General features: G+C 69.0%; 106 protein-coding genes and 1 tRNA gene (1 of these 107 running past the window's edge). 59 read left to right on the top strand and 48 right to left on the bottom strand.

Going from position 1 to position 112454, the window contains the following annotated elements:
- The 3 genes from ACFWN2_RS39345 to ACFWN2_RS39335 all read left to right on the top strand — a co-directional run.
- Positions 1–713: the 3' portion of a prolyl oligopeptidase family serine peptidase gene (locus ACFWN2_RS39345; RefSeq protein WP_382435652.1), read on the top strand. The gene continues 1336 nt to the left of window position 1, outside the view; only the last 713 of its 2049 coding nucleotides appear in the window; its start codon lies beyond the left edge, outside the window; the stop codon is at positions 711–713.
- An 87-nt stretch (positions 714–800) separates the two neighbouring features.
- Positions 801–1640 (top strand): helix-turn-helix transcriptional regulator, encoded by an 840-nt coding sequence (locus tag ACFWN2_RS39340; protein ID WP_382435651.1) that lies wholly within the window; start codon positions 801–803, stop codon positions 1638–1640.
- A gap of 28 nt (positions 1641–1668) precedes the next feature.
- A complete protein-coding gene (locus tag ACFWN2_RS39335) occupies positions 1669–2631 on the top strand; it encodes a hypothetical protein (RefSeq protein ID WP_382435650.1) in 963 nt (320 codons plus the stop codon).
- Positions 2632–2698: 67 nt separating this feature from the next.
- Here ACFWN2_RS39335 and ACFWN2_RS39330 read toward each other — a convergent pair whose 3' ends face one another.
- From ACFWN2_RS39330 to ACFWN2_RS39315, 4 genes are all read right to left on the bottom strand, one after another.
- Positions 2699–3514, bottom strand: coding sequence for a spermidine synthase (locus tag ACFWN2_RS39330; protein ID WP_382435658.1), 816 nt, complete (start codon positions 3512–3514; stop codon positions 2699–2701).
- A gap of 29 nt (positions 3515–3543) precedes the next feature.
- Complete coding sequence (speD, locus tag ACFWN2_RS39325; protein ID WP_030476957.1) at positions 3544–3939, bottom strand: adenosylmethionine decarboxylase; 396 nt, start codon at positions 3937–3939, stop codon at positions 3544–3546.
- Positions 3940–3972: 33 nt separating this feature from the next.
- Positions 3973–5139 (bottom strand): type III PLP-dependent enzyme, encoded by a 1167-nt coding sequence (locus tag ACFWN2_RS39320; RefSeq protein ID WP_382435649.1) that lies wholly within the window; start codon positions 5137–5139, stop codon positions 3973–3975.
- A gap of 106 nt (positions 5140–5245) precedes the next feature.
- Positions 5246–6430, bottom strand: a complete 1185-nt coding sequence (locus tag ACFWN2_RS39315) for a metallophosphoesterase (protein WP_382435648.1) — start codon at positions 6428–6430, stop codon at positions 5246–5248.
- An 88-nt stretch (positions 6431–6518) separates the two neighbouring features.
- Between ACFWN2_RS39315 and ACFWN2_RS39310 the strand changes: the two genes are divergently transcribed.
- From ACFWN2_RS39310 to pabB, 3 genes are all read left to right on the top strand, one after another.
- The gene (locus ACFWN2_RS39310; protein WP_382435647.1) at positions 6519–7016 is read left to right on the top strand and encodes a SigE family RNA polymerase sigma factor; all 498 of its coding nucleotides are present in this window, start codon (positions 6519–6521) and stop codon (positions 7014–7016) included.
- A complete protein-coding gene (locus ACFWN2_RS39305; protein WP_382435646.1) occupies positions 7013–7870 on the top strand; it encodes a hypothetical protein in 858 nt (285 codons plus the stop codon). The genes ACFWN2_RS39310 and ACFWN2_RS39305 overlap by 4 nt, the downstream gene beginning before the upstream one ends.
- 95 nt (positions 7871–7965) lie before the next feature.
- The gene (gene pabB, locus ACFWN2_RS39300) at positions 7966–9951 is read left to right on the top strand and encodes an aminodeoxychorismate synthase component I (RefSeq protein ID WP_382435645.1); all 1986 of its coding nucleotides are present in this window, start codon (positions 7966–7968) and stop codon (positions 9949–9951) included.
- 111 nt (positions 9952–10062) lie between these two features.
- On the opposite strand, the gene ACFWN2_RS39295 is transcribed toward pabB, so the two are convergent.
- Positions 10063–10404 (bottom strand): Lsr2 family protein, encoded by a 342-nt coding sequence (locus ACFWN2_RS39295; protein WP_093597089.1) that lies wholly within the window; start codon positions 10402–10404, stop codon positions 10063–10065.
- A 325-nt stretch (positions 10405–10729) separates the two neighbouring features.
- On the opposite strand from ACFWN2_RS39295, the gene ACFWN2_RS39290 reads away from it, so the two are divergent.
- On the top strand, positions 10730–11011 hold the full coding sequence (locus ACFWN2_RS39290; protein WP_189158599.1) for a metal-sensitive transcriptional regulator: 282 nt from the start codon (positions 10730–10732) through the stop codon (positions 11009–11011).
- Positions 11012–11082: 71 nt separating this feature from the next.
- On the opposite strand, the gene ACFWN2_RS39285 is transcribed toward ACFWN2_RS39290, so the two are convergent.
- Positions 11083–11156, bottom strand: a tRNA-Leu gene (locus ACFWN2_RS39285).
- A 190-nt stretch (positions 11157–11346) separates the two neighbouring features.
- On the opposite strand from ACFWN2_RS39285, the gene ACFWN2_RS39280 reads away from it, so the two are divergent.
- Genes ACFWN2_RS39280 through ACFWN2_RS39265 form a run of 4 tightly spaced genes read left to right on the top strand, consistent with a single transcriptional unit; the run spans position 11347 to position 15125 of the window.
- The gene (locus ACFWN2_RS39280; protein ID WP_382435644.1) at positions 11347–11823 is read left to right on the top strand and encodes a PTS system mannose/fructose/N-acetylgalactosamine-transporter subunit IIB; all 477 of its coding nucleotides are present in this window, start codon (positions 11347–11349) and stop codon (positions 11821–11823) included.
- 6 nt (positions 11824–11829) lie between these two features.
- A complete protein-coding gene (locus tag ACFWN2_RS39275) occupies positions 11830–13434 on the top strand; it encodes a PTS system mannose/fructose/sorbose family transporter subunit IID (protein ID WP_382435643.1) in 1605 nt (534 codons plus the stop codon).
- 9 nt (positions 13435–13443) lie between these two features.
- Positions 13444–13830, top strand: coding sequence for a PTS sugar transporter subunit IIA (locus ACFWN2_RS39270; protein WP_382435642.1), 387 nt, complete (start codon positions 13444–13446; stop codon positions 13828–13830).
- On the top strand, positions 13827–15125 hold the full coding sequence (locus tag ACFWN2_RS39265; protein ID WP_382435641.1) for a hypothetical protein: 1299 nt from the start codon (positions 13827–13829) through the stop codon (positions 15123–15125). The genes ACFWN2_RS39270 and ACFWN2_RS39265 overlap by 4 nt, the downstream gene beginning before the upstream one ends.
- On the opposite strand, the gene ACFWN2_RS39260 is transcribed toward ACFWN2_RS39265, so the two are convergent.
- Entirely contained in the window at positions 15089–15853 is a 765-nt protein-coding gene (locus ACFWN2_RS39260; protein ID WP_382435640.1) for a GntR family transcriptional regulator, read from the bottom strand. The two genes, ACFWN2_RS39265 and ACFWN2_RS39260, sit on opposite strands and share 37 nt — an antisense overlap.
- 247 nt (positions 15854–16100) lie before the next feature.
- Between ACFWN2_RS39260 and ACFWN2_RS39255 the strand changes: the two genes are divergently transcribed.
- From ACFWN2_RS39255 to ACFWN2_RS39235, 5 genes are all read left to right on the top strand, one after another.
- A complete protein-coding gene (locus ACFWN2_RS39255) occupies positions 16101–16928 on the top strand; it encodes a cellulose binding domain-containing protein (protein ID WP_382435639.1) in 828 nt (275 codons plus the stop codon).
- Between the two features lie 76 nt (positions 16929–17004).
- Positions 17005–17763, top strand: coding sequence for a hypothetical protein (locus ACFWN2_RS39250; RefSeq protein WP_382435638.1), 759 nt, complete (start codon positions 17005–17007; stop codon positions 17761–17763).
- On the top strand, positions 17760–18560 hold the full coding sequence (locus tag ACFWN2_RS39245; protein WP_382435637.1) for a sugar kinase: 801 nt from the start codon (positions 17760–17762) through the stop codon (positions 18558–18560). The genes ACFWN2_RS39250 and ACFWN2_RS39245 overlap by 4 nt, the downstream gene beginning before the upstream one ends.
- Entirely contained in the window at positions 18557–19390 is an 834-nt protein-coding gene (locus ACFWN2_RS39240) for an SMP-30/gluconolactonase/LRE family protein (RefSeq protein ID WP_382435636.1), read from the top strand. Before ACFWN2_RS39245 ends, ACFWN2_RS39240 begins: the two co-directional genes overlap by 4 nt.
- Positions 19391–19629: 239 nt before the next feature.
- Positions 19630–21708, top strand: coding sequence for an NB-ARC domain-containing protein (locus ACFWN2_RS39235; protein WP_382435635.1), 2079 nt, complete (start codon positions 19630–19632; stop codon positions 21706–21708).
- Here ACFWN2_RS39235 and ACFWN2_RS39230 read toward each other — a convergent pair.
- Both ACFWN2_RS39230 and ACFWN2_RS39225 read right to left on the bottom strand, forming a co-directional pair.
- On the bottom strand, positions 21705–23351 hold the full coding sequence (locus tag ACFWN2_RS39230; RefSeq protein WP_382435634.1) for a hypothetical protein: 1647 nt from the start codon (positions 23349–23351) through the stop codon (positions 21705–21707). The two genes, ACFWN2_RS39235 and ACFWN2_RS39230, sit on opposite strands and share 4 nt — an antisense overlap.
- Positions 23352–23592: 241 nt before the next feature.
- Positions 23593–24807 (bottom strand): ROK family transcriptional regulator, encoded by a 1215-nt coding sequence (locus ACFWN2_RS39225; RefSeq protein ID WP_382435657.1) that lies wholly within the window; start codon positions 24805–24807, stop codon positions 23593–23595.
- Positions 24808–25136: 329 nt separating this feature from the next.
- On the opposite strand from ACFWN2_RS39225, the gene ACFWN2_RS39220 reads away from it, so the two are divergent.
- The 5 genes from ACFWN2_RS39220 to ACFWN2_RS39200 all read left to right on the top strand — a co-directional run bounded on the left by ACFWN2_RS39220 (position 25137) and on the right by ACFWN2_RS39200 (position 28977).
- Entirely contained in the window at positions 25137–25289 is a 153-nt protein-coding gene (locus ACFWN2_RS39220; RefSeq protein ID WP_382435633.1) for a lasso RiPP family leader peptide-containing protein, read from the top strand.
- A gap of 11 nt (positions 25290–25300) precedes the next feature.
- Entirely contained in the window at positions 25301–27013 is a 1713-nt protein-coding gene (locus ACFWN2_RS39215) for an albusnodin/ikarugamycin family macrolactam cyclase (protein WP_382435632.1), read from the top strand.
- Entirely contained in the window at positions 27006–27701 is a 696-nt protein-coding gene (locus ACFWN2_RS39210) for a lasso peptide biosynthesis B2 protein (RefSeq protein WP_382435631.1), read from the top strand. Before ACFWN2_RS39215 ends, ACFWN2_RS39210 begins: the two co-directional genes overlap by 8 nt.
- A gap of 74 nt (positions 27702–27775) precedes the next feature.
- On the top strand, positions 27776–28390 hold the full coding sequence (locus ACFWN2_RS39205; protein WP_191302723.1) for a ClpP family protease: 615 nt from the start codon (positions 27776–27778) through the stop codon (positions 28388–28390).
- Entirely contained in the window at positions 28387–28977 is a 591-nt protein-coding gene (locus ACFWN2_RS39200) for a ClpP family protease (RefSeq protein ID WP_382435630.1), read from the top strand. The genes ACFWN2_RS39205 and ACFWN2_RS39200 overlap by 4 nt, the downstream gene beginning before the upstream one ends.
- Before the next feature lie 80 nt (positions 28978–29057).
- Here ACFWN2_RS39200 and ACFWN2_RS39195 read toward each other — a convergent pair whose 3' ends face one another.
- A complete protein-coding gene (locus ACFWN2_RS39195) occupies positions 29058–29414 on the bottom strand; it encodes a helix-turn-helix domain-containing protein (protein ID WP_382435629.1) in 357 nt (118 codons plus the stop codon).
- A 120-nt stretch (positions 29415–29534) separates the two neighbouring features.
- Here ACFWN2_RS39195 and ACFWN2_RS39190 point away from each other — a divergent pair, with 120 nt between their 5' ends.
- Together ACFWN2_RS39190 and ACFWN2_RS39185 are read left to right on the top strand one after the other, a co-directional pair.
- Positions 29535–30323: an SDR family NAD(P)-dependent oxidoreductase gene (locus tag ACFWN2_RS39190; protein ID WP_382435628.1), complete on the top strand. Its 789-nt coding sequence runs from the start codon at positions 29535–29537 to the stop codon at positions 30321–30323.
- A gap of 173 nt (positions 30324–30496) precedes the next feature.
- Positions 30497–31084, top strand: coding sequence for a TetR/AcrR family transcriptional regulator (locus ACFWN2_RS39185; protein ID WP_382435627.1), 588 nt, complete (start codon positions 30497–30499; stop codon positions 31082–31084).
- Here ACFWN2_RS39185 and ACFWN2_RS39180 read toward each other — a convergent pair.
- The 3 genes from ACFWN2_RS39180 to ACFWN2_RS39170 are packed head-to-tail and all read right to left on the bottom strand — an operon-like array spanning position 31081 to position 34008.
- Positions 31081–32577 (bottom strand): tripartite tricarboxylate transporter permease, encoded by a 1497-nt coding sequence (locus ACFWN2_RS39180; protein WP_382435626.1) that lies wholly within the window; start codon positions 32575–32577, stop codon positions 31081–31083. The two genes, ACFWN2_RS39185 and ACFWN2_RS39180, sit on opposite strands and share 4 nt — an antisense overlap.
- Positions 32570–33061 (bottom strand): tripartite tricarboxylate transporter TctB family protein, encoded by a 492-nt coding sequence (locus ACFWN2_RS39175; RefSeq protein WP_382435625.1) that lies wholly within the window; start codon positions 33059–33061, stop codon positions 32570–32572. The genes ACFWN2_RS39180 and ACFWN2_RS39175 overlap by 8 nt, the downstream gene beginning before the upstream one ends.
- A complete protein-coding gene (locus ACFWN2_RS39170; RefSeq protein ID WP_382435624.1) occupies positions 33058–34008 on the bottom strand; it encodes a Bug family tripartite tricarboxylate transporter substrate binding protein in 951 nt (316 codons plus the stop codon). The genes ACFWN2_RS39175 and ACFWN2_RS39170 overlap by 4 nt, the downstream gene beginning before the upstream one ends.
- Positions 34009–34204: 196 nt before the next feature.
- On the opposite strand from ACFWN2_RS39170, the gene ACFWN2_RS39165 reads away from it, so the two are divergent.
- On the top strand, positions 34205–35746 hold the full coding sequence (locus ACFWN2_RS39165) for an ATP-binding protein (RefSeq protein ID WP_382435623.1): 1542 nt from the start codon (positions 34205–34207) through the stop codon (positions 35744–35746).
- Complete coding sequence (locus ACFWN2_RS39160) at positions 35743–36414, top strand: response regulator (protein WP_382435622.1); 672 nt, start codon at positions 35743–35745, stop codon at positions 36412–36414. The genes ACFWN2_RS39165 and ACFWN2_RS39160 overlap by 4 nt, the downstream gene beginning before the upstream one ends.
- Here the strand turns inward: ACFWN2_RS39160 and ACFWN2_RS39155 are convergent.
- A complete protein-coding gene (locus ACFWN2_RS39155) occupies positions 36399–37541 on the bottom strand; it encodes an FAD-dependent oxidoreductase (protein WP_382435621.1) in 1143 nt (380 codons plus the stop codon). The genes ACFWN2_RS39160 and ACFWN2_RS39155 overlap by 16 nt on opposite strands.
- A complete protein-coding gene (locus tag ACFWN2_RS39150; protein WP_382435620.1) occupies positions 37538–38128 on the bottom strand; it encodes a PadR family transcriptional regulator in 591 nt (196 codons plus the stop codon). The genes ACFWN2_RS39155 and ACFWN2_RS39150 overlap by 4 nt, the downstream gene beginning before the upstream one ends.
- Before the next feature lie 127 nt (positions 38129–38255).
- Here ACFWN2_RS39150 and ACFWN2_RS39145 point away from each other — a divergent pair, with 127 nt between their 5' ends.
- Complete coding sequence (locus ACFWN2_RS39145; protein WP_382435619.1) at positions 38256–38864, top strand: LysE family translocator; 609 nt, start codon at positions 38256–38258, stop codon at positions 38862–38864.
- On the opposite strand, the gene ACFWN2_RS39140 is transcribed toward ACFWN2_RS39145, so the two are convergent.
- The 4 genes from ACFWN2_RS39140 to ACFWN2_RS39125 form a co-directional block, all read right to left on the bottom strand.
- A complete protein-coding gene (locus tag ACFWN2_RS39140; protein WP_382435618.1) occupies positions 38861–41023 on the bottom strand; it encodes an ATP-binding protein in 2163 nt (720 codons plus the stop codon). The genes ACFWN2_RS39145 and ACFWN2_RS39140 overlap by 4 nt on opposite strands.
- Before the next feature lie 581 nt (positions 41024–41604).
- Positions 41605–44055, bottom strand: coding sequence for a phosphatidylglycerol lysyltransferase domain-containing protein (locus tag ACFWN2_RS39135; protein WP_382435617.1), 2451 nt, complete (start codon positions 44053–44055; stop codon positions 41605–41607).
- On the bottom strand, positions 44052–45338 hold the full coding sequence (locus ACFWN2_RS39130; RefSeq protein ID WP_382435616.1) for an alpha/beta hydrolase: 1287 nt from the start codon (positions 45336–45338) through the stop codon (positions 44052–44054). Before ACFWN2_RS39130 ends, ACFWN2_RS39135 begins: the two co-directional genes overlap by 4 nt.
- Before the next feature lie 91 nt (positions 45339–45429).
- Positions 45430–46368 carry a maleylacetate reductase gene (locus tag ACFWN2_RS39125; RefSeq protein WP_382435615.1) on the bottom strand — a complete coding sequence of 313 codons (939 nt, stop codon included), beginning with the start codon at positions 46366–46368 and terminating at the stop codon, positions 45430–45432.
- 101 nt (positions 46369–46469) lie between these two features.
- Here ACFWN2_RS39125 and ACFWN2_RS39120 point away from each other — a divergent pair, with 101 nt between their 5' ends.
- The gene (locus ACFWN2_RS39120; RefSeq protein ID WP_382435614.1) at positions 46470–48320 is read left to right on the top strand and encodes a Xaa-Pro dipeptidyl-peptidase; all 1851 of its coding nucleotides are present in this window, start codon (positions 46470–46472) and stop codon (positions 48318–48320) included.
- A gap of 39 nt (positions 48321–48359) precedes the next feature.
- Complete coding sequence (recQ, locus tag ACFWN2_RS39115; RefSeq protein ID WP_382435613.1) at positions 48360–50345, top strand: DNA helicase RecQ; 1986 nt, start codon at positions 48360–48362, stop codon at positions 50343–50345.
- A gap of 68 nt (positions 50346–50413) precedes the next feature.
- Here the strand turns inward: recQ and ACFWN2_RS39110 are convergent, their stop codons facing one another.
- From ACFWN2_RS39110 to ACFWN2_RS39090, 5 genes are all read right to left on the bottom strand, one after another.
- Positions 50414–51106 (bottom strand): hypothetical protein, encoded by a 693-nt coding sequence (locus tag ACFWN2_RS39110; RefSeq protein ID WP_382435612.1) that lies wholly within the window; start codon positions 51104–51106, stop codon positions 50414–50416.
- A gap of 51 nt (positions 51107–51157) precedes the next feature.
- Positions 51158–53173: an NACHT domain-containing protein gene (locus ACFWN2_RS39105; RefSeq protein WP_382435611.1), complete on the bottom strand. Its 2016-nt coding sequence runs from the start codon at positions 53171–53173 to the stop codon at positions 51158–51160.
- A 148-nt stretch (positions 53174–53321) separates the two neighbouring features.
- The gene (locus ACFWN2_RS39100; RefSeq protein ID WP_382435610.1) at positions 53322–53513 is read right to left on the bottom strand and encodes an antitoxin; all 192 of its coding nucleotides are present in this window, start codon (positions 53511–53513) and stop codon (positions 53322–53324) included.
- A 54-nt stretch (positions 53514–53567) separates the two neighbouring features.
- Positions 53568–55343: an FtsX-like permease family protein gene (locus ACFWN2_RS39095; RefSeq protein ID WP_382435609.1), complete on the bottom strand. Its 1776-nt coding sequence runs from the start codon at positions 55341–55343 to the stop codon at positions 53568–53570.
- Positions 55340–56023 carry an ABC transporter ATP-binding protein gene (locus ACFWN2_RS39090; protein ID WP_382435608.1) on the bottom strand — a complete coding sequence of 228 codons (684 nt, stop codon included), beginning with the start codon at positions 56021–56023 and terminating at the stop codon, positions 55340–55342. Before ACFWN2_RS39090 ends, ACFWN2_RS39095 begins: the two co-directional genes overlap by 4 nt.
- Before the next feature lie 108 nt (positions 56024–56131).
- Between ACFWN2_RS39090 and ACFWN2_RS39085 the strand changes: the two genes are divergently transcribed.
- Genes ACFWN2_RS39085 through ACFWN2_RS39070 form a run of 4 tightly spaced genes read left to right on the top strand, consistent with a single transcriptional unit; the run spans position 56132 to position 58968 of the window.
- Positions 56132–57205: a sensor histidine kinase gene (locus ACFWN2_RS39085; protein ID WP_382435607.1), complete on the top strand. Its 1074-nt coding sequence runs from the start codon at positions 56132–56134 to the stop codon at positions 57203–57205.
- The gene (locus tag ACFWN2_RS39080) at positions 57202–57828 is read left to right on the top strand and encodes a response regulator (RefSeq protein WP_382435606.1); all 627 of its coding nucleotides are present in this window, start codon (positions 57202–57204) and stop codon (positions 57826–57828) included. The genes ACFWN2_RS39085 and ACFWN2_RS39080 overlap by 4 nt, the downstream gene beginning before the upstream one ends.
- 60 nt (positions 57829–57888) lie before the next feature.
- Entirely contained in the window at positions 57889–58221 is a 333-nt protein-coding gene (locus tag ACFWN2_RS39075; protein WP_382435605.1) for a hypothetical protein, read from the top strand.
- A 51-nt stretch (positions 58222–58272) separates the two neighbouring features.
- Positions 58273–58968 (top strand): peptidylprolyl isomerase, encoded by a 696-nt coding sequence (locus ACFWN2_RS39070; protein ID WP_382435604.1) that lies wholly within the window; start codon positions 58273–58275, stop codon positions 58966–58968.
- On the opposite strand, the gene ACFWN2_RS39065 is transcribed toward ACFWN2_RS39070, so the two are convergent.
- The 6 genes from ACFWN2_RS39065 to ACFWN2_RS39040 all read right to left on the bottom strand — a co-directional run bounded on the left by ACFWN2_RS39065 (position 58965) and on the right by ACFWN2_RS39040 (position 65776).
- Positions 58965–59507: a TetR/AcrR family transcriptional regulator gene (locus tag ACFWN2_RS39065; protein WP_382435603.1), complete on the bottom strand. Its 543-nt coding sequence runs from the start codon at positions 59505–59507 to the stop codon at positions 58965–58967. The genes ACFWN2_RS39070 and ACFWN2_RS39065 overlap by 4 nt on opposite strands.
- A gap of 102 nt (positions 59508–59609) precedes the next feature.
- Positions 59610–60770, bottom strand: coding sequence for an acyl-CoA dehydrogenase family protein (locus ACFWN2_RS39060; RefSeq protein WP_382435602.1), 1161 nt, complete (start codon positions 60768–60770; stop codon positions 59610–59612).
- Position 60771: 1 nt separating this feature from the next.
- Positions 60772–61857 (bottom strand): CaiB/BaiF CoA transferase family protein, encoded by a 1086-nt coding sequence (locus tag ACFWN2_RS39055; protein WP_382435601.1) that lies wholly within the window; start codon positions 61855–61857, stop codon positions 60772–60774.
- Between the two features lie 166 nt (positions 61858–62023).
- Entirely contained in the window at positions 62024–63142 is a 1119-nt protein-coding gene (locus ACFWN2_RS39050; protein ID WP_382435600.1) for a Glu/Leu/Phe/Val dehydrogenase, read from the bottom strand.
- Positions 63143–63150: 8 nt separating this feature from the next.
- A complete protein-coding gene (locus tag ACFWN2_RS39045) occupies positions 63151–64311 on the bottom strand; it encodes an NAD(P)/FAD-dependent oxidoreductase (RefSeq protein ID WP_382435599.1) in 1161 nt (386 codons plus the stop codon).
- A complete protein-coding gene (locus tag ACFWN2_RS39040) occupies positions 64292–65776 on the bottom strand; it encodes an aldehyde dehydrogenase family protein (protein WP_382435598.1) in 1485 nt (494 codons plus the stop codon). Before ACFWN2_RS39040 ends, ACFWN2_RS39045 begins: the two co-directional genes overlap by 20 nt.
- Positions 65777–65857: 81 nt before the next feature.
- Between ACFWN2_RS39040 and ACFWN2_RS39035 the strand changes: the two genes are divergently transcribed.
- Positions 65858–66775 (top strand): LysR family transcriptional regulator, encoded by a 918-nt coding sequence (locus ACFWN2_RS39035; RefSeq protein WP_382435597.1) that lies wholly within the window; start codon positions 65858–65860, stop codon positions 66773–66775.
- 13 nt (positions 66776–66788) lie between these two features.
- Here ACFWN2_RS39035 and ACFWN2_RS39030 read toward each other — a convergent pair whose 3' ends face one another.
- The 5 genes from ACFWN2_RS39030 to ACFWN2_RS39010 form a co-directional block, all read right to left on the bottom strand.
- Complete coding sequence (locus ACFWN2_RS39030; RefSeq protein ID WP_382435596.1) at positions 66789–67274, bottom strand: DinB family protein; 486 nt, start codon at positions 67272–67274, stop codon at positions 66789–66791.
- Positions 67271–67441 (bottom strand): DUF397 domain-containing protein, encoded by a 171-nt coding sequence (locus ACFWN2_RS39025; protein WP_382435595.1) that lies wholly within the window; start codon positions 67439–67441, stop codon positions 67271–67273. The genes ACFWN2_RS39030 and ACFWN2_RS39025 overlap by 4 nt, the downstream gene beginning before the upstream one ends.
- Positions 67442–67454: 13 nt before the next feature.
- Entirely contained in the window at positions 67455–68288 is an 834-nt protein-coding gene (locus tag ACFWN2_RS39020; protein WP_382435594.1) for a helix-turn-helix domain-containing protein, read from the bottom strand.
- A gap of 110 nt (positions 68289–68398) precedes the next feature.
- Complete coding sequence (locus ACFWN2_RS39015) at positions 68399–69778, bottom strand: ArnT family glycosyltransferase (RefSeq protein WP_382435593.1); 1380 nt, start codon at positions 69776–69778, stop codon at positions 68399–68401.
- Between the two features lie 28 nt (positions 69779–69806).
- Positions 69807–71393 carry a thiamine pyrophosphate-binding protein gene (locus tag ACFWN2_RS39010; protein WP_382435592.1) on the bottom strand — a complete coding sequence of 529 codons (1587 nt, stop codon included), beginning with the start codon at positions 71391–71393 and terminating at the stop codon, positions 69807–69809.
- 255 nt (positions 71394–71648) lie between these two features.
- On the opposite strand from ACFWN2_RS39010, the gene ACFWN2_RS39005 reads away from it, so the two are divergent.
- The 4 genes from ACFWN2_RS39005 to ACFWN2_RS38990 all read left to right on the top strand — a co-directional run bounded on the left by ACFWN2_RS39005 (position 71649) and on the right by ACFWN2_RS38990 (position 74288).
- On the top strand, positions 71649–72005 hold the full coding sequence (locus ACFWN2_RS39005; RefSeq protein ID WP_382435591.1) for a PLDc N-terminal domain-containing protein: 357 nt from the start codon (positions 71649–71651) through the stop codon (positions 72003–72005).
- Positions 72006–72061: 56 nt separating this feature from the next.
- On the top strand, positions 72062–72604 hold the full coding sequence (locus ACFWN2_RS39000) for a hypothetical protein (protein ID WP_382435590.1): 543 nt from the start codon (positions 72062–72064) through the stop codon (positions 72602–72604).
- Between the two features lie 208 nt (positions 72605–72812).
- Positions 72813–73634, top strand: a complete 822-nt coding sequence (locus ACFWN2_RS38995) for a hypothetical protein (RefSeq protein WP_382435589.1) — start codon at positions 72813–72815, stop codon at positions 73632–73634.
- Positions 73635–73676: 42 nt separating this feature from the next.
- Positions 73677–74288: an ANTAR domain-containing response regulator gene (locus ACFWN2_RS38990; protein ID WP_382435588.1), complete on the top strand. Its 612-nt coding sequence runs from the start codon at positions 73677–73679 to the stop codon at positions 74286–74288.
- Position 74289: 1 nt separating this feature from the next.
- On the opposite strand, the gene ACFWN2_RS38985 is transcribed toward ACFWN2_RS38990, so the two are convergent.
- Entirely contained in the window at positions 74290–75696 is a 1407-nt protein-coding gene (locus ACFWN2_RS38985) for a hypothetical protein (RefSeq protein WP_382435587.1), read from the bottom strand.
- 450 nt (positions 75697–76146) lie between these two features.
- On the opposite strand from ACFWN2_RS38985, the gene ACFWN2_RS38980 reads away from it, so the two are divergent.
- The 5 genes from ACFWN2_RS38980 to ACFWN2_RS38960 all read left to right on the top strand — a co-directional run bounded on the left by ACFWN2_RS38980 (position 76147) and on the right by ACFWN2_RS38960 (position 81606).
- Positions 76147–77376, top strand: a complete 1230-nt coding sequence (locus ACFWN2_RS38980; protein ID WP_382435586.1) for a branched-chain amino acid ABC transporter substrate-binding protein — start codon at positions 76147–76149, stop codon at positions 77374–77376.
- 78 nt (positions 77377–77454) lie between these two features.
- Positions 77455–78369: a branched-chain amino acid ABC transporter permease gene (locus ACFWN2_RS38975; RefSeq protein WP_382435585.1), complete on the top strand. Its 915-nt coding sequence runs from the start codon at positions 77455–77457 to the stop codon at positions 78367–78369.
- Positions 78366–80078, top strand: a complete 1713-nt coding sequence (locus tag ACFWN2_RS38970; RefSeq protein WP_382435584.1) for a branched-chain amino acid ABC transporter permease — start codon at positions 78366–78368, stop codon at positions 80076–80078. The genes ACFWN2_RS38975 and ACFWN2_RS38970 overlap by 4 nt, the downstream gene beginning before the upstream one ends.
- The gene (locus tag ACFWN2_RS38965) at positions 80075–80893 is read left to right on the top strand and encodes an ABC transporter ATP-binding protein (RefSeq protein WP_382435583.1); all 819 of its coding nucleotides are present in this window, start codon (positions 80075–80077) and stop codon (positions 80891–80893) included. Before ACFWN2_RS38970 ends, ACFWN2_RS38965 begins: the two co-directional genes overlap by 4 nt.
- A complete protein-coding gene (locus tag ACFWN2_RS38960; protein ID WP_382435582.1) occupies positions 80890–81606 on the top strand; it encodes an ABC transporter ATP-binding protein in 717 nt (238 codons plus the stop codon). Before ACFWN2_RS38965 ends, ACFWN2_RS38960 begins: the two co-directional genes overlap by 4 nt.
- A 392-nt stretch (positions 81607–81998) precedes the next feature.
- Here the strand turns inward: ACFWN2_RS38960 and ACFWN2_RS38955 are convergent, their stop codons facing one another.
- Both ACFWN2_RS38955 and ACFWN2_RS38950 read right to left on the bottom strand, forming a co-directional pair.
- A complete protein-coding gene (locus tag ACFWN2_RS38955) occupies positions 81999–83171 on the bottom strand; it encodes a lipase family protein (RefSeq protein WP_382435581.1) in 1173 nt (390 codons plus the stop codon).
- 76 nt (positions 83172–83247) lie between these two features.
- The gene (locus tag ACFWN2_RS38950; protein WP_382435656.1) at positions 83248–83607 is read right to left on the bottom strand and encodes a hotdog fold thioesterase; all 360 of its coding nucleotides are present in this window, start codon (positions 83605–83607) and stop codon (positions 83248–83250) included.
- A gap of 154 nt (positions 83608–83761) precedes the next feature.
- Between ACFWN2_RS38950 and polA the strand changes: the two genes are divergently transcribed.
- The 5 genes from polA to ACFWN2_RS38925 all read left to right on the top strand — a co-directional run bounded on the left by polA (position 83762) and on the right by ACFWN2_RS38925 (position 90294).
- Complete coding sequence (gene polA, locus ACFWN2_RS38945) at positions 83762–86386, top strand: DNA polymerase I (protein WP_382435655.1); 2625 nt, start codon at positions 83762–83764, stop codon at positions 86384–86386.
- Between the two features lie 382 nt (positions 86387–86768).
- Positions 86769–87926, top strand: coding sequence for a glycosyltransferase (locus tag ACFWN2_RS38940; RefSeq protein WP_382435580.1), 1158 nt, complete (start codon positions 86769–86771; stop codon positions 87924–87926).
- Positions 87927–87967: 41 nt separating this feature from the next.
- Entirely contained in the window at positions 87968–88600 is a 633-nt protein-coding gene (locus ACFWN2_RS38935; RefSeq protein WP_382435579.1) for a precorrin-3B C(17)-methyltransferase, read from the top strand.
- A 37-nt stretch (positions 88601–88637) separates the two neighbouring features.
- Positions 88638–89198: a hypothetical protein gene (locus tag ACFWN2_RS38930; protein ID WP_382435578.1), complete on the top strand. Its 561-nt coding sequence runs from the start codon at positions 88638–88640 to the stop codon at positions 89196–89198.
- A gap of 40 nt (positions 89199–89238) precedes the next feature.
- Positions 89239–90294, top strand: coding sequence for an Hsp70 family protein (locus ACFWN2_RS38925; RefSeq protein WP_382435577.1), 1056 nt, complete (start codon positions 89239–89241; stop codon positions 90292–90294).
- Here ACFWN2_RS38925 and ACFWN2_RS38920 read toward each other — a convergent pair.
- Together ACFWN2_RS38920 and ACFWN2_RS38915 are read right to left on the bottom strand one after the other, a co-directional pair.
- Positions 90275–91492 carry an aminotransferase class V-fold PLP-dependent enzyme gene (locus ACFWN2_RS38920; RefSeq protein ID WP_382435576.1) on the bottom strand — a complete coding sequence of 406 codons (1218 nt, stop codon included), beginning with the start codon at positions 91490–91492 and terminating at the stop codon, positions 90275–90277. The two genes, ACFWN2_RS38925 and ACFWN2_RS38920, sit on opposite strands and share 20 nt — an antisense overlap.
- Positions 91479–91925, bottom strand: a complete 447-nt coding sequence (locus ACFWN2_RS38915) for a DUF1453 domain-containing protein (RefSeq protein WP_382435575.1) — start codon at positions 91923–91925, stop codon at positions 91479–91481. Before ACFWN2_RS38915 ends, ACFWN2_RS38920 begins: the two co-directional genes overlap by 14 nt.
- 63 nt (positions 91926–91988) lie before the next feature.
- Here ACFWN2_RS38915 and ACFWN2_RS38910 point away from each other — a divergent pair, with 63 nt between their 5' ends.
- Positions 91989–92591, top strand: a complete 603-nt coding sequence (locus ACFWN2_RS38910) for a TetR/AcrR family transcriptional regulator (protein WP_382435574.1) — start codon at positions 91989–91991, stop codon at positions 92589–92591.
- A gap of 47 nt (positions 92592–92638) precedes the next feature.
- Positions 92639–95638, top strand: coding sequence for a BTAD domain-containing putative transcriptional regulator (locus ACFWN2_RS38905; RefSeq protein ID WP_382435573.1), 3000 nt, complete (start codon positions 92639–92641; stop codon positions 95636–95638).
- On the opposite strand, the gene ACFWN2_RS38900 is transcribed toward ACFWN2_RS38905, so the two are convergent.
- Entirely contained in the window at positions 95635–97095 is a 1461-nt protein-coding gene (locus ACFWN2_RS38900) for an alkaline phosphatase family protein (RefSeq protein WP_382435572.1), read from the bottom strand. The genes ACFWN2_RS38905 and ACFWN2_RS38900 overlap by 4 nt on opposite strands.
- Before the next feature lie 86 nt (positions 97096–97181).
- Positions 97182–97628 (bottom strand): helix-turn-helix domain-containing protein, encoded by a 447-nt coding sequence (locus ACFWN2_RS38895; RefSeq protein WP_360041147.1) that lies wholly within the window; start codon positions 97626–97628, stop codon positions 97182–97184.
- A 76-nt stretch (positions 97629–97704) separates the two neighbouring features.
- On the opposite strand from ACFWN2_RS38895, the gene ACFWN2_RS38890 reads away from it, so the two are divergent.
- The 9 genes from ACFWN2_RS38890 to ACFWN2_RS38850 all read left to right on the top strand — a co-directional run bounded on the left by ACFWN2_RS38890 (position 97705) and on the right by ACFWN2_RS38850 (position 105165).
- The gene (locus ACFWN2_RS38890) at positions 97705–98217 is read left to right on the top strand and encodes a GNAT family N-acetyltransferase (protein WP_382435571.1); all 513 of its coding nucleotides are present in this window, start codon (positions 97705–97707) and stop codon (positions 98215–98217) included.
- Positions 98218–98241: 24 nt separating this feature from the next.
- Positions 98242–98694 carry a hypothetical protein gene (locus tag ACFWN2_RS38885; RefSeq protein ID WP_382435570.1) on the top strand — a complete coding sequence of 151 codons (453 nt, stop codon included), beginning with the start codon at positions 98242–98244 and terminating at the stop codon, positions 98692–98694.
- Positions 98695–98860: 166 nt separating this feature from the next.
- A complete protein-coding gene (locus tag ACFWN2_RS38880) occupies positions 98861–100327 on the top strand; it encodes a hypothetical protein (protein ID WP_382435569.1) in 1467 nt (488 codons plus the stop codon).
- A 108-nt stretch (positions 100328–100435) separates the two neighbouring features.
- Complete coding sequence (locus ACFWN2_RS38875) at positions 100436–101689, top strand: Gfo/Idh/MocA family protein (RefSeq protein ID WP_382435568.1); 1254 nt, start codon at positions 100436–100438, stop codon at positions 101687–101689.
- A 166-nt stretch (positions 101690–101855) separates the two neighbouring features.
- Complete coding sequence (locus tag ACFWN2_RS38870) at positions 101856–102902, top strand: Gfo/Idh/MocA family protein (protein WP_382435567.1); 1047 nt, start codon at positions 101856–101858, stop codon at positions 102900–102902.
- A 39-nt stretch (positions 102903–102941) separates the two neighbouring features.
- A complete protein-coding gene (locus tag ACFWN2_RS38865; protein WP_382435566.1) occupies positions 102942–103457 on the top strand; it encodes a hypothetical protein in 516 nt (171 codons plus the stop codon).
- A gap of 173 nt (positions 103458–103630) precedes the next feature.
- The gene (locus tag ACFWN2_RS38860) at positions 103631–103834 is read left to right on the top strand and encodes a cold-shock protein (RefSeq protein WP_030476842.1); all 204 of its coding nucleotides are present in this window, start codon (positions 103631–103633) and stop codon (positions 103832–103834) included.
- A gap of 249 nt (positions 103835–104083) precedes the next feature.
- Positions 104084–104656, top strand: coding sequence for an AAA family ATPase (locus ACFWN2_RS38855; RefSeq protein ID WP_382435565.1), 573 nt, complete (start codon positions 104084–104086; stop codon positions 104654–104656).
- Positions 104653–105165: a hypothetical protein gene (locus tag ACFWN2_RS38850; RefSeq protein WP_382435564.1), complete on the top strand. Its 513-nt coding sequence runs from the start codon at positions 104653–104655 to the stop codon at positions 105163–105165. Before ACFWN2_RS38855 ends, ACFWN2_RS38850 begins: the two co-directional genes overlap by 4 nt.
- Before the next feature lies 1 nt (position 105166).
- Here the strand turns inward: ACFWN2_RS38850 and ACFWN2_RS38845 are convergent, their stop codons facing one another.
- The 6 genes from ACFWN2_RS38845 to ACFWN2_RS38820 form a co-directional block, all read right to left on the bottom strand.
- Positions 105167–105619 carry a hypothetical protein gene (locus ACFWN2_RS38845; protein WP_382435563.1) on the bottom strand — a complete coding sequence of 151 codons (453 nt, stop codon included), beginning with the start codon at positions 105617–105619 and terminating at the stop codon, positions 105167–105169.
- Between the two features lie 84 nt (positions 105620–105703).
- Positions 105704–106279 carry a TetR/AcrR family transcriptional regulator gene (locus ACFWN2_RS38840; protein ID WP_382435562.1) on the bottom strand — a complete coding sequence of 192 codons (576 nt, stop codon included), beginning with the start codon at positions 106277–106279 and terminating at the stop codon, positions 105704–105706.
- Complete coding sequence (locus ACFWN2_RS38835; protein ID WP_382435561.1) at positions 106276–108150, bottom strand: YhgE/Pip family protein; 1875 nt, start codon at positions 108148–108150, stop codon at positions 106276–106278. The genes ACFWN2_RS38840 and ACFWN2_RS38835 overlap by 4 nt, the downstream gene beginning before the upstream one ends.
- Complete coding sequence (locus ACFWN2_RS38830; protein WP_382435560.1) at positions 108147–108776, bottom strand: ATP-binding cassette domain-containing protein; 630 nt, start codon at positions 108774–108776, stop codon at positions 108147–108149. Before ACFWN2_RS38830 ends, ACFWN2_RS38835 begins: the two co-directional genes overlap by 4 nt.
- 78 nt (positions 108777–108854) lie before the next feature.
- Positions 108855–109775: a GNAT family N-acetyltransferase gene (locus ACFWN2_RS38825; protein ID WP_382435559.1), complete on the bottom strand. Its 921-nt coding sequence runs from the start codon at positions 109773–109775 to the stop codon at positions 108855–108857.
- 11 nt (positions 109776–109786) lie between these two features.
- A complete protein-coding gene (locus ACFWN2_RS38820) occupies positions 109787–110620 on the bottom strand; it encodes a class I SAM-dependent methyltransferase (RefSeq protein WP_382435558.1) in 834 nt (277 codons plus the stop codon).
- Positions 110621–110800: 180 nt separating this feature from the next.
- On the opposite strand from ACFWN2_RS38820, the gene rpsA reads away from it, so the two are divergent.
- Positions 110801–112291 (top strand): 30S ribosomal protein S1, encoded by a 1491-nt coding sequence (gene rpsA / locus ACFWN2_RS38815; RefSeq protein ID WP_382435557.1) that lies wholly within the window; start codon positions 110801–110803, stop codon positions 112289–112291.
- Positions 112292–112454 lie beyond the last annotated feature (163 nt).

The raw sequence follows: 112454 nt of genomic DNA, 5'->3' as shown, positions 1-112454 counted from the left end.
CCGCCCTGCTGCTGCCCACCGGTCACGTCCCGGGCACCAAGCTCCCGGTGCTGCTGGACCCGTACGGCGGCCCGCACGCCCAGCGCGTCGTGTCGGCCCAGAACGCCTACCTGGCCTCGCAGTGGCTGGCGGACCAGGGTTTCGCGGTCCTCGTCGCCGACGGCCGCGGCACCCCCGGCCGTGGCCTCGCCTGGGAGCGCGCGATCGCGTTCGACTTCGCCGGCGCCACCCTGGAGGACCAGGTCGACGCCCTGCACGCGGCCGCCGCGGTCGAGCCCGACCTCGACCTCACCCGCGTCGCCATCCGCGGCTGGTCCTACGGCGGTTACTTGAGCGCGCTGGCCGTGCTGCGCCGCCCGGACGTCTTCCACGCGGGCATCGCCGGAGCCCCGGTCACCGACTGGCGCCTCTACGACACCCACTACACCGAGCGCTACCTCGGACACCCGGACGACAAGCCCGAGGTCTACGACCAGAACTCGCTCATCAACGACGCGGACAAGCTCTCCCGCCCGCTGATGATCGTCCACGGCCTGGCCGACGACAACGTGGTGGCCGCCCACACCCTGCGCCTGTCGAGCGCCCTGCTCGCGGCCGGACGCCCGCACACCGTGCTGCCGCTCTCGGGCGTCACGCACATGACCCCGCAGGAACAGGTGGCGGAGAACCTCCTCCTGCTGCAGGTCGACTTCCTCAAGCAGTCGCTGGCCTGACGCACCTCCTGGCCGGTCCCGAGGGACCGGCCAGGGTGGTATCGGGGAGTCCTGGCTGACCCGCCGCGCGCGGATCATGCTGGAGACATGGAACGCAACGACCTCGCGGGCTTCCTCCGCCGCCGGCGCGCGGTGCTCCAGCCCGCGGACGTCGGCGTCCCGGCGGGTGGCCGGCGCCGGACACCCGGCCTGCGCCGGTTCGAGGTGGCCCAGCTCGCCGGGATGTCACCGGACTACTACGCGAGGCTCGAACAGGGACGCGGCCCGCGGCCGTCGGTCGCGATGCTCACCGCGCTCGCCCGCGCGTTGCGGCTGACGGCCGACGAGCGCGACCACCTGTTCCGCCTCGCCGGTCACCACGCCCCACCTCGCATTGGCGGCGACGACCACGTCAGCCGCGGCCTCCTCCGGCTGCTGAACGGGCTGCACGGCCTGCCCGCTCTCATCGCCTCCGACCTCAACGTCGTGCTCGTCCAGAACCCGATGGCCGACGCGCTGCTCGGAGAGCAGACCCACTTCCGCGGCCTCGCCCGCAGCTGCACCTACCGGTGGTTCACCGACCCGCGGATGCGCGGCCGGTTCCTCGCGGAGGACCACGAGCACGAGAGCCGCGCCCTGGTGGACGACCTGCGGGCGACCCTCGCCGTCCGCCCAGCGGATCCCGCAGCGAACGCGCTGGTCCGGGCTCTGCGCGCGGAGAGCGAGGAGTTCGCCGGGCTTTGGGCGCGTCACGACGTCGCGGTCCGCCGCAGCGACCGCAAGCGCGTCCTGCACCCGGCCGTCGGACTCGTCGAGCTCGACTTCGACGTCCTCGCGACGGCCAGGCAGGACCAGCGCCTGGTCGTGTACTCACCGGCTCCCGGCAGCGCCGCCGTCTCCCAGCTCGAACTCCTCGCCGTACTCGGCCAGGAGACCTTCGCCCGCTAGCAGGCGTCACGAACACGGAAGAAGGACCATGTCCCCGAAACGTCGGTGGCGCGCGCCCGCGCTCGGCCTCGCCGCCCTGCTCGCCACGGCTCCCGCGGCCTCGGCGGCCCCGGTGACCTCGCACCACTCCGGCACGCACCTCGGCGACGTGCGCGTCCTCGCCCACTTCGACCGTGCCGCCGGCCAGGCAGCGGAGAGCATCGCCGTCGAACCGGACGGCGGCGTGGTCGTCGGCATGATCCCGGCCCGCCAGGTCGTGAGGGTGTCGCGCGACGGGACCGTCCAGGTGCTCGTCACCATGCCGCCGCCTCCCGGTGGCGGGGGCACCACTCCAGTTGTCGGCGTCCCCGTCGTCACCGGGGTCGCCCGGACGCACACCGGTGCCGTCTACTTCCTCTACTCGGCCGGGCAGGGCGGGCTGACGGGCATCTGGCAGGTGCGTCCGCAGGACAAGCCCAGGCTCGTGGTGCCGATGCCCGCGGACACCTTCCCGAACGCCCTGGTCGTCGACCACGAGCGGAACCGCTTCCTGGTCACCGACTCGACCGGCGGGCGCGTCTGGCAGGCACCGCTGCACGGCGGCCGCGCGTCCGTGTGGTCGGCGGACCCGGCCTTGGCGCCGAACGGGTTCTTCGGTGCCAACGGCATGAAGGTTCACGACGGCGCTGTGTGGGTGAGCAACTCCGACCGCGGCACCATCGTCCGCATTCCGGTCACCAACGGCAGAGCCGAGATCAGGGCCCGGGGACTGGAGGGTGTCGACGACTTCGACTTCACCGGCAGGGGCACCGAGATCCTCGCCGCGATCAACCAGGCGAACGAGCTCGTGCGGGTCAGTCCCGACGGCGTGCGGGAAACCCTGCTGGACGCCGGGGACGGCATGCGGGGGACCACGGCCGTGGTCGTTCGGGGGAGCCGGGCCTACGTGACCAACGGCGCCAACCTGAGCGGCACCGACTCGAACCTGCTGCTCGCGGACCTGCACCGGTAGAAGTCCACTGTGGACAAAAGAAGGGGCGCCTCCCGCGAACGGGAAGCGCCCCTCCGAAGTGCCTCGATCAGGCCAGCGACTGCCGCACCCGGTACGGCGGGATGCTGTTGCCCACCAACGCCAGGTCGTCGATCGACTCGGGCTCGTACCCGGCCGTCTTCAGCCGCTCGACCATCAGCGCGGTCGGGTCCTCGACGACGTCCGCGCGGCCGAACAGGTACGCCCACTCGTGCTCGTCCGAGCCGTAGTACGCGACGGTGTCGAACACCTCGTTGAACCGCTGCCAGGAGCGGATCAGCGTGGTGTTGCGCCACATCGTCTGGCAACCGGACTGGTTGACGACGACGCCGCCGGGACGCAGCAGCGCCTTGCACATGCGCAGGAAGTCCGCGCCGTACAGGCGGTTGTGCTGCGCCTCCTCCTCGCGCTCGTCGGGCAGGTCCACCAGCACGATGTCGTACTTCTCCGACGTCGTGCGGATGTACTCGAACCCGTCGATGTACTGCACGCGGATCGGGCCGTCGCCCTTCTCGGCGGCGGCCAGCTCCTCCACCGAGTACCCGTACGGCAGGTGCTCCGCGCACAGCTTCACGGCCTGCTCGTCGATGTCGATGTGGTCGACGACGGTCGCACCGTGCTGAACGGCCATCTGGCACACGACGCCCTCGGAGGAGCCGATGACCAGGACGCGCTCGACGGTGTCGGCCAGCAGCAGCGCCGGCACCATCAGGGCCTCGTGGTAGGTCAGCTGGCTGAACTCCGTCGACTGGCGGTCGTTGTCGCAGAACAGCGACAACCCCTGCGCCGTGCGGGCGATCACCAGGTGCTGGAAGTCGGTCTTGGTGTCGACCAGCACCTCGTCCACCTGCCAGTGGCGGGTCATGCCATCGGCGAGCGGCTCGTTGATGGTGTTCACGCGACATGCTCCTTGACGCCACGAGTGACGAGGTCCGTGCTCACATGAGCAGCGCCCAGAGCGTCAGCGAGTAGCTGGACGGCCAGCGCGGGTTTCGCACGAGTACCGCAGGTGAACACGTCGACGAACACCGAACCCACTTCGGGATAGGTATGGATCGACGCATGGGATTCCGACAGCAGAGCCAGCACGGTGACTCCTTGGGGATCGAACTTCTTGGAGATCACCTCCAGCACGGTTGCGTCGGCCTGCGTGAGAACCTCACCAAGGGCGTGCTTCAGGAACTGCTCGTCATCGAGCAGATCGGCACTCACGCCCGAAAGCTCTGCAAGTACGTGCTGTCCCGCGAACAAACCGACGGTCTCCTCGGTCTGACAGGGCGCTTCGGACATCAATCACTCCAAACTATGTGAATTGCAACGGACTCAGATGCAGTACGTGGCCAACGGCGGGAAGCCGTTGAAGCACACGGACGAATAGGAGGAGGTGTAGGCGCCGGCGTGGAGGATGTCCACGTGGTCGCCCGCCCTCAGGTCGAGCGGCAGGTCGTAGCGGGTGTGCTGGTAGATCACGTCGTCCGCGTCGCACGTCGGACCGGCCAGCACGATCGGGCCCGTCTCACCGCCGTCGCGCGAGGTGCGCAACCGGTACGCGATCGCCTCGCCCTCGGTCTCGGCGAGGCCCTGGTAGCGGCCGATGTCGACGTAGACCCAGCGGCGTTCGTCCGAATAGGACTTCCGCGACACCAGCACGACCGACGAGCGGATCATCCCGGCCTCGGCCGAGATCGCCCGGCCCGGCTCGATCATCACCCTGGGACGCACGGCACCGAAGTGTCGTGCGACGGAAGCCTCGATGGCAGAGGCGAAAGCCTCCAGCGACGGCGTGGACTCCTGGTACACGGCGGGAAGCCCGCCGCCGAGGTTCACCGTCGTGGTCTCGATGCCCTCCGCGCGCAGCTTGGCGGCGATCAGGGCGGCGTCCGCGATGCCGGAGTCCCAGCCCTCGACGGAGAGTTGTTGCGATCCCGCGTGGAACGCGACACCGAGAGGAACGAGGCTCAACTCGTGCGCGAGCCGCAAAAGGTCCGTCGCCATCTCGGGATCGCAACCGAACTTGTTGCCGAACGGGTACGTGGAACCCTTGCTGTGGACAAGAATCCGCACCAGCACGGACGAACCGGGCGCGTGGGACGCGACGAACCGGACGTCCTGCTCGCTGTCCGACACGAACATCCGCACGCCACGCGAGTAGGCGTACTCGATGTCCGCGGCCTTCTTGATGGGGTTGCTGTAGGAGATCGACGACGGTTCGGCGCCGCGCTCCAGGCACAGGTCGATCTCCGCCGGTGACGCCACGTCGAACTTCGAACCCTCCGCGACCAGCGTGCCGACCACGTCGGACTCCGGGTTCGACTTGACCGCGTAGAAGATGTCGACGGACGGCATGGCGGCGTGAATCGCCTGGTAGCGCGCGCGAATCGTCCTGAGGTCGATCACCAGACACGGTGTCGACGGGTTCTCCTGGTCCAGGAAACGCCGAATACGAGCCTCTGCCTCGTTGCGCCGATCAACGGCGAAGCTCTCGGTCATTTCCCCAGGGGTCCCCCTTCATCCGCCGCGTTCCGCACGCGGGCACGGCCGTCCACTCTACGGCCTGGACACCGGAAGTGCGCAAGCCAGTCCAGCCGAGTGTGATTTAGCCAGCAGAACGCAGCTCGATCATCGTGATGTCCGGCGGGGCACCGACGCGCACCGGCGGACCCCAGAAACCCGCGCCACGACTGGTGTAGAGCCACGTGTCGTCCACCTTCGACAACCCCGCGGTGCTGGGTTGCTGCAGCGGCACGAACAAGTTGAACGGCACCATCTGGCCGCCGTGTGTATGACCGGACAACTGGAGGTCGACGCCGTGTGAAGAGGCGTCGGTGACCTGCACGGGCTGGTGTGACAACAGGACTACGGGGTTGTTGCGGTTGCGGCCTGCGAGAGCGCGTTCGAAGTCCGGGCCGTCGTTGTACGACTTGCCCGTGACGTCGTTCACGCCCACGACCTCGATGCCGTCGGCGACCGTCAAACCCTCGTTGCGCAACGGGTTCACGCCGAGCTTGTCCAGCTCCGCGATCCACTGCTCGTGCCCGGAGAAGTACTCGTGGTTGCCCGTCACGAAGTAGCTGCCCTGCTTGGACACCAGGTCGCGCAACGGTGCCGCGGCCTCGCCCAGCTCGGCGACGGTGCCGTCCACCAGGTCGCCGACGATCGCGACGAGGTCGGCCTCCTGCTCGTTGATCATCCGCACGATCCGCTCGGTGTGCGAACGCCCGAGCAGCGGCCCGAGGTGGATGTCGCTCACGACCGCGATCCGGAACCCCGACAGCGACGCCTGCAGCTTGTCCAGCGTCACCGGCACGTTCAGCAGCTGCGGGGCGCCCAGCGCCTGCGTCATGCCGTAGCCGACGACGCCGCCCGCCGCGATGCCCGACCCGATCGCCACGGAGCGCGAGATGAACAGCCGCCGCGACGGGTCCGGCACGACCTCGACCGGTTCGACGGGCTCGGGACCGGCGCCGACGGCCACCGGCGCGAGCGGGGCGCGCCTGAGCAGGATCCGGCGGGGGACCTCCGCGATGCCGAGCGCGATCGCCAGGTAGAAGAGCACGGCGAGCCACACGAACCCGGGCCAGGCGAAGAACTTCCCGTACTCCGGCGGCACCCTGCGCGTCACGACCAGGGCGCTCATCAGCACGAGGAACGCGGCGACGATCGCCACACCGCCGATGCGGCGTCCGAGCGTGCGGGGCAGCGTGGTGTCCACGACCAGGCGCCGCCACAGGTACAAATGGCCCAACGCGACGGGGACGCCGAGGAGCAAAAGGAAAATCACGACATCAGTATGCGATTCCAGAACTTCGTGCAACCCGCCAGGCCCCAGGTGGCGTGACTAACCCGGCACCGCAGATAGGGGGAACCTGATGAGTGATCGGGACGCCGCGTTCCAGGAGTACTTCGCGGCCCGTTCCGACGTCATGCGCGGCACGGCATACCTGCTGTGCGGTGACTGGCATCGCGCGGAGGACCTCGTGCAACAGGCCTTCACCAAGCTGTACCTGGCTTGGCGGAGGATCGAGCGGCACGAGGCGCTGGACGCCTACACCAGGCAGATCCTGGTGCGGACGTTCCTGTCCGAGCGACGGCGCGGGTGGTTCCGGTTCGAGTCGGCGAGTGACGACCTGACCGACTCGGCCGCTCCACCGGGTTCCTACCCAGAGGAACGGATGGTGCTGCTGGAGGCGCTGGCGAAGGTGCCTCCGAAGCAGCGTGCGTGCCTCGTCCTGCGGTACTGGGAGGACATGTCCGTCGAGCAGACGGCCGTGGCCCTCAGGTGTTCGGAAGGAACCGTGAAGAGCCAGGCCGCGCGGGGGCTGCAGACGCTGCGCGGTCTGCTCTCGGAGCAGGAGAGGGTTCGATGAACGAACAGGACCTCAAGCGAGCATTTCAGGACGTGGTGGTGGCGAGCAGCCCGCCGCCGTCGATGGATCCGGGCATCGCGCTCGGCAGGGCGCACAAGGCCCGTTCCAAGCGGCGGGCGTCGATCACGGGTGCCGTGGTCGCAGTGCTGGTCGTCGGCGTCGGCCTCGGATCGGCGTTCGCGCTGAACCCGCAGGCGGCGAAGGAGTACATGACGGGAGCGGGACCGAGCAGCAGTTCCGGCGAGCCGGTCACGGAGTGGGGCGAGCAGTGGCCGGTCGGGCAGAGCGACCGGACGGCCACCAACGGCCCGCAGGCCGATCGTGCCGCGCAGCTGCTGGAGCTGGCCAGGACGTCCGTGCCGGCCGGCTTCGACGCACCCGCCATCGAGTACCGGACCTCCGGCATGCACGGTGGCATGCTCCGAGGTCAGGCGCAGGTCTCGACGGACAAGGGCGAGACGCCCGAGATCTGGGAGTACACGGCGTACGTGCCGGTGCGGAAGGGCGACAAGATCGGCAACCTCACCGTGCGGGTGACGACGCCGGACCCGAAGGGCAAGAGCAAGCCGTGTTCGGTGGCCCAGGGGTTCCGGCCGGACGAGCCGACCGACTGCGAGGTCGTCGAGGTCGCGGGGAAGCAGGTCGGGGTCGTCCGCTCCACGTCCGCCGGCGGCACCGCCGCGCACACGCCGGGTACGTGGGCGGGGTACCGGGCGGACAACGGCTGGACGGTCCTGGTCCTGCAGCAGGCGGAGTACCAGGACTCCGGTCACCCGAAGCTCGACGCCGAGCCGTTCTCCACGCAGCAGCTGGCGGAGCTCACAGCTGATCCGAAGTTCCTGCTCGGCAGCTGAAGTCCGCGTTCGCGGGGAGAGGGCGGTCACGATTCGTGACCGCCCTCTCTCGTTGCTCAGTTCGGGTGTTTTGCCAGGTAGAGTGCCGCTTCGCAATGCGGACACTGCTCATCGACAACTACGACTCGTTCACGTTCAACCTCTTCCAGCACCTGGCGGAGGTGAACGGTTCCGAGCCCGTGGTCGTCCACAACGACGACCCGCGATTCCGGCTGTCCTCGCTGCGGTCGTTCGACCACGTGGTGATCTCGCCAGGACCCGGCCGGCCTGGCAACCCCGCGGACTTCGGCATCTGCCGCGCGGTGATCGACCACGCCGAGATCCCGTTGCTGGGCGTGTGCCTGGGGCATCAGGGGCTGTGCCAGTCGTACGGCGCGGTGGTGGGGCCCGCGCCCGTGCCGCGTCACGGGATCGTTTCGCCGGTCACGCACACGGGTGTGGATGTGTTCGCGGGGCTGCCCTCGCAGTTCGACGTCGTGCGCTACCACTCGTTGGCTGTCACGGAGCTGCCTTCTTCTTTGGAGGCGGTCGCGTGGAGCGATGACGGCGTGCTCATGGGTGTGCGCGCTCTGGACAGACCCGCGTGGGGTGTGCAGTTCCACCCCGAGTCGATCTGCACGGAGTTCGGCCGCGAGATGCTCGCGAACTTCGCCGCGCTGACCCCGACGCACACCGCCGCGGTGCCGGAACCCGTGCTGGTTCGTTCAACGGCTCAGAAGCGCCCTGTGCACGTCCGCAAGCTCGCCGTGGCCGTCAACGCGGAAGAGGTGTTCGCGGCACTGCACGGAGCGTCTGAGACCGCGTTCTGGCTGGACAGCGGGTCCGGCGGCCGGTTCTCGTTCCTGGGCGACGCCTCGGGACCCCTCGCCCGCGTCGCGCAGTACTCCGTGCAGGACCGGGTGCTCACGCTCGACGGCGAGCCGCTGCCCTGCCCCTCCTTCTTCTCCTGGCTCGACGACGACCTGCTGGAGTGGGGCGTCGAGCAGCCCGACGTGCCGTTCGACTTCGCCCTGGGCTGGGTCGGCTACCTCGGTTACGAGCTCAAGGCCGAGTGCGGCGGCGACTTCGCCCACCGCGCCGAACAGCCCGACGCGTCGTTCGTGTTCGCGGACCGCGCCGTGGTCGTCGATCACGCGGAGGATCGCGTCTATTTGCTCTCGCTGACCGACGACGACTGGTTCGGCGAGGTTTCCGCGGTTCTGGCTCATCTCACGCCTTTGGCCGAACCTTCGCGTCCTGTCGTGTCGGACGTGACGTTGCGGCATCCGCGCGCGCACTACCTGAAGCTGATCAGCGCGTGCCAGGAAGCGATCACGGCCGGGGAGACGTACGAGGCATGTCTGACGAACATGATGTCGTGGCGTGCCTCGATCGACCCGTGGGACACTTATCGGCTGCTTCGTGCCGCAAATCCCGTTCCGTTCGGCGCGTTGCTGCGTTTCGGTGACCTGTCCGTGCTCAGCACGTCACCCGAACGATTTATGAGGGTCGGCCGAGATGGCGTCGTCGAGTCGTCGCCGATCAAGGGGACGCGTCCTCGCGGCGTTGATGCGGCGGACGACGAGATGTTGCGCACAACGTTGGCGCGATCGGTCAAGGACCGCGCGGAGAACCTGATGATCGTGGACCTGGTCCGCAACGATCTCGGCACGTGCGCGGAAGTGGGTTCGGTCGAGGTGACCCGGTTGTTCGACGTCGAGAGCTACGCGACCGTACACCAATTGGTGAGCACCGTGAGGGCCCGACTTCGGCCGGACAGTTCTGCCGTCCGATGTGTTCGAGCCGCGTTTCCCGGTGGATCCATGACCGGGGCGCCGAAGATCCGCACCATGCAGATCCTTGATGGGTTGGAAGCCGGTCCACGTGGGGTGTACTCGGGAGCGCTCGGTTACTTCTCGCTCAACGGAGCCGCCGACTTCAGCATCGTCATCCGAACGCTGGTCCGCAACGGTGACCAGGTGACTTTCGGTGTGGGCGGAGCGGTCATCTCGCTGTCCGACCCTGACGAGGAATTCGAGGAGACAGCGGTCAAGGCCGCCGCGGTGTCACGCCTGTTCGGAGCGCACTTTCCCGGTCGTTGATCCCGCGTTCCGGGGATAGTGTGAACGAACCGGGACGTGTTAGATCTTTGGGGTTTAACACGTCGGCCGGCATCCCGGCCGACGTGTGGAAACCTCGGGTGTTCGCCCAGGTCAGGAGGCGTGCGCTTCCTGGAACTGCACGACCAGGTTCTGCGGAATGCGGCCGCGGTCCGAGATCTGGTGCCCCTGCGCGCGGGCCCAGTCGCGAATGCGCTGCGCCTCAGCCTTGTCGGTGGCCTTGACCGTGGACTTGCCGGTGCCCTTGCGCTGCTTGCGGCCACCCGCACGACGGGCCTTGCCGACGAAGTCCGACAGCGACTCACGAAGCCGCTCCGCATTTCCCTTCGACAGGTCGATGGCGTACTCGACACCGTCAAGTGCGAAGGTCACGGTCTCGTCGGCTTCTCCGCCGTCGAGGTCGTCGATGAGTTGGACGACGGTCTGCTGTGCCACTGTTCCTCCGTTGGGTACTCACATAGCACGCGGATCCTCGACGTAACCACGTGCTTCGACAACACCATAGTCCACATGAGGAAAAACGGCGAACCTTTCGCAGCTAAAATGTGACCCCAACCGCCCGGTCGGGGCATTTACCCGGTAAACCACACGGGTGTTATGGGTCCAAAATGTGCTGCTAGTCGTCTCACTCCGACCCGTTGCTGGGCTTGCCGGACGCTTCCCCATTCCCGCTGACGGAGCAGTGCTCGCACATAACGCACCCCCATCCGGTGCGGGTATCCTCGACATACCCGCCAGGGGTAGGGAAGGTCAGGAGCCGATGCACGGGTACACCGCGGACAAGGACGCATACCTCAAGCGACTGCGCCGCATCGAGGGGCAGATCCGCGGCCTCCAGCGCATGGTCGAGAACGACGAATACTGCATCGACGTCCTCACCCAGATCTCCGCCGCCACGAAGGCGCTGCAGGCGGTCTCACTGGGCTTGCTCGACGAGCACCTGAAGCATTGTGTGGCGCAGGCCGTGGCGGAAGGCGGCCCGGTGGCCGAGGAGAAGCTCGCGGAGGCGTCCGCGGCGATCGGGCGACTCGTTAAGTCGTAGAGGTCCCGAAAACACACACGGGCGAGGTCGAGTTCGCACATTTGCGCGAACTTGGCCTCGCCCGAAGATCGTGCCCCCGGTGCGACTCGAACGCACACTGGACGGATTTTGAGTCCGCTGCCTCTGCCGATTGGGCTACGGGGGCGTAGCAGGGTGAACTGTAGCGGATCACCCCAACAGGTTTGTTCCGGGGGCTGGCTCCCGGCGGCCGTGCCCGAGATCCACTGTGGAGTCTTTCGTCCCCTTTTTCCATCCGTCTTCGATGCTGCCCGTTGACAGCCAATACTGGTTTGCACCAGTATTGGCACCACGTCGGCTGACCAGGGGGAGTGGGCATGGCGGGAGTGCATCTGCGGGTCGACAACCGGTTGATCCACGGCCAGGTGACCGTCGCGTGGACCGGGGGGTTGCGCGTACGGAAGCTGGTCGTGTGCAACGACGAGGTCGCCGGTGACGAACTGCAGAGGATGTTGCTCCCGCAGGCAGCGAGGGGGCTGCCGACCGAGGTGCTCACGGTCGCCGAGGTGGTGGAACGCGTCTGGGGAGAGGACGTGATGCTGATAGCGAAGCATCCGGCCGACGCGTTCCGCCTCGTCGAGGGCGGGGTGCGGCCAGAGGTGGTGAACGTCGGGAACGTCGCACCCCGCCCCGGCGAGCGGTACACGATGGTGACCAGGTCGATCGCCGTGACCGCCGAGGACGCGCAGGGGTACCGCCGGCTCGTGGCCGAGGGGATTCCCGTTGTCGCGCAGATGATGCCGAGGGACAAAGCCGCCGACTTCAGCGCTCTGCTCGACAAGAAGGGGCTGTAGGCGCAGATGCTCGTGGCACTGGCTTTGACGCTGTGGGCCGTCATCTGCACCTACGACGTGCTGGGGCCGTTCCTCATCTTCGCGGGCCGTCCGCTGGTGGCGGGGTCGGTGGCCGGACTCATCACGGGTGACCCGTTGCTCGGCATGGCGATCGGGGCGACGCTGGAACTGGTGGCACTGGGGGTGTACCAGTACGGCGGCGCGACGATCCCGGACTACCAGACCGGCGCGATCGTCGGCACCGCGCTCGCGGGGAGTGCGGCGGGGCCGTTGAGCGCCCAGGTGGCGGTCGGGATCGCGGTGGCACTGCCCGCGGCCGTCCTGCTGTCCGCTCTGGACCCGATCGGCAAGATGATCACGACGGGGCTGGTGCACCGGGCCGACCACTACGCGGCGTCGGGGGACGCGCGGGGGTTGGCCCGGATCCACTGGCTCGGTCTCGTGCCGTGGTGCGGGGTGCGCGCGATCCCGACGTTCCTGGCCGCGCTGACCGCTTCCAGTGGTGTGGTCGAGAACCTGACGCGAGGAATTCCCGCCGGGTTCGTGAACGGCATGACGCTCGCCGGGTCGTTGCTGCCGGCGGTGGGCTTCGCGTTGCTGCTGTCGATGATGCAGCTGTCGAGGTACTGGTACCTGCTGCTCATCGGGTTCGTGGCGTTCGCGTACATGGACGTCCCGGTGCTGGGCATCGCGTTGCTGGGCGTCGCGATCGCGTTCCTCGTCGTCGGCCGGAGCGAACCGGTGCCGGTGGCCGACGACACCGAACCGTCCGATGTGGACAGGGTGCTCACCGAGCAGGACCTGAAGAAGGCCTACCGGCGGTACTTCTGGTCCAGCCAGGTGTCGTGGAACTACGAGCGGATGCAGGGGCTCGGGTTCGCCTACGCCATGGAACCCGTGCTGCGCAAGCTCTACCCGGACGCGCACGAGTACGCGCAGGGGCTGCAGCGGCACATGCAGTTCTTCAACACCTCGGTGCTGGTCGGCGGGCCGTTGATCCTCGGGTCCGCGATCGCGATGGAGGAGGCGCGGTCGCCGAAGTCCGCGGAGAGCACCAAGGTCGCGTTGATGGGACCGCTGGCCGGCATCGGTGACACGCTCGTCTTCGCCTTGTACAACAGCATCATCTTCACCATCGGCGCCTCGCTCGCGTTGCAGGGCAACTGGCTCGGACCCGTGTTCGCCATGGTCATGGTGCTGGTCCCGTACGCGCTGGTGCGCCGCTGGCAGTTCCGCCTAGCCTACCGCGAGGGCAAGAGGCTGGTCGCCCGTTTCGCCGTCGGCACGCTCGACAGGCTCTCCCGCGGTGCGACCGTGCTCGGGTTCGTCGTGCTCGGCGGGTTCATCCCGTTGAGCGTCAAGGTCGTCACGACGCTGACCTACCGGCAGACGACGACGGTCGACGGCGAGCAGGTCACACAGACCGTGCCCATCCAGGACCGCCTCGACGACCTGCTGCCCCACCTGCTTCCCGTGCTCGTCACCGCCGCCGCGTACCTGTTGCTGGTCAAGGCCAGGCTGAAGCCCGTGCTGGTGATCGGCATCGTCGTCGTGGCCGGCATCGCCCTGGGCTGGTTCGGCTGGTTCGCGCCCGCCGCACCCAAGAGTTAGGAACGAGCGATGACCATCCCCGTCCTGCTGGCCGGGCACGGCGCGCTGCCGTCCGGTGCCGCTGACGCGGCCGAGCTCGTCGTCGGCCCGCAGTCCCGCCTCCTGGTGTGCGAGCTCGGCCCGGCGGACAGCCCCGACTCGTACGGGCAACGGCTCGCGGACCTCGTCGGCGAAGCCCCGGAGGTGCTTGTGCTGGCCGACCTCCCCGGCGGTACGCCCGCCAACGCCGCGAAGCTGTTCGCGGCGCGCCGGACAGGGGTGCGGATCGTGACCGGTCTCAACCTGCCGATGCTGCTGGAGGTGCTGGTGCGCGACGGGGGCGTGGACGAGCTGGCCGCGCACGCGCAGACTGCGGGGAAGGGCGGGGTTCTGACCGAACCGGTGCTGAGCCGATGACCCTCCTGCTCGCGGCCGGCCGCACCGTGATCACCCCGGGATCCGGCCATCCCATGGGCGGTTACCTCGCCAGAGAGGGCGTCGCCAGCGGCGTGCACGACGACCTGGAGGCCACGCTGGTCTGGTTGTCCACAGAGGACGATCCGGGCGTGGTCTGGGTGACGCTCGACGCGCTGGCCACCGACGTCGCGCTGACCAGGGCACTGGCCGCCGTGGTCGCGGAGGAGACGGGGGTGCCCGCCGACCGCGTGCTGGTGTGCGCGTCGCACACCCACTCGGCGCCGGACGGCTGGACCGGGTCGATCCACCCCGGCATGCCCGCCGAACGGGAACCCGAGCTCGTCCAGCGGCTGACCGAGCGGATCGGTGCGCTCGCGCGGCAGATCTGTCCACAACGGACACAGGTGCGCGCTCGCTGGCACATGGGCGAGGCCGCGCGCGTCGGTGCCAACCGCCACCGGCAGGACGGGCCGCACGACGACTCGGTGGGCGTGCTGACGTTGCACCACCTCGACGGCACCCCGGCGGCGTTGCTCTTCGACTACGCCAGCCATCCGACCGTGCTCGGCGCCGACAACCTCGCCTGGTCGGCGGACTGGCCGGGCGCCACCCGCAGGGAGTTGGCCGGGCTCGCCCCGGTGGTCGCGTTCCTGCAGGGCGCGGCGGGCGACGCGAGCTCGCGGTTCGTCCGGCGTGGTCGCGGGCACGCCGAGGTCTCCGCGCTCGGGGGCAGGCTGGCCGAGTCGATCACCGAACTGCTGTCGTCGGGCCGCCCGGTCGACGAGCCGCTCCGCCTCACGCGGACCGTGCTGCGACTGCCCCACCGCGCGCTGCCGACGCTCGCCGAGTGCCGGCGGTTGCGGGACGGCGCCGAACGCGGGTGGCGGAAGATGTTGCCCTGCGACGAAAGCGACCCCGCCGTGCGCATCGCGCGCACCCGGTACGAGGGAACGCTGATGCTCACCACCCTGGCCGCCGCGGGCCTGGACGGTGACGCGGAGGTGCCCGTCACCGTCGTCTCGCTCGGCGAGGTCGCCTGGCTGCACACGCCCTTCGAGCTGTTCTCCTCGATCGGCCTGCGCATCAAGGCCGCCAGCCCGTTCGCGTGCACCAGGGTGATCGGCTACACCGACGGCTACGCGGGCTACCTGCCCGACCAGGACGCCTACCGCGAGGGGCTGTACGAGTCCTACATCGCGCTGGTGGAACAGGGCGCGGCGGACGTGCTGGTGGAGCGGTGCGCCGAACTGTTACGCGCTCACCGCGAACGGCGCGCGGTGGTGAACACGGTGTAGCGGTCGGCCCGGTAGAGCGACCGTCCGGCCTCGATCACCCGGCCGTCCGCGGCGTGCAGCGTGCCCTTGAGGACGAGGCACGGCTGGCTCGGCTCGATCTCCAGCAGCGCGGCGTCCTGCGGTGGGGGCAGCACGGCGCCGATGGCCGTGTCATTCCAGTCAGGGACCACGCCGAACCGTTCTTCGAGCGTCTTGTGCAGTGAGTTCGCTGCCCAGTCGAATGCGTCGATGCCGGGAAAAAGATCGAGCGAGAGGTTTGTGCGTTCCAGCGCGAATGGCTCGTCGTCGACCGAACGGAGTCTTTCCAGGCGAAAGACCGGCGCGCCAGGAGGAATGTTCAGGCGACCCGCGATCTCGGCCCCCGCGGATTCGACGACGGCCAGCAGCACCCTCGTTCCCGGCGACGAGCCGCGCGCCTTGATGTCCTCGGTGAACGACGTCAACATGTCGATCTGCGTGGGAGGACGCTCCGCCGTGAAGGTGGCGTTGCCGTGCTGGCGGTACAGCAGCCCGTCCGCCACTAGCCGGTTGACCACCAACCGGACCGTGCTCCTGGAGATCTGGTAGTGCTCGGCCAGAAATCGTTCCGACGGAATGAGCCTGCCCGGCCCCGCGTCGACCGCGACGCTCTCCAGAATTTCCCTGAGCTGGTCGCCCTTCGGACGGTCGGGAGACAGCGCGTCCGGGAATTCCAGATCGTCCGCGGGAACATGCTTGGGGCGGGGCACATTGCCATTATGCCCGAGTGATCGGGGAAATGGTTCCAGGCCGGCGGCGGTTCGAGCGGTCGTCGTGGTGGATCGAGACCGAACGATCGGTGTTGGTGGGGCTCCCCGGACGGTAAGATCATGCCGGTTGGATGAACGTGTGGGGGAGTCCCTCTTGTTACGGAAGTCCTTGGCTTTTCTGCTGGTTCTTTTGACGTGCGCGTGCGCGGCGGAGTCCCCGCCCCTTCCCGCGACGTCTCCGGTGCAGGTGCGTCAGCCAACGCTGGTCAACGACGCGCGAGGCGACGTGGCGGCCGTGGTGCGCGCGGTGATCGACGGCCGGACGGTCGAGCTCGACACCGGTGAGCGCGTCCAGGTCTCGTCGCTGGCCCCGCCCGCGAGTTGCTGGGCGGCCTCCGCGCGCACGTTCGCCGAGAAGCGGTTGCTGGCCAAGACGGTGCGCGTCACCGCCGTCACGCCGGGAGAGGTCAGCCTCAAGCTGGAGGACGACACCGACTACGCCTCGCTCGCCGTGCGGGAGGGGGCGCTGCGGGCACACGCCGCGGACAGTGCGCTCTCCGACGCCGAGAAGGGCGCCGAACGCGAGGACCGCGGCCTGTGGGGCGCGCCCTGCAACGGCAAGGACACCGCGTCGACGACGGCGACCACGACCACCACGACGACGGCCCCGCCCTCGTCGCAGCCCGCCGAGTCCTCGAAGTCCGCGGCCACGACCACGACCGCGCCTCCCGTCGTCACGCAGACCGCGTCGGGACCGTCCTGCACGGTCGCCTACCGGGTCGACAACCAGTGGCAGGGCGGCTTCCAGGGCAGGGTCACGATCAGGAACAACGGCGGTTCCGCGATCAACGGCTGGACGCTGCGGTGGTCGTACGCCGACGGCCAGACCGTGCGCGAGGCGTGGAACGCGTCCGTGTCGCAGCGCAACGGGTCCGTCAACGTGAGCGGCACCGACCAGACGAGGACGATCCCGGCCCGCGGTGAGGTGACCATCGGGTTCATCGGGGCCTCTGGCAGCAGGAACACCGCGCCGACCTCGTTCACGCTCAACGAAGGCGCCTGCGCGACGAGCTGACAGTTGGTCCTGGCGGCACCCCGTGGCAAGATAAATTAGTAATTAACTGATTTGATCTTGTCCGGGGGGGTGAGCCGTGCGGGTCGTGCCACTGCACGCCGAGGTCGACCACGATCTCGGCGGCCGCTGGACCTCGCTGCGCACAGCCGACCGCGAATGGCTGTGGCACAGGGCCGATCCCGCGCGTTCCGAGGTGACGCCGGGTTCCGCGTTCGTTGATGCGGGCGGCCTGGAGGAGTGCGTTCCGACCGTGCGCGGCCTGCCCGACCACGGCGACGCCTGGAGCAGGCCGTGGCACCGGACCGGCGTCGACTGCCCCGACTTCACGCTCACGCGCGCACTGGGGTCCGACGGTGGCGCGGTCGTCGCCGACTACGAGCTCACCGCCGAGCCCGGCTACCGGTTCGTCTGGGCGGCGCACGCCCTGCTCGACCTCAGCGCGTCCGCCCGTCTGGTCGCTCCTGCCGGCACCCCCGTGCTGATCACCGATCCGGAACCGGTGCCGCGCGCGTGGCCGGCGGGCCTCGACACGCTGGGCCCCGACGACGGCACGGCGACCGGCGCGGTGCTGGAACGCGGCCTGATCCGCGTGGTCGACGGCGACCAGCAACTCGACCTGCGCGTGGACTGCGACGACCAGCCCGTGTCGATCGCGTTGTGGCGCAACCTGCGCGGCTGGCCGGAGGACGGGCCGTACCGCAGCGTCGGCGTGGAACCCATGCTGGGCCGCACCTTCGACCGCGCCGACACCACCCGCCCGGTGGCGGTCGTGCCCGCCTCGGGGTCCGTGTGCTGGCGTCTGACGATCACCGCGTACGCAGGAGGAACGACATGACCGACCTGCTCACCGCGGGCGAGACCATGGGCGCGTTCCGCCTCGGGGGAACCGCGGAACTGACCGTCACGGGCGCCGAGTCGAACGTGGCCGTCGGGCTGGCCCGACTCGGTCACGCCGCCCGCGTCACCCCGGACGCGCCGACGGGCCTGATCCTGTTCGAGCCCCGGACCGCCGACATCACGCGCGTTCTTTACTACCGCAGCGGATCTGCGGGCTCACGTCTGTCCAGAGAGGACGTTCGCCGCGCGTTCGACGTCGGCGTGCCCAGGATCGTGCACGTCACCGGCATCACCCCGGCCCTGAGCGAGTCCGCTCTCGCCGCCGTGACCGAGTTGATCCACCTCGGCCACGAGGCGGGCAGCACGGTCAGCTTCGACGTCAACTTCCGCGCGAAGCTGTGGTCCACGACGAAGGCCGGCGAGGTGATCAGGCCGCTCCTCACACGGGTGGACGTGCTGATCGCCTCCGACGACGAGCTTCCGATCGCGGGCGACCACCAGATCCCCGAGGTGGTCGTGCAACACGGCGCGAACGGCGCCACAGTGCGAACTCCGGACGGCACCTGGTCCGCCCCCGCCCACCCCGTCACCGTCGCCGACACCACCGGCGCGGGCGACGCGTTCGTCGCGGGCTACCTCTCCGGCCACCTCGACGGCCTGGCCCCCGAAGCCCGGCTCCGGCGCGGCAACGCCGTGGCCGCGTTCGCCGTCGCGACACCGGGCGACTGGCAGGGCCTGCCCACCCGGACCGACCTGGAACTGCTGGACCTGCAAGCGGGGAGCACCGTCCGATGACGCTGACGCAGTGGAACTTCGACCAGCTCGAACTGGGCGAAGGAGCCCGCTGGATCAACGGCAGGCTGGTCGTCGTCGACCTCCTGGCAGGCCGCGTCCTGGAAACCCGGGGCGACGTCCCCGGGCCATTCGAGGAGATCGCCTCCCTCCCCGTCCCCGTGGGCGCGGTGGCTCCAGTGCGAGGCACCGACGAGCTGATCGCCGCTTCTGGCACAGGAGCAGGAATCCTGCATGCCCCACAGCAGGAAACCTTTGCGGGCGAAGGCATGCGGATCAACGACGCCGTGGCCGACCCGTCCGGCCGCTTCTGGGTGACGACCATGGCCTACGACACCGAACCCGGCACCGGCGCCCTGCACCGCATGGGATCGCCCTCCCCTGTCCTCAAAGGACTGACGATCCCGAACGGCCCGGCGTTCTCCCCCGACGGCACGCTCCTGTACCTCGCCGACAGCGCAAGAGGAGTCGTCCACCGCTTCGACGTGGACAGCGACGGCGACCTGGGCGGCCGCCGAGTCTTCGTGCACACCCCGCACCAGACCCCGGACGGCATGACCACCGACATCGCGGGCAACGTCTGGATCGCCTTCTGGGGAGCGTCGGTCGTCCGCCGCTACCGCCCCGACGGCCGCCTGGACCGGGAGATCACCCTCCCAGCCCGCCAGCCGACGAGCGTCTGCCTGGGCGGCCCCGGCCTGACCCGCCTGTTCGTCACCACCGCCACCTACGGCCTGCGCCGCCCCTCACTGCACGACGGCGCGCTGTTCGCCGTCGACGTGGACGTGCCAGGCCGCCCGGCGGACGAGTTCGTCCCGCAGTCGCAATCCTGAGCATTCACCTGCCTGAAAGCCGGCTTCGTGCGAGGTGATGGACGAACTGGCGCATTCGCCGTCGACAAACTGGCCCGATCCGGTGACGGATGGGCCGTAAGGGGGACGACAGCGCAGTTGTTCGGGCCCGTGCTTGGTACGGTGTCGTGGCCGCAAGTCGATGTCCTGGAGCTGCCATGGGCGAAGCGCATCCCGACGAGCGAAATACGCGGTCTTCCACGCGGAACACCGTCCGGCACGTGACCGGGAACTCGGTGCAGATCGGCGCGGTCACAGGCGATGTGGTGCTGAACGACAGGTTCGGCAGGTCGTCCGCATCACCCCGGCAGATCCCGCCGATGCCGCGCGGATTCGTCGATCGCGAATCGATTTTGTCCACTCTGGACGACGTGCTGCGAGGTCCGGCGGCGCAGCGGCAGATCGTGGTCATCAGCGGTCTGGCGGGCGTTGGCAAATCCGCTGTCGTCCGGCGGTGGGCGCACGAGTGGGGTGAGCAGTTCCCAGGCGGCCAGCTGTACGTCGACTACGCGGCGGTCCGCACCGAATCGGGCGCGCCGGTGAACGATGCGCTGGCGGACTGCCTCGTCGCGTTGGGCGTGCACCACGAACACATTCCGGCCTCACTGCCGGCCCGCACCAACCTGTTCCGCACGCTTACCGCCACCGCTCCGGTGCTGGTCGTGCTCGACGACGTGACCGAACCCGCCCAGGTACCACCGTTCCTGCCCAACTCCGCCGGCAGCGTCGTGCTGGTCACCAGCAACGACCGGCTCGCTGAACTCGCTCTCGACGGGGCGCACCTGTTCACGCTGGAGCCGCTCGACGACAGGAGCGGTCTGTCCTTGCTTCGGGAACTCTGCGGCCCGGCGCGCGTGCTCGCCGAGGCCGAGATGGCCAGGAAGCTCGTCGCGTTCTGCGCCGGACTGCCGGTCGCGCTCCGCATCGTCGCCGCCAGGCTGTTGTCACGGCCGCATCTGACGATCGCCTGCCTCGTCGGCGAACTCGCGGACGAGCCGACCAGGCTCGCGGCCTTCTCCTTGCGAGGTGAATCGCTCGTGTCCGCAGTGTTCGACAACGCGTACCGCAGTCTTCCGCCCGATGCGGCGAGCCTCTACCGGATTCTCGGGATCGCCCCGGTCAGAAGGGTGAGTGTCGAGGTCGCCGCTGTGATGCTCGGGTGCCCGGTGAGCCGCGCCGTCCCGCTGCTCAACGTGCTCGTCGACGCCTCGCTGCTGGATGACCTGCGCGGCAACGGATTCGCGCTGCACGACCTGGTCCGGTTGCACGCGGGGCAACGCGCGGCGGAGGAGGACTCCGCAGAGGAGCGGGACGAGGTGCTCGACCGCGTTCGCGTCCACTACCTGCGCAAGGCCGCTTTCGCGGACCGCGCGGTGATGGGGGACCGCATGCGCATCGGGGACCTCCGAGATCTGCTGGCGGGCAGGCCCGATCCGTTCCGCGGCGACACCGGAAAGGCGGTGGCGCTGGAATGGCTGTGCGAAGAACGGGCCAACCTGCTCGCTGTCCTGCACACCACGGCCGATCGAGGGTGGGACGATTCGGCCTGGCAGCTGTGCGAGGCGCTGCACGCGCTGTACCTCAACCGACGCTTCCTCGACGACTGGACGGAGGCGAGCGAGATCGGCGCGGCCGCAGCCGGCCGGGCGGGCAACCACGCGGCACAGGCCAGGCTGCTCAGCGTGGTGTCGCGGGCCTACACCGAACTGGACGAGCTGGAGCGGGCGCGGGAGTGCCTCGAACAGGCCCTGGTGCTGGCCGAGCGGTCGCGGCACACCGTCCTGATCGCCTCGGTGTGGGAATTCACCGGTCGATACCGGGACCAGGTCGATCCGGGTCGTTCCGCCGAGGCCTATCAGCGAGCCATCGAACGCAACACCGAGGCGGGGGAACGAAGAGGCGTGGCTTTGGCGACGTACTTCCTCGGACGCGCCACGAGTTCGCGTGGAGACCAGACGGCTGCTTTGGAAATCCTCCAACGCGCACATCGCCTGTTGCTGGAGGTGAATGACGAGAGGATGGCCGGTCGCGGCTCCATCAGTCTCGGCGTCGCCCATTTCCGCAGCGGAGACACCGCGTCCGCCAGGCGCGAGCTCGAACACGCCGTCGGTGTCTTCACCAGGTCCAAGGCCGCCCATTACGAGGCGGAGGCCAGAGAAGTGCTCGCCGAGGTCGCCGAGCACGACGGAGATCTGCACTCGGCGCGGGAGAACCTGACGAGGGTCCTGCACATCCGCCAGGCCAGCGGGGCACCGAACCTCGAAGGGATCCTGGCGCACCTGCGGCGGCTGACCGTCTAGAGCGGGACAACGGTCATCTTCGCGTCACCAAGGCTCGTGCGCACCACGAACTCGCCGCTCAGTTCCCTCTCCACCACCAGGATCTCGTAGCAGGCGGCGGCGAGCACGCGGACCGGCATCCCGCAGTCGCAAGTGACGCGGAACCGCCGGCCGTCGCGCACGAGGAATTCGAAGCCACCGTTGCCGCACGTCGCCGCCACGATCCTGCAGCCGACGTGCTTGTCGGCCAGCGTCGCGAGGCGTGCCTGTACGGCGCAGGGGAGGACGGGCACCGGATCCACGATGACGGAGGCGTTGGCGTGCCTGCGGTGGTCGCGCTCGCCGATCTGCACCAGCAGGCGTTCCTCGTCGTGCTTCAGCTTCTCCCGGAAGTGGGCGGGGTACAGGTCGCCGGTGACCGCGGAGTCGATCCGGAAGTGGAAGCGGAACGAGTGCGCCGCGCTGGGCATCGGCACGGGAAGCGGCGCCGTGCGCACCGGAAGTTCGTCGTCCGGGGCGGTGTGCCCGGCGGTGGTGTAGCAGAGCGCGCGCAACAGGGAACCGGACTCGCCCGGCCGGGCGATCATCCGCCGCACGAGCCGCTCCGCCCTGCTCCTGTCGTGCTTCCCGATCTCGTCCTCGACCTGCCGGCGCAGACCGCCGGTGAAGTCGATGGAACGCGCCGTGCCGCACAACTCGTCCATCACGGTTCCCCGCACCACCCTCTTGCTGACCGTGCCGAGCAGCAGTGGGATGTCCATCAGCGCGGCCTGGAGACTGACCGTGCCGTTGTCACCGATCGCGAGGTCGGCGGCCAGCAGCGTTCCGTGCCAGCCCTCCGTCGTGGGGACGACCATCAGCCCACCGGACTGGATGTGCCGGCTCAACCGCCGCAGGACCTCGTCGCCGCCTTCGATCGACCACACACCGGGGTGGAGGATCACCGCGATCTTGTACAGCTCGAAGGGGAGTTCGGCGAGCAGGCGGTCGATCAGTTCGGGCCGCCGGGCGAACAGGGAGTCGGGACCCCAGGTGGAACTGACCACGACCAGGCGTTGGTCACTGCTGACCCCCAGCGCCTCGCGGTAGTCCGGGCGCTCACCCCTGCTGTTCGTCAGGAGGTCGAAATCGCTGCAGCCGCCGAGTGCGGTTCTGCCGATCGTGTGCGGGGACGCCTCCGCCAGCTGGCGCACCTGGTCCTCGTGCGTCACCACCTGCGTGACCTGCTTGGTGCGCAAGCCCTCCGGACGGGCGAGGCCGGCCAGACGGTACCGCCCGGTGTGCGGGTCGCGCACGTACTTGTGGAAGCCCAAGCCGTGCGGGATGACGATGACGGGCGTCGGCGCGAAGGGGATGGGGTCGATCCACTCGCTGGTCGTGACGATGAGATCACGACGGCTCTTCTTGGCCTCCTCGTAGGGAATCACCCTGATTCCCTTGCCGAGGAGCCAGTCGCTCAGCGGATCCTCGAGCTTGGATCCCGGACAACGGACCCACACGAGCTTCACGTGGGGGTCACCCTCGAAGACCTTCATCTCCTGGTACAGCCGAATCGCGGAGACGTAGGTCCGCACGAAGCAGAGGATGATCAGCTTGCTGGGGAACGTCGCCCAGTCGTGGGCGTCGTGAGCGGCAGGCCCGGCGTCGGGCCGTTCAATGGCCACAGTGCTCACCGGCCACGCGCGATGTTCGGCCGCTGGCGGCGGCCGACAACCGGTGAGCAAGGCCTCGCGGTGCCGGTGAGGACGCTCGCGCGACTCTGTCCGCGAGTGCCCTCAACCGTGGTCTTAACGTGTTTGTCCACAGCATCGTGAAGCTCGCTCTCGAGTCGCGGTGCAGTCCCTCAAGTAGCGTACTTCAAATCGAAGCTAAGTGGTGTTCGAGTTGCGGCTTGGGGTTCAACCATCAGCTCGGCTGGTGGTCAACGTTCAGTGCGAAGGCGAGCGCACCTCGTGGACCTGCGAGCATGCCGAGGTCGGACTGCTTGATCTCCGTCGGCTCGGAGTGGGCGAACATGCCCTCCAGGGCGTTCCGCCTGAGTGTCTCGGACGCGGGGCCGATCACCAGGTCACCCGCTCGGCCGAGTTCGCCGCCGATCACGATGAGGTCGGGGTTGATGATGTTGGACACCCTGGCCAGCGCGAGACCGATGTTGTCTGCGGCGACTCGTACGACGTTGCGACAGACGTTGTCGTTCCCCTTGGCTCGCTCGATGAGGTTCTCGAGGCTGCTCGGCAGGTCGCGGTGGTACCCGGCGTACGCACGGCGGACCTGCTCGACCAGTCGTGTTCCGCCCACCAGCGTCTCCAAACAGCCGCGGCTGCCGCAGCGGCAGAAGTCGCCTCGCGGGTCCATGGTGAGGTGGCCGATCTCGCCGGCGAGGCCGTGGCGCCCGCGGATGATGTTCCCGCCGATGAGGAATCCGGCGCCGATGCCGGCCGACGACTTGACGAAGAGCAACGTCTCCCGGTCGCGTCCGTGCCCGTAGACATGCTCCCCGTAGGCCGCGAAGTTGCACTCGTTGTCCGGGATCACCGGCACGTTTGGGAAGTCCCTCGCGAACCACCGCGGCGGGCTGCCCTGCAGGTCCCAGTCGAGCGAGGCCGCCACCTGCGAGATCTCGCCGCTGCGGGGGTCGATGGCCGCAGGTATGCCGAGTCCGATGGACACGAGGTGCTCGGTCCCGAGGCCGGTGTCCGCTACCAGGTCCTTGATCATCTGGGCGCACTCGCGGCGCCACGTGTCGAGTCCCTGGGTGACGCCGAAGTTCACGACCCTGTGCAGGGTGTCCTCGGAGTCGACGCGCCGGACCGCGACGGTGAGCCTGTCGTGGCCGACCTCGACGCCTGCCGCGACGCCGCGCACGGATCCGATGCTGACACGCTTGCCCCGCTCGCCATCGCCTCCGTCGACGCGGAAGACCCGTTCGGCCTCGAGTTCCTGCACGACGCCGGACACGGTGCCTTGCGACAGGTGGGTGCGCTTGGCGATCTGCACCTGGGTCGACGGCTGGATCATGACCGCGCGGAGGACCTTGCGCTTGTTCGCCGCACGGATCGAGTCGGACCTCGTGCTCAGCAACTCCCGCGCGTCATGCACCTTGCCGTCCTGCGTCGTCATCAGCACCCAATCCAGTCTAGCGCATCATCTTCAAGTTGAAGCCAGCTACTCGCAAGATCGCGTGCGCGAGGCGACGGTGCCCGCTTGCCGGCCTGCTAATTGAAGCCAGACAATAGTCGATTTCCGTGGCTCCGCAATCGCGGGCTGGCAGGCTGCGCAATTGCGGACTCGGAGGCGGTGAAACCCAGGCCGCGATTGTCCACTTCCGGGTTCGGGAGCGTCCTGCTGCTTCGCCTATTCGGCTCTTCAGGGAGCGTCGTCAGGCCCGTAGGCTGTTGCTGAACGTCACTTGGCGCGACTCTCCGGATATGTCTAGGGGGCGAATGGCCATGACCAGCGATGATGATGGCTTCCCCGAAGTCGGGGAACCGCAGATTTCGCGTTACGAACCGCCGGCCGTCTTCGATGCCGGAAAGGTGGTCGTGGTGACCCGCGGCAGCGCCAGCGGTAGCGGTGACGCCAGTGGGCAGTCGTTCAACTGATCGGCCGTGCCGTGCGCGTGCCGGACCCGGTAGGCGGGAGGCGCGTCTCGATCGACGCCGGTTCGTGCCGGGTCGTCGAGGGGCGGCGTTCCACGACCGTCCTGATCGGACAGTGCCTCGCGGGCGACGACCGAGTTCGGGCGGCTGATGGTGATCCTCGTGGCCTGATGTCCTTGCCTGGCGCGTACTCCGCCGTAGTTGTCGGCGAAAGACATGCCGTTCTGGTGTCCGACGCCTCCGCCCAGTTCCCGCTTTACACGTCAACGGTGGCGAACGACGTCGTGTTCGGCTCGCGCGCGGCCGAAGTGGCGGAACACGTCGGTGTGCTGCCGGACGTGGTTCATCTGGCGGCGCAGATCGTCTGCCCGTTGGTCCCCGAGTTGCTGGTGCGCGGGACCGCGTTCCGGCGTGTTCACCAACTCGAACCGGGTACCGCTGTGCATTTGGACTCCGGCGGTGCGAGACGTCTGACCGCGACGCCACTGGTGGCGAATGAAAAGCGAACTCTCGACGAGTGCGCGGAGGAGTTGCGGGGTTGTCTGCTCGCGGCCGTTGAGGCACGTGCTTCTCGCGGGCGTCTCTTGTCGTCGGACTTCAGCGGTGGTCTCGATTCCACCTCACTGGCGTTTCTGGCCGCACAACACCAGGACGAGGTTTTCGTCGTCACGTATTCACAGGACGGCGCATCCGTTGACGACGACCTGAGACAGGCCGAGCTGTGCGGGCGACTCGACTCGAGGTTTCGGCCGCACGTCGTCCGGGGCAATGCGGATCATCTTCCGTACCAGCACTGGTCATCCGAGGCGGACCTGCCGCATCCGAGCCACCTGGCGATGGGACCGACGCGGTTGCGCGCGTCTGCAGCCGCCGCTGTGGGGTCAGCGCTGCACCTGGTCGGTGAAGGCGGCGACCTGGTGCTCGGCGCGCCGCTCAGCTATTTCGTGGATCTGGCCCGGCGAGGGGACCTCTCCCTGTTGTGGCGGCACTGTGCGGCGTGGGGCAGGCTGCGGCACCGGTCTCCGCTCTCGCTCTTCCGGATGTCGGTGCGGATGGCGACGACCGGTCGCAGGCACGGCTTGACCGCGTTCGCCAGGAGGTTGACGTCGCCGCCCAGCGGATCGTCGTTGCCGTCGTGGGACGAGCAGCACATCACCTCGTGGGGCACGCCGCACTGCGACTGGCTCGCGCCACCGGCACGTCGCGCGCTCGCGGCGCGGCTGGTGGAGCTCGCCGACGAGGACGACCGCATGGACGCGTGCGATCGGGCGATGCTCGTGCAGCTGGACTACGCGGGCGCGACTCAGCGCGCGGTGCGGGAAACCGGTGCGGTGCAGGGCCTGGACGTGCATGCGCCGTATCTGGACTCCGAGGTGGTGCGCGTGTGCCTGAGCCTGCCGGCGCACCTGCGCTGTGATCCTTCGAGTCCGAAGCCGTTGCTGCGCAAGGCCTTGGCCGGGCTGGTGCCGCGGGCCGTGCTGAGCAGGCGCACCAAGGGCGACTACACGGCCACCTCCCATCAGGGAGTTCGGCGGAATCTGGCGGCACTGCGGACGTTGCTGGCGGATCCGGTCGCCGCGGAGATCGGCCTGGTCGAACCCGGCCGCGTCCGTGAGGCGTTGGAACGGGCGGCGCACGGGTGGGAGACGGCGTGGGCTCCGCTGAACCAGGTGCTGGCCGTCGAACTGTGGCTGCGCGGGCTGATCGGAGGTGTGGCGGATGCGTGACTTCACGATTCCGTCGTCCGTGCACGTGAGTCACGGCGAGCACGGGGACATGATTCTGATCAACACGCACACCGGGCAGTGGCACCGGCTCAACGAGAGCGGCAAGATCGTCTTCGACGAGCTCGGGCGGTCAGGAGATGTCGACCTCGCCGTGGCAGCGCTGAGCACGCGGTTCGAGTCAATCGACGTGGACGCGCTCCGGGCTGACGTGGATCGACTGGTCACCGCTCTCGTGGACCGCGACCTCCTCCGGCTCGCCTGGCGGGCAGGAGGAGTGCCGATCGCGTTGCCGCAGGGCCGAGGCACGCCGGCCGGCACGGTGCTGGCGACGGTGTGCCTGCTGGTCGCGCTGGTGCTCCTGAGGTTTCCGCTGCGGATGTCGATCGCCGTCGTCCGCCGGCTCAAGAAGCACCTGACCCGCAGGCCGGCGACGCTTGCGGAAGGCCTTGCGGACCTCGAGGCCGCGCACGCGGTGAGCCGCTGGTTTCCGGGGCGGGTGGCCTGCATGGAGTTGTCGCTCACGACTGTGCTGATCGGGGCCGCGCGCCGGCGCGGACTCGACTGGTGCTTCGGGCACTCCCGCGATCCACTGACCTTCCACTCGTGGGTCGAGACACGGGGAGTGGTCGTGCAGCACGGAGACGACGAGCCGGTCGCCGCGATCTACCAGCGAGTGCTCGCCGTGTGAGGGCTGCTGTGAGCTGATCTGCCCACAGCAGAGAAAGCGGCGAACCGTTGCGGGCGAACGGCATCGTCGGTGCCATGACGAACAGCGAGAAGCTCTTCAGCCCAGGGCTGCGAGAACGGTTCTTCGGTCAGCGGGTGCTGATTCTCGACGGCGCCCTCGACGACGACAACGGCACGGTGCTGGCGACGCAGATGTTGTCGCTGGCGAGTGAGGACCCGCGGCAGGACATCGCGTTGTGGATCAACTCGCCGGGTGGGTCGGTGCCCTCGATGCTGGCGATCCGCGACGTGATGCGGCTGGTGCCGTGTGATGTGGCGACTCTGGCGCTCGGACTTGCCTGCAGTGCCGGGCAGTTCCTGCTGTCGGCGGGGACGCCGGGCAAGCGGTTCGCGTTGCCGCACGCGCGGATCCTGATGCACCAGGGGAGTGCGGGCATCGGTGGGTCGGCCGTGGAGGTGGAGGTGCAGGCGGACGACCTGCGCCACACCAGGGACACCGTGCTCGGGCTGATCGCGGCGGACACCGGGCAGCCGTTCGACCGGATCTTCACGGACTCGCTGCACGACAGGTGGTTCACCACGGAACAGGCACGCGAGTACGGGTTCATCGACCACGTCGTCAGCGACCTGGGACAGGTCGTCCCCGTCCGCATGCACAAGCTGGGACTGCACTCGGGAGCCGTCGCATGAGCACCTACACCATTCCCAACGTCATCACGCGGGACGCCCGTGGCGAGCGGGTCATGGACGTCTACTCGCACCTGCTGTCCGAGCGGATCGTCTACCTCGGCACCGGGATCGACTCGGGCGTCGCCAACGCCCTGATCGCGCAGCTGTTCCACCTGGAAGCCGACAACCCTGACCTGGAGATCAACCTCTACATCAACTGCGAGGGCGGCGACCCCTCGGCGATGCTCGCGCTCTACGACACCATGCGCTACATCAAGGCGCCTGTCGCCACGACCTGCGTGGGGCAAGCGGTTGCGGCCGGTGCGGTGCTGCTGGCCGCGGGTGCGGAAGGGCGCCGGTCCGTGCTGCCGCACTCCAGGGTCGTGCTGCACCAGCCGGCGGCGCAGGGGCGGGGCACGATCCCGGACCTCATCCTGGCGGCGGACGAGGTGGTGCGGGTGCGCACGCAGCTGGAGGCGATCCTGGCGCGGCACACCGGCCGCACCGTGGCCGAACTGCGCCACGACACCGACCGCGACCGCGTGTTCGACGCGACGGGCGCGGTGGAGTACGGGCTGGTCGACCGGGTGCTCGACCAACGGGCGTGAGCGGGGACGGCCGGGCCGCTCAAGACCTGGGCCGGTCCGGTCTCAGGCGGTCAAGAGCGAGCCGGCCATCGCCACCGGTCTCAGGCGGCCAGGAGGGCGCCGACCATCGCCACGGGTCCGGACGGACGGCCCGTCGGGCGCGAGGTGTGGAAGTGGCGGGCCTGCTGCACGCGGAGGTTGCGGACTTGGCCCGCGATCCCGATCAGCAGGTCGGCCAGGTCGATGCCCAGCGCACCGGCGACCGCGGCGATCATCTCGCTCGACGGCTCCTTGCGGCCGCGTTCGATCTCGGACAGGTACTGCACCGAGATGCCCGCCCGTTCGGCCACGTCGACGAGCCGGTCGCCGCGCTCCTCCCGGGTCTCGCGCAGCTTGCGGCCGAGGGCCTCCCGCCAGAGGGGCTCCGGGCCGCGTGTGAAGTCCAGGATCTCCGCCATGTCGTCATGGTGACAGCACCGCGACCACGGCAAAGGGGCGTTCTGCTACCAGCAGAACGGCCCAGCCTGACGCAAAGAGACAGGTTGGCAGTGACTGCCAGTCTGGCGTACGGTGTCGGCATGGGAGTCGACTTCAGGAAGCAGACGGTGCTGGTCACCGGGGCGAGTTCGGGCATCGGCGCGGAGTTCGCGCGACGACTGGCGGCACGCGGCTCGAACCTGGTGCTGGTCGCACGCCGCAAGGACAGGCTCGAAGAGCTGGCAGGGGAGTTGCGGGCGCACGGCGTGACCGTGCACGTCGTCGCGGCGGACCTCGCCCAGCCGGGCATCGGTCAGCGGCTGGCGGAGGAGGTCGCCGGGTTAGGCGTCACGAGCCTCGTCAACAACGCCGGGTTCGCCACCTTCGGCCCGTTCCACGAGGAGGACCCCGAACGGCTGCGGCAGGAGGTCGCGGTCGACGTCAACGCCGTCGTCGAGATCAGCAGGGCGTTCATCGAACCGTTGCGCGCCAACGGTCACGGCTTCCTCATCAACGTGGCGAGCATGGCCGCGTACCAGGCGACGCCCTGGTCGTCGGTCTACGGCGCGACGAAGGCGTTCGTGGTGAGCTTCACCGAGGGGCTGTGGGTCGAGTCGCGCGGCACGGGCCTGCGCGTCATGGCGTTGTCACCCGGCGCCACGCGCACCGAGTTCTTCGAGGTCGTCGGCAGCGACGAGATGGCGGGCGGTTCCCGGATGCAGACCCCCGGCGAGGTGGTCGCGACGGCGATGCGCGCGCTGGACCGCCGGGTCACGCCGGTCGGCGTCATCTCGGGCCGGATGAACCGCGTGATGGCGTTCGCCGGACGTCATTTCTCCTCGCGTGCCATGGGCGCCAGGGTCGTCGGGCGAATGGTGCGCCAGAGCTAGTGCCGCGGCAGCCGGCCTTCGCCGCGCGTTCGGCGCTCAGCGGGCCACCTCGCGGCACCGGCCCCGCGCCCCGGTACTACCAGTACAGGGACGCGGGGCCGGCACCACGATGCGACCGTCTGAACGCCGAACACGGGGCAAAGGCCGGCTGTCGCGGCACTAGAGTGGGGTTCATGGAGAAGGCGACGCTGTGGGACCGGTCGCGTCAGGCCGTGGTCGCCGAGATCGTCGAGACCGCGCTGACGTTGTTCGCGGAGCAGGGGTACGAGGCCACCACGATGGCCCAGGTCGCGTCGAGCGCAGGGGTGTCGCAGCGGTCGCTGTTCCGGTACTTCGGCACCAAGGAGGACCTGGTCTGCGGCGAGCAGGAGGCGCTGGGCGCCCTGCTGGTGTCCACTGTGGCCGAACAGCCCGCGGAGATGTCCACGTGGGACGCTCTGGCGGCAGGGTTCACCACGATCCTCACCGCGTCGGACCACACCCCGCAACGGGTGCTGGAGATCTCCGGGCTGATCTTCTCGAACCCGTCGCTGCGCGCGAGGTACACCGAGAAGAGGCTGAGGTGGCAGCGGGCGCTGGTTCCCGTGATCGAGGAACGGATGGGCATCGAGTCGGGGGAGGTCCCGGACGCCCGTGCGGTGGGCGTCATCGCCACCGTGTTCGCGTGCGTCGACGCCGCGTCGGAGCTGTGGGTCCTGCACGGCGGCAAGGCTGACGTGTTCGAGCTGTACGAACAGGCACTTGCCGCCGTGCGGAACTAGACGGTCACCTCGGTCTTCTTGCGGCGCAACCGAAGCACCACCGCGACCACCAGCAGCACGACGAGGACGCCGTAGGCGATCGCCGCGAACGGACTGGCGACGAGCGCGCTCAGGTCGCCCTCGCTGATCTGCAGCGTGCGCCGGACCTGCTCCTCCGCCATCGGCCCGAGGATCAGGCCGACGACCAGCGGCGCGACCGGATAACCGTGGCGCCGCATGAAGAAACCGATCACGCCGATCGCCAGCAGCACGATCAGGTCGTCCACGACGAAGTTCACCGCGTAGGTGCCCAGCGCCGCGAACAGCAGGATGCCCGCGTACAGGTACGGCCGCGGGATCTGCAGCACCTTCACCCAGATCTTCACCAGCGGCAGGTTCAGCACGAGCAGCATCACGTTGCCGATGTAGAGCGACGCGATCAGCGCCCACACCATCGCGGAGTTGTTGGTGAACAACAACGGTCCCGGCTGGATGCCGTAGCTCTGGAACGCCGCGACGATCACCGCCGCCGTCGCGGTGGTGGGAAGGCCCAGGGTCAGCAACGGCACCAGAACGCCTGCCGCGGCGGCGTTGTTGGCCGCCTCCGGACCCGCCACGCCCTCGATCGCGCCCTTGCCGAACTCCTCCGGCCGCTTCGAGAGCTTCTTCTCCGCGCCGTACGAGAGGAACGTCGACACGTCCGCGCCACCGGCCGGCACGGTGCCGATCGGGAAGCCGATGAACGTGCCGCGCAGCCACGGCTTCCACGAGCGCGCCCAGAACTCGCGCGTCATCCACTTGCCGCCCACGGGAATGACCTCGATCGGCCCGTGCCGCAGCCGCGACGCCACGTACAGCGCCTCGCCGACCGCGAACACGCCGACCGCCACCACGACCACGTCGATGCCGTCGGCCAGCGTCGCCACCCCGAGGGTGAAGCGCTGCTGACCGCTGAGCGTGTCGGTGCCGATGAGCCCGATGAACAGACCGATTCCCAACGACGCGAGCCCGCGCACGGGAGAGGACCCGAGCAGCGCCGCCACGGTCGTGAACGCCACCACCATCAACGCCACGTAGTCGGCGGGGCCGAGCTGCACTGCGACGTCCGCGATGGTCGGTGCCAGCAACGTCAGCAGCACCGTGGCGATCGTGCCCGCCACGAACGAGCCGATGGCGGCGGTCGCGAGCGCGGCAGCACCGCGCCCGGCTTTCGCCATCTTGTTGCCCTCTAAAGCGGTCACGATGGACGCGGACTCGCCAGGGGTGTTCAACAAGATCGACGTCGTCGAGCCGCCGTACATGCCGCCGTAGTAGATGCCCGCGAAGATGATCAGCGCGGCGGTCGGTTCCAGCGTGTACGTCAACGGCAGCAGCAACGCCACCGTCATGGCCGGTCCGATGCCCGGCAGCACGCCGACCGCCGTGCCGAGCGTGACGCCCAGCAAGGCGTACAACAGGAACTCGGGCTGCGCGGCGGTCGCGAAACCCTCCAGGAGGGCGGTGATGCTATCCATCGAGGAACGGCACCCCTTCGAAGATCCCGGCGGGCAGCGACAGGCCCAGGCCGTACGCGAACACCACCTGCACGACCAGTGCCAGCACGACCCCGATCGCCAGCGCGCGCCACCAGGTCGCACCCAGCGTCCAGGCGGCGCCGAAGAACAGCAGCGCCGCCGCGACCGGCCAGCCGATCACGTCGATCAGCACCAGGTGCACGACGAGCACGGCCACCAGCTTGGCCACGGTGAGCCAGTCGGTGCGGACGTTCTCGTCGACGTCCTCACCCTCCTCGGCGTGGCCGAGCTTGCCGCGGGCGGTCGCGATGATCGCCGCGATGCCCGTGACGATGAGCAGAATCCCCACGGCGTAAGGGAACGCGCGTGGTCCTACGGCGTTGTCGTCGCGCGCGGCGATCGTGGTCGCGTCGACCAGGGTGAAGACCCCGACCGCCGCGACCAGACCGCCGAACGCGTACTCCTCGATTTTTGCTGTTATCACTTCACGAGCCCGATGTCCTGCAGCGCGGGCTTCACCCGCCCGATCTCCTTGGCCATGAACGTCGAGAACTCGCTGCCGGTGAGGAAGGTGTCCGTCCAGCCCTTCTTGGACAGCTCGGCCTTCCACTCCTCGCTCGCGTGCATGTCGGTGACCAGCTTGGTCAGCCGCTGCTTCGCCTCGGCGGTGATCGACGCCGGCGCCACGACACCGCGCCAGTTGATCAGCTCGACGCCCAGCTCGCCGAACGTCGGGACGTTCAGGTCGGGCACCGGGTTCGGGCCGGACGTGCCCAGCGCGCGCAGCTTGCCCGCCTTGATCTGCTCCTTGTACTCGCCGATGCCGGAGATGCCCGCGTCGACCTTCTTGCCGAGCAGCGCCGCCAGCGACTCACCGCCGCCGGAGTACGGCACGTAGTTCAGCTTGTCCGGGGCGATGTTCTTCGCCTTGAGCAGCATGCCGGCGAGGATGTGGTCGGTGCCGCCGGCCGAGCCGCCGGTGATCGAGACGCCCTTGCCCTTCTCGCTGACGGCGTTGAGCAGGTCGTCGATCGTCTTGTGCGGCGAGTCGGCCGGCACGACGACGACCTCGTCCTCCGCGGTCAGCCGGGCGATCGGCGTGGTCTCCTCCAGCCGGGCCTGCGACGCGTTGGTCTCCACCGCGCCGACCATGACCAGGCCGGTGATCATCAGGTACGAGTCGGAGCGCTCGTTGAGGAGCTTCTGCAGGCCGACCGTGCCGCCGGCGCCGCCGACGTTGGTGACCTGGACGGAGTTCACGAGCTTGGCGCCCTGCACGGCCGCCTGCATCGCCCTCGCGGTCTGGTCCCAGCCACCACCGGGGTCGGCGGGCGCCATGATCTCCAGCTTCGCGATGGAGTCACCGCCGCTCGCGCTCTTCGCCCCCTGACCGCAGCCCGCGAGCACCAGTCCGGCGGCAGCGACCGCCACCGCTCGTCTCCATGCCGTACCCATCGAACACTCCTCGCTTCGTCGCGAACGTTGGGCGGGGACGCTAGGTAACGGCTGTGTGCACACGTAAGTGTTAGGTCGTAAGTTCCATATTGGTCGTTTAGGTCGTGACCGGTTTCACAGCCGATACGTCAGAATCTCATCCATGTTCCGTCGATCTGTTTCGTTTGGAGCCTTGCTTCTGGCGTTGCAGGTGGTCATCGTGCTGATGACGACCTGTGCCGCCGGCCTGCTGGCGGCCAAACTGCAGAGCGACCGGATCCGCGACTCGTACAGAGACCGGATGCTGTCCGTCGCGGAGAGTGTGGCGCGGCTACCGACGGTGATCGAGGCTTTCGACTCCGTTGACCCGACGGTGGCCATCCAGCCGTTGGCCGAGGTGATCCGCAAGGCGTCCAACGTGACGTACGTGGTGGTCACCGACCACAACGGCGTCCGTTACGCCCACCCCGACCCGAAGCGCATCGGCGAACGCGTGTCGACCGACCCGTCCACCGCGCTGTCCGGTGAGGTCTTCGTCGGCACGGAGACGGGCACGCTCGGCACGTCGTTGCGCGCGAAGGTCCCGATCCGGGCGCTGGACGGGAAGATCATCGGGATGGCCTCGGTCGGCATCCTGGAGAGCCAGCTGTCCGACGACCTCGCCGAGGACCTGCCGGAGTTGATCGGCTGGCTCGCGGCGGCCGCGTTGATAGGGGTGCTCGGAGCCGCACTGGTCACGCAGCACGTGCGCCGGCGGACGTTCCGGCTCGAACCGGCGGAGATCGCGCAGCTGCTGGAGACCAGGGACGCGATGCTGCACGGCATCCGCGAAGGCGTTGTCGCACTGGACGACCAGGAGAAGCTCGCTCTGCTCAACGACGAGGCGATGCGGCTGCTGGGGCTCGACGAGAACCCGAGCGGACGGCCGGCGGCGGAGGTGCTCGACGACGGCCTGCTCGCACTCGCGCGGGGCGACGACGACGTCGCGGACCGCCTCGTCCTCGCAGGAGAACGAGTCCTGGTCGCGAACCGCATGACGGCGAAGACGAACGAGCGCGCCGTCGGCGTCGTGCTGACGTTGCGCGACCGCACTGAGCTGCACGACGCGTTGAGGGAGCTCGACGGCCAGCGCACCGTCACGGAGGTGCTGCGCGCACAGGCCCACGAGTTCTCGAACCACCTGCACGTCATCGGCGGGCTTCTGGACCTCGACCGCGGTCCCGACGCCGTCGCCTACATAGAACGGGTCGGCGGCGCCGGTTCCGTGACGGCTGACATCATCGACGGAGCGAACGCCGACCCCGCGTTGGCGGCGCTGTTGCTGGCGAAATCCTCCACCGCGCACGAACGAGGTGTGGAGCTCCGGCTGGATCCCGGCAGCTCCGTCGACATCCGTGCGGGCGACGACGCGTTGACAGTGCTGGGAAACCTGGTCGACAACGCCGTCGACGCGGTGGAGACGGGGGGAACCGTGCGGGTGCTGGTGCGCTCGTCGGTCAGCGGGGTGCGGGTGGTCGTGGACGACGACGGACCGGGCGTTGCGGAGTCGCAACGCGGCCGGATCTTCGACCTGGGCGTGAGCTCGAAGGACGTCCAGGGCGCGCACGGCAGGGGAATAGGTCTTGCATTGGTGTCGAGGGTGGTGACCCGGCGCAGCGGCCGGGTGGCGATCACCGACTCGGAGCTCGGTGGCGCGTCGTTCGACGTGTGGCTGCCGGAAACGGGGAACCGATGAGCGTGCGAACGCTCGTGGTCGACGACGACTTCGCCGTGGCGGCGATCCACCGCGGGTTCCTGGAGGCGATGCCCGAGTTCGAGGTCGTGGGCGAGGCGCACCGCGGCGGGGAGGCGTTGCGGGCCGTGGAGGCGCTGCGGCCGGACCTGGTGCTGCTCGACATCCACCTGCCCGACATGTCCGGCCTGGAGGTGCTGTCGCGGCTGCGTGCCCGCGGCGGACCGCCGGTCGACGTCATCGCGGTGACGGCCGCGCGCGAACGCGAGACCGTGCGGCAGGCCATGTCCCGCGGCGTCGACAACTACCTGGTGAAGCCGTTCACGCGCACGGCTTTTCTCGACCGGATGCGGGAGTACCTGGCCCAGCGCATCGAGGTGCAGCGGCTGGGTCAGGTGCTCGACCAGGACGAGGTCGACTCGCTGATGCACCACCGCCCGCGCACCCCGATCATGCCCAAGGGGCTGTCCGCCGTGACGCTGCGGCTGGTGACGGACGCGTTGCGGGACAGCGAGAACGACCTGTCGGCGCAGGAGGTCGGCGACCGGGCAGGGTTGTCCCGCGTGAGTGCGCGCCGCTACCTGGAGCACCTGGTGACCATCGGCAAGGCGGAGGTGCAGCCGCGTTACGGCATGGCGAACCGGCCAGCGCACGGCTACCGGCTGACCTGAGCGTCCCAGTCGATGCGGTAGTTCTGGTCGCGTGTGAAGGCGCGTTTCCCCACTGTCTTCATCACGAGCGGCATGAGCAGCCGGGTGATCGGACCGATGCCGCGCTTGTTGCTGTTGGTGCGGGCCGCGCGCGCCGCGATTCCTTCGACGCGTGGCCTGCGCAGGCGTTCGTAGGTGGCGAAGGCCGTGGGAACGTCGCGGAGATCGCGCAGGCACCGTGCGAGCTGCACGGCCGACTCGGCGGCGAGTGAGACGCCCTGACCGGAGCTGGCGCTCGGCGCGTGCGCGGAGTCGCCGACCAGCACCATGCGGTCGCGGTGCCAGTTCGGGACGCTCGGCATGATCTCCAGCGGGCCGGCGCCGATCACGGTGTCGCTGTGCGCCAGCAGTTTCCTGGCCGGCATGTCGTCGCCGTAGGCCTCGCGCAGCCGGGCCAGCCAGGTCTCGTGCGGGACGGCGGCGATCTCGGCCGCGGTCATCGGCTCCGGGACCGCGAGGTTGTTGAACCACGCGACCGTGCCGTCCGGTTCGGCCCAGTAGCCGAGGAACGAACTGCCGAAGACGAAGTACATGGTCTCCGGATCGCCCTGCACACCGCTTTCCCTGGCGTACGAACCGAATCCCAGCAGTCCGGTGTACTCGGGAGCCGGCGCCTGGGGGTCGATGAGCGTGCGGACCGTCGAGCGGATGCCGTCGGCGCCGACGAGCAGGTCGCCCGACTCGGTGCTGCCGTCCGCGAAGATCGCCGTGACGCCGTCGTTCCGCGTCTCGACGTCCACCAGGCGCTTGCCGTGCTCGACCTTGATCCCCTGTGCCGTCGCGAGATCTCGTAATCGGCGGTAGAGGTCCTCGCGCCACACCACCCGGCTGGGATCGCCCTCGACCCGGCCCAGCTCGCGGCCTCTGCTGTCCGACATCACCATGGTGCGGACGGGGTCGCCGAAACCGGAGTCCAGGCCGACGATCCGCAACGCGGCCAAGCCGTTCGGCGCCACGCTGAGGACTCCGCCGACGCCGTCCGCCGTGGAGTCGTACGCCTCGAACACGACCGACTCGATGCCGGCCTTCCGCAACGCCAGGGCGGTGACCGGTCCCGCAATGCCGCCCCCGATGACCAACGCCTTCATCCTTGCCTCCCGAAGATCTCGCGCCACTGGCGCTGGTACCCGTCCTGTGACAGTTCTCCTGTGAGCTTCTCGACCAGGCGCAGTTCGGCCTCCAGCAACGACATCCGGTACTCCTCCTCGACGAGGAAGATCCACTGGACGCCGTCGCCGGTCGCCTTCCCCACCATCGCTCGCGTCTCGTCGAGGTCCTTCGTCAGCGCGCCGGCACGGGCCTTCAGCAACTCCACGGCCTCCACCGGGTCCAGCACCGCGATCAGCGACAGCGCCACGCCGAACTGCGGGTACTCGTGGACCGGGTCGCGGACGAGTTCGCGCATCCAGTCGTGCAGCTCGTCGCGTCCGGCGTCGGTCAGCGCGTAGATGGTGCGTTCGGGCCGCTGGGTGTCCTTGACCGTCTCCTGCTCGGCGACGAACCCGGCCTTCCTCAGCTGCTCGACGACCATGTAGAGCGAGCCGCGGTTGAACTTGATGTTGCGGTCCTTGCCCGTGTCCTTGAGCTTCTTGCCCAGCTCGTAGGGGTGCATGGGGCCCATCACGAGATGTGCCAGCACCGCCAGTGCCAGCGGGTTCGACACCTTGCGCCGCATGCGTTCCTCCTTGATTGATACCAACTATCCGACTCTGACTAGTCGATGTCAACTATGTCGCCGAGACGATCATGTCGGCCTTGTTAACTCTTGTGGTGGCGGCGCGTTTCCGTGCTCTGATGACGTCATGTCGACCGCCGCGCTGCTGAGCTTCACGCTCGTCGCCCTGCTGACCGTCGTCACGCCCGGCCTGGAGACGTTGCTGGTGCTGCGGACCGCGTTGCTGGTCGGTCGCCGTGCCGCACTGGGCGTCGTGGTGGGCAGCACGCTCGGGTGCCTGGTGTGGGCGGCGGCGGGCCTCGTCGGGCTGACGGCGTTGCTGCAGGCGTCCGAACTGGCCTACGACGTCGTGCGCTGGCTCGGCGCGGCGTACCTGGTCTACCTGGGCGTCAAGGCGTTGTGGCAGTCCCGGCGACCGGTCGAGCTCGACGAACCCGCGCCGGTGCCGTCGGTGCGCGCGGCCGTCCGGGTGGGGCTGCTGACGAACCTGCTCAACCCGAAGCCGGGCGTCTTCTACATCTCGCTGCTGCCGCAGTTCCTGCCCGTCGGCCAGCCCTCGTGGGGCGCCGTGCTCGTCGCGATCCACCTCGGCATCGGGCTGGTGTGGTTCCCGATCCTGATCACGGCGGCCGGGCGTGCACGTGCTTTCCTGCTGCGGCAACGACTTCTGCTGGACCGGCTGTCCGCGTCGGCGCTGATCGCGTTCGGCCTGAAGACTGCGGCGGACGCGCGCTAACGCCCGTTGGCGGAGCGGTGCCAGGCCGCGAGCGCCATCCTGCTCGGCAGGCCCAGCTTCGACCGGATGTTGACCACGTGCCGGTCGGCGGTGCGCGGCGAGATGTACAGTCGCGCGCCGATCTGCTTCGACGTGAACCCCTCCGCGACCAGCCCGGCGATGGTGAACTCCTGCCGGGTCAGCCCTCCCGGCAGCAGCGGCTTGGGCGGCAGCCGCTCGGAGTCCGGCACCGGTTCGAGCGCGAACGCCATCGCCTGCTCCGGACGCAGGTCGGCGCCCAGCGTCGTGATCACCTGGTAGTCGCCGCCCAGTGAGCGGCGCAGGGTCCGGTCGGCGCGGTCCAGCAGGCGGTGGAACGGACTCATGCCGCCGAACGAGATCCGCGAGATCCGTTCCTGCGACCGCAGCGCGCCGAGCAGCCGTGCCGCGCGGTCGAAGGCGCCGAGCTCGACGCACGCGCAGGCGAGCAGCCACAGGCTGAACGGCGCGCTCCAGGTGTCGCCGAGCGTCAGCTGGATCCGCAACGCCCGCACCGCTTGTGAGTGCGCCTGCGCCGGATCGCCGTGCAGCAGTTCGTAGAGACCGCGGTGCCACAAACCCCAGGCGTGAGCCCAGTTCACACCGTTGCTCTCCGCCTGCCGGGCCAGCGCCGTCGTGGCCTTGTCGGCAGACTCCGCGTCCAGCAGGAAGCACGCCGCCATCGTGTGCATCAGCTCGGTGATGTAGGTGTCGCCCGGCGACGAGTGCAGACGGCACAGTTCGACGACGTGCGCGTACAACGGCACGCAGTCCCGTGAGCCCTCGACGAAGAAGAGATGCGTGGCCTCGGCCAGAACCAGGTGCACGTCCGTGATCGGCTGCCGCGGCAACGCCCGTGCCTGTTCCATCAACGGAAACGCCACCTCCGCGTCCCCGCGCACCTGTGCCATGTACGCGCAGTGCGCCAGCAACGACGTCCGCAACGGCGCCTCGGTGACCACCTCACGGGCGGCCGCGAGCAGGTCCCACGCCTGGCCGAGCATGCCCGCGAACGACGTGAACCGCGCCCGCTGCACGTTCATCGCCACGGCCGCGGCGATCGCTTTGAGGTCAGGCGTTTTCAGGGCGTGCGCGACGGCAACGCGGATGTTCGGCCACTCCTCCCACAACCTGCCCATCCACAGCGCGTCGTCGGGCGAGAACCACGAGCGCGCGGCCTCGTCCACGAACTCGCTGTAGTGCAAGGCGTGACGGCACAACGTCTCGTCCGCGTCCGCCAGCAACCTCGCCCCGAACTGCGCCACCGCGCCCGGCAACCGGTAGCGGGCCTCACCGGTGACAGGACTCGTCACGGTGGTGACGATCGCCCGCGAAACCAAGGCGGACAACGGCTTCAGCACGTCCGCGTCCGCCACCGCCTCGGCGGCCGCGAGGTCGAAGTCCGCGGGAAACACCGACAACCGAGCCCACAGACGCCGTTCGTCGTCCGTGCACTGCTGCGCCGACCACTCCAGCACCTGCTCCAACGCGGCAAGCTCGGGGTGGTTCAAAACCTCGGACAGCACAACACCGTCCGGCTGCGCGGCCAGAACCTCGACCGCGAGCGGCACCCCGTCCACCGCCCGGCACAACGCCGCGACCTCAGCCCGCCCGAGCGCCACCTCGGTCCGTTCCAGGAACAACCGCACCGCGTCGTCCTCGTCCAACGACGGAACTCGCAGGACGTGTTCGCCGTAGACACCGAGCGGCACCCGCGACGTCGCGAGAACCGTCAGCCCCTCGCAGTCGTGCAGCAGGTGGTGCACGAGATGCCGGACCGCCTCCAACAGGTGCTCGCAGCCGTCCAGGACCAGCAGCAAGTGCTTGTCGTGCAACGACTCCACGAGCCTGCCAAGCCCGGCCTCCGGCGCGTTGTCGACGATCCGCAACACGGTCGCGACCGTGCGGGCGAGCGCCGTCGGTTCCTGAAGGTCTCCGAGCCGCACCCGCCAGGCCCCGTGCTGGAACCCCTGCGCCAGCGCACGCCCGGCCTCCACGGCAACGCGGGTCTTGCCCACCCCGCCCGGCCCCGTCAGCGTGACCAGCCGCGCCCTGCCCAGAAGCGCCTCGGCGTCGGCGAGCACGGCCCGGCGGCCGATGAACGCCGTGGGCTCGGCAGGCAGATTGCCCGGCACGGTCATCGGCGCATCTTTGCCTAGTCGCGCTGAAGTGCGGCGACGAGGATCGCCTCTCCACCCTTTCGGACTAGCGGCGTGACCCGGAAGGCTGGGCCTGGTGGTCCGCTCAGGGAAGGGTACCGCCCCACGACCTTCCGGCCGCGCGCCCGGACACACCGTTCAGCGCGTGCCGGCCACTCCACCCGCCGGCTTCCGACCGCGCCGCCCTGCCTCCCGCTCGCTTGCCTGCCGCCTTCCCCGCCGGCTACCGCTACCTGGCCGCCTTCCGCTCGCCTGCCGCTCGGCTTCCGGCCGCGCCGCCCTGCCCGCCGCTCGCCTGCCACTCGGCTTCCGGCCACTCTGCCCGCGGGCTTTCGGCCACTCCGCCCGGCCACTCCGCCCAGCCAGCCGCTCGCCTGCCTGCCGCCTTGCCTGCCTGCTGCCTTGCCCGCCACCTGCTACCTGGCCGTCTGCTTCCCGCTCGCCTGCCTGCCACCCGCCCGGCCCACTACCTGCCACCCGGCCGCCCACCGCCCGCGCTGCCCACCACCCGTCGCCGTGCCACCCACCACCCGGCCGCCTCCCGCTCGCCCCAGGCCACACCGCTACCGGCTGCGGTCGTGCGCGGCCACCCGCCCACGCGTGCGGATGATCATCTTGCTCGCCAGCCGAAGCCCCTGGCGCGCGTTGAGGTGCGGCAGGTACGCGCGGCTCACCGCGTTCGCGATGCGCGGCAGTGCCGCCGAGTCCGGGTACGCCATGAACATCGGCTGGTAGGTCGGCTGGAACTTCGCCTTGAACGCGAACAGCGAGCGGAACCCGTACACCGGCTCCAGCACCTGCCCGGTGAAGTCCAGGACGCGCTGCAGCGCCCGCGGTCGTTCGCCGCGGTCCAGCCGGGCGAGCGGCGCGCCGGACAGGCTGAGGAACCGCGCGCCCTCGGCCTGGAGCAGCCCGGCCGCCGAGGCGATCAGGAACTCCATCGAGCCGCGGAACCCGTGCGAGCGGCGGCGCATGAAGTCGAGCGTCCACCCGACGACCTCGCCGTCCTCGTACACCGGCAGCCAGCTCGTGATGCCGTGCACGGTGCGATCGCCGTCCACGGCCAGCAGGCAGCGGACGCCCTCGCCGTTCAGTTCTTCCAGTCCTCCCAACGTGAAGCCCATTTCGGGCAGGCCCTTGTCCGCCACCCACTCCGCCGAGATCGACCGGATCTGGTCCGTGATCGCGTACGGCGCGTCGGCGTACGTGCACCACTCGGCGGTGATACCGGCCTTGGCGGCCTTGTTCAGCGCCGTGCGCACGTCCTGCCACTTCTTGCCGGTGAAGCTCAGCTCGTCCAGCTCGATCACCGTGTCCTCGGCGACCTGCACCGCGGACCACCCGAGGCTCTCCACCGCGGTCCGCGTCTCCGCGCCCACGCTGTAGAGACACGGCGTCCAGCCGTTGCGCGCGCAGAACTCCGCGAACCCGCGCACGGCGTCCACCCGCGCCGGGCCGATCGGATCGCCGACCGTCAGCGCGATGGTCGACACCACCCGGTACGCGATGGCCGTCTCACCGTCCGGCGTGAACCAGTACTGGTTGCCGCGCCACGTCGTCATGTACGACAACGACGAACCGCCGTGGCGCCGCATCAGCTCACGGGCGTGCGCCGCCTCCTCCTCGCACGAGGACGGCCACGTTCGCCACGACGCCATCAGCAGACCCGCCAGCACGATCAGCCAGAACACCACGCCCGTGTACTCGAACAGCACCGCGCCGACGAACCCCTCGGCGGAGAACTGCAGCGGCACCAGGTCGAGGTAGCCCGGCGGCAGGAACCGCGTCGGCAGGTCCGCCAGCAGCGCGGCGAACCCCGGCTCCGGCGTGAACTGGTCGCGGACCAGGTACCCGCCGAGGACGTACAGCGCCGACAGCAGCGCCACGCTGATCGCCGTGAACCGCCAGAACTTCACGACGGCCTGCCGAGGCAGACGCACGTCGAAGTGCCCGCGCGTCACCAGCAGCACCACGATGATCGCGAGCGGTGCCAGCATCGGCACACCGAACGAGACCGACAGCTCCAGCACGCTCGCGTCCGGGAACTGCGCGACGTACACGACGTACGAACCGATGAACGCCGCGAACGCCACGTTGAACACCAGCGCCGTCCGCCACGCGAACCGGCGGCCGCGGCGCAGCCCTTCCGCCAGCACGAGCAGCAGCAACGCCGGCAGCAACGACATCACCAGCGCGGGGAACCGGCCGTACGACAGCTGGACCACCATCGTCCGGCACAGCTCGACCGCGTCCGAGGAGCAGATCGCGTCGACGTCCTCCTGCGACGGCTGTGCGACCGCCACGACGTCCGCGAACCACCACAGCGGCCCGTTCGGGTACGGCGACATCATCGACACCACCGGCCCGAGAGCCGACGCCGCGATCAGCAACGCCACCAGCACCCGCGTCTCCTGGAGCGAACGCGCCAGCGCCACCGGCCCGTTCCTCAGGAACAGCACTCCCAGCACCAGCCCGGCCACGCCACCGGACAGGCGGAGGAGGTCTTCCAGCCAACCTGAGTACAGGGTAAGCACCAGCACCGACAAGATCATCAACAGTCGGACGCGACGCCTCCAGAGCGGCGGCATCCGGAACGTCAGGGCGAGCACGAGACCCACCCCGCCGACCGACGGCCCCGCCGCGACCTCGCCCATCAGCGACTCGAGCCAGCCCCACTGCACCTCGTGCCCGACCATCACCAGGAAGAGCCCCAGGAACGCGCCGATCACGTGCGAGCCGAGGAAGATCGCCGCGGTCCGCAGCGAGCCCAGCGAGCGCTCGGCGTAGACCCCGGCGACGAGCAGCAGCACGGTGGTCGCGACGTATCCCAGCAGGTCCATCGACCACAACGCCGAGGTCAAGACGGTCCACCACGGACTGCCGGTGCCGAACCCGACGAGCAGGAGCAGGTCGTCGCTCGCACCGGCGATCGCTCCGGTCAGCGCCCCGACCGTCCAGAAGACGACGAGGAACACGCAGGTCAGCGGCGCGGCGCGGAACAGTCTGGCGATCATCTGACCAGTCCTGTTCGTTGCGCGAGCCACGGCAGCGAGCCGTAGAGGCCCGGCCGCCAGACGTTCCAGTCGTGTCCTCCCGGCAGTTCCTTCCACTGCACGTCCATTCCGGCCTTGCGACAGGCCTCGAACACCTCGGCTCCCGCCGGGCGGTACTGACCGTCGTCCCTGCCCACCACGATCACGCCGGAGAGCTGCGGGAACTTCTGCTTGGCGAGGAGGTCCAGCGGGTTGACGCGGACGAACGCCGCCTCGTCGCCGCCGAACGCGGCTTTGACCGTCTCGGCGCGCGTGCCGAGCGTGGGCTCGCGCTGGCCGGACAGGTCGATGAAGTTGCCGTACACGTCCGGCGCGCGCACTGCGAGCTGCAGAGAGCACGTGCCGCCGTGAGAGAGGCCCGCGACCGTCCACGCTTCACGGCGTTCGTCGACCGTGAGGCGTTCTTTGACCCACTTGGGCACGTCGCGGGTCAGGTACGTCTCCGCCTGGCCCAGCTTCGAGTCGAGGCACAGGGGGTTCGCGGTGAGCGACCCCAGGGAGTCCGGCATGACGACGATCGGCGCGAGCCCGTTGTGGGCACGCGCGAACTCGTCCATGTTGTCGGAGATCCGGCCGGCGTCGAACCAGTCGCGGGGCGATCCCGGCTGACCCGCCAGCAGGACCAGCACCGGCAGCCGCGGCCGGGGCTTCGCGGAGTACGCGGGCGGCAGGTAGATCCACGCCGGTCGCGTCTTCATCGCGCCGGGGATCTCGATCTCGGACAGCGTGCCCTTGTCCGGCAGGTCACCGCCGGTCCAGACGTCGGCCAGCTTCTTTCCGGCGGGCACGTCCAGCACGTCGGAGACGCTGTCCGGCAGGTCGACGCTGGGGTTGTTGAACACCTCCAGCGCGGCCCGCGAAGTCGGGTAGAGCCCGTAATACGCGTTCGTGGCCGTCAGCGCGCTGGAGATGACGACGACCGCGGCGATGACGGTCGCCACGCGCGCGTACCAGCGCGACGGCCGTAGGCGCGCGACGGCCAGACTGACGGCCACGAGCGCGGCGCCCAGCCACACCATGAGGATGACCGGCATCGGTTCCGGCCACGGTTTCCACAGGTGGTCGATCACGAGCGTCAGCGCGGTCACCACGAGGGCGCACGCCAGCACGACGATCGGCAGCACGCGGACCCACCAGGTCCGGTTCCTCCGGATCACCAGGTACGTGAGCGCGACTGCGGCCGCGACCGTGGCGGCCTTGGGGATCGGCCCATTTATCAGGGACAGATCCAACGGGCTGAGCATGTCCCCAATGCTTCAGGAAGTCTTCAGGATCCACATCGGAGGTTCGTCTGAGTTCAGAGCCGTGAACATCAGCCTGAAGAATGACAACCCTTCAGCCGGACGGTGCGTCGCGCCAGGCGTTCGTCAGCACGTTCAGGGCGTCCGGGTGGTCGGCGATCTCGGCAGCGCGGGACAAATCGGACTCCGCCATTCCCAGTTCCCGCAACGAGGTCGCCGCACCGAACCGCGTGGCCGTGTCGTGGATGCGCTTGGTCAGGTCAGCGGGTGCCGTGTGTGGGAGTAGCGCCGTGTGTGTTGCGGCGTGCGGAAGTCCGAACGAACCGCCCAAAACGTGCGCGAGCTTGTGGTGCAGTCCCATGGGGACGGACGCGAGGCACGTGCCCGCGAGCCAGGCCGAGGACAGCAACTCGGTCCGGGCATCCACTGTGGACGGATTTCCGCTCAAAGCGTGCAAAACGCCCTCGATCGCGCTGCCGGCGATGGCGTCGATCAACGGGTTCTCGTTGCCCCGCGCGGCGACGGCGTGCGCGAGAGCGTTGAGCGCGCTTGTCACCGTGACGTCGAGGGGCAGGTCCAGTGTCATGTCTACGTCGTAGATCACCGTGTCCGGCTGGATCGCCGCGTCCCGCCGCGTCTTCTTGAGCCCCGACGCCGTCTCGCCGAGCACCTGGGTGACCTCGGAGCCCGCGTAGGTCGTCGGAATGATGATCTGCGGCACGCCCGCGCGCACCGAGAGCGCCTTCGACAGCCCCGTGCTCGATCCGCCGCCGACCGACACGACGCAGTCCGCACCGTGTTCGCGCAACGACGCGAGCACGCGCTCCGTGACCTCGACCGGCGTGTGCATCGCCGCGCCGGTGAACCGGGTGACCAGCAACGGGCCGAGGTCGGCTGCCACCCTGTCGCCTCCGTGCCGGGCGATCAGCAGCACCCGCGTCGCACCTAAGCGCTCGGCTTCGGCACGCACGGACGAGGCGGTGCCACGCCCGAAGACGACTCGGGTGCGGCCGGGTTCGAAGGTGAAGCTCACGAAGGACGAATATTCGTGAGGGGAGTGCCCGGCGCAACAGCAGAGGGTCAAGCCTTTCGGCTCTGACGGGGCGACTTCGTCACTCCTTAGCGTGAATCTTCATGAAGCGTGTTCGTGTTGTAGTGGCGTTAGCAGGGGCCCTGACCCTGACGCCAATCCCTGCCACAGCGGCGACACCGGCGTTCACCCTGTCCGGCGGCGTCACCGCGCCGATCCACTCGATGGCCGACGCCGTGCGCGAGACCGTCTACGTGGACTCCGGGCTCGACCTCGACGGCGACGGCGCCCGCGACCGGGTGGCGGCCGACATCATCAGACCGTCCACGACCGGGCGCGTGCCCGTGATCATGGACGCCAGCCCCTACTACCAGAGCGCGGGACGCGGCAACGAGGGCGAGGTCAAGACCTACGACTCCGCCGGGGTGCCGGTGAAGTTCCCGCTCTTCTACGACAACTACTTCGTGCCGCGCGGCTACGCGGTCGTGCTCGTCGACTTCCTCGGCACGAACCGGTCGCGCGGCTGCGTCGACGTCGGCGGCCAGTCGGAGATCGCCTCCGGCACGGCCGTGATCGACTGGCTGAACGGCCGTCGCACCGGCTACTCGACCCTGACCGGCTCGGCCACGAAGTCCGCCTCCTGGTCGACCGGCGCCGTCGGCATGATCGGCAAATCGTGGGACGGCTCCATCGCCAACGGCGTCGCGGCGACCGGCGTCGACGGGCTGAAGACCATCGTGCCGATCGCGGCCATCAGCTCCTGGTACGACTGGTTCCGCTCGGACGGCGTCGCCTACCCCGGCTACAGTTCGCCGACCGGGCTGGGATCGCAGTTCGAGAACTCCAACGCACGGTCGCGATGCGGTGCCGTGCGCACACAGATGACGAACGGTTCTCCTGCCAACGGCGACTACACGGCGATGTGGCAGACACGGGACTTCGTGCGCAACGCGTCGAAGGTGAAGGCGTCGATCTTCGCGATCCACGGCATCAACGACCTCAACGTGAAGACGCTGCAGTACGGGCAGTTCTGGGACGCCGTGCCCGCGTCGGTGCCGAAGAAGCTGTGGTTCTCGCAGACCGCGCACGTCGACCCGTTCGACTTCCGCCGCGCCGAGTGGGTCTCGACGCTGCACAAGTGGTTCGACCGCTGGCTGCTGAACGTGCAGAACGGCATCGAGAACGAGCCGCAGGTGTCCTCCGAACGCGCCCCGGACCAGTGGGTCGACGACCAGACGTGGCCGCCCGCAGGGACCGTCAGCACCGTGCTGCGTCCCTCTTCTTCGGGACTCGGCACGGCACCAGGTACGGGCACGTCGGTCTTCACGGACAACGGCAGCGGTACGCCGGCTAACTGGATCTCCGGCTCGAACACCGGCAGGGTCGTCTACTCCACGGCGCCGCTGACCTCGGACCTGCGCATCGCCGGCACGTCGTCGATCACGGTCGGAGTGTCGTCGTCCACGCCGACGGCACACCTCACGGCGTACCTCGTCGACTACGGCCCCGCGCGCGTGCGCACCGGTGAAGGCATCCGAACCCTGAGCACGGAGTCGTGCTGGGGTGAGAACCGCACGGGCGACGACGCCTGTTACCGCAACACGGAGGCCACGGCGGGCAACGTCGACGCGCAGATCATCGCGCGCGGGTGGGCGGACCTCGCCAACTACGAGTCGCGCTCGGTCACGCGCACGATCACGCCGGGCACCAAGTACCGGATGACGTTCCGACTGTCCACAACGGACTGGAACGTCCCCGCGGGTCACCGGCTCGGTCTGGTGATCGGCGGCACGGACACGAGCGCGATCGTGCGGCCGAGCCAGCTGCCGAGGCTGACCGTCGACCTGGCGGACACGTCGGTGCGGATCCCGCTGAAGGGCTCGGTGCCGTCCGCGTCGGCCCTTCCGCTCGTCGCCTCCAGCGTTTCCGCAGGTACGAAGGGCGAGTTGGGCTAGCGGTCCGGACTGTCGGTGCTGCTCGCTAGCATCGGCGCCATGGGTTCAACCGACCACGGAGACGCGCTGCAGGTCCTGCAGCGCGTCTTCGGGTACCCCGAGTTCCGCGGCGACCAGGCCGCCATCGTCGAGCACGTGATCGCGGGTGGCGACGCGCTCGTGCTCATGCCGACCGGCGGCGGCAAGTCCCTCTGCTACCAGGTGCCCGCCCTGGTGCGGTCCGGCACGGGCGTGGTGATCTCCCCGCTCATCGCGCTGATGCAGGACCAGGTGGACGCGTTGCGCGCGCTGGGCGTGCGCGCGGGCTTCCTGAACTCCTCGCTGTCGTGGGACGAACGGCGGATGGTCGAGGCCGAGTTCGTCAACGGCGAGCTCGACCTGCTCTACCTGGCGCCGGAACGGCTGACGTCCGAGGCCACCGTGCGCCTGCTGGAGCAGGGCGAGATCGCGCTGTTCGCGATCGACGAGGCGCACTGCGTCTCCCAGTGGGGCCACGACTTCCGGCCCGACTACCTCTCGCTCACGCACCTGCACGAGCGCTGGCCGAAGGTGCCGCGCATCGCGCTGACCGCCACGGCCACGGAGGCGACGCGCCAGGAGATCCTCACGCGTCTGGAGCTGGGCGAGGGGCGGCAGTTCGTCTCCAGCTTCGACCGGCCGAACATCCAGTACCGCATCGTCGGCAAGAAGGAGCCGAAGAAGCAGCTGCTGGACCTGCTGCGCGGCGAGCACCAGGGCGACGCGGGCATCGTCTACTGCCTGTCCCGCGCGTCGGTGGAGAAGACGGCGGAGTTCCTGGTGGCCAACGGCATCCCCGCGCTGCCGTACCACGCGGGGCTCGACTCGTCGGTCCGCCAGCGCAACCAGTCGCGCTTCCTGCGGGAGGACGGTCTGGTCATGGTCGCCACCATCGCGTTCGGCATGGGCATCGACAAGCCGGACGTCCGCTTCGTCGCCCACCTCGACCTGCCGAAGTCCGTCGAGGGCTACTACCAGGAGACGGGGCGTGCCGGCCGCGACGGGCTGCCCTCCACCGCCTGGCTCGCGTACGGCCTGCAGGACGTGGTGCAGCAGCGGAAGATGATCGAGTCGTCGGAGGGCGACCTGGCGTTCCGCCGCCGTTCCCAGGCGCACCTCGACGCGATGCTCGCCCTCTGCGAGACGGTGTCGTGCCGCCGCACCAGGCTGCTGGAGTACTTCAACGAGTCCGGTGTCCCGTGCGGCAACTGCGACACGTGCCTGACACCGCCCGAGGCGTGGGACGGCACGGTGGCCGCGCAGAAGGTCCTCTCGACGGTCTACCGCCTGCGCAAGGAGCGCAACCAGAAGTTCGGGGCCGGCCAGGCCATCGACATCCTGCTGGGCCGCAAGACCGCCAAGGTCATCCAGTTCGACCACGACCAGCTCAGCACGTTCGGCATCGGCGAGGACCTGAACGAGAGCGAGTGGCGCGGCGTCGTCCGCCAGCTCCTCGCCCAGGGCCTGCTGGCCGTCGAGGGCGAGTACTCGACGCTGGTCCTCACCGAGGCGAGCGCCGAGGTGCTGGGCCGCAAGCGCGAAGTCAAGATGCGCAAGGACCCGACGCCCGCTCGCTCGACGACCCGCACGGCGTCCTCGTCCTCGTCCTCGGGCGCGGCCAAGGTGAAGGTCGACCTGCCAGCCGACGCGGGCCCGCTCTTCGAGGCACTGCGCGAGTGGCGCGCCGGCCAGGCCCGCGAACAGGGCGTCCCGGCCTACGTGATCTTCCACGACGCCACGCTGAAGTCCATCGCGGCCTCACGCCCCGGCTCGCTCACCGCCCTGGGCGCGGTGAGCGGCGTCGGCCAGGCGAAGCTCACGAAGTACGGCGAGCAGATCCTGGAGGTCGTGGCGGGTGGCGGCCCCGTGCCCGCCTCCGAACCGGCGCCCCCGGTCGCCAAGCCCAAGTCCAGGACGCCGAGCCAGGGCGGTGCCGCCTGGGGCTCGGACGCGGCCGCCGACGAGTGGCCGGAGCCGGAGGAGCCCGACGAGCCGATGGACTGGTAGCCCGGACGGCACCGCCCGGTTCACGTTCCTCAGCGCCGTGAACCGGGTGCCGGTCTGAGAGCACGTCGTCAGGTCACCTTCTCGACCTGGGCCCGCTTGATCACGTTCTTGCCGGACTCCCCGACGAGCTCGAAGGCCGCGCTGTTCAACACGACGCAGCCCGTCCCGACACCGACGACCGGCACGGTCGTCTGCCTGCCGTTGTCCAGGTTGGTGACGCGCACCGAAGTTCCCACCGGCAGCTGAGACGAGAACGCTCCCGGAGCCCCACCTACGGCCGACAGGCCGACGGTCGCGCCGTCGCAGACGACCTGCCCGACGGTCCCTGACGCCCGGATGCGGGAAGCGGAAGCACGGGTGGTGGGCGCGGGCGCGTTTCCGACGATCTCCACGCGGATGCGGCGCAGAACTCTGTCCCCTCCGCCTTCTGCTGCGTCGCCGGACCGCAGCGAGTCGAGCGCGGCCGTGTTCAGCACGGCGCACCCGGTCGAGGTCCCGATGACCGAGATGGTGATCGCCCGTTCGTTCGCGGGATTGGTGAGCCGCGCCAGCGTTCCGGCGGGGAACCGGTCCGAGAACATTCCGGCCGGGCCCTTGGCGTTCGTCGTCTTCACCTGCTGCCCGCCGCACACCTCTTTGCCCGCGGGTCCCGACTGCGACGAAGGAGCACCGGATCCGGCGAGGGCGAAGGCCGCACTCCCGATGGCCACGACGACCGAGGAGACTCCGGCACCCGCGATCCAGCCCTTTGACCAGCGCATCCAAACACCCGACCCTTCTGTCAGGCCGTACGGCCCGCAGATCGGGAAGGTTCAACGACGTGTGGCGCGCAGCAGCGCAGTTGGGTCACACGACGCGAGGTGGTCGCGTAGGGCGACATGCGCGAAGCGGTACTCGCCGTCGACGCGGGTGAGCAGCAGCCGGTCCTGCGCGAGGTGGAGCAAAGCCTTGCGGCGGAACGACAACTCGCCCATCGACAGGGGACGTGTGACACCCTCCGCAGCGACTTCGGCGAGGGCGTCGAACGGCCAGACGTAGTCGCGTGCAGCGGTCGGGGTCACCAACAACCCGAGTGCCACTCCCAGTGCGGTTCCCCAGGATCCGAGCGCGCCGATCCCGCCGAGCAGACCGACCGTGCCGAGTACCGGGACGGCGGGCTGCACCCACCACGGGCGGCCCAGGCGCATGCGTTGTTGTTGCCCCGGACGCACCGTGCGCCACACACGCCCCACGGCCGCGGCGAAGATCCCGCCTGCCACGCCTGCGGAAAAACCGACGCCCATGCCCGCCAGCACGGCGTAGGGGCCGGTCCAGATCATCGCGACCGCCGGCGAGGCGGCGATCAGCACCGCCCACGGCACGGGCGCATCACCCGGTATGAACCCCAACGCCAAGAAGAACGACGCCACCACCACGAACACGTACGCCACGAGGTACGGCCACGGCGCACCGATTCCGCCCAGCCACAAACCGACGAGCCCGACGAGCAATCCACCGAACACTCCGGCGAGGAAGCCGAGTGCCGCGGTGATGATGCCGTGCGCGCGTCCAGGTGGATGGAAGACGTGCGGCAGTTTGTTCACCAGTACGAGCAACGAAGAAGAAGCCGCCACGAACGCCAAAGCAGGCCACAAACCGAGACGCAGTCCCGTCATGAACGCCACGGCACACACACCACCGGCATATGCGGCAGGCACCGCGCGCACGAACAGCAACCACAACGGACGCGTCGGCAGCAGCGGAAGCCATGCACGGCGGTGAGGCATGTGCACGGGCGCACCGAGGTCCGGTCGTCCCAACCGTGCGAGGAACTTCAACGCGCGAATGGTGGGGCCTGCACCGCGTTGCCCGGAAAGCCTTTCCACGACGAAGGAACCCACGAAGTCGTTGCCGATCGTGTCGACCTGCTTGTCCAGGTGCGTCAGCGCCAGCAGGTTCAGCGCCAGCGGCGAGTCGAGGCGCTCCCAGATCTCCGGGGTGAGGGCCGCCTCCAGGCTGTCGAGCCGTGGGCTGACCGAGGCGATGTACTCCAGGACCTGGCCCCGCGACAACGGTTCCACGCACACCGAGGGCAGGTTCTCGATCGGTCCCGTCGAGCAGACGGCCGAGGCGAACGGCGCGAGTTCGGTCTCGCAGTGCGCGCGGTCGATGCGGGGCACTTCATCCAGGCCGTCGATGAGCACGGCCACGCGCTCGCGGCGCAGCCAGATGGTGCCGGCCGAGCGGCTGATGCCGTAGCGGCGGTTCATCTCGCGCAGCAGCCACGCGGTGAACTCCGTCGGCTTGCGCGACCCGTACGCGCGCCACGTCGCCAAGTCCACGACGACGGGAATCGGTGCGTCGGGGTCGTTGCGCGCTCGTTCGACCAGGGCCAGGCACAGTTCGCGCAGCAACGTCGACCGGCCGCTGCCGACCGGGCCGACCAGGACCATGCTGCGCCCGAGGCGGTCGTAGACGTCCGCCAGGTCGGCCGACGAGACCTCTTCGCCCGCCACGCGCACGGAGAGCTTGGGCTGCCGCAGGACGCCGAGCTTGATCTGCGTCTGGGCCGCCAGCGAGGCGGCGAGCAGCGCTTTCACCCGCGTTTCGACGCGGGCGAGGGCGGCGGTGCGGTTGCTGGTCTCGTGTCCGCGGAGGCGTTCCCAGAGAGCGAGACCGATCGCGACGAGCACCATCAGGCCGACCGCGGGCCACAGCCACCGGCCGAACTCGCCGAAGAACCCCGGCAGCGCTCCGCCGGTGCTCACGCTGATGGCCGCCGGAAGCAGCAGAACGACGGTGACCAGGCACAACGCGGCCAACGCCGTCAGCCGTGCCGCTCTCGTCACCCCGCTCGGATCCACCTTCACCTCCGCGATCCCGGCGAACGACGGTAACCGTGTCGCCGGGATCGCGGTAGTGAATCCGATCAGGCTTAACTCACACGCGAAACAACCGCCTGCGCCGCCTCAGGAACCCACTCTGGGTAGGTCCCCGTCACTGCTGCTGGCCACCGAAGTTCCGGAGGCCTTCCTTGAGCTTGTCCTCGCCCTTGTCGATGTGCTCGCTGTGCTTGCCGCCGGTCTTGTCGTCGGCGAACTGGCCCGCGCGCTCGACACCGTCGTCGACCTTGTCGCCGTGCTGGCCGATGAGGTCCTTGGCCTTGTTCTTCAACTCGTCGAATCCCATGACTGCATTACCTCCCTATGCAGTTCGGGTACCCCGTCTCGGATCCGGTACACGTCACTGGATCGAGTGAAGTGCCGCCACGGGGCTCACCCGCGCAGCCCGGCGGGCAGGCAACAGCCCCGCACCTGCCGTGAGTGCGGCCAGGACGAGCACCACGACACCGACCGGGACGACGGGCACCTGCAGGGGCCATTCGATGCCGAGCGAGATGATCGCGAGCCACGCGTACGGAATGCCGACGGCGAGCCCGACGACCGCGCCCACGATCCCGTACAGCCCGGCCTCGGTCGTGACGAGGCGCCTGAGTTCCTTGCGGGTCAACCCGATCGCGCGCAACAGCCCGGACTCACGAGTCCGTTCGAGCACCGACAACGCCGTGGTCGACCCTACTCCCACCACCGCGATCACCAAGGTGAGGAACAGCAGTCCGAGCGCGATCGCCACCAAAGAGGTGAACCAGTTCTCCTGCGCGAGCCGGCGGTCCGCGAGCGATTCGACCTCGAACCCCGGAGGCACCCGTTCCCTGGCACCGTTCGCGAGCGCGCCGACCGACTCACCCTCCACATCGGACGAGTGCAGCAGCGCGCTGCCGAGTGGTACCCCGCCGAACAAGGTCGCTGCCACCGTCATCCGCACGCCGTTGACGTCGGTCTGGGACCCCGCCGTCAGGCCGAGCCTGCTCGCGGTGGAGGTCGACAGGATGATCTTGTGCGGCCCCATGTCGCCGAGAGCCCCGGAGTCGACGCGGAAGTCGGGCAGGTCGCGGAGCCTCGTCAGGTCGAGGTCGGTGGCGCGCATGGTGAGCTGCCCGGCGACGGTGATCTCGGTGCGCCGGTAGGGGAGCACGTCCGTGAGCCCTGCCGCGTTCAGCGCGGCGACGTCGACGGTCCCGGTGATCTCCAGGTCCGCCGGATACGCGCTCGCCATCTCGGCCCTGCCCAGACCTTGCAACGTGTTCGCGCCGGTCAGCGTCGCGATGATGAGGCTGACGCCCAGCGCCACCACCGCGGTGACGGAGGCGGCTCTGCGTGGCGCGCCACCGACGCCGCTCACCGCCAGCGTGCCGATGGTGCTGCGCCGCAACGGAAGGCTGATCAGCCGCAGAACGGGAGAGATCAAAGCCGGCCCGAGAGTGATCAACGCACCGAACGCCAGCGCACCGCTGATGGTCGTGCGCAGCAGCAGGTCTTCGGTCATCCCGCTCGGCCGTTGTTTGGTGGCAAGGCCCTCCACGGCGACGTTCACCAGCAGCAGACCAGTGCCGATCACCATGAGGCCTCCGAGCACCCAGCGCGGCCCGCCGATCCGGCTCTGGGCGTCCTGCACGGCCGAGGTGCGCAGCGCCTCCAGTGGCGAGACCTTGGCCGCCGACCAAGCCGGAGCCAGCACGGCGAGCGTCGTCAGCACGAACGACCCGAAGACCACGACCAACGCGGGCATGAGCGGAAGCCCCGGCGCCTCCAGACCGGCCAGCGGCACGAGTTGCCCGAGACCTGCCGCCAGCGCGACCCCGGCGACCGAGGCCAGCAACCCCGTCAGCGCACCTTCGACTATCAGCCCGCGTGCCAGCCGTACGCGCGTAGCCCCGACTGCCCGCAACAGCGCGAGCTCCCGCATCCGTTGTGCGAACACGATGCGGAACGTCGAGGTGGAGACCAGCGCGGCCACGATCATGGCGACCGTCACGAACGCGCCGAGCAGCGCGAACACCTCGACCAGCCGCGCCGCCCTGATGGTCAGCGTGCGTTCGGTGACGTCCTTGGCGAGCACGGTCGAGTAGGCGAAGAACGCCGCGATCGTGATCGACAGAACGGGCAGGAACCTCCTCACGCGGCGACCGCCTGAACGACCTGTCCGTCGGCCATGTGCACCACGGCGTCGGCGTAAGAGGCGGCCCTGTCGTCGTGCGTGACCATCACGATCGTCTGGCCGAAATCACGCACGGCCTGACGCAGAAGGTTGAGCACGTCCGCAGACGAGCGCGAGTCGAGGTTGCCGGTCGGTTCGTCCGCGAAGACCACCTCCGGGCGCGTGACCAGCGCACGCGCCAATGCCACGCGCTGCTGCTGCCCGCCGGACATCTCCGACGGCCGGTGCGACAGCCGTGACGACAGGCCCAGCACCTCCACGAGCTGCGAGAACCACGCCTTGTCGGCGGTGCGGCCGGCGAGGCTGAGCGGCAGCAGGACGTTCTGCTCCGCCGTGAGCGTGGGCAGCAGGTTGAACGCCTGGAACACGAACCCGATCCGGTCCCGCCGCACCTTGGTCAGCGCGGTGTCCGACAGCCTGGTCAGGTCCTTCCCGCCGAGCAGGGCCGCGCCGGAGGTGGCGGTGTCGAGGCCCGCGAGGCAGTGCATGAGCGTCGACTTGCCGGAGCCGGACGGTCCCATGATCACGCTGAAGGCGGCCGGCCGGAACCCGACGGTCACGCCGTCGAGCGCTAGAACCGCCGTGTCGCCGGAGCCGTACACCTTCACGAGGTCGACCGCGGCGGAAGCGAAGTTGTTCACCTGGCCAGCAAAGTCCGCGGCGAGGGCGAAAACCTCAGTCCCGAGCACGGTCGGCCTCTGTCTTTCGGCCGATCTGCGAACCGCCCGCGAGTGCATAAGGTCGTGGCCATGCTCTGGAGGTTCGGCGCGGTCGCCGCACTGCTCGTCGCGGCGTTCGTGGACTTCTACTACGGTCTGTTCAAGTCCCCGGGTCTCTACCCGTGGACGGGCTGGGCCGCGTTCGGCTGCGTCGTGCTGCCCACGCTCGGGTGGCTGCGTCCCCACCGACTGGTGGCCGCGGTCGCCGCTACCGCCTGCCTCACGTTCACCCTGGTCAACCCGCTCGACAAGGAGTTCGGGCTGGCCGAGGCCCTGGCGCTCACCGGCGTGCTGGCGGTCACGGCCGACCGGGCCAGGTCGTGGCGGGACGCGCCGTTGCTCGCCTGGATCGTCCTCGCGCTGGCCACCCAGCCGCTGAGCTACCCGTTGCGCAGCTCCGACCTGGCCCTGGCGATGGGACTGCTCGTCGTGGCCACCGGAGTGCTCGCGCTGGTGGGATACGTCCGCCTGCTGGGCAACGCGCGGGAGAAGCAGGTCGCGGCCGTCAAAGCCGAGCAGAAGGCCGAGTTCGCGCGCGACCTGCACGACTTCGTGGGCCACCACATCACCGGCATGGTCGTGCTCGCCCAGGGCGCGAGCCGGATCGTCGAACGCAACCCCGCGCAGGCCAAACAGGCCCTCGACCGCATCGAGGAGGCCGGCGGCGAGGCGATGACCGCCATGCGCCGCATGATCGGCATGCTGCGCGACGACGCCCCCGTGGCACCGGTCGCGGGCATCGTCGACATCGAGCCGTTGGTCGCCGCCGAACCGAGGGCCACCCTCGAAATCCACGGCGACACCGAGACACTGCCGCTCGAAGTGGCCAGTTCGGTGCATCGCGTCGTCATGGAGTCGTTGACCAACATCAGAAAACACGCCCGCGAAGCGACCACAGTGGACGTCCAGATCCAGACTTCACCGGACTGGGTGACGGTCAGGATCTCCGACGACGGCAGGCCCGCGAGGCAGGGCAACGGTTTCGGGCTCGTCGGACTCACCGAACGCGTGCAGGCGCTCGGTGGCAGGATCAAAGCCGGGCCGGGCATCAACGGCGGCTGGGTCGTCGACGCCGCAGTCCCGACAGGAAGGGCGACCGCGTGATCAGGGTTCTCGTCGCGGACGACCAGGCGATGGTGCGCACCGGGTTCGGCATGATTCTAGGTGCCGAGTCCGACATCGAGGTCGTGGCGGAGGCGCGTGACGGTGTCGAGGCCGTCGCCGAGGCACGCCGCACCAAGCCGGACGTCGCGCTGATGGACATCCGCATGCCGCGCATGGACGGACTCGAAGCCCTGAAACAGATCTCGAACGACGTGCACGTGGTGGTGTGCACGACGTTCGACCACGACGAGTACGTACACACAGCGCTGAAGAACGGCGCGTGCGGGTTCTTGTTGAAGGACGCCGGACCGAACCTGCTCGTCGAAGCGGTCCGTGCGGCCGTCACGGGGGACGCGCTCATCAGTCCGTCGATCACCGTCAGGCTGTTGCAGCACATGAACTCCCCAGAGCCACAACAGCCGCACACGCTCTCAGCCCGTGAGCTCGACGTCGTGAAACTCGCGGCCATCGGCCGCACGAACGCCGAGATCGCGCAGGAGCTGTTCATCTCGATCGGCACGGTGAAGACGCACCTGGCGAGCGTTCAGGCCAAACTGGACGCCCGCAACCGCGTCGAGATCGCCGCGTGGGCGTGGGAAACCCGGCTGGTCGGCCGAAAGTAGGAGCCACAACCGGTCTGCGGACAGAAGCCACGTCCGACGCCCATCACCAGAATTCGAGCCATGAAGAAACTCCTGCTGCTGATCCCCGTGCTGGCGCTCACGGCGTGCGGACCGAAGAGCTACACCTACGAGGCGTTCTACGACATCGAGGGCACCGGCACCGCCGAGGTGACGCTCAGCGTCCCCGGTGGCGCGTCGCAGTCCGAAACCGTGGACCTGCCGGTGAAGGACAGGGGCATGCTCGCCAACGCGCTGGGCAGGATCACGCTGACGGTGCGGCCGCAGACCGGCCAGGCCACCTGCAAACTGCGCGTGGAGAAGGAAAAGGAGATCACGAACTCCGGCGCGCAGGCGACGTGCGAGTACGAGATCACCGACGACACGGACAACTGAGTGATCCGTTAAAGCTTGCCGGGCCACCACCGGCTCCACTAGGAAACGCGCATGAGGCGAATCGCAGCTGGACTGGCAGTGGCGGCGCTGGCCGTTGGTTTCATCACGACGGGCACCGCGTCGGCGGACGTTCAGACGGCCCGGCCGGACTGCGGCTACACCGCGACCCCGGAGGAACCGGCCGCGCGTCCCGTGTCGATCCCGCGCGACCCGTGGTTCACCAAGGGCAAGGTCCTGGTCAAGGTCAAGACGAACCAGGGTGACGTCCCGCTGGTCCTCGACCGCTCGAAGGCCGCGTGCACCGCGCACAGCTTCATCCACCTGGCGCTCCGCGGGTTCTACAACCAGACCGAGTGCCACCGGCTCACCGCGTACCCGACGCTGAAGGTGCTGCAGTGCGGCGACCCGTCCAACACGGGTGAGGGCGGCCCCGGTTACAGGTACAAGGACGAGCTTCCGACCGACCTGCAGCCCGCCCCCAACGACCCGACGGGCGAGCGCCGGATCTACCCGCGCGGCACGCTCGCCATGGCGAACGCCGGCCCGGACACGAACGGCTCCCAGTTCTTCCTGGTGCAGTCGGACTCGATCCTGCGCCCGAACTACACCGTGTTCGGCCAGATCCTGCCCGAGGGCCTGAAGACCCTCGACAAGATCGCGGCCGGCGGCATCGCGGGGGAGAACCCGCTGGACGGCCGCCCGAACGTCAAGTCCGAGCTCAAGTGGGTGCTCCCGCTCGGGATCTAACGCCCGGCCCAGCCCGTGAGCGCGCCGTAGAACGCGTCGGAGAGCCGCCGGACCACCTGCTCGTCGGGTAGTCCGGCGGTTTTCGTCAGGTCGAGGATCTCCCTCGGGTCGAACAACGCGTCGTGCAGGAACCGTGCGATGTCCAGCAGCGTGTCCGGCAGTTCCAGGTCGGCCAGCACACCCTTCAACGCCGGGTCCCACGCGCTGCCGGACAGCGTCGCCATCGTCTCGGCACCGTGCAGGCGCTCCAGGAGCCCGCGCTGCGAGCCGGACCGCACGATCACCGGTCCGTGCACCCTCTGCAGCTTCACCCAGCACGTGGCCTGGTGCTCGAACAGGGCCTTGCCCGTCTTGCGGGACCGTTCGCCGTGTTCGACCAACGACACGATGACCTCTTCGTGATAGGCCACCACGAGCGCTTCCACGGACGGGAAATGCCGATACGCCGTCGCCTGTGAAAGCGCCGCCTTGTGCGCGATCGACTGCATCGTCGCCGTTGCTGGTTCAGCCCGCAGCACGGACGTCGCGGCATCCAGCAATCGCTTGCGGTTGCGACGCGCGTCACTGCGGCTGTTTGTCTCCTCCGGCAGAACGTCCTCCCACCCGCGAACCCAGTGCGAGGTGCAGGATAGGACGAACGATCATCGAAATGATGGGATTCCGGTCAACGCGTGGCCGATGGATAGCAGGTGGATGTCGGAAGTGCCCTCATAAGTAAGCACGGATTCCAGGTTGTTGGCGTGACGCAGGGGCGAGTACTCCAGTGAGATGCCGTTCGCGCCGAGGATGGTCCGGCTTTCCCGCGCGATCGCGATGGCCGACTCGACGTTGTTGTACTTGCCGACGCTGATCTGCTCGGGCTTGAGCGTGCCGGCCTCCTTGAGCCTCGCGAGGTGCAACGCCAGCAACATGGAGTTGCTGACCTGCACCGTCATGCTCGCGAGCTTGCGCTGGGTCAGCTGGAACGCGGCGATCGGCTTGTCGAACTGGATGCGCGTTCCGGAGTAGCGCAGTGCCGCCTGCAACGAATCCCTCGCGGCCCCGACGGCGCCGAACACGATCCCGAACCGAGCCTCGCTCAAACACGTGAGCGGTGCGCGCAAGGAAGTCGCGAGCGGCAGCCGAGCGCTTTCCGGCAGCCGCACGTCCTCCAGGACCAACTCGGAAGTGACGGATGCTCGCATTGACAGCTTCTGCTTGACGTCGCGCGTCGAGAATCCCGACGTGCCGCGAGGAACGAGGAATCCTCGAATTCCCTCCTCGGTCCGCGCCCACACCGTCGCCACGTCCGCGAGGCCGCCGTTCGTGATCCACATCTTGGTTCCGTTGAGCACCCAGTCCGCACCGTCGCGCACGGCCTTCGTGCGCATGCCGGACGGGTTCGACCCGAAGTCCGGCTCGGTCAGCCCGAAGCACCCGATCGCCTCACCGGCGGCCAGTCGCGGCAGCCACTCCTGCTTCTGCTCCTCCGACCCGTACTTCCAGATCGAGAACATCGACAGCGACCCCTGCACCGACACGAAGCTGCGGATGCCGCTGTCCACGGCCTCCAGCTCCAGGCACGCCAGCCCGTACGCCAGCGCCGACGTCCCTGCGCACCCGTAGCCTTCGAGGTGCATGCCCAGCACCCCGAGCTTGCCGAGCTCCCGCGCCAGTTCGCGCGGCAGGATCCCCTCCTCGAACCACGACGCGACGTGCGGCCGCACGTGGTCGGTCAGGTAGGCCGCGACCGTGGCCTGGATGTCGCGCTCCTCGTCGCTCAGCAACGACGGGATGTCCAGCAGCTCCAACGGGTCCTGCACGTCACGGCTCCAGCTTCGGCGGGCGCAGCCGGTACGTCACCGGCGTGCGCGACAGGCGGATGGGGTTCGCGACCAGCGTCATGTCACCGATCATCGCGGTGGGGTTGAGGTCCAGCGACTCGGCGAGCGCGAACGCCCTCGCGACGTCGTTGACGGGACCGCACGGCACGCCTAGCGGCGTCAGCGTCTCGAACCAGTGCTGCGCCGGACGCGCCCGCAACCGCGCCGCGAGCAACTCGAACAGCTCGTCCACGTGCTCCACCCGAGCGGAGTTCGTGACGAACCGCTCGTCGGTAGCGAGCTCCGGCACGTCCAGCACCGAGCACAACCGGCGGAACTGCCGGTCGTTGCCCACCGCGAGCACGATCGGCTGGTCGGTCGTCGGGAACACCTCGTACGGCGCGATCGACGGATGCCGGTTGCCCATCGGTTTGGGCACCGAGCCGGCCAGTGTGAAGCCCGCGCTCTGGTTCACCATGCTCGACAGCAGCACCGTCAGCAGGTCCAGCTCGACGAGCTGCCCCAGCCCCGTCGCTTCCCGATGCCGCAACGCCGCCAGGATGCCGACGCACGCGTGCAACCCGGTCAGCACGTCGACCAGCGCCACACCGGTCTTCACCGGCTCGTACGGACCGGGACCGGTCACGCTCATCAACCCGCCCACGGCCTGCACGAGCAGGTCGTAGCCGGGCAGGTCCGCGCCCTTGCCTGAACCGAACCCGGAGATCGAGCAGTAGACGAGGTCGTCCCGCCCCAGCGACTCGTAGTCGAGCCCGAACTTCTTCATCGTGCCGGGCTTGAAGTTCTCGACCACGACGTCAGCCCGCGCGATCAGCTCACGCGCCTGCTCCCGGCCCGCCTCCGTGGACAGGTCGATCTGCACCGACGACTTGTTCCTGTTCACCGACAGGAAGTACGTCGCCTCGTCCTCGTAGTGCGGCGGACCCCACGTGCGGGTCTCGTCGCCTCTGCCGGGCTGCTCGACCTTGACGACCTCGGCGCCGAGGTCGCCCAGCACCATCGTCGCGTACGGCGCCGCGAGCACCCTGCTGAAGTCCGCGATCACCACCCCTTCGAGCGAACTCATGCGTACCGCCTCCGCTGCTTCGTCCTCGCGCATGCCGTTGCCGACTCGCGATTTCGCGCATCACTCAGTGCAGGTCCGTTGCCGCGCACGCGACCCGGCCCTGCTGTCGTGCCCGTCCTCACCGGCTCCCGGCCGAAGCGCGCTGTCACCACGCTCCGCGACCGGCTCATGCGACCCGGCCCTTCAACCTCATCGCGGCCAGCACGCGTTCCTGCGCCAGCTCCCGCGCCGCCACATGTGTTGTGGTGCCACGACTTCGCGCCTCGGCGATGACGTTGGCCGCGTTCGCTCTCAGCTTCACCGACACGGCGTCGAGCACCGTCGCCGGGTCCACCGGGAACGGCGAGTACCGCGCGTCCATCCCGTACGCCGCCGCGACCACGCCGCCGGCGTTCGCGATGAAGTCCGGCACGACCGTGATCCCGCGCCGCGCGAGAACCTCTTGCGCCGCACCGGAAGTCGGCAGGTTCGCGCCCTCGACCACCAGGGTGGTGTCGAGCTCTCCCGCGAGGTCCGCGTCGATCACGTCCTGCAACGCCGCCGGCACCAGCACGTCGCACGGCACCCTGAGCTCGGCACCGAGCGGACGGACCTCGCCGTACCGCGGCACCGCGAGGTCACCGAACTCGCCTCGCAGCTTCAGCAGTCGTGCGACGTCGAGACCACCGGCGTCGACCAGCGCTCCGTGCACCGACGACACGGCGACGACGACAGCACCGAGTTCGGCGAACCGCTTCGCCGCCGCGGCGCCGACCGCGCCAAAACCTTGCACCGCCACGCGTTTGCCGCGCAGCTCCATCAACTCGTCCGCCACCTCGGCCACGCCGTACCCGGTGACGCCCAGCTCGTCGTACGGAAGACCGCCGAGTTGAGCCGGTGCGCCCATCATAGCGCCGCGGTCCGACAGTTCGTCCTGGACGATCGCGGCGTCCCGTTCGGTGAGGCCCATGTCGAGCCCCAGCACGTACTCCCGCGGCACCTCGTTGGAGAGCTTGCGCGCGAACGCCCGCAGCACCGCCTCCTTGTCGGGGGAGGAGGGATCGAACGCGATGCCCGCCTTCGCGCCGCCGAAGAACAGGTCGACGCCGGCCCACTTCCACGTCATCACGCGCGCGAGGCGGGCGATCTCGGCGACCGTCACGCGCGGGCTCATCCGCGTGCCGCCCTTGCCCATGCCACGCGCGGTGTTGTCGATGACGAGCACGCCCTTCATGCCGGTGCGCCGGTCGGACACGCAGACGACCTTCTCCGGCCCCCACTCGTCCATGAGCTCGAGAACGTCCATCACATTCCTCACACGCGGTTGAGTTCCGGCCGTGCCTGGTCGGCGGCGAACCTGGAGGCGTCCAAACTGGACACGTCGACGAAGGGCTCGCGGCCGAGCACGAGGTCGCGCACGACCTCTCCGACAGCCGGGCCCTGCAGGAATCCGTGGCCGGAGAAGCCGGTGGCGTAGAAGAACCTGCCCACCGACCCGATCAGGGCGTTGTGGTCCGGCGTCACCTCGTACAGCCCCGCCCACCCGTTGCGCACGCCCACGTCCAGCAGCCTCGGCGCCCGCTTCCCGATCGCCTCGGTGAGGCGCGGCAGCCACGCGTCGGACATGTCCAGCTTGAAGCCCGGCGTCTCGTCCGGGTCGGACATCCCGAACAGCAGTCCGGGGCCTTCGCGGTGGAAGTAGAAGGTGCTGCCGAAGTCGATGGTGAAGGGCGTAACCCTATTGTGTAGTTCTGGCATGGGTTCGGTGAACATGATCTGCCGCCGCAAAGGGGAAACCGGCAGGTCAACGCCGACCATCTCGCCGATGCCCTTCGACCACGCACCCGCCGCGCAGACCAAATTTCGCGTGTGAACGGTCCCCTCACCGGTCGAGACGCGAAAAGTGTCGGAGCCGGTCCCTACTATCGATCTCACGGCAGTTCTGGTGCAGAAGCGGGCACCGAGCCGGCGGGCAGCGGTGGCGTAGCCCAGTACGACGGACTCAGGCGTGCAGTGTCCGTCGTCGGGCGAGTAGGTCGCCGCGAGCAGGCCGTCCGCTTCGATCAGCGGCGAGATCCGCCGAGCCTCCTCGACAGTCAGCATGCGGCTGCGCACGCCGAGGGAGTTCTGGAGATCGACGTTGCGCTCGAACGCCGTGACGTGTTCCCGAGATGAGAGGAGGAACAGGTAGCCGACCTGGTGCAGATCGATCTCCTGCCCCGGACGCTGCGGAAAGCGTTGGAACAGTTCGATTGAGCGAGCTCCGAGCCTGATGTTCAGTTCGTCGGAGAACTGGGCGCGCACCCCACCCGCCGCTTTGCAGGTGGAGCCGGACCCCAGATCATCCTTCTCCACGACCACAACGTCCCGGACTCCTGCCTCGGCGAGGTGAAAGGCGATGGATGTGCCGATCACCCCGCCGCCGATGACGACGACCTCTGCCTGAGCGGGCAGCTCAGGCGAGGCGGAAGTCAAGGTTCGCCTCGATCGCGAGAGTGTCCATCTGCGCTTTCTGCAGCTTCCCCGAGTAGTCCCAGTTCATGGACTGCCAGCGGGTGAACTGGTCGAGCACCCACACGCCCGACTGCCGGGAGCCGTTACCGCTCTTGCCGTTACCGCCGAACGGCAGGTGCGCCTCGGCCCCGGACGTCGAGTTGTTGACGCTGACCATTCCGGCGGAGATGCCGGCGCGGAACCGGAAGGCCTTGTTCGGGTCCGTGGTGTAGATGGAGCAGGAGAGGCCGTAGCCCGGCTTGTTGCCGAGCTCGATCGCCTCGTCCAGGTCCGAGTACTTCATGACGCCGACGATCGGCCCGAACGTCTCCTGGAGGAACAGTTCGTCGTCGTCGCGCACACCGGAAACGATTGCGGGGTGGTAGAAGAAGCCGTTCTCGCCAGTGAAGCCGTTGCGGGGGCTGGCAGCCGAGACGCGGCCGGTCGGGCCGTGCACCGTGTGGTGCTCGCCGATCCAGCCGAGGTACTTCTCGTACGCCAGTGCGAACTTCTCGTCCAGCAACGGTCCATAGAGGACATCACCGGTCGGGTCGCCCACGGTCGCGCCGGCGACGGCCTCGACGAACCGGGTCAGGAACTCGTCGTACACCGACTCGTGCACGATCGCCGTGCCGAGCGAGGTGCAGCGCTGGCCCGCGGAACCGAAGCCGGCGAACAGCGCGCCCTGCACGGCCAGGTCTAGGTCCGCGTCCTCGGTGACGACCATCGGGTTCTTGCCGCCCAGTTCCAGGCACGGCGTCTGGAGGTGACGGCCGCACAGTTCGCCGATGCGCACACCGACCTCGCTGGACCCGGTGAAGCCGACCTTGTCGACGAGTCCCTGCTGGAGTGACTGCTCAAGGCCGTCGAACGTTTCGGAGCCGTCGGCGAAGACGATCTCGAACACGCCGGCCGGGATGCCGGCGGCCTGGAACACGTCGTAGAAGGCCTGGGCCGACGCGGCGGAGTACTCGGCGGGCTTCCACACGACCGAGTTGCCGCACAGCAGCGCCGGGATGATGTACCAGGACGGCACGGCGACCGGGAAGTTGCCGGCGGTGATGATCGCCGCGACGCCGACCGGGTTGCGGAACGTGAAGAGCTGCTTGTCGGGCATCTCCGAGGGGACCGTCTGCCCGTAGAGGCGCCTGCCCTCGCCGACGAAGAAGTTCGCGGTGTCGACGATCTCCTGCACCTCGCCGCGGGCCTCGGCGATCGGCTTGCCGATCTCGCGGGTCACGAGCTGGGAGAGGGGCTCGAAGTTCGCCTCGACCAGGCGGCCGATGTTGCCGATGACCTGGCCGCGGACGGGCGCGGGCACGCGTGCCCATGCGCGTTGTGCGGCTTTGGCGCGCTCGGCGGCGTCGACGAAGGTGCGGCTGGTCCCGAGCTCGATCTCGGCGACCACGTCGGAGGTGTTCGACGGGTTCGTGGAGATGTAGGCCATGCATCCACCCTGGTGGGTGTGCGGTGGATGCGCCAGAGGTCGCAGAACGAAACCTCGCGACGTCGAGCATAAGCTGTCCTGGTGCTCAACCCGGTTCATCTCCGCACGCTCGTCGAGGTCGTGAAGACGGGGTCGTTCGCCGAGGCGGCGCGCAGTCTCGGCTACACGTCGTCGGCCGTGTCGCAGCAGATCTCGGCGTTCGAGCGGGCGGTCGGTGTGACGCTCTTCGAACGCGAGGCGCACTCGATCAGACCGGCGGCGGCCGCGCTGCTCATCGCCGAGCGCGGTGGCGAGCTGCTGGCCGCGCTCGACGAGTTCGAGCACGAGGTGAAGGCGATGGTGCAGGGCCTGCGGGGCCGCCTGCGGATCGGCACGTTCCCGACCGCGAGCGCGCGGATCGTGCCGAAGGCGCTGGCGAAGCTGCAGGCCGAGCTGCCGGGCGCCGAGATCCTCCTGGACGAGGCGGAGCCGGACGACGTGCTTCCGCTCGTGCTGACCGGCGAGCTCGACCTGGCGCTGGTCTACGCGTACGACCTCGTCCCGCGCACGTGGCCGGACGAGCTGACCGTCGTGCCGTTGCTGGACGAGTCGCTGCTGGTCATGGTGCCGGCAGGGCACCTGGCTGCGAAGAACAACGTCAAGCTCGAAGACCTCAGGGGCGAACGCTGGATCGCCTCACGCGACGGGACGTCCGGCGCCACCTGTCTCACGCGCTTGTGCGCGGCGGCGGGGTTCGCCCCCAAGATCGTGTTCCGGAGCAACGACTACGAGGTCGTGCAGTCGCTCGTGGCGGCTGGTGTCGGTGCCGCTCTCGTGCCCGCCCTCGGGTACAAGGGGCTGGCGGGGACGCACGCGATGCCGTTGCGGCACAAGCCGTTGCGCAGGCATGTGCACGTCGTCCACCGCACGGCGAACACCAACCCGTTGCTGCGCGACGCGGTGAACGCACTCCAGGACGTGTGCCGGAACGCCGTGGGCGGCTACCTGAGCCAGCCGTGACCGGGGACCGGGGCTATTCGCCTGTCTGGCCGTCGGCGAGTTCGCGGAGCAGGTCGAGGTGGCCGACGTGCCGTGCGGTCTCCTGCGCCACGTGGGCGAGGATCCACCGCACGGTGCGTTCGCCGTCGGCCGCCGTGGCGTCGGGGTCGAGCTTCTTCAGCGCCTCGGCGTTCGACCACTCCTCGCGGTAGGCCTGGATGAGGGACGCCGGGGTGTCGTCGTCGGCGAGGTTCCAGGACGGGTCCGGGTCGCCCTCCCACAGCGACGGCAGGTCGAGGCCCGCGCCCGCGATGCACAGCCAGTACCGCTCGACGGCCGTCAGGTGTTTGAGCAGGCCCAGCGCCGTCAGCTTCGGCGACGTGGCGATCGGGGCTGCCGCTGCCTGGTCCCGGGTCAGGCCGTCGACCTTCAACACGGCGGTCCTGCGGAGGAAGTCCAGGAACTCCCAGGCGAGTGCGGCCTCGTCGGTGGCGTGCTTCTCGGGCCAGGTTCGGGTCACCGGGCGAGTTTGTCAGCCTTCGTGGCCGCGAGGAACGCAGACCAGGCACCTGTCCCGAGGGCGATGTGGGCGGAGGGAGCCTTGCTGTCCCGCACGCCGACGCCGTGGCCGATCTCCACGCAGTCGGTTCCGTTGGGGCTGTAGCTGCTCTTGCGCCATTCGGTCATCGCGGCTGGCTCCTCAGGAGATGATGCTGGCGATCAACTCCTTCGATTCTTCCACGCCCAACGCGGTGCGATCGAGGGCTTTGAGGATGCGCGAGTAGGCCTCGATGGAGGCTTTGTCGTCCAGGTAGACGCCGTGGTTCTCGGCGTCGATGAAGACGACGGGCTCCAGCTTGTCGAACTTCATGAAGGTGAACGAGCCTGCCGTGCCGGCGTGCGCGCCGATGGAGGTGGGCACGATCCGATAGGTGATGTAGGAGCGGCGACCCATGGTCATCACGTGATCGAGCTGGTCCGACATCAGTTCGGGGCTGCCGATGGGAAGGTGCAGCGCCTGTTCGTGGATGTAGAAGGTCATCGCGCAACGCCGGCTGACCAGATGTTGCTGGCGTGCGGTTCGGGTGGCGACGCGTTCGTCGGCTTCCTCGTCGGGAGAGTTCGGATTGCCTTCGATCAGCGCGCGCAGGTAGTCCGGGAGCTGGAGCAGGCCCGGGATCAGGTGCATGCTCCAGTGGATGAGTTCGGTGGTGACCTTCTCGTTGTCGCCGAGGGTGCGTGGCCAGCCGGGTGACCTCTCGCCGTGGATTTGGAGCCAGCCCGACTTGTCGGCCTCGCGGTACATCGTGAGCAGGTGGTCGGACTCGTCGAGCGGGGTGCGGCAGACTCCCAGCAACCGGATGAGGTCGTGTTCGGTGATGCCGCCCTTGCCGTTCATCAGGTCGGACAGCTTGGCGGGGTCCCAACCCGCGAGGTGTGAAGCGCCGCGGCCGGTCAGGCCCGCCTTCTCGATGGCCGCGCGGATGCCCGCGCCGAGTTCTCGCCCTCGGACCGTGGAGTCTCTCTTCGGCATGAAATGAAGTTAGGGCCAAACATCGAATGATTCCAACAGGTTCGGGGAAGTTCAGCCGAAGAGGGGTCGGTGTTGGAGCAGGTCCAACGTCCTAAGTGTCCATTGGTTTTTCAGTAGTAGTGGCGGAGTTTTGGCCAGAGGGTTTCCCACGGTTCCGTGGTTGCCGCGCACAGCTTTATCTCCGTGCCGTCTTCTTCGTTCTCCACGGGGTTGTGGTGCTTTGCCACGACTTCGCAGTCGGTGAACGGCGGGTTGTCGAAGCCGACCAGGAGCACCTTTCCGCGGGTGGGCGGGGGAGGTCCCCAGTCGTAGAAGGACATGTGGCCGGACCAGACGGGCACCTCGGTGTGGGTCTCGATCGCGCCGGCCTGGCCGTAGTTGCGGGTGATCACCGTGGGGCGTTCGTGCGCGAGGAAGGCGTCCTGGACGGTCAGGGCCAGTTCGCGCCAGCCGACCTGTTCGCCTTGTTCGGGGTTGATGGCGATGACCGGGGCCAGCGCGCTGGGCGGCAGGAGCGGGAGTGAGCCGATCAAGGCGGGGACGACGCTCAGAGCGATGAGGACGGCACCGCTCGGTTTGTTGCGCGACAGCCATTCCTGGGCTTGGCGGGCGCCTGCCGCCGTCAGCACGAGGAGCAGCGGGACGGCGTAGTAGGGCTTGCCGCCGGTGATGAGGCACAGGGCGCAGAGGATCGGGTAGGCCAGTGCGATCGAGCGGAAGGTGTTGTCGCGCCAGAGGTTCCGGATGCCGATCAGCCAGACCGGCACCAGCAATGGTGACAGCAGCAGGATCTGCATGGGGACGAACATGATGCGGTTCTCGGTGCCGTCGTCCTCGCTGATGCCCTGGGCGACGGTGAGCAACGGGAAGTCGTGCAGCGCCTGCCAGACGACGACGGGAGCGGCGAGCACCGCGCACGCCGCGAGGCCGGCGAGGAGCCACCAGGTGCGCAGGACGGTGCGCGGTCCCACGGCGAGCAGTGCGGTCGCCATGGCCGCCAGCAACAACAGCAGCAACCACTTGTTGGCCAGGCCCACGCCGGCCGTCGCGCCGAGGGCGAGCCACCAGCGGCCGTCGCTCGTCTTCAGGAGTTTGATCGCGAAGTAGGCGATGAGCACCCAGATCAGCAGGTCGACGGTCGCGGTGGAGAGCATGTGGCTCACGGCGAGCACGAACGTCGACGTCGCCGAGGCGACGGCCGCGAAGGTCGTGCCGCCGCCCAGTTCCTTCGCGATCAGGGTGACCACGACGGTGATGCCCAGGGCCAGGAGGGTGGCGATCACGCGGAGGCCGACCGGCGTCTCGCCGAACACCTCCGTCGCCAGGCGGGCGAGGATCGGGGTGATCGGCGGCTGGTCGACGTAGCCCCAGTCGGGGCGTTTGCCCGCCGCGATGAAGTAGAGCTCGTCGCGGTGGAAGCCGTAGCGGCCCGACAACGCGGTCAGCACCACCGCCTGGACGGCGAGCACGATCCCCAGCCCACGTCTCATGGACGGACGGTACCCAGGGCGTCCCTGATCAGGTGGCGGTTTTGCGGTACCAGCGCGGGGAGGTGGTCATCGGTGGCTTGAGGCTCGCGTTGACCACGATCATGGTGGGGCCCTGGGCGCCGTTGAGAGCCGCCTTGAGGCCGTCGAAGCCGGTGAGCGTGACGGCGGGGATGCTGAAGCTCTCGGCGAGCTTGGCGAAGTCCGGCCGGGTGAGGTCCACGCCGCTGATGGTGTGGTTCGCGATCTGCTGGTCGTAGCGGAGCATGCCGTAGCCGCCGTCGTCGACGAGCACGATGGTGAGCGGAAGGCCTTCCTGCTTCAACGTCGCGAGGTCGCCGCACGCGAAGAGGAAGCCTCCGTCGCCCACGACCGCGATGGTGCGGTGTTCGACTGCCGCGCCGATGGCCGCTGGGAAACCGAAGCCGAGCGTTCCCCAGCCGACCGGGTAGGCGAGGCCGCGAGGTTTGGTGACGTGGTGGAAGCCGCCGATCCAGTAGCCGGGGATGCACATGTCGGCGACGATCGTGGCGTCGGTGCCTTCCAACGCCTGCAACAACTTCATCGCTTCGGGGGAGTCGGCTTCTGCCAGCGCGCGCACCTCGGCGTTGACCGCTTCGACGTCGACCGCGGCCTGCTTGGCGGTCACCGCGGCGACCAGTGCGGCCGTCACGGTGGCGGCGTCGCCTTCGAGCGTGACGTCGGCCGGGTAGTTCTTGTTCGCCTCTGCTTTGTCGATGTTGACGGCCAGGAGGGTGCGCGGTTTCGGCTGCAACCAGTTCTGGGTCATCATGCCGTCGAAGTCGGTGCCGATCGCGATCATGAGGTCGGCGTCGTCCCACAGCTTGCCGACGGGCGGTGCGTGCACTGGGCCGCGCACGACGTGAGGGCTGTCCGTCAGGCCGCGCGCGCCGTACGTCGTGATGATCGGTGCCTGCAGCTTGGCCGCCAACGCACCGATGGCGGCTCCTGCGCCCGACCGTGCCGCGCCACCGCCTGCCCAGATCAAAGGCTTCTCGGACGCGGCGACGAGCTTCTCGGCCTCGGTGAGGTCGACGACCGCGTGAGCGGGCTCGGCCTTCGCCACGGTGTGGTGCGGGACTTCGGCGGACAGGAAGTCCGTCGGGACGCCCAGGTACACCGGTCCGTGCGGGCTTCGTGACGCCTGCTGCACGGCCTTGTCGGTGTACGCGGCGAGGTCCTGGGCGGACGGCACGTCGAAGGCCGCTTTGGTGACCGGCACGAACATGGCTTTCTGGTCGCGCGTCTCGTGCAACACGCCGCGGTGGACACCTGGCTGCCGGAGAGTCGACGGGATGTCCGTGGCGATCACGAGCACCGGGCTGCCGGACGCCCACGCCTCGCCCGTGGCGCCCAGGGTGTTCGCCGCGCCGGGGCCGGTGGTCACGACCGCCACGCCGAGTTTGCCGGTGGCGCGTGCGTAGCCGTCTGCCGCGTAGACCGCTGTCTGCTCGTGGCGCACGCCGATCATGCGGATACCCGAGTGCTTCTCCAGCGCTTCCCAGATCGCGAGGTTGTGCACACCGGGCAGGCCGAACACCACCTCGACGTCGTGCGCGGCCAGCACTTCCAGCAAGCTCTCGGCACCCTGGGGCATGCGCTCGACGCTAAGGCCCGCTTACGGCGTGGGCAACGGGCGCGCAGCAGGTCTGGTGCTGAGCGTCAGGCGCGGGACGGCTCGGACGCGCGTTCGCGAAACTTCGCCGGAATCAAGCGAAACACAATTCGAACCGCGTTTCGGCGCGAATCACGGTTTGGTGAATTGGCCACGAAATGATTGCCAAGTGAAGTGTGTTCATCGGGTGATCGTTGTGCCACGATGTGCGGCGACCGCACGACCTGGGGGTGGGAGATGCTGTACTTCGGTGGGCTGTTCGGAGTGCTGATGCTGGGACTGACGATCTTCGCCGTCGTGGACGTGATCACGACCGACGAGGGGTCGGCTCGCAACCTGCCGAAGATGGTGTGGCTTCTCCTGGTCCTGCTGTTCCCGTTGGTCGGCTCGATCGCCTGGCTCGTCGCGGGCCGTCCGGTGGTGGGGACCGGACGCGCGCGTTTCGCGGCTCACGAGCGGGGTGCTCCCGCCTTTCCCGAATACGACCGGCCGGGACGGTTCGCGGCCACCGAATCTCACGACGACCAGGAGTTCCTGCGCCGCTGCCGTGAGCGCGCGGAGGAACAACGACGCAAGGGACGCGAGAACCAGTGAGGATTGTCCTGCTGTTCTTAGTTGTTCTGCTCGCCGGTTGTGGCGGAAACGCGCAAATGGCGGCACAGCCCCCATCCCCGCAACCATCCACTTCGGACAGGCTGGCACCGGCCGACTTCCAGGCGCGCTGGTGGACCTGGGCCTCCCAGCCCTCGAACACCAATCCGGTCTCCGACACCTCAGGGCGCTACTGCATGCGCGACCAGCCCGTCGACGTCTGGCTGCTCGCCGGGTCGCTCGGTGACGGTCCCGTCGAGCGGCAGTGCCGGGTCCCCGCCGACAAACCACTGCTCGCGCCGGTCGTGAACCTCGCGAGCGACATCGCCTCCTGCGAGACGTTCATGAAGAGCGCGCAGGGCGAGGTGCTCCTCGACGGATCGACGCAGACGCTCACGAAGGTGTCCGCCACGCCGTTCACCTACGAAGCGCGCGCGGGCAACCCGTACGGCGCCCAGACCGGCCGGCTCAACTCCATCGGCTGCGGCCTGTACGCGTGGATCTCCGCCCCGCCGTCCGGTGAGCACGAGCTCGTGATCCGCGGCTCGGGCGGTGGCGAGGAGATCGACGTGAAGTACAAGCTGATCGTGGGCGCCGACTAGAAGGCCGGAAAATCAGGTGCGCCGATCCGGTAACGTGGTTCGTGGCGTCCGAGCAGACGTGAGGCTGGAGCCGCTCCCCGGCAGTGAGCGGCACTCTCCGCCGCAGTGTTCAGCAACTCCTGCTCAGCGAAGCGAACCGACCACGTAGACGCGTGACACATGCGTCCTTGTCTTGCCGAGCCGGGCGGCGGAAACGAGGACTGCTGTCATGGCACGTCTGTCCACCACGGACCAGCTGGCCGACCTGCGCCGCACCTACACGGGCGAGAACCTGTCCCAGGCGGTCCCCGCCGTCCGCGACGGTGACGCGGTGCTCCCCGACGCGACCACCGAGGCCCAGCGCCAGCTCGAAGCGAAGGTGCTGCTCGCGGGCTGCGCGGCGGCGAGCATGCTCCAGCTGATGCCACCCGCGAGCATCGTCACGCCCACCCACGCGTTCCGGACCGTGGAACCGGGGGAGACCCTCAAGCTGCACCTGAGCGACAGGGCGCTCGGCCCGCTGCTGTTCGAACTGCTGCCGCGCACCGAGGGCGGCTTCGGCATGGGCGTCGCCGGTCTCGCGCACCGGCAGTACCGGCGCTCGGCCGAGCTGACCACCGGTGACGCCGGCGTCGTGCTGGCCGGGGTCGACGAGCAGGCCTGGGAACTGGGCATGCGCTACGTGCGCTGGATGCACGAGCACCGCGGTGTGGAGTACACCGACGGTGGTGGCAACGACGACGAGGTCGCGGAAGCGGCCACTGGGAGCGCCCTGCTGCGCCGGGTACACCTGTGGCATGACGCGAGCTGGTTGCGAGCACTCCCGATGGGCGGGGCCTGGTTCGCCGAGTGGGCCGGAGGCCCGTCCGAGGACGAGATCAGGCAGAAGCTCGGTCACCCGGAGTTCGGGACCACCCGTCAGCTCATGCTGCGCCGCATCGACGCGCCGGCCGCGGACGTCGAGGAAGGACTGCGCACGTACCCGTGGCCTGAGGAGTTCGTGTCTGCCATCACGGCCGCCGACCCTGATCAGCGGCCTGACCGCCGGTAGACTGCGCTTTCGCCCGCAGGAACGATCGTCAGGAGGACCCCGGTGACCCAGCAGGCTGCCGAGGCCCAGTCCGATGCCACGCGCAAGGCCCCTCGCGTGCTCGTCGCCGAAGACGAGGCGCTGATCCGCCTCGACCTCGTCGAGATGCTGCGCGAAGAGGGCTACGACGTGGCGGGCGAGGCCGCAGATGGTGAAGAGGCCATCAAGCTCGCGACCGAGCTCGACCCCGACCTGGTGATCCTGGACGTCAAGATGCCCAAGGTCGACGGGATCGAGGCGGCGCAGCACATCGCGGGCAACAGGATCGCGCCGGTCGTGATCCTCACCGCGTTCAGCCAGCGCGACCTGGTCGAGCGCGCCCGTGACGCGGGTGCGATGGCCTACCTGGTCAAGCCGTTCCAGAAGCGGGACCTCGTGCCCGCGATCGAGCTGGCCATGAGCCGGTTCAGCGAACTGGCCGCGCTGGAGCAGGAGGTCGCCGGGCTCACCGAGCGCCTGGAGACCCGCAAGACGGTGGAACGCGCCAAGGGCATCCTCATGACCAAGCAGGGTCTGAGCGAGCCGGAGGCGTTCCGGTGGGTGCAGCGCACCGCCATGGACCGCCGCACGACGATGAAGGCCGTAGCGGAGGCCGTCATCGAGAACTTCGGCTGAGTCAGCGTCGGCTGAGTTCGAGCCACACGGAGTCCGTCTGCCGCCCCGGATCCTCGGGGCGCAGGCGGACTTCGACGTTGTGGCTGCCTTTCAACGAGAGTTTCAGTTCGTGCCGGCCGCCTATGCCACCGGGAGTCGGCACGGTCGCCGCGAGAGAGCTGTCGACGTACACCTCGAAGCCCGCTAACGGCGCCACTGAGCGCGCCGGGGCGGCGTCGAGGGTGATCGCCAGCGTCGTGTCGTTCGGGGTCACACGGACGAACTCAGCCGTCATCACGGGCAAAACGGACGCGGGCTCCTGCGGCGCGTTCTTGAGTCGCACCTGCGACTGGCGCGGCACCTCCAGGTAGCTCTCCAGCACCTGAGCCTGCGACGCGCCGGGCATCCGCAGCACGAACGGCGTCAGCGCGTCCGGTCCGTCCACGGTGAGCAGCTCGGCGGGCACGTCCCCGACCAGCGTCAACTCGCTGCCCTCCACCGGGGACCACCCGCTCACCACCGGGCGCAGGGGCAGCCTCGCCGTGCCGAGCTGCGCGACCAGCCCGTTCGGGTCACCGCCGTCGCCGAGCCGCACCGTTGCCCGCAAACGGGCTGAGGGTGCTCCACGCAACGGTGCGCGCGCCGCGCCGATGCCCGGCGCCTCCTCTTCGGGTTCGAGCACGCGCAGCGTTCCCGCCACGAGGGACGTCTCGGTCACCTCGTCCACGGGGCCACGTGACCCGGTGATGCCGATGGCGTCGATCTCCACCCGTCCGGGATAGCCCGGCGGAGGCGTCACGCCGACCAGCACGCTCGCCTCGCGCCACTTCGGCGCGACCGGCACCGACGCGATCTGGGCGCCATCTTGCATGACGCGCACATCGTTATCTGTCAGCACTGCTTCGAATCGATGCAGAACGCCTGCTCCGCGGGTTCCGGGGGCCACGGAGTCGTCCACCACGACGCGAACCGCATCAGCAGGAGGTATGGGTCCGAGTCGATCAGGGGTTCCGGGGACCAGGTCCAGGACGAGCGTCCCGCGCGGCCCGGCCGCGTCCGTCACCACGGCGACCCGTCCACGTTCGCCCGACTCGTTCAGCCGCAATGGCGTCCGTGCGCGCAGCACGGCCGTGTCGTTACCGCACGGCATGTCGAGCACCAGGCGGCCACCGGAGCCCGATCCGGGGTTCACGCAGCCGGTCCGGCCGCTCAGGTGGTAGCGGCGTTCGAAGAACGAGTCGTCGAAGTCGTCCAGCCAGCCGTTGATCGACCGGCGCCAGCTGTCGTCGCTCGGGCGTTCCTCTGCCCTGACCGGTGAAGATCGTTGGCCGAAGGCGTCCACCGCGCGCACGTCCGGCCTTCCGGACCCGGCGATCTCCGGCGACGCGACGAGTTTCCCGGCGACCTCGTAGCCGGCCGCGCCGTCCACGGGAGTCCATTGGACCCTCCCGTCGCTGCTCCATACGGAGGACGGCGGCTTCGGCGGAGCCGGCCGAGACGAAACATTGACGAAATCTGCTGTGTACTTAGTTAAGCGAACTGCTTCTGAGCTGGCCTTCTTCAAGGCATCATCGGACTCGCGCAGCACCAGCACAGCCGCCACCACAACGGCCGCGATGCACACGACTGCGATCACCCGACGACGGTGAGTCATACGTCGAGGTTATGGCAGCCGTCCAAAGAGTGAACCAAGGCTACGGTCTGTGACATTGCTTAAGTGAAACATAACGCCGCGTTGCGTTATGGTCACGAGCCCATTGGCTTTGATGACTGCGGTCACAGTCATCGCCTAGGTTCCGGCCATCCCTCAGGAGAGGGTGATGGAGCGGTGCGCGGAGATCTCGCGTAGCCGGGAGCAGGGATATAGGAGGGACATCACGTGCGTAAGCACTCTGTGAAGTCCGCAGCGATCGTCGGCGCCTCGCTGCTTGTTCTTGCAGCCTGTGGCTCGAACAAGACCGAGGGCGGCGGCACCACCGGGGGCAGCTGCGACACGTCGAAGGGCACTCTGACCGTCGGTGTTGTCGCCCCGTTGTCCGGGAACCTGTCCGCTCTCGGCGTCGGCATCAAGCAGTCCGCCGAGCTCGCCGTGGACGAGGCGAACAAGAAGTGCACGGTTCCGGGCTTCAAGCTGACCGTGTCCGCCCAGGACGACGAGGCCAACCCCGCCAAGGGTGCCCAGGCCGCCACGAAGCTGTCGACCGACCCGAACGTCGTGGGTGTCGTCGGCACGCTGAACTCGTCGGTCGCCCAGACCGTGCAGCCGATCCTGCGGGACAAGAAGATCCCCCAGGTGTCGCCCGCCAACACGAACCCGTCGCTGACCAGGGGCAATGACTTCCTGACGGCCCCGAAGCGGCAGTTCGACAACTACTTCCGCGTCTGCACCACCGACGACCTGCAGGGCCCGTACGCGGCCAACTACCTCGTCGAGAAGGCCGGCAAGAAGAAGATCGCCATCATCACCGACGGCAAGACCTACGGTGAGGGCCTCGCGGCGGAGCTGCAGAAGCAGGTCGCCAAGAAGGGTGGCACGATCGTCGGCTCCGAGAAGGTCGGCGAGAAGGACACCGACTTCTCCGGCGTCATCGCCAAGATCAAGGCCCTCGGCCCGGAGGCCGTCTACTACGGCGGTGAGTACCCGGTCGCCGGCCCGCTGTCCAAGCAGATGAAGGACGCCGGTCTCGACGTTCCGCTGATGGGCGGCGACGGCATCTACGACGGCAAGTTCATCGAGCTCGGCGGCAAGGAGGGCGACCTCGCCACCTCCGTCGGTGCCCCGACCGAGTCCCTGGCCACGGCCAAGGCCTTCGTCGACGCGTACAAGGCGAAGTTCGGCAAGGAGGACTACGCCGCCTACGGTGCGTTCTCCTACGACGCCGCGAACGCGATCATCGGTGGTCTGGCCAAGACCGTCGAGGGTGGTTCCGCGTGGGACGAGTCGAAGCGTGACGCCATGCTGACCAACGTCGGTGCCTACAGCGGCTCCGGCGCCACCGGTGCCGTCAAGTTCGACCAGTACGGCGACAGCACGAACAAGGTGCTGACGGTCTACCAGGTCACGTCCGGCAAGTGGAAGGACGTTCAGACCGGCGAGTTCACCGGCTGATCGACTACCTGATCACTGATTGAAGACACGGCGGGGGCGGGCGTTGTTTGCTCGCCCCCGCCGTCTACGGAGGTAGTCGTGTCAGTCCTGCTCCAACAGCTGGCCAACGGGGTCATTCAGGGTGCGTTGATCGCCCTGATCGCCCTGGGGTACACGATGGTGTACGGCATCATCCAGCTGATCAACTTCGCCCACGGCGAGGTTTTCATGGTGGCCTCGTACGGAGGCCTCGCCACGTTCACGCTTCTTCCTGACGACCTCAAGAAGTCGCCTGCCGTGGCCCTGCCGCTCATGTTCGTCGGTGGCATCGCGGTGGCGGTCCTCGTCGCCGTGATCATGGAACGGTTCGCCTACCGGCCGCTGCGCAACGCACCCCGGCTGGCACCGCTCATCACAGCGCTCGGCGTGTCCGTGTTCCTGCAGGAGGCTGTGCGCGTCTTCTACCCGAACGCCAAGTCCAACCTGCCGTACCCGAAGGTCTTCCCCGAAGGCAACCTGACGATCGGCTCGGTCAACATCTCGTGGACCGGCATCCTGCTCGTCGCGCTCTCGGTGGGCCTCGCGATCATCCTGCAGACCTACATCAACCGGTCCCGCATGGGCCGCGCGATGCGGGCCACCGCGCAGGACCCCGACACCGCCAAGCTCATGGGTGTCAACCCCGACCGCGTGATCGTGCTGACGTTCATCATCGGCGCGGTGCTGGCCGGTGTCGCGGGCATCATGTTCGGCGGCTACCTGAACAACATCAACATCGACATGGGCTTCCAGAACGGCATCTTCGCCTTCACGGCGGCCGTCCTGGGCGGCGTCGGCAGCATCCGCGGTGCGGTCATCGGCGCGTTCATCATCGGTCTGATCAAGACCGTCGCCGGTCAGTACATGCCGGGTGGCACCCAGTACGACTACGTCTGGATCTTCGTCGTGCTGATCCTCGTGCTCGTCTTCCGCCCGCAGGGTCTGTTCGGTGAGCCGGAAAGGGTGCGCGCATGAGTACGGTCGACACTTCTGCGAAGCGCTCCGCGCTCGCGCCTCTCGGCAAGCCGTTCGCGGCGGCCGGTGGCGTCCTCGGCATCGTCGCGGCGTTGCTGCCGTGGGTCACGTTCAAGCTCAACGACGGCAACTGGCCTGACAACTCGACGCTGCAGTACTTCGACGCACCGTTCGGGGTCACCGGCTTCCGGTGGCACGTCCTTCTGCTGGGCGTTCTCATCCTCGTCGCGGCGTTCGCGCCGGTCCCGTCCAAGGGCCGGGTCGTCCGTGCGCTCGGCTGGGGCCTCACCCTCGTGTCGTTCGTCAACGCCGCGTACATCACGGTCAAGGGCGGCGGCCTCGGCGCCATCACCGCGTTGGACGGTGCCACGGCGTTCGGCGGCGTCGTCGGCCTCGTCGCCGGTGTGCTGACGATCCTCGCGGGCTACGGCATCGGCATCGAGCCGGTGGGCGAGTGGAAGTTCAAGGTCTCCACCCCGGTCGCGTACCTGGTGCTGCTGGTGTCGTTCGGTGCGGTGCTCTACGCCGTCGCCGCGATGCTGACCACCGGTGGCGTCGGCTCCGCCAACCCGTACGCGGGCGCGATCTTCCTGTCGTTCCTCGGGTTCGCCGGCGGTCTGCTCGGCGCGCTCAGCGGCGTCGGGTTCGTCCGCTGGATCTCGGTCCTGTCGGAACAGCACCGCGTGTTCAGCGTGATCGTGCTGGCGGCGTGCGCGCTGCTGCTGCCGTTCACCGAGGCGGGCAACGAGTACTGGATGACGGTCGCGGCGAACATCGGCATCTACGCCGCCACCGCGATCGGCCTGAACATCGTCGTCGGCCTCGCGGGTCTGCTCGACCTCGGGTACGTGGCGTTCATGGGCATCGGTGCCCTCGTGGCAGCGAACTTCTCCGGTGCCGCCACCGCGTACTTCGGCTTCGACCTGCCGTTCCCCGTCGCCGCCGTCATCGCTGCGGTCGTGGCCGGCATCTTCGGCGCCATCGTCGGTTCGCCGACGCTGCGGGTCCGCGGTGACTACCTCGCGATCGTGACGCTGGCGTTCGGTGAGATCTTCACCCGCTCCGCGCAGAACGACATCGGTGGCTTCACCAACGGCTCCAACGCCATTCCGGGCATCCCGGCGCTGTCGTTGTTCGGTGCCGAGTTCAACAAGTCGTTCACGATCGGCGCGGTGAAGCTGCCCGCCGGTGTCCTCTACTACGTCCTGATCGTGCTGCTCGTCGCGGCGACGATGGCGGTGTTCGCGAACCTCAAGTTCAGCCGCATCGGCCGTGCGTGGATCGCGATCCGCGAGGACGAGGACGCCGCCCGCGCGATGGGCATCCGCACCGGCAAGATGAAGATCCTCGCGTTCCTCATCGGTGCCATGCTCGCGGGTCTCGCGGGTGCGGTGTTCGCGCACAAGAACGGCACCGTCTCGTACGAGTCGTTCAAGTTCCTCGAGTCGGTCACGCTGCTCGCGGCGGTCATCCTCGGCGGCATGGGCTCCATTCCCGGCGCCGTTCTCGGTGCCGCCCTGCTGTTCGTGCTGCCCGAGAAGCTGCGAGACTTCGAGGACTACCGCCTCATGATCTTCGGCCTCGCGCTGATCCTGATCATGCGGTTCCGGCCGGTCGGCCTGATCCCCGATGCGCACAGGCGCGCTGAGATGGTCGAACGCGCCGATGAGAACGCCGAAGAGGCGCATTTGGAGGCGAAGAAGGCATGAGCACGCCGGTTTTGGAGGCGCGCGACGTCTCGATGGTCTTCGGTGGCCTCAAGGCGTTGAAGGGCGTCACCCTGACGCTCGAAGAAGGCAAGATCGTCGGCTTGATCGGTCCGAACGGTGCGGGGAAGACGACGTTCTTCAACTGCCTGACGGGTCTCTACACGCCGACCACCGGGCAGGTGCTGCTCAAGGGCAACGTCCTGCCCGGCGACCCGGCGAAGGTGACGGACGCGGGCGTGGCCCGCACGTTCCAGAACATCCGCCTGTTCCCCAGCATGACCGTGCTGGAGAACGTCATGGTCGGCCGGCACGTGCGGATGAAGCAGGGCCCGCTGGCCTCGCTGTTCCACGGTCCCGCCTACCAGCGCGGTGAGAAGGCGGCCCGCGAGCGGTCGCGGGAGCTGCTCGCGTTCGTCGGCCTGAACAACGTCGAGGACGAGCTCTCGCGCAACCTCCCGTACGGCGACCAGCGCCGTCTGGAGATCGCACGCGCGCTGGCGACCGACCCGGCGGTGCTGCTGCTGGACGAGCCCACCGCGGGTATGAACCCGCAGGAGACGGAAGCGACGCAGCAGCTGATCTTCCGCATCCGCGAGACGGGTGTCTCCGTCGTGGTCATCGAGCACGACATCAAGTTCATCTTCGGTCTGTGCGACTCGGTCTCCGTGCTCGTGCAGGGCGAGCTGCTCGTCGAGGGCAGCCCCGAGGTCGTGCGGGCGGACCCGCGGGTGGTCGAGGCGTACCTCGGCAAGCCCCCGGAGGAAGTCGCGAGCGAAGTCGAGGCCGCCGCTGCTGCTGAGGAGGAGCAGGCATGACCGCGCTGCTCGAAGTCCGCAACCTCTCCGTCTCCTACGGCGCGATCGAGGCTGTCCGCGACATCTCGTTCACCGTCGAGGCCGGCCAGATCGTGTCGCTGATCGGCTCGAACGGTGCGGGCAAGACCACGACCCTGCGCACGATCTCGGGTCTTCTGCGGCCGACGAACGGTTCCATCCGTTTCCAGGGCAAGGAAATCCACAGCGACCCGGCGCACGCGATCCTCGGTGAGGGCATCGCCCACTGCCCCGAGGGCCGCCGGCTCTTCCCGCGGATGACCGTGGAGGAGAACCTGCAGCTCGGTGCGTACGTCCGCAAGGACGACGGGGTCGAGGCGGACATCCAGCGGGTGTACGACCTGTTCCCCGTGCTGGGGGAGCGCCGGAACAACAAGGCCGGGCTCTTCTCCGGTGGTGAGCAGCAGATGCTCGCCATCGGCCGCGCGATGATGTCCAAGCCCCGTCTGCTGATGCTCGACGAGCCCTCGATGGGTCTCTCGCCGATCATGACGCAGAAGATCTTCGACACCATCAAGGAGCTGCAGTCGCTCGGCACCACCATCCTCCTGGTGGAGCAGAACGCCCTGGCGGCGCTGGCGTTGTCGGACCACGGGTACGTGATCGACCTCGGCAAGACCACTTTGGACGGACCGGGGCACTCGCTCCTGGCCGACCAGCGGGTGCGCGACGCGTACCTGGGTGAGGCTCACTGAGGGTTTTCGGTTGTGGGAGCGGGGCGGAGGGTTGTCCTCCGCCCCGCTTTCGTTTGCCCGCAGGGAGTTGGCGGGGCTGGAAGCCGGGTGAGACTTTGGGTTGGGCGGGTCTGTGGCTGGTGGAGTGGCGGTTTGGCGGTGTAGCCGCGGGCGCTAGCGGCAGCAGCCCGTGCGTGTGGCTGCGGGCACTGGTGGCAGCTGCCGGTGGTTGGTGGGCTGTGGTTGGGGCGCTGGCGGCAGCAGTCTGGCGGTTGGCCGCGGGCCCAAGTGGCAGCCGCCGACGGTCGGAGGGCTGTGGTTGGTGGGCTGGGGGTCTGTGGGGCGGGTGGCTTTGCGGGTGGGGCGGAGGGCTGCCTCCGCCCCACCCTCTGTACTTCCGGGCCGTCGCGCGGTCAGGCGCGGTCGAAGTCGGCCAGGATGCGCGGCAGGGCCAGCTTGGCGGCCTTGCCGTGGTTCACGTCCGCGCCCAGGTCGATGAGCGTGCTGCGGGCGTGATGCTTCGCGAGGCGCTCGTCGCAGTAGGCGGAGGTCTCCACGAGGGTGTCGCGGTCGCCGGCGGACGAGTAGATCGTCACCGGGACCGCCGGGCGCCAGTCGCAGTAGCTGTCCGCTTCGCGGAGCTTCGCGCGGAGGACGCCTGTCGGGTGCTGGACGCGGGCGAAGTAGGAGTCGGTCAGGAGTTCGCGCATGGTGGCCGGCAGGCGGGGGAAGATCTCCTCGTTGCGGTGGTCGCCGTCGAAGAGCGTCTCGACGGACGGGTCGCGGAAGGCTTCCGCCGGGTCGTCGTAGAGGTGGTGGAGGCGGTTCCAGGCCACCGTCCAGTACGCCATGTACGCGACGCCGTTGGCGATCTCGTCGTTCGTCGCCTTGGCGACCAGCAGGCTCGGTTTGAACGGGCCGCCGATCGGGGCCAGGCCGCCTACCTTCAGGCGCGGGTCGGCGCCGCGGTGCAGGGCCTGGCCCAGCGCCATGGTGGCGTGGCCGCCCTGGGAGTGGCCGGAGATCATGACGCGCGGGTCGGGGCGTAAACCCTTGGACGCGGCGTAGGAGCGGGCGGCGCGTAAAGCGTCGACGGAGGCCGTGACGGTGGACGGGGCGTCGACGTACGGGTGGTGGCCTGGGCCGGTGCCCAGGCCCAGGTAGTCCGGGGCCGTGGTCAGGTAGCCCGCCGAGGCGAAGAGGAAGGTGGCGGCTCTGTCGTTGCCGTCCGCCACCGACGCGACGGAGCCCCGGTAGCCGGTGGTGCCGTGCAGCCACGTGGCCTGGCAGGGCGTTCGGTCCCGGTTCCGCGGTAAGGCGAGCAGGGCGCTCGCCGTCGTCGGTTTCCCGAAGGCGTCGATGGTGCGGTACGTGATTCGCTTCGCCTCCACGGCGAAGCGGACGCGCGAGGCGTCCAAGGCGTGGTCCCCCAGGTATCTGACCAACTGGGTGGTGTCCAACGTGGACACCGGGACGACGTCGAGGAGCGCGCCGCGCGCCGTGCGGGCCGACGCGGTGGCCGGGACCGAGGCCGCGACCAGCGCACCGCACAGAACTGCCGCTGTCAGTCGAGTCGTGAAGGTCATGCGGCCAACGATGTCGGGCTGATCTTGGTCGCACACTGGGGCTTACCGCAGAAGTGGGGTGGGGTTTACCGCAGTTTCAGGCTCCGGGCGCCTTGGGGCGGATGAGGCACGTGAGGCGGGCGGTGCAGGTGCGCTTGCCCTCTTCGTCGGTCACGACGATCTCGTACGTCGTCGTGCTGCGGCCCAGGTGGATCGGGCGCGCCACGCCGGTGACGGTGCCCTCACGTGCCGCGCGGTGGTGGGTGCAGGACAGTTCGAGCCCGACGGCGATGCAGTTGAACTGCGAGGCGTGCATCGCGGACGCCAGGGAGCCCAGCTGCTCGGCTAGCACCGCGTTCGCGCCGCCGTGCAGCAGGCCGAACGGCTGGCGGTTGCCCTTGACCGGCATGGTGCCGATCAACTCCTGAACATCCCATTGGGTGATTTCGATGCCCATGCGGACGTGCAGCTGCTCGTCGGCGAACTCGATTGGCAGGTCGGGGGTCACGCGGGCTCCAAGGGCTCAAGCAGAACTGTCAGACCCCCACCCTAGACTCGGGCCCGTGACTACCTCAGACGTGAAGCGGCTCCTGCTCATCGACGGTCACTCGATGGCCTACCGAGCGTTCTACGCCCTGCCCGCAGAGAACTTCGTGACGAAGACGGGCCAGGTCACGAACGCCGTGTACGGCTTCACGTCCATGTTGATCAACATCCTGCGCGACGAGAAGCCCACGCACGTGGCGGTGGCGTTCGACGTCTCGCGCAAGACGTTCCGCTCCGAGCAGTACCCCGAGTACAAGGCCGGTCGCTCCAAGACGCCGGACGAGTTCCGCAGCCAGGTCTCCCTGATCAAGGACGTGCTGGCCACGCTGGCCATCCCGACCATGGAGAAGGAGAACTACGAGGCGGACGACATCATCGCGACGCTGACCACGCAGGCCGTGGCCCAGGGGGTCGAGGTGGAGATCGTCACCGGCGACCGGGACGCGTTCCAGCTGGTCAACGACCACGTCACGGTGCTGTACCCGGTCAAGGGCGTCTCGGAGATGGGCCGTTTCACCCCGGCGTACGTCGAGGAGAAGCACGGCGTGCGGCCCGAGCAGTACGCCGACTACGCGGCGGTGCGCGGCGACTCGTCGGACAACCTGCCGAACACCCCCGGCGTGGGCCCGAAGACGATCATCAAGCTGCTCAACCAGTTCGGCGGGCTCAACGAGCTGGTCGACCGCATCGACGAGGTGCCGGGCAAGGTCGGCGAGGCGCTGCGCGGCAACCTGGCGAACATCATCATGAACCGCCAGCTCACGGAGCTCATCAAGGACGTCGAGCTGCCGTACACGATCGACGGTCTCGAAGCGCAGCAGTGGGACCGCGACGCGGTGCACGCTCTGTTCGACGAGCTGGAGTTCCGCGTCCTGCGCGACCGTCTCTTCCAGACGCTGTCGACCGCGGAGCCCGAGGCCGAGGAGGGCTTCGAGGTCTCTGGAGGCGCGATCCCCGAGGGCACGCTCGCGAAGTGGCTCGACCAGAACGCGCGCAAGACGCGGGTCGGCGTCGCGCTGCGCATCACCACCGAGTTGGAGGGCGTCGCGCTATGCACGTCCACCGGTGAGGGCGGGTACGTCGACGTCACGCAGCTGAACGAGGCCGACGAGCAGGCGCTCGCCGCATGGCTGTCCGACGAGTCCGTGGCCAAAGCGGGCCACGACCTGAAGCTGCCGTTGCGCCGCGTGCGCGCCCGCGGCTGGAAGCTGCGCGGCCTGACGTCGGACACGGCGCTGGCCGCCTACCTGGTGCGTCCCGGCCAGCGTTCGTTCGCGCTCGACGACCTGGCGCTGCGCTACCTCAAGCGCGAGCTGCGGGCCGAGGAGTCCGGCGACGGCCAGCTGTCGCTGCTCGCCGACGAGTCCGAGGAGGCGCAGAAGCTCGCCACCAGCACGATCCTGCGCGCGCGTGCCGTCGCCGAGCTCGCAGACAGGCTCGACGAGGAGCTCGCGACCATCCGCGGCGACTCGTTGCTCGCGAACCTCGAACTGCCGCTGATGAACGTGCTCGACGAGGTCGAGGCCGTCGGCATCGCGATCGACGTCGAACACCTCTCCGAGCTGGAGGCGCACTTCGCGGCCGGTGTGAAGCAGGCGGCGCAGGACGCGTACTCGGTGATCGGCAAGGAGATCAACCTCGGCAGCCCGAAGCAGCTGCAGACGGTCCTCTTCGAAGAGCTCAACATGCCGAAGACGAAGAAGACCAAGACCGGCTACACCACGGACGCCGACGCGCTGCAGAACCTGTTCGAGCAGACCGAGCACCCGTTCCTGCAGCACCTGCTGTCGCACCGCGACGTCACGCGCCTGAAGTCCACTGTGGACGGCCTGCTGAAGTCGGTGGCCGACGACGGCCGCATCCACACGACGTTCCACCAGACGATCGCCGCCACGGGCCGTCTGTCCTCGACGGACCCGAACCTGCAGAACATCCCGATCCGCACGGACGAGGGCAGGCGCATCCGCCAGGCGTTCGTCGTCGGCGAGGGCTACGCGGAGCTGATGACCGCGGACTACAGCCAGATCGAGATGCGGATCATGGCGACGCTGTCCGGCGACGAGAGCCTCATCGCGGCGTTCAACTCCGGCGAGGACCTGCACACCTACGTGGCGTCGCAGGCGTTCTCGATCCCCACCACCGAGGTGACGGGCGAGATGCGCCGCCGCATCAAGGCGATGTCGTACGGCCTCGCGTACGGCCTGTCGGTGTTCGGTCTGTCGCAGCAGCTGCGCATCCCGACTGAAGAGGCGCGCGAGCAGATGGAGGCGTACTTCTCCCGCTTCGGCGGCGTGCGCGACTACCTCAACGAGATCGTCGAGAAGGCCCGCAAGGACGGCTACACCGAGACGGTGCTCGGCCGCCGCCGCTACCTGCCGGACCTGACGTCGGACAACCGCCAGCGCCGCGAGATGGCCGAGCGCATGGCCCTCAACGCGCCGATCCAGGGCAGCGCCGCCGACATCATCAAGGTGGCCATGCTGGGCGTCTACCGCGCGCTGGAGTCGTCCGGCCTGCGCTCGCGGATGCTGCTGCAGGTCCACGACGAACTGGTGCTGGAGGTCGCCGACGGCGAGCGCGAGGCCGTCGAAGCCCTTGTGCGCGACCAGATGGGCAACGCCTACCAGCTCCAGGTGCCGCTGGAGGTCTCGGTCGGCGTGGGCCGCTCCTGGGACGACGCCGCCCACTAGTGAGAGCAACCGCAGCCCCGGCCGAGCCCAGGCTCCGCCGGGGCTGTGTGCTGTCCGGGGAGGGTGAGCGGGCAGGGGTGATCGGGGGGCGGTGAGTGGGGAGGGCGAGAAAGGCGAGGCTGAGCGGGGAGAGGCTGAGCGGGAGCAGGCTGAGTGAGGCGAGCGGCGTGGCGGTGGCGCCCGCAGCGCGTGTGGCGTTGAGGTCGGGAGCCGCATGGCAGCCGGGCCGACGGTGCAGCGGCTAGAGAGCACGCGAAAGCGTCGCGTGAAAGCCCAGAATCATTTCCCCCATTGGAACTTATAGCGCGCCAGGGGGCTTGCCGCAAGACCCGGTGCCGCCCTCACAATTCGTGGCCTCACCAGGGAATCGAGGGGTTTCACGATGCGATTTCTGCTGTCCACCATCGGGTCGCGAGGCGAGGCGCAACCGGTCACCGCGCTGGCCGTGCGCTTGAAAGAGCTCGGCAACGAGGTCGAAGTCGTCGCGCCGCCGGACTTCGAGGGACTCGTCACCGGCAATGGCCTCGTCTTCACGCCGGTCGGCCCGAACCTGCGCGATGCCAAGGCCGTCAAACCCACGCCCGACGAGCTGCGGAAGCTGGCAGAGGAGTCGGTCAGGGAACAGTTCCGCGTCGTCACGAAGGCGGCCGAGCAGGCCGACGTCCTGGTGGCGGGCGGAGCGTTGCAGCACGCGACCAGGTCCGTCGCGGAAAGCATTGGTGCGCATTACGTCTACGCGAGTTTCTGCGCGAACACGTTGCCGTCGCCGCACCATGCGCCACCCGCGATGCTCGGAAGCGTTCCGATGAACGGCACGCCTGAGGAAAACCTCGCGCAGTGGGAACGGCAACGGCACTACTTCACGAGTTCACGTGACGCCCTCAACGCCGAACGCGCCAAGCTCGGCCTCGCTCCGATCGACGACGTGCGCGACCACATCTTCGGCGACGCGCCGTGGCTCGCCGCGGACCCGGTGCTCGGTTCGTGGCCCGGTCCCGGCGACCTCGTTCAGACCGGCGCCTGGCTGCTCGACGACCAACGGCCGCTCGGCCCGGAGTTGGAGGCGTTCCTGGACGACGGCGAACCACCGGTCTACGTCGGTCTGGGCAGCATGCGCGGTGTGGCGAACACGGCAGCCGACGTGATCGGCGCGGCCCGTGAACTGGGCAAGCGTGTTGTCCTGCAACGAGGTTGGGCGGGTCTGGAACTCGCTGACGACGGCGGCGACTGCATCGCGGTCGGCGAGGTGAACCAGCAGGCGTTGTTCCGCAGGACGGCCGCGATCGTGCACCACGGGGGCGCCGGCACCACCACGACGGCCGCGGCGGCTGCGAGGCCGCAGGTCGTGCTGCCGCACATGTACGACCAGTACTACTGGGGCAGTCAGGTCGAACGGCTGAACATCGGCCGCTCGGCGACAACGGCCACGGCCGACGTCCTCGCCGAGGCACTCGGGCTCACTGAGCAGGCTGCCGAGGTCGCCACCCAGGTGCGCACGGACGGTGCGCTCGTCGCGGCAGAACGGCTGATGGCGTTGTGATTCGCCTGATGCGGGCAGTGGTCGCGTGGTAAGCCAACGGCATGAAGATCCTCGCCGTCGTGCTGCTGCTCCTCGCCGCCACCGCCTGCACGGCCACCGAGCCGGGAACCCCGGCGAGGGAGGAGTGGCTCGCGGGCAAGCTGACGTTCCGCGCGGTCGCGAACCAGGCGCCGACGTCCAAGCCGTCCTCCGGCTATCCGGTGCCGCAGCAGAAGAGCGACGATCCGGCGGTCCAGACGGCGCGCGCGAGCCGGCAGAGCACGGACGCCGCCATCCGCGAGCAGGCGCTCGGGTCCCTCGACTGCACGGCACCGGACCCGCTCGTCGGCAACGACGACCCGGCCGCACCGCTCGTGACCTGCGACGCCGGCGAGTACAGGTACGACCTCGGGCCGGTCTTCCTCGACGGTGACAGGGTCGCCGCGGCCACGGCCAGCTTCGACCAGAACGGCGGTGGCCACGTCGTGACCGTCGAGTTCGACGGTGAGGGCGCCCGGACGTGGAGTGACTTCACGACCGCCAACGTGGACAAGCAGGTCGCGATCCTGATCAACGGACGGGTGCTCAGCGCGCCCACCATCCAGTCGCCGATCACCGGTGGCTCGGCGCAGATCTCCGGAAAGTTCACCAGGGACGAGGCGGACCAGCTCGCGCGGCAACTGGTCGGGCGATGATCCAGGAGTAGGACGAGCGCAGGGTGCGCAGAACGCCGTGCGGCGCCGCGCCTCGCCGGGGCTTGCCGAGCACCTGGTGGAGGCGGGGTTCAGCGAGGACGAACCCACGTACGTCATGGTCGTTGAGCGCGACCGTGCGTTGTCGACGTTCGAGTTGCCGGAGAACATGCGTTGGCCCGCAGACGAGGAAGAGGCGGACGAGATCCGGCTCGCGACGCCTGCCCTGCAACGGTTCTGGGAGGACGAGGGCGGGAACGTCACCTGGTGTGTCCGGGAACCGGACGGCGTCTTCTGGTGGCATGAGGCGATCGGCGACAAGTTCATCGAGTTCGGCATGACGGACGCACACCGCGAGTTCGGGCCGTTGCCGCCGATCATGGCGCCGAACCGAACGCGTGCCCGGCTCCACCTGCTCGTCGAGGGAGTCGGCGACGGCGACTTCGCCGTCAACTCGCCGTACGACCTGAGGTTCGGCACAGTCGGCGACCACCACGAGGACTCGCTGTGCGTCTGGGGCGACGAACTCCTGGCCGAGGTGAGCGACGAACCGGACGCGGCTGCGCACCAACGGCGAGAAGAACTGAACCAGGCCAACTGAGACGACGTGTGATGGGTGTCCGCAGTGAGGGGTGACCCGCATGTCGTACCAGGTTGGGCTCGATCTCGGATCCGCAGGCACCACGGTCGCCACCGCCGGTGGCGTCACGACCAGCGGCCGGCGTCACGAGGCGGCGGCCAGGGAGATCGTGCACGTTCTCGACGACCTCACGCTCCGGCACGGGGAGCCGCCGAGTCGTGTCGCCATGACGCATCCGCTGTGCTGGCCGCACGAACACCTTGAGCAGCTGCGTCAGGACCTCATCAACGCGGGGCGTGCGGATGTGTTGTTCGTGCCCGCGCCGCATGCTGCTGCCATCGCGTTCGACGCTGACGCGCAGATGCCCGAGCACGGCACGGTGGCGGTCTTCGACTTCGGGGCCACCGGGTGTGACGTCACGGTGTTGCGCAAGCAGGGTGTGTTGTTGCTGGCAGGGCAGCCCGAACGCGTTGAGGTCGGCGGGTTCGACCTGGACGAGCTGGTGGCGGAGCACGTGATCGCGAAGATCGGCACGCACAGTCGTGAGCTCGTGCGGAGCTGCGTCGAGGCGAAGGAGTTGCTGGGCAGCTATCCGGAGGTGCGGATTCCTTATGTCGCAACGAGTGGTGAGGTGCGTGAGGTTCGGCTGAGCCGGTTGGAGTTCGAGGCGATCATCCGGCCGACGGTCGAGTCGGTGGTCGACGCGCTCGAACGCGTGGCCGGCGGGGCTGGGTTGTGCCTGCCCGACGTCATCCTGCTCGTGGGCGGGTCGTCGCGGATTCCGCTGGTGGTGCGGGAGATCTCGGAACGGCTGCACATCCCGGTGATGAGAGCGCCGGACGGTGCTGCCGCCACGGGCGCGTACCTCGAAGCCAGGCAGCTCGAACCCGAGCCCGCGGAGGAGCCGACGATCGAGGTGCCGAGGCCGCGGGAGGACGAGCCCGAGCGGCGGATTCCGACCACGCCGTTCATCGCGGCCGGGTTGCTCGTGCTCGTTCTCGGAGGAGGGTGGTTCGCGCACGACGCGATGAGCCAGCCTCGGACGGAGAACACGAGTGTGCGGCTCGAACCGGCGGGGACGGCCGAGTTGCCGCGGATCAGCGAGCCAGGGCGCTGATCTCCCGCACGGTCCGGTCGATCTCCTCCGGGGTGTTGAGGATCGACGTGCCGACCCGCGCGTACGGGATGCGGTACGACGCCGTGGTGATCTGGATGTTCTTCTGCCGCAACAGTTCCACGAGCTCGGGGCCGGTGTGGCCGGCGACGTCGAAGCACACCATGCCCGCGGACGTCGCCGGGGCGCGTGGCGTGTGCACGACGACGCCGGGGATCTCGGCGAGGCCGTCGGCGAACCGCCCGGACAGCTCGGCGATGCGGGACGCCACGCGGTCGCGGCCGAGGCGTTGGTGGAACCGCACCGCCGCCTGCACCGCGTAGTACTGCTCGAACGCGTGGAAGCCGCCTGGGCCGAGCAACGCCGACGAACTCCGGTCGCTCAGGCTCGGCAGCAGCGGCACGATCTGGTCGCTCACCTCGGGGTTCACCCAGACCATGCCGGTGCCGCGCGGCCCGAACAGCCATTTGTGCGTGCCGGCCACGAACACGTCCGCGCCCATGCGCGCCGCGTCGTCGTCGACTGCCGCCAGGCCGTGCACGCCGTCTACGACGAGGAGACAGCGGTCTTCCTGTGTGCGGCCACGGTTCGCCTCGGCGACGACGGACGCGCACGCGCGCACGGGCATCCTCAGGCCCGTGCTCGACTGCACCCACGTGATGCCCACGGCGCGCGTCTGCGGCGTGATCGAGTTGCGCAGCCGTGTCGCGATCTCGTCCTCGGTGGCCTTCGCCGGGTTCTCGAAGAGCGTGCCGATCCTGACCGTCGCGCCGACCCGGCTGGCGGCCAGTCTCGCCGCCTGCTGGTGCCATGCGTGGTCCTGGTCGCTGAGCAGCAGTTCCTGACCGGCGCGCAGCTTCAGGCCGCCGTAGACGATCGACAGTCCGATGGTCGTGTTGGGCACGAACGCGATGTCGTCCGCAGTGCCGCCGACGTACTGTCCGAGCGCGACGGCCACCTCCTGCGCCTGCTTGGGCATCAGGTCGTGCGAGTTCGAGTCCAGCCTGCGCTTGAACTCCTCAACGGCGTCCCGCACCTCCCGCGGGTTCGACGCGAGGTAGAAGAGGCCCAGGTTGGTCAGGGCCGGATCCAGCCGGAACTCGCGCCGCACGGCGCCCCAGTCCACCCCCTGCGCGGCCGACGACGCTGTCGGCGCGACGGCGAGCAGTCCTGCCCCCACGAGGAAGTCACGACGGTCCATGCCGTCCATTGGACAGCTTCTCCGGCGCGAACGGCAGCCCGGTGTTCACCGCCTTGGCGCCCACGGTGCACAGCTCGCCGAGCATGCTCACGCCGATGGACAACTGCGTCGGCGCGTGGTGGTCGAACAAGAACATGAAGCCGAAGCTCACGCCGATCGACACGACCCAGACGACCAGCGTCCACGGCGTGTACCGCTGCCACAGGTGGCCGTCGCGCTCGAACAGCCTGATCGTCGTGCCCCGGAACGCGCCGAACGCGAACCCGGCGGCGAGCGGCAGCAGGTACGCGACGTGGAACTCGTCCATCGCGCGGATCCCGAAGAACAGCAGGAACGCGGGCGGCGCCAGCAGGTCCCGGGCGTTGAGCGGTTCCCCCATGAACCGGCGCACGAGCACGTACAGCACACCGGCCGCTATCAGCGCATATGTCATCGCATCCCCCTAAGTAGCATGACCCTGCTACTTAAACTAGCAGGGTCATGCTACAAAAGGGAGGTGTCACCGAGAGTCGTCGATCCCGTCGCCCGCCGCCAAGAAGTCGCCGAGGCGGTGTTCCGCGTGGTCGTGCGCGACGGCGTCGAACAGGCCTCGCTGCGCAACGTGGCGGTGGAGGCGGGCCTCGCGATCGGTTCGATCCGCCACTACTTCGACAGTCACGACGACATGATCATCTTTGCCGTCGAAGCCCTCATCCACTCGATCGACCAGCGCGTTTTCGCCCACGTGCAGGCGCTGACGGACCGCAGCGACCCCCGTCGACCTGCCGAACGCGTGCTGTCGGAGACGCTCCCGCTCGACGACCGCAGGCGTGACGAGGCGGTGCTGTGGCTCGCGTTCGTCACCGCCGCCCGCACCCGCCCGTCGCTCCTGCCGCATGCCGAACGCCTCTACGACGGCCTGCGCAAGCTCTGCCACCGCGCGCTGACCGTGATGAGCGAGGCCGGGACCGTCGCGACCGGGCTCGACCTCGTCCTGGAGTCCGAACGGCTGGCGTCGCTGCTCGACGGCCTCACCGTCGGCGGCGTGCTGCACCCGGACCGGATGACGCCGGACCTCATGGTGTCCGTGCTGCGCCGGCACCTCGACTCCCTGCGGTAGATCAGGCATCCTCGTAGACGCATTGGCTGGGGGACGGGGGTGTGAGCGTGCGCGCGCTCGTGCTGGGGCCGATCGAGGTCCGGGCCGGCGACAGGCAGGTGGGCCTCGGTGGCCCGAAGCCGAGGACCTTGCTGGCGGCTTTGTTGTTGCAACCGCGTCAGGTCGTGCCGGTGGAACGACTGATCGACCTGATCTGGGGAGAGTCGCCGCCGCAGACCGCGGGCGCGCTGGTGCACACCTACGTGTCGTCGCTGCGCCGGGCCGTCGGCACGGCGCTGGTCACCAGGGCGCCGGGGTACCTCCTCGACCTGGACAGCGACGTCGAGCAGTTCCACGAGCACCTGACGACGGCGCGGCAGGCGGAACGGGCCGGCGACCACGCCACCGCGACCACCCACTACCAGCACGGACTCGCGTTGTGGCGAGGCCCGGCGTTGCACGGCGTCGACGCGCCGTTCGCCCGCGGGCACGCGCTCGCGCTGGAGGAGTCCCGGCTGAGCGCGGAGGAGGGGCTCGGCCGGTGCGAGCTCGCGCAGGACCGGGTCGAGGACGCGATCGCACGGCTGTCCGCGCTGGTCAACGCCCATCCGGCGCGCGAGGAGACCCGTGAGCTGCTCATGCGGGCCTTCCACCGCGCCGGACGTCAGGCGGACGCGCTGCAGGCCTACCGCGACGCGCGCGAGCACCTGCTCGACGAGCTCGGCATCGAACCGGGCGAGAAGCTCCGCGACCTGCACTCCCGGATCCTCAACGGCACGCTGGAGACCTTGCCCCCGAAGCTGACGGTGGCGGCGGCCCCGTCCGCCGTCACCACGCACCAGGTCGTCCCGCACCACCTGCCGCCCGACATCAGCGACTTCATCGGCCGCCAGGAGGCGTTGAAGCAGGTCCTCGGCCTCACCGAGGGCCGGGAGACCGGCACCGCGACGCCGACGGCGGTGGTGTCCGGGTTCGGCGGCGCCGGCAAGTCCGCGCTGGCCGTGCACGCCGCGCACCTGCTGCGGAAGTCCTACCCGGACGGCCAGCTGTTCGCCGACCTGCGCGGCGGCGGTCGCAACCTCGAACCGCAGGAGGTCCTCGGCCGGTTCCTCGGGCTGCTCGGCATCCCCGGCCAGGACCAGCCGACGGCGCCGGACGAACGCGTCGAGCTGTACCGGCGCACGGTCGCCGACCGGCGGCTGGTGATCGTGCTCGACAACGCTCGCGGCGAGGCACAGGTCAGGCCGCTGCTGCCGGGCAACCCGAACTGCTTCGTGATCATCACCAGCCGTCGCAGGCTGACCGGGCTCGAAGGTGCCGAGCCGATCGAGCTGGGGTTCCTCAGCGACGAGATCAGCCTGGAGATGCTCGGGCGGATCGTCGGCCCCGAGCGCCTCGACGCCGAACCCGAGGCCGCGCACCGGATCGCGCGGCTGTGCGGTGGCGTGCCGCTGGCGTTGCGGGCGGCGGGCGCGAAACTGCTGGCGCGGCCGCACTGGCCGTTGAAGACGCTCGCCAAGCGGCTGTCCGACGAACGGCGCAGGCTCGACGAGCTGGAGATGGGCGACCTCGCGATCCGGTCGTCGCTCAAGCTGACCTACGACGAGCTGGACCCGTTGCACCGCAGGACCTTTCACCTGTTGTCGGTGCTCGACCTGCCGGACTTCGGCGCGTGGGTCGCGGCGCCGTTGCTGGACATCCCGCCGTACGACGCGGAAGACGTCGTGGAGCACCTCGTCGACCTGCGGCTGGTGGACGTCGCCGGCGTCGACCAGATCGGCAGGGTGCGCTACCGGTTCCACGACCTCGTGCAGCTCTTCGGCGCCGAGCAGGCGGCAGGCGAACCCGCGACGGAGGCCGTCACGCGCCTGCTGGAGACGTGGCTCGCGCTGGTCGAGGCCGGTGTCAGGAAGCTGCCGCGGGTGACGCTGGGGCTGCGGCCGCGCCTGCACACCGAGATCGAGGTGGACCCGCGGCTGGCGGAGGACGTCGAGGAGGACCCGACCGGCTGGCTGCACTCCGAGACAGACGCGGTCGTGCGCGCCGTCGAACGGGCGCACGACCTCGGTGTCGACGAGCTGACCACCACCGTGATCACGTCGCTGCTGTCGTCGCCCTTCGCGGCGCGCAACGAGTTCGGCAACTGGCAGCGCACGCACCTCGTGGCGTTGCGGTCGGTGCGCGAACGCGGCAACAAGAGGGCAGAGGCCGTGCTGCTCGCCGGGCTCGGGCAGTTGCGCTACGAGCAGGACGACTTCACGGCGGCGCTCGCGCACTTCGAGCAGGCCGCGGAGATCGCGGCAGGCATCAACGAACCGGAGACGCTCGCCGTCGCCTACGTCGGCATGGGCACGGTCCGGCGCGACCTCGCCGAGTTCGGCCAGGCGCGCGAGCTGCTCGACAGGGCGATCGCGTTGGGGGACAACGGTGTCGTCGCGGCCGCGAGCTACGGCGTGGGCGCGATCCACCGCGACCACGGCGACCTGGCCGAGGCCACGCAGGCGTTCGAGCGCTGTGTGGAGCTGTACCGCGAACAGGAGGACAGGCGCGGCGAGGCGTTGGCGTTGCGGGCGTTGAGCCTGTGCCACCGGGCGGCGGGAACGTACGCGGAGGCGGTGGAGCTGAGCCGCGAGGCCGAGCGGATCCTGCGTGAGGTGGGCGACGAACTCGGTGCCACGTATGCGGTTCAGTCACTGGCGAAGGCGTCGCTGCGGACGGGTGAGCTGGAGAGCGTGGACGACCTGCTGGCCGAGTGCCTGGAGGTCTGCACGCGCCAGCGCGACAGGTTCGGCGTCGCGTTGATGACCAGGACGCTCGGTGAGCTGGCGCTGGCCCAGGGGCGCGACGGCGAGGCGGCCGGCGTCCTCGCGGACGCGCTGGACCAGTGGACCGCGCTGGGGCTGCCGATCTGGCAGGCGCGCACGATGCGCGACCTCGCGGCGGCGACCGCGGACGACGGGATGTGGTCGCGGGCCAAGGAGTTGTTCGCGTCGCTGGGTGCCAGGGAGGCGCGGGAGCTGGACGGGTTGAGCGCCACCGAATGGCGCTCAACCCTCGCGACCGGCTAGGACAGGCGCGGGGCGTCCACGGCCCAGTACCAGTTGTTGCCGGCGTCGAAGAGGCGCCACGAGACGCGTGCCGTGCGGGCGCCCGAGGGGACCGTCACGGTCAGCGAGACCTGCTGGGCGAGACCGTCGGCGTTGTGGGCGCGGACGACCTGCGCCGGGCCGCCGTCGAACGACACGCTGACCGTGCCGCGCTGCGAGCCCTCCTGCAGGTAGTGCGAGACGTAGTCGAGACGGGCGCTCGACCTGCCCGACACGTCGTAGGTGGGCGAGGTCAGCGTCGAGTCGAACTTGCCGCGCGACGACGGCGAACCCTTGTCGTCCCACTCGTCCGGGTCGGCGACGGCGAAGACGCCACGTGCGCGCACGTTCGCCTCACGGGACTGAGAAGGCGCCGTACGGGTCCAGAAATCGTCGTTGGTGAACGACCAGCCCTGCCACTCCGCGACACCCTGCGGCATCGACGACGCCGTGGTCACCGTCCAGCCCGCCGGACCCTGGCGCGTCCAGCCCAGAACACTCGCGGGCACACCGGTCTCGTCCTGGCGAGGGTTCAGCGTCACCGAGTCGAACGGGTCGGTGGGCGCGGTGCCGATCGCGTAGCCGTCGAGCGACGCGGAGACGTTCAGGTGCTTCAACGCGGACGCGGCCACGTCGACCAGCTTCGGCGCCACGGCCGGGCGCGCCGCACCCGTGGAGATCACGAACGTCATCCGCTCCTCGGGCGAGTCACCGCCGTGGCCGCCCGCCGCCGTGTGGCCGTGATCGGTGGTGATCATGATCAGCCAGTCCTCGGACGCGTACGACGGCCGGGACTCGATCGCGCGCACCAACCGGCCGATCTGCGCGTCGTTCGTGCGCATCGCCGCGGCGTACTGCGAGGAGTCGGCGCCGTGGTCGTGGCCCGCGATGTCGATCTGGCCGAGGTAGACGAACGACGCGTCGGCGGCGTTGCTCCTCAGGTGCTGCTCGGCGTCGACGGTGATCTTCTCGTCCGACCCGGTGTAGCCCGCCGCGTCGCCGTCGAGGACGTACTTGCGGTCCTGGCCGGTGCGCAGGACCTGGTCGCTGATCGGCTTCCAGTCGACCGCCGCGTACGTCGACAGGGCCGGGTTCGCGGTGTTCGCGCGCTCCAGCCAGCTCGGGTACGACGTGAGGGCGTTGCCGGAGAAGGAGTTGTCCTTGACCTTGTGCCGGTCCGGCCAGACGCCCGTGAGGATCGTCGACCAGCCGGGGCCGCTGGACGTCTGGGCCATGCCGGAGCCGTACAACGCGCTACGGGCGCCGTAGCCCCGGCCCAGCAGCGCCCTGACGTTGGGGTTGTCGCCGGCGACCAGCTTGTCGTAGCGAGCGCCGTCGAGCCCGATCACGAGCACCTTGGGCGTCTTCGCCGGTGCCGCGACCGCGGCCGGGGTCACCAGCAGCAGGGGCAGCAGTAACGCAAGAGCAGCTCTTGTCATGACAGGCAGGCTTGCGGTCTGCAACCGTCTTCAGCAAGAGAATGAGGCTTTAGTTCACCTGCGCTTCGGCAGTTGTCAGTACAAGTTCACTGCCTGGCCGTCACCTGCACGTCGCGCGCGGTCAGCTCGGCGGCGCACTCGGTGCACTCGACCTTCGCCCGCACACCGCCGCCGCAGTCGCGGTGGTGCAGGTGGAACGACTCCTCTTCTTCGGGGGCCATCCACCTCTCGCCCCACGTGCGCAACGCCATCAGCACGGGGTAGAGGTCGCGGCCTTTCTCCGTGAGGCGGTACTCGTGCCGTGTGCGGCCGTCCTCGTGATAGGGCACGCGCTTGAGGACGTTCTCCTGCAACAGCACGTTCAGCCGGTCGGTCAGGACGCTTCGCGAGATGTCCATCGTGGCCTGGAAGTCTTCGAAGCGGCGCGTGCCCAGGAAGATCTGGCGGAGCAGCAGCAGCGTCCAGCGCTCGCCCAGCAGGGCCGCGGGGCGGCTCAGCGTGCACGGCATGCTCGCGAAGTTCGAGTACGGCATGAACCCAGGATATCCCTTGCGTTCGATTTTCGAACTCAGCTACAGTTCGGATTCCGAACTCAGGGAGTCGATCCTCATGCGCGTCACCGAGCTCGACCGCGACACCGCCGGAGAAGCTGTCGACGCGGTGTTCGAAGGACTGTCCGCGCGAAGTCGCTACCTGCGCTTCCACTCGCCGACGCCACGGCTGACCGCGTCCGCGCGCCGCGTGCTCGTCGACGTGGACGGCGAACGTCACGGGGCCGTGTGCGCCCGTGTCGGCGGCGACCCGATCGGCATCGCGCGGGTGATCAAGACCGGTGAGTGCGACGCGGAGATCGCGGTCGCCGTGGTGGACCTGTGGCAACGGCGCGGTGTGGGCCGCCTGCTGCTGGAGGAGCTGACGTCGGTCGCGGCCAGGATGGGTGTCGCGGTGCTGCACGGCGACGTCCTGCCCGACAACCACGCGATGCTCGCGCTGGTGCGCAAGGTGCTGCCCGGCGTGCGTCTCACCAGGGACGCCGACACGGTCCAGTTGAGCTACCCGCTGGCCTGGGTGACCGCCGAGATCACCGACGCGGACCTTATAGAGAGCTTGCAGGAGATTTAGAGATCAAGCCCCGACGATGACCGCGTGACCACCGCTCGTGCTCCCGGCCGCCCGATTCTCCGCTCCGAGATCGTGGAGCGCGCGTGTTCGTGGCTGCGGGACGCGGTTCCGCACAGCAGGACGAGGTTCCACCAGAACGAGCACGGCATCTACCGCGCCGACTGCTCGGGGTTCGTGTCGATGGCGTGGGGACTGCCCGGCAGGCCTGAGGACCGGCACGGCGGCTACGACACCCACAGCCTGTCGGTGGTGAGCGACCTGATCCCCGCCGAGCAACTGCGGGCGGGCGACGTGGTCATCCGCACCGACGGCGCCCGGCACGTCGTGATCTTCGCCGCGTGGGCCGAGGAGCCGGGGCGGTACTGGGCCTACGAGCAGGCCGGTGGGCAGCACACCCGGTTGCGCGCCATCACCTATCCCCATGAGGTCGGGCCTGAGCTGTACGTGCCGCGGCGGTACCTGAGCGTGTCGGAGTAACTCGATCGGCCATTGCGCCGATGAACGGACGACGACGCACGCCGGAAGGTCAGGTCCATCTGTGAGCAACCGCCCGTTCAAGATCCACCCGAACCTGTCCGGTTCCGGACAGGACCAGACGTTCGACCGGACCGGAACTTCACATCGCCTTGCTACCGTGACCGGCATGAAACGGTGGGGGATGTTGGCGGTGGCAGCGGCGGCCATCACGTTCGGCTCGACGCTGGCCATGCCCGACGTGGCGGTCGCGGCTGAGGGTGGCGTCTTCTGCGGTTCGTACGAGGCCAACTCCAAGGTCACGCGCAGCGAGGTCCTGGCGCGCTCGCGCACCTGGCTCGCCGCCCGCGTGCCGTACAGCCAGAGCGACTGCTTCGGCAACAGGTACGGCGCCTACCGCACCGACTGCTCCGGCTTCGTCTCCATGGCGTGGGGCCTGCGCATCTCCTACACGACGCACATCCTCGAGCAGGTCGCGCACCGCATCGACCGGGAGGACCTGCGCCCCGGCGACGCGCTCAACGACCGCGAGAACCACGTCGCGCTGTTCATCGGCTGGGCGGACGCGGCCAAGACGCGGCCGATCGTGCGCGAGCAGGCGGGCCCGGACGGCAGCAGGCCCGTGCAGCGCGTGTGGAGCGCCGCGACGGCCAGCAGGTACGTCCCGTTGCGCTACAACAACATCCTCGAAGCCGGCAGCGGTGACACCGGCAGCGACACCCCGGTGACGGACAAGCTCGTCGTCAACGCGGGCCCGCAGATCTCGAACACCGGCCAGCAGCAGCTCGAGATCTTCGCGCGCGGCGTCGACGGCACGGTCATCACGAACTTCCACAAGACGAGCCGATGGGCGGGCTGGCAGCAGCTCGGTCCCGAGGTCTTCGCCGGCGAGCCGGTCGCGCTGATGAACCCGCAGACCAAGATCGTCGAAGTGTTCGTGCGCGGTGTCGACGGCAAGATCTACCACCGCGTCGACGGCCAGTGGCTCGCGCTGGGCGACACGGCCGTCGCGGGCGAGCCGACGCTCTTCTGGAACGACAGCACCAAGGCCGTCGAGGTCCTGGCCCGCGGCGCGGACGGCACGCTGCTCCGCTTCACGGACAAGTGGGCGCCGGTCGGCGACCGCAAGATCGAGGGCGACCCGGCCGTCGCCGACAAGGACGTCTACGCGCGTTCCGCCGACGGCAAGCTGATCAAGTGGGACGGCACGAACTGGGCCGACCAGGGCGACAAGAAGATCGTCAGCGACCCGAGCGTCGCCGTCGACCAGGTCTTCGTGCGCACCGAGTCCGGCAGTGTCGAGCAGTACGCGGCCGGCGTGTGGACGACGCTGGGCGGCAAGGGCACTGGCACCCCGTCGGCGGTGTTCAACTCGACGACCGGTTCCATCGACGTCGTGCAGCTCGGTGAGGGCGGCTTCGCCGAGCACTCCCGCGCCACCGACAAGGGCTGGACCCCGTGGGCGAAGCTCGGCACCACCAAGGTCGCCGAGGCGCCGACCGCGATGTACCACGCGCAGACGAAGACCGTCGAGGTCTTCGCCCGCACGGACGACGGCAAGCAGATCCGCCGCTTCTACAAGGAGAAGGCGGGCTGGAGCCAGTGGGCCGTGCTGGGAGACAAGACGGTCAGCTGACCTGACGACGCCGAAAGGGCCGCGATCCGGATTCCGGGTCGCGGCCCTTCTCGTTCGACCGGCACCTTGACTAGCGTGGAGGAAAAGGTTTTCAGAGGAGGTCCGGGGATGACGCGCAGGCGGTACGCGGTGGTCGGCACGGGCTCGCGGGCGCAACGGCACGTCCACGCCATCGCGGTCGAACACGCGGACACCTGCGAGCTCGTCGCGTTCTGCGACGTGAACCGCACGCGCATGAACGTCCACAACGACCGGCTGTCCGAGCCGGTCCCCACCTACGACGCCGCCAACTTCCTGAAGATGCTGGCCGAGCAACGGGTCGACGTCGTCGTGGTCACCACGGTCGACCGTCACCACGACACGTACACAGTGGAGGCGCTCGACGCAGGGTGCGACGTCGTGACGGAGAAGCCGATGACGACGGACGTCCCGTCGGCCCGCAAGATCCTCGACGCCGTGGACCGCAACGACGGCACCGTCACGGTCACCTTCAACTACCGCTACAACCCCATCCACGAGAAGGTGCGCGCGCTCCTCGCCGACGGTGCGGTGGGCGAGATCGGGTCCGTGCACTTCGAGTGGTTGCTGGACACGCGGCACGGCGCCGACTACTTCCGCCGCTGGCACCGCGACAAGGCCAACTCCGGTGGCCTCATGGTGCACAAGGCGACCCACCACTTCGACCTCCTCAACTGGTGGGTCGGTTCGGTGCCGGAGACCGTGTACGCGCACGGCCGGTTGTTCTTCTACGGCGACGAGAACGGCAAGCGTCACGGCTACGCGCACGACGAACGGTTCGACATCAAGCTGGAGCAGAACGACTGGCTCAAGAAGCTCTACGTCGACGCACGGCACGAGGACGGCTATCGGCGCGACCAGAACCCGTTCGAACCCGGTGTGTCCATTGAGGACGACATGTCCGTCCTCGTGCGCTATGCCAGCGGCGCGAACCTCACGTACCACCTCACGGCCTACTCGCCGTGGGAGGGCTACCGCCTGATGGTCAACGGCAGCAAGGGACGCCTCGAACTGGAGGTCGTCGAGAACTCGTGGGTGTCGGGCCAGGACCCGTCGGTGCACGGCGCCGACGCCAATCCGGAGCAGGGCTGGGCGAAGCTGTCCGTGCAGCGGCTGTTCGAGGAACGCGAGGACGTCCCGCTGGAGTACGAGCGGGCAGGGCACGGCGGAGCGGACCGGCGCATGGTCGACGCGCTGTACGGGCCGCCGGGGCAGGAGGACCCGTTGGGACGCAAGGCGACGCACCACGACGGCGCGCTATCGCTGCTGACCGGGTTCGCCGCCAACCTCAGCTTCGAGACCGGGGGACCGGTCCGCGTCGCCGACGTCCTCGACCTTCCTTAGCGGTCGCCGGGGCCTCTCCGCCACTGCCTGTTCGGGTGGCCGCGTTGACGGTTGGTGCCCGGATGCCGTCGCAAACGTGTCTTGCTTGGCGCGGCGCATTGATATTCCAGGCACGGCGGCTGATGCTGGTGGGCGCGGTGGAGTCCGCCCGAGAAGGGTGAGAGCGATGCGTGTTGCGCTGGTCGGTGCACGTGGCCATGGAGCGCGGCACGTGGAGAACCTGGTCCGGCTGGGCCACGACGGGCTCGCCACGTTCGTCGGGGTGGTCGACGTCGCGGACGTCGACGTGCCGGTGCCGTCCTACTCCGACCTGGGGACGCTGGCCGCCGAGCTGCACCCCGAGGTCGTCGTGATCTCCTCGCCGCCCGCGACGCACCACGACCTCGTGCTGGCGGCGTTCGAACAGGGCTGCGACGTGCTGGTCGAGAAGCCGGCTGTGCTGTCGGTGGCCGACTTCGACGAGATCTCCGACGAGGCCGCGAAGCGCGGGCGGGTGTGCCAGGTCGGGTTCCAGACGCAGGGGACGGGCTCGTACCGGCGCCTCTGCTCGTTGATCGGCTCCGGCGCGTTGGGGGACATCAGCGGTATCGGCGCCGCAGGCCGTTGGGTGCGCACGGACTCCTATTACGACCGCGCGGAGTGGGCCGGGAAGCAGGGTGAGGACGGGACGCTCGTGAACCCGTTCGCGCACGCACTGCAGAACGCGCTCCTTCTCGCCGATGTGGAGGAACGAGCCGACATCGCGGTCGAACTGGAGCTGTACCGGTGCCGCGACGCGATCAGTGCGGACGACACGGCCTGTGTGCGGGTCACGGCCGAAGGCGCGCCTCCTGTCGTCGTCGCCACCACCTTGTGTGCCACGACATCGTTGCCACCGGTCGTCCTCGTGCACGGCTCCCTGGGGCAGGCCGTCTGGTGGTACGACGACGACAGGCTCACGGTCAACGACCACCGCATGTCCGTGCCGCCGTCCGTCGACCTGCTGGAGAACCTCTTGCGGCACAGGCAGAACGGCGAGCCGCTGGTCGCGCCGCTGGCCGCCGCGCGGGCGTTCACGACCGTCGCCGAGCAGTGCGGCAAGGCCGACGTGCCACTGCTGCCGGCCCGCCGCGTCGGCGACCGGGTGGTGCTCGACGGCATCGACGAGGTCGTCGTCCGGGCAGCAGAGAAGATCGCCACCTTCGACGAACTCGGCTGCGGATTCGGGCGGTAGTCTCCCCGCGGAGTCCGCCGTGTTCGGGGAGCGTTTGCGTTGGACATCTACATCGACCTGAAGGACGTCCGGGTCACCGGCTACGTCAGCATGGGTCTGATCGCGCTGGTCGCCGTCGAGTCGATCTGGGGCACGATCAACGACTGGCAGGGCGGCTCGTCGTCGTGGAGCTTCCTCGCCATCGTGCTGATTCTGCCCGCGGCCGTGGCGTCCGTGCTGTGGTACCGCGGCGTGACGCACAACGCGGAGGCGATCGCGCTGCACGGCGTGCGGATGATCTCGCAGGTGTGGAAGGCGAGCGACCCGGCGCAGCGCGAGGTGCCGTTCGACCAGCGCGTCGCGAGCCCGTTGATCAAGCCCTGGCAGTACACCTTCCTCGCCATGATCATGTGCGACGTGCTGGAGTCGCTGCTGCTGGACACCCCTGTCTACGTGGTGTTCTCCACGTTGTCGACGCTCTGCGCGATCGGCGCGGCCGGTCTCGCGTGCTTCCTGATCCTGCGGATCTCGCTCATGCAGCAGCGGTTCGCGGTACCTCAGCGCAAACGCGGCTGAGATGGGGTAGACTTCCATGCTGGTTGCGGTTTCGTGTTCGTGTACTTCACGCTCGCCAAACTTCAGTTGCGAGCACTTCTCCTTCTTCACGGTTGGGGCAAGTCAGCTCATGACCAACCACGGAGCGGCCGCACAGTGCGGCTCGCTCTTCAGTAATCAAGGAGAAGCAGTACATGGCTAACGGCACCGTCAAGTGGTTCAACGCTGAAAAGGGCTTCGGCTTCATCGCCCCCGAGGACGGCGGCGCTGACGTCTTCGTCCACTACTCGGCCCTCAACGGCGGCGGCTACCGCAGCCTCGAGGAGAACCAGAAGGTCTCGTTCGACATCACGCAGGGCCAGAAGGGCCCGCAGGCGACGAACGTCACCGCTCTCTGACGTTGTTCTACGACGCAGGGCCTCCGGGACTTCCCGGGGGCCCTGCGCTCGTTTTGCGATCATCCGGTTTTCGCGAGTGCCTCGGCAGCCGGCCTTCACCGCGCGTTCAGCGCTCAGCGGGCCACCTCGCGGCACCGGCCCCGCGCCCCGGTACTACCAGTACAGGGACGCGGGGCCGGCACCACGATGCGGCCGTCTGAACGCCGAACGCGGGGTGAAGACCGGCTGCCGAGGCACTAGCCTGGCCCGATGCCGTTGCTCGGACCAGCTGATCCGCTGCCGCACGTGCCCCGGCGCCTCCTCGTGGCGGGCAACGCCGGATCCGGCAAGTCGACGCTCTGCCGGCGCATCGCCGGGTCGTTGAGCCTTCCCCGAGTCGAGCTGGACAGCCTCTACTGGGGTCCGCGGTGGACTCCGCGGCCGGAGTTCGCCGCCGAGGTCGCCGCGCTGGCGCGGAAGGACCTCTGGGTCACCGAGTTCCAGTACAAGGTGGCGCGGCCCGTGCTGCTGGAGCGGGCGGACACGGTGGTGTGGCTCGACCACCCGTTCACCACGGTGGTCGGCAGGCTGGTGCGCCGCACCGTCCGGCGCCGCGCGGCCGGGGTGGAGCTGTGGAACGGTAACCAGGAGTCCCCGCTGTGGTCGGTGTTCACCGATTCCGGGCACATCCTGCGGTGGGGCCCGAGGAGTTACCGTCGCAACCGGGCCAGGGTGCTCGCCCTGGTCGACGACGTCGTGGTCGTCCGGTTGCGCGGCCAGGGACAGGTGGAGCGGTGGCTCACGGGGCCGCTCGCCTCGGTCGGGGAGGAGCCTGCTCGGTGAGAACGGCGCTGGTGCTCGGCGGGACGGGAATGCTGGCCGGATGCGTGAGCCACCTGGTGGCGCGCGAGTGGCGGGTGGTGCTGCCGTCGCGCAGGCAACCGCTGGTGGCCGACGACGGACCAGGCCGGGCGGCGCGCGCCTCGATCACGCGCGGCCACCGGCCCACGTGGGTCAGGGCCGACTGGGCTGAGCCCAAGGTGCTGGCGTCCGAGGTCGAGTACGAGCTCGAAGGTCATCCGGTGAACCTGCTGGTTGCGTGGGTGCACGACAGCTACCGCGTGAGCGTGCTCAACGCCGTGCGGCACCTTCTCGCAGAAGGCGCGCCTGTAGTAGAGGTGCACACGAGCGCACCGGTGCCCGACCCTGCGCTCCCACACCCGACACAACAGGTCCTGCTGGCCCACTTCGCGCACGACGCCACGGTGCGCACGAACCGCGCGGTGCTGCAGGCCGTCGAACGGGGCCTGGAAGGACGGGCGCCCTCGCTGCACCACGAGGACGCCCGCTGACTCAGCTCTTCTGGATCTTCGCCCGGCCGATCTCCGCCTGCACCTTGATGCCGGCCGTCACGTCCACCAGCTGGCGGACCACCACGTCCTCGTTGCGGATGTCGGCGATCTTCTGCTTGGTCGGCGTGACGAACTCGAAGTCCGCGACCTCCGCCGCCTCGATCTCGGCGACCTTCTGGAAGTCCCTGCTGAAGTCCAGCACCACCTCGGCGCCGTCGAGCACGACCAGCTGGTAGTCCGACGGCACGTCGGACGCGAAGCCCTTCTGGAACTTGCCGGCGACCTTGATGCCCTCCGGTGTCTCCTCCAGGTCGAGGACTCCGTCGACAGGGGTGAACAGCGCTTCCTGGAAGTCGGCGGTGGCCTTCACGGGCGCGGGGTCCGCCAGCGCGGGGGACGCGGTGAGGGCGGCGGTCGCGAGCAGGACGGCGGCGATGCTCAGGAGTTTCGGCATGTCTTCGTTCGTACCGGCGGGCCTGGGGGCTCGCTCGGTCAAACGCATCGCTCGATCGGGCGGTGGGCGGGGCACGCTCCGGCGTCAGCGCGCCGACCGCATCCCCCGCACCAGCAGCATGACCGAGTCGCGGACCTCCGCCCGTGACCGCTCCGGCTGGAACACCTGCCAGTCCAGCGCGATCACTAGCAACGTGCCGAACAACGCCGCCGACGCGGTGCCGACCTCCACGCCCTCCGGCAGGCGGCCCGCGTCGGACAGGCGCTTCATCTGACCGCGCACGATCGACACGATGTCGTCGCGCAGCAGCTTGAGGGTGCCGTGCCACTGGCCGGGCGTGCGCCACAGCTCCGAGACGAGCAGCTGGCCGAACGCCGGGTACTCGGCCCAGAAGCCGAGCATCTCGTCGACCAGCGCCTCCAGCGAGTCCTCCGAGCCCTCGGCGGAGCGCAACCTGCCCGCGAGGATCTCCACGCCGTGGTGCAGCAGCGCTTCGACCAGGGCGTCCTTCGAGGCGAAGTTGTAGTAGATCGTGCCCTTGGCGACGCCCGCCTCCGCGGCGATCTCGTCGACCGTGACCGAGGCCGCGCCCCGTTCGCCGACCAGCTTCAACGCCGCGTCGAAGAGCTTCTGCTTGGTCGCCGTCGTCCGCGCGCTCACAGCACGAGCTCCGGCTTCAGCTTGGACACCGTCCACACGCGCTGCTTGTAGGCCGCCACGGACGTCAAGGCTAGGGCTCCGACCAGCCAGGCGAGAAGGATCAGCGCGTCCTTTCCGACGCTGCCCAGGTCACCGCCGTACATGAGGTGGCGCAGACCGTCGACCGCGTAGCCCATCGGCAGGCCGTAGTGCAGCGGGTACAGCGGCACGGGGATCGTCTGCCACGGGAACGTGCCACCCGCGCTGACCAGCTGCAGGATCAGCAGGATCAGGCCCAGGAACTTGCCGACGGCACCGAACGCGGCGTTCAGCGCGTGCAGGATCGCCACGAACGTCAGTGACATCAGCGCGAGGAACCCGAACGTCCCGAGGGGGTTCGACGGCTCGATGTCGACCACGAACCGCACGACCGTGAACATCACGAGCACCTGCACGATGCCGAGCAACGCACCAGGCAACCAGCCGCCCAACGCGACACGCAGCGCCGACTGACCAGCGGCGAGCGCACGGCGTGAGAGCGGGCGCAGCAGCAGGAAGAGCACGAACGCGCCGATCCACGTCGCCAGGCCCAGGAAGAACGGGGCGAGGCCGGCGCCGTACGTGGCGGCCTTCGTCTGGGACAGGCCGCGCACGGCCACCGGGTCGCCGATCGCCTGTGCGATGGCGGCACGGGTCGGGTCGTCCTGGTTCGGGATCTTGTCGATGCCGCCGGACAGACCGGTGCTCAGCTCGGCGGAACCGGTCGCGAGCTGCGTGGCACCGTCCTTGAGCTGCGGCGTTCCCGTCGCGGCCTTCTGCAGGCCGTCGCGCAGCGTCGTGGCGCCGTCGTCCAGCTTGCCGATGCCGGTGACCAGTCCCGGCATCTTCGCCGAGAGCTGCTCGGCGCCGTCGGCGACCTGGTCCGCGCCGTTCGCGAGCTTGCGCAGGTCGCCCGCCGCGCCCTGGACCTTGGCGTTGGCGTCGTCGACCGGCTTGCGGACCTGGCCGAGAGTGGTCAGCACGTTCTGCACCTGCTCCTCGGTGAAACCCAGGGCGCGCAGGCGGGTCGCGATGTCGGCGTTGGTCTGGTCGAGCGCCCCGACGAGCTCCTGGGCCCTCTTCGCGTACGCCTCGGCCTCGGTGGCGGCGGTCTCGTTGCCGGTCGCGACCTGGCGTGCCCCGTCGGCGATCTTCTTCGCGCCGTCGGGCAGTGGCGCGGTCTGCGTGCGGAGGTCGTGCAGGCCGTTGCTCAGCTGGGTCGCGCCGGTGGAGAGCTGCTGGACGCCGGTGTCGAGCTCGGTGATCTTGTCGCGCAGCTGGGCGTTGCCGTCCGCCAGCTTCTTGGCGCCGTCGGCGGCCTTGGTGGTCTCCTGGCGGATCGTGGAGAACCCGAGCAGGAGCTTGTCGGCGGCCTCGGTGGAGACCTTCGCCGTGACGGCCCTGCGGACCTCGCTCACGACCTGGTTCGCGATCGTGGAGCCGAGGTAGTTGTTGGCGTCGTTGGTCGTCAGCGTCAGCACGCCCTGGCGCGGCTTGTTCTGCTCCGCGGACGTGAGCGCCTCGGAGAAGTCCTCCGGCAGCGTCAGGGCGAAGATGTAGTCGCCCTTGCGCACGCCCTCGTCGGCGTCGTCGACGACCTTCCAGTTGAACTTCTTGCCGTTGAGCAGCTCGTCCGCGACGTCCTTGCCCGCGTTGAGGTCCTGCGCGCCCTTGTCCTTCACGACCAGTGCGGCGGGCACCTGGTTGAGGTTCGCGTACGGGTCCTTGTTCGCGTACAGGTACAGCGACGCGTACAGCAGAGGCACGAGCGCCAGAGCCAGGACGGCGAGCTTGGGGAGCTTGCCGGAGGTGATCCGGCGGAGCTCGTTGAAGGCCATGCGAAGGGCGCTCATGCGGTGATCTCCATCTTGGTGTCGTTGTCCTCACCAAGGCGCGCGTGCGGGATGTCGAGGATGTGGGCGGAGGAGTTCGAGCACAGGACGACGACGGACCGTTCGGGGGTCACGAAGTCGTGGGCCAGTGCGAGCCACTCGCGCGGGTCGGGGTGGTAGCGGTCGGGGCAGTCGAGGACCAGCGCCGTGACGCCGGGGCGTGCGGCGGCCAGTTCGAGCATCACCGCGCACCGCGTCTTCGGCGGGACGTGCTCGAAGCGCTTGTCCGCGTGCTCATCGGCGGCGTGCTCCACCAACCAGTCGTGCACCGCCTTCTTGCCGGAGGGCATGCGGTTCATCGCGAGCTCCTCGCCGACGACGGCGGACAGCGTCAGCGCCTCCTCCGGTTCGTTGACCTCGGGGGCGTCGACCAGCACGACGCGCTTGCGCAGCGTCTTCGCGTCCGGTGACACGGTGCCCGTGGACGGCTTCATGCGGCCGGACAGCAGGAGGGCCAGCGCCGTGTGCCCTCCGCCGGGCTCGCCCGCGACCAGGGTCAGCTCGCCGGGCTTCACGGTCAGCGAAGTCGGCCGGAGCAGGGGACCATGGCCCCCGTTGACGCCTGCGCGACTTGCGTGGATCTCCACGGCTTTACCCTCCGTTTAAACTGACCGGTCAGTACAAATTCTCCCGCAGACCTCTGCCGCTGGCAACTCGGACATAGGTCACCTAAGTGCTGAGGCGGGGCGTACTTCCCAGACGGTCCACAGCGGCCGGTAGCCCTGACGGGGCCAGAACACGCTGCTCAGGGGGTTCGGCGGGTTGTAGTAGAGGTAGGTCCCGACCGTGCCCATGCGGTGAAGCTCCTGGTGGGCGTAGGCGAGGAGCTGCTGGCCGATGCCCGTGCCGCGGGCGCCGGGGAGCACGGAGACGCAGTTCACGTAGCCCCAGCGGCCGCGGGGGAGTCGTGCGGCGGCCGCCGTGCCGGGTTCGGACGACACGACCGCGCACTCGGCGAGCGCCACCGCGATGCCGTCGCGTTCGGCGAGCCAGATGGGGCTCGCGTTCTTGAGGCGGTCTATCAGTGCGCGACGCTTCACCTGTGCCGCGTCGGGACGCACGATCGTGGAGCCCACGTAGGAGGAGTACTCCAGTTCCGCGAGCGACAGCTCCAGAACCGTCTCCAGGTCGTGCGGCGTCGCACGGCGAATCGTGAGCGTGCGCGAGACGTGCTGGGCGGGAGTCTTGAGGCGCACGGCGAGCACCGACAGCGGCACGAGCCCGTGGTCGAGGAACGCCCGTGCGGCCTTCGTGTCGCGGCTCGGCCAATGCACGACGCACGCCGTGTCGTCGCCCACGTCCTGCGTGTCGAGGTGCCGGCGGAAGCGCGTGAGCAGCGCGTCCATGCCCTGCGAGCCGCCGACCAGCGGCAGCATCTCCCACACCTCCGCCGCCGACCACAGCCGCGTGGTCGAGTGCGGTTCGAAGCTCTGATGGCTCACGACCCCGGCCACGCGCGTGCCGTCCGCCAGCGCCGCGGTGAGGACGTGGCCGTCCACGGGCGGTTCGGTGGCGGGCGGGAGCAACGGGTCCAGTGAGGCGAACCGGGCTGACTGGGCCGCCACTAGTCCGCGTGCCGAGGTCATGGCACGTGAGATTACGACGTCAGGCGGGTCCGGAAGATCGCGGTGCCGGGGAAGAGCTTGCCGCGCAGGGGGCTCCACTGGCCCCAGTTGCGGGTGTGGCCCTGCGGCCACTCGGGCTCGACCAGGTCTTCCAGCGCGAACCCGGTGTTCGTGAGGGCGCGGACGTAGTCGCCGAGCGTGCGGTGGTGCTCGACGTAGGTCGCCCTGCCCTCCTCGTCCACCTCTACATAGGGGGTGCGGTCGAAGTACGACTGCGTGACCGTGAGACCGAGCGGGCCGGGGTCGTCCGGGAAGATCCACCGCATCGGGTGATTCACCGCGAACACCCAGGGCGCGCCCGGCCGGAGCACGCGGGCCAGTTCGCCGAAGACTTCTTGGACGTCGGCCACGAACGGCACGGCGCCGAACGCGGAGCACGCGGCGTCGAAGGAGTCGTCCCTGAACGGCAGCTGGTCGGCGCTGGCCTGGACGAGCGGGACGTCGATGCCGGTCTTCGCGTTGTTCGCGCGCGCGTGCCTGAGCATGCCCGCGGAGATGTCGAAGGCGGTGACGTCGGCCTTGTTGTCCTTGAGCCAGCGCGCGCACGGAGCGCTGCCGCAGCCGACCTCCAGGATGCGCTGACCAGCGACTTCACCGAGGAAGGCGACGGTCTCCTCGCGCAGCCCCTCCGGGCACCACACGAAGTCCGCCGCGCCCAGGAAGTCACCGTGCGTCTCGTGGTAGTCGTCGGCGTCCGCGTCCCACCAGATCTTGTTCGCCACCCGCGACTCGGCGGCGTCCGCACCGCGCTTCACGATGCCGGCGGTGCCGAGCGCTTGTTCCGCGCTCGCGTGCTGGTTGGACACACTGCTCCTTCACATGGGGGCTGGTTTGCTTGCGCGTCTCGCGGCCGCGTACGATATCGCGTGCGTAGTGGGTTAGTGCTGCCCATGATCCAGATCCGCCGGGATTCCAGGTAACTGCGACGCTGCGCGCGCACCACTACCAAGCCATCAATGCCAATCCGTACCGGAGCCACCTACCTAATGTCCACCGACACCACCACCGCCCCCGTTGCCGCTGCTCCCAAGCAGGTCGCGATCAACGACATCGGGACGGAGGAGGACTTCCTCGCAGCAATCGACGCGACGATCAAGTACTTCAACGATGGCGACATCGTTGAGGGCACGATCGTCAAGGTCGACCGGGACGAGGTCCTGCTCGACATCGGCTACAAGACCGAGGGCGTCATCCCCTCGCGTGAACTGTCGATCAAGCACGACGTCGACCCCAACGAGGTCGTCAAGGTCGGTGACGAGGTCGAGGCGCTTGTTCTCCAGAAGGAGGACAAGGAAGGCCGTCTGATCCTCTCCAAGAAGCGTGCGCAGTACGAGCGCGCGTGGGGCACCATCGAGGCCCTCAAGGAGAAGGACGAGCCCGTCAAGGGCACGGTCATCGAGGTCGTCAAGGGTGGTCTCATCCTCGACATCGGCCTCCGCGGCTTCCTCCCCGCCTCGCTCGTCGAGATGCGTCGCGTCCGCGACCTCCAGCCGTACGTCGGCCGTGAGCTCGAGGCGAAGATCATCGAGCTGGACAAGAACCGCAACAACGTGGTCCTGTCCCGTCGCGCGTGGCTCGAGCAGACCCAGTCCGAGGTCCGCAGCGAGTTCCTCAACCAGCTGCAGAAGGGCCAGGTCCGCAAGGGCGTCGTGTCCTCGATCGTCAACTTCGGTGCCTTCGTGGACCTGGGTGGCGTCGACGGTCTCGTCCACGTCTCGGAGCTGTCCTGGAAGCACATCGACCACCCGTCCGAGGTTGTCGAGGTCGGCCAGGAAGTCACCGTCGAGGTCCTCGACGTCGACATGGAGCGCGAGCGCGTCTCCCTGTCGCTGAAGGCCACGCAGGAAGACCCGTGGCGCCAGTTCGCCCGCACCCACGCGATCGGTCAGATCGTGCCGGGCAAGGTCACGAAGCTGGTTCCGTTCGGTGCGTTCGTCCGCGTGGACGAGGGCATCGAGGGCCTGGTCCACATCTCCGAGCTGGCCGAGCGCCACGTCGAGATCCCGGAGCAGGTCGTGCAGGTCGGCGACGACGTCATGGTCAAGGTCATCGACATCGACCTGGACCGCCGCCGCATCTCGCTGTCGCTCAAGCAGGCCAACGAGGGCTTCACGGTCGACACCGAGTTCGACCCGACCCAGTACGGCATGGCCGCCGAGTACGACGACCAGGGCAACTACATCTACCCCGAGGGCTTCGACCCGGAGTCGCAGGAGTGGGGCGAGGGCTTCGACAAGCAGCGTGAGGAGTGGGAGCGCCAGTACGCCGAGGCGCACACTCGTTACGAGGCCCACATGAAGCAGATCCGCAAGGCCGCCGAGGCCGAGGAAGAGGCTTCGGCCGAGGGTGCGGGCAACTACACCTCCGGTGGCGACGCTCCTTCCGCTTCGGTCGGCGCGCCGGCTCAGTCCGGTGGCACGCTGGCCTCCGACGAGCAGCTCGCTGCTCTGCGGGAGAAGCTGTCGGGCGGCATGTGAGTCGCTAGCTAGACGCTTTGGCCCTCGCACCCTTTGGGGTGCGGGGGCCTTTGTCGTTTTGGCTGGCTTGCGAGTCGCGGCTTCTGCGGGTGGCTGGTTTGCGTGCGGCCTGGTTGCCTTGCGTGCTTCCCCTGGGGCTCTGCCCCAGACCCCGGCAATCTGA

The organism is Lentzea sp. NPDC058436 (assembly GCF_042721515.1).
GTDB lineage: Bacteria > Actinomycetota > Actinomycetes > Mycobacteriales > Pseudonocardiaceae > Lentzea.
Note: the sequence above shows the minus strand (reverse complement) of the source record. Positions and strands in the feature narration are given on the sequence as shown.

Excerpts from the sequence above, each read along its gene's own strand:
- ACFWN2_RS39340 (WP_382435651.1), top strand. The coding sequence starts at position 801 with ATGGAACGCAACGACCTCGCGGGCTTCCTCCGCCGCCGGCGCGCGGTG.
- ACFWN2_RS39335 (WP_382435650.1), top strand. The coding sequence starts at position 1,669 with ATGTCCCCGAAACGTCGGTGGCGCGCGCCCGCGCTCGGCCTCGCCGCC.
- ACFWN2_RS39330 (WP_382435658.1), bottom strand. The coding sequence starts at position 3,514 with ATGACCCGCCACTGGCAGGTGGACGAGGTGCTGGTCGACACCAAGACC.
- speD (WP_030476957.1), bottom strand. The coding sequence starts at position 3,939 with ATGTCCGAAGCGCCCTGTCAGACCGAGGAGACCGTCGGTTTGTTCGCG.
- ACFWN2_RS39320 (WP_382435649.1), bottom strand. The coding sequence starts at position 5,139 with ATGACCGAGAGCTTCGCCGTTGATCGGCGCAACGAGGCAGAGGCTCGT.
- ACFWN2_RS39310 (WP_382435647.1), top strand. The coding sequence starts at position 6,519 with ATGAGTGATCGGGACGCCGCGTTCCAGGAGTACTTCGCGGCCCGTTCC.
- ACFWN2_RS39305 (WP_382435646.1), top strand. The coding sequence starts at position 7,013 with ATGAACGAACAGGACCTCAAGCGAGCATTTCAGGACGTGGTGGTGGCG.
- pabB (WP_382435645.1), top strand. The coding sequence starts at position 7,966 with ATGCGGACACTGCTCATCGACAACTACGACTCGTTCACGTTCAACCTC.
- ACFWN2_RS39290 (WP_189158599.1), top strand. The coding sequence starts at position 10,730 with ATGCACGGGTACACCGCGGACAAGGACGCATACCTCAAGCGACTGCGC.
- ACFWN2_RS39280 (WP_382435644.1), top strand. The coding sequence starts at position 11,347 with ATGGCGGGAGTGCATCTGCGGGTCGACAACCGGTTGATCCACGGCCAG.
- ACFWN2_RS39275 (WP_382435643.1), top strand. The coding sequence starts at position 11,830 with ATGCTCGTGGCACTGGCTTTGACGCTGTGGGCCGTCATCTGCACCTAC.
- ACFWN2_RS39270 (WP_382435642.1), top strand. The coding sequence starts at position 13,444 with ATGACCATCCCCGTCCTGCTGGCCGGGCACGGCGCGCTGCCGTCCGGT.
- ACFWN2_RS39265 (WP_382435641.1), top strand. The coding sequence starts at position 13,827 with ATGACCCTCCTGCTCGCGGCCGGCCGCACCGTGATCACCCCGGGATCC.
- ACFWN2_RS39245 (WP_382435637.1), top strand. The coding sequence starts at position 17,760 with ATGACCGACCTGCTCACCGCGGGCGAGACCATGGGCGCGTTCCGCCTC.
- ACFWN2_RS39240 (WP_382435636.1), top strand. The coding sequence starts at position 18,557 with ATGACGCTGACGCAGTGGAACTTCGACCAGCTCGAACTGGGCGAAGGA.
- ACFWN2_RS39225 (WP_382435657.1), bottom strand. The coding sequence starts at position 24,807 with ATGACGACGCAGGACGGCAAGGTGCATGACGCGCGGGAGTTGCTGAGC.
- ACFWN2_RS39220 (WP_382435633.1), top strand. The coding sequence starts at position 25,137 with ATGACCAGCGATGATGATGGCTTCCCCGAAGTCGGGGAACCGCAGATT.
- ACFWN2_RS39210 (WP_382435631.1), top strand. The coding sequence starts at position 27,006 with ATGCGTGACTTCACGATTCCGTCGTCCGTGCACGTGAGTCACGGCGAG.
- ACFWN2_RS39205 (WP_191302723.1), top strand. The coding sequence starts at position 27,776 with ATGACGAACAGCGAGAAGCTCTTCAGCCCAGGGCTGCGAGAACGGTTC.
- ACFWN2_RS39200 (WP_382435630.1), top strand. The coding sequence starts at position 28,387 with ATGAGCACCTACACCATTCCCAACGTCATCACGCGGGACGCCCGTGGC.
- ACFWN2_RS39195 (WP_382435629.1), bottom strand. The coding sequence starts at position 29,414 with ATGGCGGAGATCCTGGACTTCACACGCGGCCCGGAGCCCCTCTGGCGG.
- ACFWN2_RS39190 (WP_382435628.1), top strand. The coding sequence starts at position 29,535 with ATGGGAGTCGACTTCAGGAAGCAGACGGTGCTGGTCACCGGGGCGAGT.
- ACFWN2_RS39185 (WP_382435627.1), top strand. The coding sequence starts at position 30,497 with ATGGAGAAGGCGACGCTGTGGGACCGGTCGCGTCAGGCCGTGGTCGCC.
- ACFWN2_RS39180 (WP_382435626.1), bottom strand. The coding sequence starts at position 32,577 with ATGGATAGCATCACCGCCCTCCTGGAGGGTTTCGCGACCGCCGCGCAG.
- ACFWN2_RS39160 (WP_382435622.1), top strand. The coding sequence starts at position 35,743 with ATGAGCGTGCGAACGCTCGTGGTCGACGACGACTTCGCCGTGGCGGCG.
- ACFWN2_RS39155 (WP_382435621.1), bottom strand. The coding sequence starts at position 37,541 with ATGAAGGCGTTGGTCATCGGGGGCGGCATTGCGGGACCGGTCACCGCC.
- ACFWN2_RS39150 (WP_382435620.1), bottom strand. The coding sequence starts at position 38,128 with ATGCGGCGCAAGGTGTCGAACCCGCTGGCACTGGCGGTGCTGGCACAT.
- ACFWN2_RS39145 (WP_382435619.1), top strand. The coding sequence starts at position 38,256 with ATGTCGACCGCCGCGCTGCTGAGCTTCACGCTCGTCGCCCTGCTGACC.
- ACFWN2_RS39140 (WP_382435618.1), bottom strand. The coding sequence starts at position 41,023 with ATGACCGTGCCGGGCAATCTGCCTGCCGAGCCCACGGCGTTCATCGGC.
- ACFWN2_RS39135 (WP_382435617.1), bottom strand. The coding sequence starts at position 44,055 with ATGATCGCCAGACTGTTCCGCGCCGCGCCGCTGACCTGCGTGTTCCTC.
- ACFWN2_RS39130 (WP_382435616.1), bottom strand. The coding sequence starts at position 45,338 with ATGCTCAGCCCGTTGGATCTGTCCCTGATAAATGGGCCGATCCCCAAG.
- ACFWN2_RS39120 (WP_382435614.1), top strand. The coding sequence starts at position 46,470 with ATGAAGCGTGTTCGTGTTGTAGTGGCGTTAGCAGGGGCCCTGACCCTG.
- recQ (WP_382435613.1), top strand. The coding sequence starts at position 48,360 with ATGGGTTCAACCGACCACGGAGACGCGCTGCAGGTCCTGCAGCGCGTC.
- ACFWN2_RS39110 (WP_382435612.1), bottom strand. The coding sequence starts at position 51,106 with ATGCGCTGGTCAAAGGGCTGGATCGCGGGTGCCGGAGTCTCCTCGGTC.
- ACFWN2_RS39100 (WP_382435610.1), bottom strand. The coding sequence starts at position 53,513 with ATGGGATTCGACGAGTTGAAGAACAAGGCCAAGGACCTCATCGGCCAG.
- ACFWN2_RS39085 (WP_382435607.1), top strand. The coding sequence starts at position 56,132 with ATGCTCTGGAGGTTCGGCGCGGTCGCCGCACTGCTCGTCGCGGCGTTC.
- ACFWN2_RS39075 (WP_382435605.1), top strand. The coding sequence starts at position 57,889 with ATGAAGAAACTCCTGCTGCTGATCCCCGTGCTGGCGCTCACGGCGTGC.
- ACFWN2_RS39070 (WP_382435604.1), top strand. The coding sequence starts at position 58,273 with ATGAGGCGAATCGCAGCTGGACTGGCAGTGGCGGCGCTGGCCGTTGGT.
- ACFWN2_RS39055 (WP_382435601.1), bottom strand. The coding sequence starts at position 61,857 with ATGAGTTCGCTCGAAGGGGTGGTGATCGCGGACTTCAGCAGGGTGCTC.
- ACFWN2_RS39050 (WP_382435600.1), bottom strand. The coding sequence starts at position 63,142 with ATGGACGTTCTCGAGCTCATGGACGAGTGGGGGCCGGAGAAGGTCGTC.
- ACFWN2_RS39040 (WP_382435598.1), bottom strand. The coding sequence starts at position 65,776 with ATGGCCTACATCTCCACGAACCCGTCGAACACCTCCGACGTGGTCGCC.
- ACFWN2_RS39025 (WP_382435595.1), bottom strand. The coding sequence starts at position 67,441 with ATGACCGAATGGCGCAAGAGCAGCTACAGCCCCAACGGAACCGACTGC.
- ACFWN2_RS39020 (WP_382435594.1), bottom strand. The coding sequence starts at position 68,288 with ATGCCGAAGAGAGACTCCACGGTCCGAGGGCGAGAACTCGGCGCGGGC.
- ACFWN2_RS39015 (WP_382435593.1), bottom strand. The coding sequence starts at position 69,778 with ATGAGACGTGGGCTGGGGATCGTGCTCGCCGTCCAGGCGGTGGTGCTG.
- ACFWN2_RS39010 (WP_382435592.1), bottom strand. The coding sequence starts at position 71,393 with ATGCCCCAGGGTGCCGAGAGCTTGCTGGAAGTGCTGGCCGCGCACGAC.
- ACFWN2_RS39005 (WP_382435591.1), top strand. The coding sequence starts at position 71,649 with ATGCTGTACTTCGGTGGGCTGTTCGGAGTGCTGATGCTGGGACTGACG.
- ACFWN2_RS39000 (WP_382435590.1), top strand. The coding sequence starts at position 72,062 with ATGGCGGCACAGCCCCCATCCCCGCAACCATCCACTTCGGACAGGCTG.
- ACFWN2_RS38995 (WP_382435589.1), top strand. The coding sequence starts at position 72,813 with ATGGCACGTCTGTCCACCACGGACCAGCTGGCCGACCTGCGCCGCACC.
- ACFWN2_RS38970 (WP_382435584.1), top strand. The coding sequence starts at position 78,366 with ATGAGTACGGTCGACACTTCTGCGAAGCGCTCCGCGCTCGCGCCTCTC.
- ACFWN2_RS38965 (WP_382435583.1), top strand. The coding sequence starts at position 80,075 with ATGAGCACGCCGGTTTTGGAGGCGCGCGACGTCTCGATGGTCTTCGGT.
- ACFWN2_RS38960 (WP_382435582.1), top strand. The coding sequence starts at position 80,890 with ATGACCGCGCTGCTCGAAGTCCGCAACCTCTCCGTCTCCTACGGCGCG.
- ACFWN2_RS38955 (WP_382435581.1), bottom strand. The coding sequence starts at position 83,171 with ATGACCTTCACGACTCGACTGACAGCGGCAGTTCTGTGCGGTGCGCTG.
- ACFWN2_RS38950 (WP_382435656.1), bottom strand. The coding sequence starts at position 83,607 with ATGGGCATCGAAATCACCCAATGGGATGTTCAGGAGTTGATCGGCACC.
- polA (WP_382435655.1), top strand. The coding sequence starts at position 83,762 with ATGGCCTACCGAGCGTTCTACGCCCTGCCCGCAGAGAACTTCGTGACG.
- ACFWN2_RS38940 (WP_382435580.1), top strand. The coding sequence starts at position 86,769 with ATGCGATTTCTGCTGTCCACCATCGGGTCGCGAGGCGAGGCGCAACCG.
- ACFWN2_RS38935 (WP_382435579.1), top strand. The coding sequence starts at position 87,968 with ATGAAGATCCTCGCCGTCGTGCTGCTGCTCCTCGCCGCCACCGCCTGC.
- ACFWN2_RS38925 (WP_382435577.1), top strand. The coding sequence starts at position 89,239 with ATGTCGTACCAGGTTGGGCTCGATCTCGGATCCGCAGGCACCACGGTC.
- ACFWN2_RS38920 (WP_382435576.1), bottom strand. The coding sequence starts at position 91,492 with ATGGACCGTCGTGACTTCCTCGTGGGGGCAGGACTGCTCGCCGTCGCG.
- ACFWN2_RS38915 (WP_382435575.1), bottom strand. The coding sequence starts at position 91,925 with ATGACATATGCGCTGATAGCGGCCGGTGTGCTGTACGTGCTCGTGCGC.
- ACFWN2_RS38900 (WP_382435572.1), bottom strand. The coding sequence starts at position 97,095 with ATGACAAGAGCTGCTCTTGCGTTACTGCTGCCCCTGCTGCTGGTGACC.
- ACFWN2_RS38895 (WP_360041147.1), bottom strand. The coding sequence starts at position 97,628 with ATGCCGTACTCGAACTTCGCGAGCATGCCGTGCACGCTGAGCCGCCCC.
- ACFWN2_RS38890 (WP_382435571.1), top strand. The coding sequence starts at position 97,705 with ATGCGCGTCACCGAGCTCGACCGCGACACCGCCGGAGAAGCTGTCGAC.
- ACFWN2_RS38880 (WP_382435569.1), top strand. The coding sequence starts at position 98,861 with ATGAAACGGTGGGGGATGTTGGCGGTGGCAGCGGCGGCCATCACGTTC.
- ACFWN2_RS38875 (WP_382435568.1), top strand. The coding sequence starts at position 100,436 with ATGACGCGCAGGCGGTACGCGGTGGTCGGCACGGGCTCGCGGGCGCAA.
- ACFWN2_RS38870 (WP_382435567.1), top strand. The coding sequence starts at position 101,856 with ATGCGTGTTGCGCTGGTCGGTGCACGTGGCCATGGAGCGCGGCACGTG.
- ACFWN2_RS38860 (WP_030476842.1), top strand. The coding sequence starts at position 103,631 with ATGGCTAACGGCACCGTCAAGTGGTTCAACGCTGAAAAGGGCTTCGGC.
- ACFWN2_RS38855 (WP_382435565.1), top strand. The coding sequence starts at position 104,084 with ATGCCGTTGCTCGGACCAGCTGATCCGCTGCCGCACGTGCCCCGGCGC.
- ACFWN2_RS38845 (WP_382435563.1), bottom strand. The coding sequence starts at position 105,619 with ATGCCGAAACTCCTGAGCATCGCCGCCGTCCTGCTCGCGACCGCCGCC.
- ACFWN2_RS38835 (WP_382435561.1), bottom strand. The coding sequence starts at position 108,150 with ATGAGCGCCCTTCGCATGGCCTTCAACGAGCTCCGCCGGATCACCTCC.
- ACFWN2_RS38825 (WP_382435559.1), bottom strand. The coding sequence starts at position 109,775 with ATGACCTCGGCACGCGGACTAGTGGCGGCCCAGTCAGCCCGGTTCGCC.
- rpsA (WP_382435557.1), top strand. The coding sequence starts at position 110,801 with ATGTCCACCGACACCACCACCGCCCCCGTTGCCGCTGCTCCCAAGCAG.